The sequence below is a fragment of the Gimesia fumaroli genome (assembly GCF_007754425.1).
Taxonomy (GTDB): Bacteria; Planctomycetota; Planctomycetia; order Planctomycetales; family Planctomycetaceae; genus Gimesia; species Gimesia fumaroli.
Genome location: NZ_CP037452.1, coordinates 3,954,621 through 4,069,963, shown reverse-complemented (window position 1 = coordinate 4,069,963; position 115,343 = coordinate 3,954,621). Strand labels below are relative to the sequence as shown.

69 protein-coding genes and 2 tRNA genes (2 of these 71 cut by a window edge) are annotated in these 115,343 nt (G+C 49.4%); 36 read left to right on the top strand and 35 right to left on the bottom strand.

What is annotated here, in order from left to right:
- Positions 1-1,039: the 3' portion of a DUF1501 domain-containing protein gene (locus Enr17x_RS15505; protein WP_145310229.1), read on the top strand. 395 nt of this gene lie to the left of the window's left edge; only the last 1,039 of its 1,434 coding nucleotides appear in the window; its start codon lies beyond the left edge, outside the window; it ends in the stop codon at positions 1,037-1,039.
- Positions 1,040-1,126: 87 nt separating this feature from the next.
- On the opposite strand, the gene Enr17x_RS15500 is transcribed toward Enr17x_RS15505, so the two are convergent.
- Genes Enr17x_RS15500 through Enr17x_RS15490 form a run of 3 tightly spaced genes read right to left on the bottom strand, consistent with a single transcriptional unit; the run spans position 1,127 to position 7,268 of the window.
- Positions 1,127-2,929 carry an amidohydrolase family protein gene (locus Enr17x_RS15500; protein WP_145310227.1) on the bottom strand — a complete coding sequence of 601 codons (1,803 nt, stop codon included), beginning with the start codon at positions 2,927-2,929 and terminating at the stop codon, positions 1,127-1,129.
- The gene (locus Enr17x_RS15495; RefSeq protein ID WP_145310225.1) at positions 2,926-4,389 is read right to left on the bottom strand and encodes a DUF1501 domain-containing protein; all 1,464 of its coding nucleotides are present in this window, start codon (positions 4,387-4,389) and stop codon (positions 2,926-2,928) included. The genes Enr17x_RS15500 and Enr17x_RS15495 overlap by 4 nt, the downstream gene beginning before the upstream one ends.
- 5 nt (positions 4,390-4,394) lie before the next feature.
- On the bottom strand, positions 4,395-7,268 hold the full coding sequence (locus tag Enr17x_RS15490) for a PSD1 and planctomycete cytochrome C domain-containing protein (protein ID WP_145310223.1): 2,874 nt from the start codon (positions 7,266-7,268) through the stop codon (positions 4,395-4,397).
- Between the two features lie 1,108 nt (positions 7,269-8,376).
- On the opposite strand from Enr17x_RS15490, the gene Enr17x_RS15485 reads away from it, so the two are divergent.
- The 5 genes from Enr17x_RS15485 (at position 8,377) to Enr17x_RS15465 (ending at position 17,307) form a co-directional block, all read left to right on the top strand.
- Positions 8,377-9,939: a TolC family protein gene (locus tag Enr17x_RS15485; RefSeq protein WP_145310221.1), complete on the top strand. Its 1,563-nt coding sequence runs from the start codon at positions 8,377-8,379 to the stop codon at positions 9,937-9,939.
- Between the two features lie 106 nt (positions 9,940-10,045).
- Complete coding sequence (locus Enr17x_RS15480) at positions 10,046-10,465, top strand: BlaI/MecI/CopY family transcriptional regulator (protein ID WP_145310219.1); 420 nt, start codon at positions 10,046-10,048, stop codon at positions 10,463-10,465.
- A 12-nt stretch (positions 10,466-10,477) separates the two neighbouring features.
- Positions 10,478-15,427: a carboxypeptidase regulatory-like domain-containing protein gene (locus tag Enr17x_RS15475; RefSeq protein WP_145310217.1), complete on the top strand. Its 4,950-nt coding sequence runs from the start codon at positions 10,478-10,480 to the stop codon at positions 15,425-15,427.
- A gap of 438 nt (positions 15,428-15,865) precedes the next feature.
- Positions 15,866-16,786 carry a DUF1559 domain-containing protein gene (locus Enr17x_RS15470; RefSeq protein ID WP_198000592.1) on the top strand — a complete coding sequence of 307 codons (921 nt, stop codon included), beginning with the start codon at positions 15,866-15,868 and terminating at the stop codon, positions 16,784-16,786.
- Between the two features lie 89 nt (positions 16,787-16,875).
- Positions 16,876-17,307, top strand: a complete 432-nt coding sequence (locus Enr17x_RS15465) for a hypothetical protein (protein ID WP_145310215.1) — start codon at positions 16,876-16,878, stop codon at positions 17,305-17,307.
- Between the two features lie 13 nt (positions 17,308-17,320).
- Here the strand turns inward: Enr17x_RS15465 and Enr17x_RS15460 are convergent, their stop codons facing one another.
- The 3 genes from Enr17x_RS15460 to Enr17x_RS15450 form a co-directional block, all read right to left on the bottom strand.
- The gene (locus tag Enr17x_RS15460) at positions 17,321-19,813 is read right to left on the bottom strand and encodes a sodium:solute symporter (protein ID WP_145310214.1); all 2,493 of its coding nucleotides are present in this window, start codon (positions 19,811-19,813) and stop codon (positions 17,321-17,323) included.
- Positions 19,810-20,655 (bottom strand): phytanoyl-CoA dioxygenase family protein, encoded by an 846-nt coding sequence (locus Enr17x_RS15455; RefSeq protein ID WP_145310212.1) that lies wholly within the window; start codon positions 20,653-20,655, stop codon positions 19,810-19,812. The genes Enr17x_RS15460 and Enr17x_RS15455 overlap by 4 nt, the downstream gene beginning before the upstream one ends.
- A gap of 230 nt (positions 20,656-20,885) precedes the next feature.
- Positions 20,886-22,058, bottom strand: coding sequence for an AraC family transcriptional regulator (locus Enr17x_RS15450; RefSeq protein WP_145310210.1), 1,173 nt, complete (start codon positions 22,056-22,058; stop codon positions 20,886-20,888).
- Between the two features lie 338 nt (positions 22,059-22,396).
- On the opposite strand from Enr17x_RS15450, the gene Enr17x_RS15445 reads away from it, so the two are divergent.
- Positions 22,397-24,388, top strand: coding sequence for a sialate O-acetylesterase (locus tag Enr17x_RS15445; protein ID WP_315852992.1), 1,992 nt, complete (start codon positions 22,397-22,399; stop codon positions 24,386-24,388).
- Between the two features lie 28 nt (positions 24,389-24,416).
- On the top strand, positions 24,417-25,601 hold the full coding sequence (locus Enr17x_RS15440) for a sialidase family protein (RefSeq protein WP_145310206.1): 1,185 nt from the start codon (positions 24,417-24,419) through the stop codon (positions 25,599-25,601).
- A 125-nt stretch (positions 25,602-25,726) separates the two neighbouring features.
- Here Enr17x_RS15440 and Enr17x_RS15435 read toward each other — a convergent pair.
- The 10 genes from Enr17x_RS15435 to leuC form a co-directional block, all read right to left on the bottom strand.
- A tRNA-Pro gene (locus tag Enr17x_RS15435) sits at positions 25,727-25,800 on the bottom strand.
- A gap of 190 nt (positions 25,801-25,990) precedes the next feature.
- Positions 25,991-27,016: a tetratricopeptide repeat protein gene (locus Enr17x_RS15430; RefSeq protein WP_198000591.1), complete on the bottom strand. Its 1,026-nt coding sequence runs from the start codon at positions 27,014-27,016 to the stop codon at positions 25,991-25,993.
- Between the two features lie 298 nt (positions 27,017-27,314).
- On the bottom strand, positions 27,315-29,681 hold the full coding sequence (locus Enr17x_RS15425; RefSeq protein WP_145310202.1) for a hypothetical protein: 2,367 nt from the start codon (positions 29,679-29,681) through the stop codon (positions 27,315-27,317).
- 169 nt (positions 29,682-29,850) lie between these two features.
- Positions 29,851-30,660, bottom strand: coding sequence for a DUF1573 domain-containing protein (locus tag Enr17x_RS15420; RefSeq protein WP_145310200.1), 810 nt, complete (start codon positions 30,658-30,660; stop codon positions 29,851-29,853).
- Between the two features lie 116 nt (positions 30,661-30,776).
- Complete coding sequence (locus Enr17x_RS15415; protein ID WP_145310197.1) at positions 30,777-32,063, bottom strand: MFS transporter; 1,287 nt, start codon at positions 32,061-32,063, stop codon at positions 30,777-30,779.
- 116 nt (positions 32,064-32,179) lie between these two features.
- On the bottom strand, positions 32,180-33,727 hold the full coding sequence (locus Enr17x_RS15410) for a Gfo/Idh/MocA family protein (protein ID WP_145310195.1): 1,548 nt from the start codon (positions 33,725-33,727) through the stop codon (positions 32,180-32,182).
- A gap of 133 nt (positions 33,728-33,860) precedes the next feature.
- Positions 33,861-35,093 carry a hypothetical protein gene (locus Enr17x_RS15405; protein ID WP_145310193.1) on the bottom strand — a complete coding sequence of 411 codons (1,233 nt, stop codon included), beginning with the start codon at positions 35,091-35,093 and terminating at the stop codon, positions 33,861-33,863.
- 328 nt (positions 35,094-35,421) lie between these two features.
- Entirely contained in the window at positions 35,422-36,528 is a 1,107-nt protein-coding gene (locus Enr17x_RS15400) for an FAD:protein FMN transferase (protein ID WP_145310192.1), read from the bottom strand.
- Positions 36,529-36,628: 100 nt separating this feature from the next.
- On the bottom strand, positions 36,629-37,219 hold the full coding sequence (gene leuD / locus Enr17x_RS15395) for a 3-isopropylmalate dehydratase small subunit (protein WP_145310190.1): 591 nt from the start codon (positions 37,217-37,219) through the stop codon (positions 36,629-36,631).
- Between the two features lie 58 nt (positions 37,220-37,277).
- On the bottom strand, positions 37,278-38,699 hold the full coding sequence (gene leuC / locus Enr17x_RS15390; RefSeq protein WP_145310188.1) for a 3-isopropylmalate dehydratase large subunit: 1,422 nt from the start codon (positions 38,697-38,699) through the stop codon (positions 37,278-37,280).
- Between the two features lie 629 nt (positions 38,700-39,328).
- Between leuC and ffh the strand changes: the two genes are divergently transcribed.
- From ffh to ligA, 11 genes are all read left to right on the top strand, one after another.
- The gene (gene ffh, locus Enr17x_RS15385) at positions 39,329-40,807 is read left to right on the top strand and encodes a signal recognition particle protein (RefSeq protein ID WP_145310186.1); all 1,479 of its coding nucleotides are present in this window, start codon (positions 39,329-39,331) and stop codon (positions 40,805-40,807) included.
- A 94-nt stretch (positions 40,808-40,901) separates the two neighbouring features.
- Entirely contained in the window at positions 40,902-41,285 is a 384-nt protein-coding gene (gene rpsP, locus Enr17x_RS30250) for a 30S ribosomal protein S16 (protein WP_145310184.1), read from the top strand.
- A gap of 45 nt (positions 41,286-41,330) precedes the next feature.
- Positions 41,331-42,032: a tRNA (guanosine(37)-N1)-methyltransferase TrmD gene (gene trmD / locus Enr17x_RS15375; protein WP_145310182.1), complete on the top strand. Its 702-nt coding sequence runs from the start codon at positions 41,331-41,333 to the stop codon at positions 42,030-42,032.
- A 76-nt stretch (positions 42,033-42,108) separates the two neighbouring features.
- Positions 42,109-42,471 (top strand): 50S ribosomal protein L19, encoded by a 363-nt coding sequence (gene rplS, locus Enr17x_RS15370; protein ID WP_145217233.1) that lies wholly within the window; start codon positions 42,109-42,111, stop codon positions 42,469-42,471.
- Between the two features lie 106 nt (positions 42,472-42,577).
- On the top strand, positions 42,578-42,976 hold the full coding sequence (locus tag Enr17x_RS15365) for a YraN family protein (RefSeq protein ID WP_145310180.1): 399 nt from the start codon (positions 42,578-42,580) through the stop codon (positions 42,974-42,976).
- An 86-nt stretch (positions 42,977-43,062) separates the two neighbouring features.
- Positions 43,063-43,506, top strand: coding sequence for a RidA family protein (locus Enr17x_RS15360; RefSeq protein ID WP_145310179.1), 444 nt, complete (start codon positions 43,063-43,065; stop codon positions 43,504-43,506).
- A gap of 610 nt (positions 43,507-44,116) precedes the next feature.
- The gene (locus tag Enr17x_RS15355) at positions 44,117-45,406 is read left to right on the top strand and encodes a beta-ketoacyl-[acyl-carrier-protein] synthase family protein (protein WP_145310177.1); all 1,290 of its coding nucleotides are present in this window, start codon (positions 44,117-44,119) and stop codon (positions 45,404-45,406) included.
- 196 nt (positions 45,407-45,602) lie between these two features.
- Positions 45,603-47,081 (top strand): aldehyde dehydrogenase family protein, encoded by a 1,479-nt coding sequence (locus Enr17x_RS15350; protein WP_145310174.1) that lies wholly within the window; start codon positions 45,603-45,605, stop codon positions 47,079-47,081.
- Between the two features lie 192 nt (positions 47,082-47,273).
- Positions 47,274-48,980 (top strand): cation:proton antiporter domain-containing protein, encoded by a 1,707-nt coding sequence (locus Enr17x_RS15345; protein WP_145310172.1) that lies wholly within the window; start codon positions 47,274-47,276, stop codon positions 48,978-48,980.
- A gap of 143 nt (positions 48,981-49,123) precedes the next feature.
- Positions 49,124-50,107, top strand: coding sequence for a GDP-mannose 4,6-dehydratase (gene gmd / locus Enr17x_RS15340; RefSeq protein WP_145310170.1), 984 nt, complete (start codon positions 49,124-49,126; stop codon positions 50,105-50,107).
- Positions 50,108-50,151: 44 nt separating this feature from the next.
- A complete protein-coding gene (ligA, locus tag Enr17x_RS15335) occupies positions 50,152-52,164 on the top strand; it encodes an NAD-dependent DNA ligase LigA (protein ID WP_145310168.1) in 2,013 nt (670 codons plus the stop codon).
- Positions 52,165-52,174: 10 nt separating this feature from the next.
- Here ligA and Enr17x_RS15330 read toward each other — a convergent pair whose 3' ends face one another.
- Positions 52,175-53,101, bottom strand: coding sequence for a radical SAM protein (locus Enr17x_RS15330; RefSeq protein WP_232100738.1), 927 nt, complete (start codon positions 53,099-53,101; stop codon positions 52,175-52,177).
- Between the two features lie 70 nt (positions 53,102-53,171).
- Positions 53,172-54,506, bottom strand: a complete 1,335-nt coding sequence (locus Enr17x_RS15325; protein ID WP_145310166.1) for an asparagine synthase-related protein — start codon at positions 54,504-54,506, stop codon at positions 53,172-53,174.
- Positions 54,507-54,780: 274 nt separating this feature from the next.
- Here Enr17x_RS15325 and Enr17x_RS15320 point away from each other — a divergent pair, with 274 nt between their 5' ends.
- The 3 genes from Enr17x_RS15320 to metH all read left to right on the top strand — a co-directional run bounded on the left by Enr17x_RS15320 (position 54,781) and on the right by metH (position 63,981).
- A complete protein-coding gene (locus Enr17x_RS15320) occupies positions 54,781-56,145 on the top strand; it encodes a DUF1501 domain-containing protein (RefSeq protein WP_145310164.1) in 1,365 nt (454 codons plus the stop codon).
- Positions 56,146-56,494: 349 nt separating this feature from the next.
- The gene (locus Enr17x_RS15315) at positions 56,495-60,046 is read left to right on the top strand and encodes a hypothetical protein (protein ID WP_145310162.1); all 3,552 of its coding nucleotides are present in this window, start codon (positions 56,495-56,497) and stop codon (positions 60,044-60,046) included.
- 224 nt (positions 60,047-60,270) lie between these two features.
- On the top strand, positions 60,271-63,981 hold the full coding sequence (gene metH / locus Enr17x_RS15310) for a methionine synthase (protein WP_145310160.1): 3,711 nt from the start codon (positions 60,271-60,273) through the stop codon (positions 63,979-63,981).
- 17 nt (positions 63,982-63,998) lie between these two features.
- Here the strand turns inward: metH and Enr17x_RS15305 are convergent, their stop codons facing one another.
- Complete coding sequence (locus Enr17x_RS15305; protein ID WP_145310158.1) at positions 63,999-64,652, bottom strand: ATP:cob(I)alamin adenosyltransferase; 654 nt, start codon at positions 64,650-64,652, stop codon at positions 63,999-64,001.
- 314 nt (positions 64,653-64,966) lie between these two features.
- Between Enr17x_RS15305 and Enr17x_RS15300 the strand changes: the two genes are divergently transcribed.
- From Enr17x_RS15300 to Enr17x_RS15280, 5 genes are all read left to right on the top strand, one after another.
- Positions 64,967-65,051, top strand: a tRNA-Ser gene (locus Enr17x_RS15300).
- A 375-nt stretch (positions 65,052-65,426) separates the two neighbouring features.
- Positions 65,427-66,155 (top strand): hypothetical protein, encoded by a 729-nt coding sequence (locus Enr17x_RS15295; RefSeq protein WP_145310156.1) that lies wholly within the window; start codon positions 65,427-65,429, stop codon positions 66,153-66,155.
- 91 nt (positions 66,156-66,246) lie between these two features.
- Positions 66,247-67,047, top strand: a complete 801-nt coding sequence (locus Enr17x_RS15290; protein WP_145310155.1) for a polysaccharide lyase — start codon at positions 66,247-66,249, stop codon at positions 67,045-67,047.
- 207 nt (positions 67,048-67,254) lie between these two features.
- Complete coding sequence (locus Enr17x_RS15285) at positions 67,255-68,178, top strand: hypothetical protein (protein ID WP_145310153.1); 924 nt, start codon at positions 67,255-67,257, stop codon at positions 68,176-68,178.
- A gap of 184 nt (positions 68,179-68,362) precedes the next feature.
- Positions 68,363-69,283: a hypothetical protein gene (locus Enr17x_RS15280; protein WP_145310151.1), complete on the top strand. Its 921-nt coding sequence runs from the start codon at positions 68,363-68,365 to the stop codon at positions 69,281-69,283.
- A 46-nt stretch (positions 69,284-69,329) separates the two neighbouring features.
- Here Enr17x_RS15280 and Enr17x_RS15275 read toward each other — a convergent pair whose 3' ends face one another.
- A complete protein-coding gene (locus tag Enr17x_RS15275; RefSeq protein ID WP_145310149.1) occupies positions 69,330-69,815 on the bottom strand; it encodes a VOC family protein in 486 nt (161 codons plus the stop codon).
- A gap of 14 nt (positions 69,816-69,829) precedes the next feature.
- On the bottom strand, positions 69,830-70,336 hold the full coding sequence (locus Enr17x_RS15270; protein ID WP_145310147.1) for a MarR family winged helix-turn-helix transcriptional regulator: 507 nt from the start codon (positions 70,334-70,336) through the stop codon (positions 69,830-69,832).
- Between the two features lie 1,028 nt (positions 70,337-71,364).
- On the opposite strand from Enr17x_RS15270, the gene Enr17x_RS29645 reads away from it, so the two are divergent.
- The 6 genes from Enr17x_RS29645 (at position 71,365) to Enr17x_RS15240 (ending at position 77,863) form a co-directional block, all read left to right on the top strand.
- Positions 71,365-71,838 (top strand): tetratricopeptide repeat protein, encoded by a 474-nt coding sequence (locus tag Enr17x_RS29645; protein ID WP_198000590.1) that lies wholly within the window; start codon positions 71,365-71,367, stop codon positions 71,836-71,838.
- Between the two features lie 267 nt (positions 71,839-72,105).
- Positions 72,106-72,969 (top strand): sulfite exporter TauE/SafE family protein, encoded by an 864-nt coding sequence (locus Enr17x_RS15260; RefSeq protein ID WP_145310143.1) that lies wholly within the window; start codon positions 72,106-72,108, stop codon positions 72,967-72,969.
- 11 nt (positions 72,970-72,980) lie between these two features.
- Entirely contained in the window at positions 72,981-74,423 is a 1,443-nt protein-coding gene (locus tag Enr17x_RS15255) for an MBL fold metallo-hydrolase (RefSeq protein ID WP_145314034.1), read from the top strand.
- A 234-nt stretch (positions 74,424-74,657) separates the two neighbouring features.
- Positions 74,658-75,908 carry an NAD(P)/FAD-dependent oxidoreductase gene (locus Enr17x_RS15250; protein WP_145310141.1) on the top strand — a complete coding sequence of 417 codons (1,251 nt, stop codon included), beginning with the start codon at positions 74,658-74,660 and terminating at the stop codon, positions 75,906-75,908.
- 66 nt (positions 75,909-75,974) lie between these two features.
- On the top strand, positions 75,975-77,000 hold the full coding sequence (locus tag Enr17x_RS15245) for a DsrE family protein (protein ID WP_145310139.1): 1,026 nt from the start codon (positions 75,975-75,977) through the stop codon (positions 76,998-77,000).
- Positions 77,001-77,104: 104 nt separating this feature from the next.
- A complete protein-coding gene (locus Enr17x_RS15240; protein WP_390622554.1) occupies positions 77,105-77,863 on the top strand; it encodes a c-type cytochrome in 759 nt (252 codons plus the stop codon).
- A 257-nt stretch (positions 77,864-78,120) separates the two neighbouring features.
- Here Enr17x_RS15240 and Enr17x_RS15235 read toward each other — a convergent pair whose 3' ends face one another.
- On the bottom strand, positions 78,121-78,711 hold the full coding sequence (locus Enr17x_RS15235) for an antibiotic biosynthesis monooxygenase (RefSeq protein WP_198000589.1): 591 nt from the start codon (positions 78,709-78,711) through the stop codon (positions 78,121-78,123).
- Positions 78,712-79,071: 360 nt separating this feature from the next.
- Between Enr17x_RS15235 and Enr17x_RS15230 the strand changes: the two genes are divergently transcribed.
- The gene (locus Enr17x_RS15230) at positions 79,072-79,677 is read left to right on the top strand and encodes a glycine zipper domain-containing protein (protein WP_145310134.1); all 606 of its coding nucleotides are present in this window, start codon (positions 79,072-79,074) and stop codon (positions 79,675-79,677) included.
- Here Enr17x_RS15230 and Enr17x_RS15225 read toward each other — a convergent pair.
- Positions 79,674-84,827, bottom strand: coding sequence for a protein kinase domain-containing protein (locus Enr17x_RS15225; protein WP_145310132.1), 5,154 nt, complete (start codon positions 84,825-84,827; stop codon positions 79,674-79,676). The two genes, Enr17x_RS15230 and Enr17x_RS15225, sit on opposite strands and share 4 nt — an antisense overlap.
- Positions 84,828-84,955: 128 nt before the next feature.
- The gene (locus tag Enr17x_RS15220) at positions 84,956-102,031 is read right to left on the bottom strand and encodes a LamG-like jellyroll fold domain-containing protein (protein WP_145310130.1); all 17,076 of its coding nucleotides are present in this window, start codon (positions 102,029-102,031) and stop codon (positions 84,956-84,958) included.
- Positions 102,032-102,716: 685 nt separating this feature from the next.
- On the opposite strand from Enr17x_RS15220, the gene Enr17x_RS15215 reads away from it, so the two are divergent.
- Positions 102,717-103,703, top strand: a complete 987-nt coding sequence (locus Enr17x_RS15215; RefSeq protein WP_145310129.1) for a hypothetical protein — start codon at positions 102,717-102,719, stop codon at positions 103,701-103,703.
- 5 nt (positions 103,704-103,708) lie between these two features.
- On the opposite strand, the gene Enr17x_RS15210 is transcribed toward Enr17x_RS15215, so the two are convergent.
- A complete protein-coding gene (locus Enr17x_RS15210) occupies positions 103,709-104,905 on the bottom strand; it encodes an enolase C-terminal domain-like protein (RefSeq protein ID WP_145310127.1) in 1,197 nt (398 codons plus the stop codon).
- A 138-nt stretch (positions 104,906-105,043) separates the two neighbouring features.
- Here Enr17x_RS15210 and hpnH point away from each other — a divergent pair, with 138 nt between their 5' ends.
- A complete protein-coding gene (gene hpnH / locus Enr17x_RS15205; RefSeq protein ID WP_145310125.1) occupies positions 105,044-106,204 on the top strand; it encodes an adenosyl-hopene transferase HpnH in 1,161 nt (386 codons plus the stop codon).
- Between the two features lie 439 nt (positions 106,205-106,643).
- On the opposite strand, the gene Enr17x_RS15200 is transcribed toward hpnH, so the two are convergent.
- From Enr17x_RS15200 to atpB, 10 genes are all read right to left on the bottom strand, one after another.
- Positions 106,644-107,798, bottom strand: a complete 1,155-nt coding sequence (locus Enr17x_RS15200; RefSeq protein ID WP_145310123.1) for a cytochrome c biogenesis protein ResB — start codon at positions 107,796-107,798, stop codon at positions 106,644-106,646.
- Between the two features lie 28 nt (positions 107,799-107,826).
- Positions 107,827-108,315, bottom strand: coding sequence for a hypothetical protein (locus Enr17x_RS15195; RefSeq protein ID WP_145310121.1), 489 nt, complete (start codon positions 108,313-108,315; stop codon positions 107,827-107,829).
- 492 nt (positions 108,316-108,807) lie between these two features.
- Complete coding sequence (locus Enr17x_RS15190; RefSeq protein ID WP_145310119.1) at positions 108,808-109,209, bottom strand: FoF1 ATP synthase subunit delta/epsilon; 402 nt, start codon at positions 109,207-109,209, stop codon at positions 108,808-108,810.
- Positions 109,210-109,306: 97 nt separating this feature from the next.
- Complete coding sequence (gene atpD, locus Enr17x_RS15185) at positions 109,307-110,761, bottom strand: F0F1 ATP synthase subunit beta (RefSeq protein ID WP_145310117.1); 1,455 nt, start codon at positions 110,759-110,761, stop codon at positions 109,307-109,309.
- 75 nt (positions 110,762-110,836) lie between these two features.
- Positions 110,837-111,715 (bottom strand): ATP synthase F1 subunit gamma, encoded by an 879-nt coding sequence (atpG, locus tag Enr17x_RS15180; protein WP_145310115.1) that lies wholly within the window; start codon positions 111,713-111,715, stop codon positions 110,837-110,839.
- A gap of 47 nt (positions 111,716-111,762) precedes the next feature.
- A complete protein-coding gene (atpA, locus tag Enr17x_RS15175; RefSeq protein ID WP_145310113.1) occupies positions 111,763-113,280 on the bottom strand; it encodes a F0F1 ATP synthase subunit alpha in 1,518 nt (505 codons plus the stop codon).
- Positions 113,231-113,875, bottom strand: coding sequence for an ATP synthase F1 subunit delta (atpH, locus tag Enr17x_RS15170; RefSeq protein WP_145310111.1), 645 nt, complete (start codon positions 113,873-113,875; stop codon positions 113,231-113,233). Before atpH ends, atpA begins: the two co-directional genes overlap by 50 nt.
- Before the next feature lie 77 nt (positions 113,876-113,952).
- Entirely contained in the window at positions 113,953-114,579 is a 627-nt protein-coding gene (gene atpF / locus Enr17x_RS15165; RefSeq protein ID WP_145310109.1) for a F0F1 ATP synthase subunit B, read from the bottom strand.
- Between the two features lie 89 nt (positions 114,580-114,668).
- Entirely contained in the window at positions 114,669-114,992 is a 324-nt protein-coding gene (locus Enr17x_RS30395; protein WP_198000587.1) for an ATP synthase F0 subunit C, read from the bottom strand.
- Positions 114,993-115,075: 83 nt separating this feature from the next.
- Positions 115,076-115,343 carry the end of a F0F1 ATP synthase subunit A gene (gene atpB, locus Enr17x_RS15155; protein ID WP_145310107.1) on the bottom strand. 596 nt of this gene lie beyond the right edge of the window, so the window shows 268 of its 864 coding nt (coding positions 597-864); its start codon lies beyond the right edge, outside the window; the stop codon is at positions 115,076-115,078.

The window sequence follows — 115,343 nt, the reverse complement described above, 5'->3', positions numbered from 1 at the left end:
AATTGCAACTTGTGTTGACGATATTGCCGTAATCCGTTCCTGCTGGGCAGATGGTCTCAACCATTCATCGAGCGTCTGTCAGATGAATACGTGTTCTTTGCTAGGTGGTCGTCCCTCACTGGGGAGCTGGGTGACCTACGGTCTCGGCTCTGAAAACAGGAATCTTCCCTCGTTCGTTGTGATGCAGGATAATCGCTCATCAGTTGTGAATGGACCGCGCAATTGGGGGACCGGGTTTATGCCGGCGGTATATCAGGGAATTCAATTGCGGGAGGGAAAGCAGCCCCTTCCAAATCTGAATAATCCGGAAGGAATTACAGACAGACGTCAACGCACGAAACTGTCACTTCTGAATTCACTGAATCAGGGTTTTGCTGACCAGCACACCAGGCAAACCGAACTCGAAGCACGCATCGCCAGTTATGAGTTGGCGTTTCGCATGCAGACCGAAGCGCCTGAAGCAGTTGACATGAGTCAGGAAACCGAAGCAACCCGCAAGCTTTACGGATTGGACCAGGAAGAGACGTCCACTTTCGGTCGGTTATGTCTGATGTCACGTCGGCTTGTCGAGCGCGGTGTCCGCTTTGTGCAGCTTTACCATGGCGCCGGAAGTAAGTGGGATGCCCATACAGGGATTGAGAAAAATCACACCAAGCACTGCAAGGCGATGGATCATCCCGTTGCAGGGCTTATCAAAGATTTGAAGCAACGGGGATTGTTGGATGAGACGCTCGTTGTGTGGGGAGGAGAATTCGGACGCACACCCATGTCAGAAAAAGGAGACGGACGGGATCACAATCCCACCGGATTTACCATGTGGATGGCCGGTGGAGGAGTTAAAGGTGGCCAAACCATTGGCGCGACCGATGAATTGGGATTGCGATCCATTGAGGATCGCATGCACGTTCACGACCTGCATGCATCGATTCTCCACCTGTTAGGCCTGGATCGCATGAAACTGGTCTACAAATACAATGGCCGTCCTGAACGTCCTACAATCAACGAAGGCGAGTTTCAGACGAAACTTGTGACAGGTTAAAGTACAATCTGCAATATGGTAGCAGTGCCTTGCGACGATACCGTATCGTTTGCAGGAAGGGTGCGAAATACTGCTTTCAGACTCAAATTAGTCGTCTGAAAGAGATAACAGGTTGCGGAAATTGGAGCCGAGAATCAGGCGTTTATCTGCTTCCGAAATTTGCGCTGCAGTGACTTTGCATAATTCCGTGCCCAGAGAACGGGAGGGGAGATGGCTGCCGAAGATGATGCGTTCCGCACCAAGTTCGCGAACTGCCATTTCAATGAAGCCGGCGGTGGGATCAAAGCCTGAAGTTTCTACAAGAATATTTTCTGAATCTCGCACAGCACGTATGCCACGTTCCCATTCGCCGCCGGAATGGGCGCAGATGAATTTCTGCTGGGGGAATCGTTGTGCCAGCACCGCGAGTTCGGACGGCGTCGATCCTCCGGGGCTCCGTTTTCCTCCGGTGATAAACCAGGTGTGTTGCATGATTACGCCGTTCAATTCCGAAATTCGCTCGATGAGGGGATCGAAATTGCGATGAGTGCAGGTGAGGGCTGCCGGTCCGCCTCCCGGAAAATAAACGCCGCGCATTGGGCCGTCCTGTAACCAGCGATTTAATGCGTCCAGCGAGCCGCGTAGATTGTTGGCGTTGAGTTGAATCATTCCCATCAGCAGGTCGGGCCAGCGTTTCAGCGGTTGCATCACGACTTCCGGGTCTGTTTTCAGCTTTTGTTCCAGTTCTGTATCACTGGTCGTACCGATGCCAACGTGGGGGAAATAACAGAGCTTTTTAAACTTTCCCGTATTGATGGCGGGCAGGGCGCGTTCAATTTCTGCGATCAGGCTGCTGCTACCATCTCGTCCCGGATGGGAATGGGAGGGAGTGAAGTACGAATCCCAGATGCGGTATTTCTCAAGCTGTTGCGAGGAAGGTAAACCAGCGGGGGTATTTGCGGTCGTCGTATATTGTGAATCGTGGCTTTTGACTCTAATCTCTGGTGGAGAACTTTTGGTAGTGTGAATCGTGGACAGAAACTGAGCTGCATTGTCTGACAGAACCGAATGCAGAGATGCTGCATCAAGGGTTGACGATTCAGAGACACGTACCAGAGCCGCTTCCGGAATTAAAAACGGTGCATGTGAGCCGAACATGACACGTCCCTCGGGGAGACGTCGTATCAGAGCCGGAACACCATCGGTGCTTTCGACGCGAGCGGTATCAAAGAAGATTCCCGGGACGTTACTAAGTTTGTCGATCAGATCAGGACGGGGTTTTGCGTTGAGAATCTGAAGCTTGAGACCGGGGACCTTCTCAGCCAACTCCGGCAGTGGTTTGAGATCGACATCGGCTGCCCGCACCGAGGGATGTTGGGTACGGGTATCTTCCAGAGTTGCGGCTAACTGTACGAAGCGACGTTCTTCAGCGACTTGTTTTAAGAGATTCAGTAAGCGAGGATCTTCGAGTGTGTAGCCGTGGTAGTTGGGGTGCAGTCGGATTCCCTGCATTTGATATTTGTGAAAGCATTCTTGCAGATCGTGTACCCAGTCGGGAAGTGTGGGGTTGATCGAGCCGATGGGAACCAGTTGTGGAAAACGCTTGCATTCCTCAGCCAGTCGCTGATTGACGGTTGAAATATCTCGATGCAGGATTCCCTCGTAGCTGCCTGCCCAGGCTTGTTCGATGCCAAGTGATCGCAGTTTATAAATCAGTGTCTGTGTATTGTCGAGTGGAAGTCGACGAAAGGGCCATTGAAACAGGCTGATATTCGTGTCGATAAATTTGATATCGGAGGAGTGCTTCTCAGTTGATCGGGCGATATTAATACCGAGTGTGGTGGCCAGACTGACGGTGGTCGCTGTTGTCAGAAACTTGCGTCGATTGACTTCACAGTCCGGATTGTTCAACTGAGGATCTCCTTAACCACGCGCGGTGGATTGACACCAGTCAGACGCTCTTCCAGCCCACTGCGGGTATAGAATAGTTCCTGGTGATGCAGCCCCAACTGGTGGAGAATGGTCGCATGGAAGTCATGTACGCTGACGGGGTTTTCAACGACACTGTGTCCGAATTCATCAGTGATACCGTAGGTCGTTCCCCCTTTAATACCTCCTCCGGCCATCCAGGATGTAAAGGCCTGCATGTTATGGTCGCGGCCTGAGAAACCATTGGCGGATTTTTGCGTAGTGGGAGTGCGACCAAATTCGCCGCCCCAGATGACGAGTGTGGAGTCGAGCAGTCCGCGCTGTTTGAGATCGCGGAGCAGTGCGGCGACCGGCTTGTCGGTTCGTTGACACATGGCGCGGTGATTGGCGGAGAGATCCGCATGGCTGTCCCAGGGTTGTTCTTCCAGGAAGATCTGCACGAAACGGACTCCCCGTTCGACCAGTCTGCGGGCAAGCAGACAGCGTTTGCCGTAAGATTCGGTCTCTTTGTCACCGATGCCATAATCGGTGAGGGTGTGTTGTGTCTCGCTGGATAAATCAAGGGCTTCGGTGGCCGACATCTGCATGCGCGCTGCAAGACTGTACGATTCGATGCGAGCATCAAGCAGAGGATAGTGGGGGCGTTTCTGGCGGTGGATTCCGTCCAGTTGATTGAGCAGTTTGCGTGCAGACTCGGTGACAGCCGCCGGTTGCTCGTATTGCGGCTTGAGATTCAGGATCGGCGAGCCCGTGGGGCGGAGTCGCGTGCCCTGATATGTCGGGGGCAAAAAGCCGGATGTCCAGTTGCGTGTACCGTTTTTGGGGGCACCGAGAGGATCTGTGAGTACGACATAGGCGGGCAGGTTCTGGTTTTCGGTTCCCAGTCCATAGACCGTCCAGGATCCAATCGTGGGGTAGCCCATGAAGAGGCGACCGCTGTGAATTTTATACAAGGCATTGTCGTGGTTTGGATGATCGGTCCACATGGAGTTGATCAGGCAGAGTTCATCGGCCATCTTCGCAGTGTGGGGCAGAACATCTGCCATCCACATTCCGGATTCTCCATGACAGGCGAATTTGTACTGTCCGCCCAGCATTTCGCCGATACTGGTGGTGTTGGAATTCCCCAGGTCTTCAATGTTGCCCGGGTACGGCTTGCCGTCCATTTTGTTCAGAACCGGTTTAGGATCGAACAGATCCATCTGGCTCGGCCCGCCATTCATAAACAGATGAATGACGGAAGTGGCTTTCGGAGTGTGGTGTGGTTGTTTGGGTTTGAGATCAAACTGTTGTGGTTGATGCGGGGCATCATTCGCCAGTGCCTGGGTTCCACCAAAAAAGTCCTGGCATAACAGGTGCGTCAGAGCAGCGCCCATGACGCCATCGCTGGTACGGGCAAAGAAGTCGCGACGAGTGTGAGGTTGTTCGGGCTGGTGATTCATAAGCGTCAATCAATATACAAAAACGCGGCAGAGTTTAAGATAGTATGGCAATACGTATCCAAAGCTGCTTGCGGATTATCTTTCCAGAGCGATTTCAATTCCTGTAAGGTTTCCTGTCCCAACTGCTTTTCTTCTGCAGTTGGTAAGCGATTCAGTGCCAGCTGATATACGAGTGCGATCTGTGTCTTCAAATCATCCTTGTTCTGGTCTGCGAGCATATTGCGGACGCGTGAGGCGAACGCGCGGGACAAAGAATGAACACGTTCATTGTTCAACAGCATCAGTGACTGAGGTGAAACCGTGGAGATGGTCCGCGAAACACAGTTCGGCCCCATTTCAGGGTAATCGAAGGTATCCAACATGGTGGGAATTTCAGTACGACGGTACTGCAGGTAGACACTGCGTCGCCAGCCTTCGTTACTGGTGATGTTGGCGCTGACGAGGCCGTTTCTGTCGACGGTAACCGAATCTGGAGGGCCGCCGGGGGTGAGATCGAGCTTGCCTGAGACCGCCAGAATTGAGTCGCGTAGCGCTTCGGCGTTCATTCTGCGGAGTGGCATGTGAGAGAGCAGGCGATTCTGAGGATCGTGTTGTTGTATCTCAGGAGTAATCGTGCTGGATTGCCTGTAAGTGCGGGAATTCAGCATCAGGTGATGCATGTCTTTGATGCGCCAGCCCTGTTCGACAAACTTGACAGCCAGCCAGTCGAGCAGTTCCGGATGCGAAGGACGTTCACCTTTCACACCGAAATTTTCGAGTGTTTTTACCAGTCCGGTGCCGAAGTGGTGATACCAGATGCGATTGACGATTACACGTGCTGTGAGGGGATGATCTTTCTTTGTTAACCAGCGCGCCAATGCCAGGCGGCGGCCGGTTTTGGGAGTTCCCTTCGGAAACGGTGGTTGCACCGAGAAGGGGGTACGTCCGTCGGTCAGAACAGAGGGGACTCCGGGCCCTACAAGTTTGCCCGGTTGATCATGTTCGCCTCGCAGCAGGATGTAAGTGGGCGAAGGTTCGCCCCGGTCCCAGAGGGCACGGATTGTAAGCGGGGGTTCCATCTGCTGTTTAATTTCAGTCTTCTGCTTTTCGATGGAAATTACATTTTGTTGTGCCTGCTTGACCGATTCTGAGAATTTCGATTCGGGCATGGTTTCTGCGATTCGTAATTTCTCGACCAGAATCCGTTGACGTTGTGTGCGCGTGTTATCGGCAATCTTTAAAGCGCGGAGGGTCTCCTGCTGTTCAGCAGCAGATTGTTTCGGATAAAACTGCCGCAGCATCGCGACTTGCAAAGCTGCAATCGCTTTTTTGTGAGCTGATTCGAGCTTTTTCAGTCTTTTATTGAGCAGGGGGTTGATCTGTTTGACACGGCTCTGCTGTTCCGGTGTGGCTAATTCCAGCGAACGGTTTTTGAAAGTCAGCCAGTCGTACTCATCCAGAGCACCCTGGAAAATCGCTTTGAAGCGATAATAATCACGGTGTGGTAGTGGATCGTATTTGTGCGAGTGGCAGCGGGCACATTCCAGTGTCAGCCCCATAACGCCGGAACCCATGACGTTAATGGCGTCGTTGACGACACCCAGGCGTTCCGGCACAAAATTCATTGTGCGGGAACCGGTCTGGTCAATACCCATGCGGAGGAAACCGGTGGCGACCAGATTCTGTACCATTTCTTCGGTGGTGGCAGGAGCGTTTTCATAGTCAATCAGTTCATCACCGGCGATCTGTTCCAGTAGAAAGCGGTCATAAGGCTTATCGGTATTGAACGCATCAATAACATAGTCACGATATTTCCAGGCGACCTCGCGCAACGGATCAGAGGAGACCCCTCCTTCAGAGTCGGCGTAACCGGCGATGTCCAGCCAATACCGTCCCCAGCGTTCGCCATAACGGGGGGAAGCGAGTAGATGATCAATCATCGCGGCATACCAGTTTGGATCATCTGTGTTATGCCAGCGTTTCCATTCTTTGAGTGTCGGTGGGATGCCGGTCAGATCCAGATAAACGCGACGGATGAGTGTGTCTCGATCGGCTTCCGGGGAGAAGTTGAGGTTGTGTGCTTGAAGCTTCTTGAGGATCAGGTCATCGATTGAGGAAACTCCCAGCGGCGCTTCAGGTGGTTGAAAGGCCCAGTGCTGGCGGTCTTCTTCTGTGACGAGTGGGTCTGGTTCCGTGCCGGGAACATCAGGGGCGATGTTGTCAACAGGGGCATCGGCGGCGATCCATTGTCGCAGGGTATCAACTTCTGAGGGCGGAGGACGTTTGACAAAAAACTTCAGCAGTTGTTCTTGCGGGGGGCAGGCATGGCTTTCGATCCGTTGAATCATCAGGCTTTCAGCTGGTTTACCTGCGATAAAGGCAGGGCCGTGTTCGCCTCCTTTTTGCATACTGGCTGGAGTTCTGAGATCCAGGCCCCCTCGTTTGAGGCGAGCACCATGGCAGGTGGTACAGCGGAGCAACATGATTGGCAGTACATCGTGTTGTGTGAGCTGTTTTTCCTCGGGTTGGTATGGCTTGGCTGACTTCGCTCCTGTGGAGAGCCAGGTTTGGATGAGTTTGCGCTCTTTTTTGGTGAGCTGAGGCTGCCCTTCCGGCGGCATATCACCCGCGTCGATCAGAATCCAGAGCAGGCTGTCATCCACAGTGTCAGCGATGGAGGATTCGCCTGACTCTCCCCCGCGATGGACGCCGGCGACCGTAGAGAGATCCAGCCCCCCTTTGCGAACCTTCTCACTGTGGCATTTACCACATTTGGCAGAGAGAACCGGTTGGATATCCGCTTCGAAGAGGAGTGGTTTTTCAGCCGCTTGGTTCGCTCCAATCGGGAACGAAACGAAAACAGCAACAAACAGAGGCAAGGTAAATCGTGTGGAGATCATAAGTGACGCTGGCAGGTGGGGTTGGGTGAACGCTGTCAGATCTCCATTTATCGTAATCAAAGCTATCAGAGCATACAAGGTAAATCTCGGTGGGAATTGCTGATTCTGGATTGATCAATGTCTTTGGTTTGGAAAACGAAATCGCAGCTAACGTCAGACATTGATTGCTCTTTTCAGAATAGTGAATCGGAATCTTCATTTTTTATGGTGGGGGCTTGAAGAAGCGAAACGCGCCGTGTGAGTGATCAATGATATTGTTTCGCAAGTTTCCTCAATTGCGTCCGACGGTCAAGTGCTGGTATGCTGACTTCAGGGTGTGTACTCTGACGAACGCTTATGGTCCGCACTTGAATGGTCATTGAATAAGTGTGATTTGTCAGCGAAGAATCTACGAAGTCTTTCGATGGCCCCTTTTTTGCGTACTGCTCAGAGTGAACTGGCGCGAGCCGGTGATATCGAGTATACTCTGTATATGTTGGTTGAAACATTTGTCTGACATGTTAGAAAACACTCGATTGTAAAAAAGAGCCTTATGACTGCTGATTTCGCTAAGTTCAATGAAACACAATGTATGCGAGAAAAAGAGAAATCATAGCCTCGCGCACGCGACGCTATCTCCGCAAAGTTTCGCCGGCTTCGGGAACCTGTCAAGCTGAAGATCGCGAAGTGAAATGCGATTTACGTTTGAAACTGGAATCAAGCACTGCACCATTTCTGTTCCGTGCGTATCGCTAGTCTGGCGTCTCGCCTTCAACCGTTTCCGGAACATAATATAGCGAGCAGGGGGCTTGACCAATGAGAGATGCGGTGATGATGCCTGCCAAACGTTACTGCCGAATCCTGCATGGATCGAGTTGAAATCCGTGTCTGGTTTAGAAGGGCGAGTTCATATGTGCAGGATGCTTTCATCCTGCCTGTCAGGCTCCGGGCGTTAAGTTGTGTGGGTTTTGCTGATTACTATAGCGATAGTAGTAATCGCAGGGCTGATTTCACTGGAATCGCTCAGGTTCATCGAATGGTATAACCGAACAAAACAGTTGTATCGTCAGATTACGGACAATCGGTCGATTCATCAATTCTGAAACGTTTACAGGTGTCAAAGGCGATCATGGTACGTTCAAAACATGACGGTTATGTGTTCCAGGTAAAGACGTTCGGGAAAGCTGTTGTTGCAGGTTCCCTGCTGGTGACAGGCTGTTCTATGAATCCATTCATTACGAAGAAAGAGATTGCGCAACCGAAGTCTCTTGTTGCTAACAGCAAGATTGAGAAGCCTGAAATTTCTTCTGAGGGAGATACGGAATTCAAGTCCATTTCGACTGCCAGTCATAACACATCTGCCAGCGATATAGAAAAGACAGAGTCTGTAAAACTGGTTGATGCGGAAGAGCAGCTTTATCCGACTCCACTGGAACCAATTCAGGCTCCCGCAGCCGGAGATCAGCCAGTCCTGACTGGCGGGATGTCTCTGCAAGACCTGGAATCCATTGCCCTGGCAAATAATCCTGCGATACAGGAACTCGCTGCCACGACTCAGAAAGCAGCCGGATATCGAGAGCAGGTGACGACGCGTCCGAACCCGACCGTGGGATATCAGGGACAACAGCTTGCGGACCGTGGGACTGATCAGCATCTGGCTTTTATTGAACGAGAGTTCGTGACTGCGAACAAGCTCGAACTGAATAATCGAGTCTTGAATGCAACCTTGTCCGCGCAATTGCAGGAATTGGAATCGCAGCGTTTCCGCGTCAGAACTGATATTCAAATCCGGTTTTATCAGGCACTGGCATTGCAGAAACAGCTGGATTTGATTGCTGAATTCTCGCAGGTGGCAGAAAAGGGACTGGACTTTGCCATTCAACGCAGGGAAGCCGGAGAAGGGACTCGGGTGGATGTGCTGCAGTCGAAGATCCTAAAAAGTGAAGTTCATCTGACGCAGCGACAGACCAGGGCAAAACTCGCTGCAGTCTGGAGAGAAATTGCCGCGATCTCAGGCATTCCCGAGTTGGAATACACAAAACTAGAGGGAACTCTTCCTACAAAAATCGATGTGGTTGACTGGGAAGGGCTTGCTACCCATATCGTCACTTCCAGCCCGGAGTACGCCGCCGCGCACGATCGCATTTCCCGAGCCTTTGCCGGCTTGGAGCGGCAGGAAGTTCAGCCAATTCCCAACATGACGGCACTGTTAGGAGCAGGAGTTGACTATGGGACTAACTCAGGAATGCTGAATCTGCAGGTTGGTGTGCCTTTGCCGATCAGTAATAAAAACCAGGGGAATATCAGTGCGGCACAGGCAGAAATCTGTCGAGCTCAGATGGAGGCCCTGCGGATTAAAAACGCCATTGAAGAACGCTTGGCAGTCGTTTCCAGGGAGTATGATACAGCCACCGCAGCTATTGATTTGTATTCGACTAACATTCTTCCCAGTGCCAAAGAGTCGCTGGATATCGCGAATCAGGCATATCAGGCAGGAGAGGTTGGTTTTGTGCAGATTCTGCTGGCCCGGAAAACATTCTTTGATACCAATCTTAAATTTGTGGACGCACAATCCCAACTCGCAGCCGCGCAATCCAAGATTGATGGATTCCTCCTGACAGGAGCACTCAAGAGCGTCCGTGATGACAGCGGCGATGCCAGCTTGCGGGATCAGACCTTCAGCCAGCAGTAGTCTGATTCGTCCGAAAGTTTCATTTCAGGGCTGGAATTTAGTTGACAGTTACAAAGTGTAACGTTAAAACTGCATATGTTACATGTTGTAGCATATGGAGCCCCTGATGTCCTCGAAAGAAAAACCACCGCTGAGCGACCTGGAAAACAAGGTCATGTCGATTGTCTGGAACCTCCAGGAAGCAACCGCTGATCAGGTACGCCAGCAACTCGAATCGAGTCAGACTCTGAAAGACTCGACTGTGCGAACGATTCTGCGTCGCCTTGAAAAAAAGGGATATGTCAGCCATCGCATTGATGGCCGCACTTATATCTACGCTCCCAGGGAGCGGTCGCAAAACGTCGCGGCCGACGCGGTTCGCTCGATCATTGAACGCTTTTGCGGCGGGTCAATCGAAGCCCTATTGGTTGGCATGGTCGATCGAGAGGTCATTTCTCCAGAGAAACTGGAGGAACTGGCTGCGAAGATCGCGCAACAGGAAAAGCACACCAGCCCCAGGCGTCCGGAAAAGTCGGACCCGAAATGAGGAGAACAGACCATGATCTCGTCTAACTTCATCGAATATGCGTGGTGGCTCTCGGGGCTGCTTTTGACTCTCTCAATCAAAGTAGTACTGCTGGCAGCATTCGTCTGGGTCGGGCTTGCCGTCGGACGGGTTCAAAGTGCGACCTGGCGTCATCGGGCTTGGTTGTTCTGCCTGGGGGCCATGCTGGTGATGCCTTTCCTTTCGGTGCTGGCACCTGCTATCCCTGTTCCCGGACTCCCGTTGCTGGCTTGGACTGCTTCGACTGAAACTTCTTTTCCTCTACCGTCTGAGCCTATTCCAAATCCTCCCGCCACAACAACACCGATCAAATCCCACGTAAATACTAGATCCCTGGCAGTTCCAACATCCGAACTCCAGCCCAGCCCGACCGCCCCAGTCTCTCTTCAGCCGTCTTCATATCCCAGGGAAGTGAGGCAATCTTCCGATACGTTGACTCAGGCAGTACAACCTCAAACCAGAACAGTGACAGCATCCTTATTGCCGTCAGGGTTCGATCTTCTTGTGGTTATCCTCACTGTGATCTATCTGACAGTCAGTACGGCACTGGCGATACGTCTGGCCTGTTCCATCGGGTATTGTCTACGACTGGTTCGACGCAGTCAGCCGGTGAAGTTACCGGAAGAGGTGCAGCATCTGGTAGCCAGCGCGCAGGTGGTACAGTCTGCCGAAGTCAGTGTTCCCCTGTGTCAGGGAATTGTCAACTCTACCATTATTCTCCTGGAAGACTGGGAAACATGGGACCGATCACTGTTAGCCATGGTACTCTCTCACGAAGCAGAACACATTCGCCGGCACGACCCGCTCGTTTCGTTCCTTGCAGCTATAGGCACCATCTTTTACTGGTTTCATCCGGTTTCCTGGAAACTGCAGCGAACCCTTTCTGATCTGGCAGAACATGCTTGTGACGACGCCGTCATTAGCACTTCAGGTGAACGCACTGATTACGCTCGTATTCTGCTGGAAATGTCCAGCCGTGTTACTTCAGCCGGTCGCCGTTTTCAGCAGTTGGGTGTCAGTATGGCCCGCAAGGCCGAGATCGAAGATCGAATCGAACGAGTTATCGATACGTCGCGGCCACTTTCACAGCGTATCGGCCTCAAAGCGTCAACTATGTTACTGTTCTTGATCGCGGGAATATCCATCGTCACAGCGGGGCTGACCATTGCTTCGACTGCCCAGGCGCTCGCCGAAGAGAAAGCGCCATCCCAGCAGGCTAAACAGCAGGTTACAGGCACGGTTCTGACGCCTGCGAACCAGCCGGTAAAGAATGCCGAGGTCCGCTTGATGACCTACGACAAATCAAAAAGCAACTACGATCACCGAACGACTCGCACCGATGACCAGGGCAAGTTTCATTTCGATCAGGTTTTGCCGGGGAACCACCGCATCGCAGCCTACTGGAAAAAGATGGCTTCACGCCAGCAGCGTTTTAAAGGGCAGCGGGTCAATTCGGGGGATGAGGTCGAATTAAAATTGACTCCTGCGTCCACCTTGGAAGTGCAGGTTCTGAAAGAATCGGATGGTCGCCCCGTTCCCGATGCACGCGTTCATTTTCCCTGGTTCGATCTGCAGCGTGACCACCCAACCAATGCTGAAGGTACGGCTGTGGTTAACGGCTTAACTCCTGAAGAATGGACATTTGAAGTCCTGGCGAAAGGCTTCGAGAAAAACACACAGACGATTAATCTGGCGGGGCAGGATACCACTCGAGTCACAGTAAAACTGAAGCCGGGATTTACCTTGTATGGAACAGTTCGCGATGAAACAGGGAGTCCGGTACCAGGCGCTGGCATCAGCGCGCGAGTACCAGGCGACCACACGAATCGTGCCGGTGGGTACACGAAGACCGACGCGAAAGGGCAATACCGCATTGAATCTTTGCCCCTGCAGGGGCTGAATTTGTTAGTCCGCAAGGACGGCTATGCCAGGATCTCCCCCAAGGTGGAAACAATTGCCCGCCCGATGGGAGAACGCAAGTACGACATCACGCTTCCCAAACGAAAGACAGGGGGCTCAATCCGCGGGACGATTACGGATTCTGAAGGAAACCCCATTACCGGTGCCAGACTCGTCAATATGGGACAATCGTCTGATCAAACACGTAAAACAACCACCGATGCCAAAGGGAAGTACCAGTTGGATGACCTCTATCATTCCCTTGGACGATACAGGGTGTATGTGCAGGCAGATGGCTTCGCCCCCCTAAAACTCCAGGTCACACCAGGCACTCAAAAATCGCCAGCCACGTATGATATCACCATGAAACTCGGGCGAATGATTACAGGAAAAGTGATCGGTCCTGATGGTAAGCCACTTTCAGGAGTCTCAGTTTCCTATGCGGGTCCGGATGGTCATGATCTTCATTTGCGGCGTGCTACCAAAACCGATGCACAAGGAGAATTCACACTCGATTCGCTCTCGAAGGTGGCACCGCTGACATTCAATTTATCAGGCTATTCCACGATCTCTGACCGGGATTTTCCGGCGGACCAGAACAAGCCACTTGTGGTGACAATGAAATCAGAAGGCATCCTTCGCGGCAAAGTCGTCGACGCGCAATCTGGTAAACCGGTCACTGACTTCAAGGTACAGATCACCTTCTCACCTGAGCGCAGGCCGAGTGACCCCCAGGGAACTTTGAGCGGGGTACGTGTGATGAACGGGGAACGGATTGTCAACGCCAGGGGGGATTTCGAACTACGAAAGTTCGTGCAGGGAATGCCGCTGCAAGTGACAATTCAAGCAGAAGGCTATCAGAAAGAGGTCCACGTGCGCGTTCTGGCGCGTGCGGAATCTGACGCGAAGGTGGAAGAGTACCGCCTGACTCCGGTCGATCCTGCAATGCTGCACACATTCGCGGGCAAAGTGGTCAACGCGGATGGAAAACCAGTCCCCGGAGTCCAGCTGCGTCTGATCGCCGCGAGTAAGCGACGAACGGGAGGGCGGAATGAATTTCCCTTCAACTGGGCGATGGTCCAGAACGGGCAACTCAAATCGAACGCCCAGGTGTCGCAGTTCCTGTCTGCGACAACCAATGCAGAGGGACGCTTTGAATTCAAGGATGTGAATTCCAGCCCTGATATCGAACTTGCCTATTGGGGGGGCGGTGTGGCCCAGGGGCGTCTTCCCGGCCTGGAACGCTTCGACAAAAAACAACGGGCGAATATTGTATTAAAGACACAGGCAACAGGGTCACTCCGGGGACAGGTCAATCGCCAGCGATTTAAAGGCATCTCTCGCATAATGTTGCGTGGCGAGGGAACTTATTATAATGCCACCATTTCTGCTGATGGAAAAACTTATGAGATCAAGGATGTCTCCCCGGGGAACTACCAGATTCAAATCTACGGCGCCGAGCTGGATCGTGTGATCGGCGGCAGGAACTATCGAAACAGTGATGTCGTCTTTCGTCAGCCTGTGAAAATCAGTGCTGGAGAACAACAGACAGCGGATCTGGATACGAAAGTACCGCCTCCGATTCAAGGCACGCCCACTGAGATGACCAGGGAGCCTAAGCCGACTCCGCCACCTCTGGGCGGGCAGCCAGTTCCCAAAGATCAGATTCGCCTGGCAGGGCAGGTCATGACTCCTGACGGCAAAGGCATTCCCGGGGCCAGACTCTGGTTGCCTGCCACCGTTAACAAGGACTTTACCGAGGTCAAAGCCGACGATCAGGGACGTTTTTCGATCCTCGTTCCGCGAAAAGTAGTCGCAGAGGATAAAGCATTCTTTGTAGGAATACTCTGGAGTTACGCCCCAGGGCACCAGATTGGCTCTGCGAACGTGTATCAGCAACTTCGCGAAAAAATCGGTGATCCGGTTGCCCTGGTTCTGGGACCAGCCACAAACACCGCGATTGTGGTCAAAGATATCGAAGGGAAACCAATTGCAGGAGTTCGCGTCGATCCCTTTCACTATAAAACCAGTCGCGCATACGAGATTGTTCCAGAACCAATCAGACTGCTGATCGGTGGCAGGACTGATGAGCAGGGTAACATCATGCTGCCGGCTTGCGATCGTCGGTTGCTGCATTCTCTGCTTTCGACGGGCGAAGGTTACGGTAAACAGCAAACACGTCTTCCCGGTGCAGATCAATCACCCGGCATCGTGCCCATTGTGCTCGAACCAACGGGGCGCGTTCAGGGGACACTAACGGCGGAATCTTCCGTTGATTTCTCAGGAGTCAGTGTCTTTATTGATTCGGAAAGTCGGGACATTCACAGCAGTAAAGGAACTGCCAGTCTCACTGCTGACGCCAGTGGCCAGTTCACCATTCCCGAACTGGCGGAGGGCCGCTATCGAGTCTATGCCCGTTTTCCGGATGACAAAGTAAAATTGCGGGCAGTCATCCCGGATGCAATCGAGGTTGTTGCCGGGAAAACCACACGGCTGACAATTCCCTTCAAACCGACGATTACCGCCAGGGGCATTGTTCAGACAAAGGATGAGAAAACACCCATCTCTGGGGCTTGGATTTCTGTCAGACAAGGGGGAAGGCTTAATTCTCAACGAGCCTTTTCTGACAAGGATGGGATCTACACAGCAGAATTACTTCCGGGGGAATCGGTTCGGATTCAATTAATCAGCAAGCCCCGTGACTATTCCCAATGGACCCAGGTGGGGGGGATCTCGGAAACGTCTGAAATTCCAGCCGGAGCCACTGAATTCCAGCTGTCAACGATTGAACTCGTCCCAACCTTTCCGCAGAAAGGGAAACTGATCGATGCTTATGATCGCCCGGTCGAAGGAGCTATGATTATGACGGTGGATTCAGGCCGGATCTATTCACGGGGGAAATCCGATGTGGAAGGAAAGTTCACACTGCATGTTCCCAGAGGGTTTCAGGCCGAAGAATATAGCATCGACTTCGGTAATCGTCCGCCCTATCGTGTGAATGCCAAAGTCGTCAGCAAGTCACCTTTGCTGTTACAACTGCCATAGACGCTTTGTCTGGCACTTTACACTATTCGTCTTTAAAGCCTGGATAATCAATGCAGATCTGGGGCTGGTTGTTTGAGAGATACTTGGCGGTATTTCATCAAAGTCGCGATATTTGACAATTCAGCCTGTTTCAGGTTTCCGCAGATGCTTAGGTCGCGAGCTTCCTGAGAGTCCCTCAGACAGGGAATATGAGGGCAGGATGCTTTCTCGTTCAGGAAGCATGGAAGCGATTTTGAATAGCCCAGAGCATTAAGGAGACATGTCCTTTGTCTCTGGCTTGACGCAAAGACGAATTGAGATGTCGCTATTACGAATTGGCATCGGTCAAGTTGCGCTTTATTCTCGGTTAAGATTCCTGTCTCTTTCGTTTTCTACATTCAATCCGTCACTGATTGAGTGATTCTGTTTATACCTTATTACTTGAATCGAGAATCTATCATGCGCCGACGTGCTTTTACTTTGATTGAGTTGCTGGTCGTGATTGCCATCATAGCCATTTTGATTGCTCTGCTCCTGCCGGCTGTTCAACAGGCACGCGAAGCGGCCCGTCGTTCTGCCTGCAAAAATAACTTCAAACAGGTGGGACTGGCTCTGCACAACTATCACGAAACACATTCCCTGTTCCCTCCTGGATCGCTGATTGCAGACAGTACCTGTGGTTATTCTATTCAGATCCGTGGCTGGGCCTGGAGTGTGTATATCCTGCCGTTTCTGGATCACGCCAATTTGTACAATCAGTACACCTTTACCGACTATTATTACAACACGAGCGTTGCTGACTGGTCTTTAGGTGCGACACAGATCCCCGTCTATCTCTGTCCCAGTGACGATCAGGGGTTTGAACTGGTGACTTGCTGCAGTAACCGGACGAATGGTGGTTGCACTGTTGGCTCTAAAGGTGACGCCTGTGATAAGCAGGATTTTGGAATTACCAATATGGCGGGAGTGGCAGACAGTGTGCAGCGTCGTTGCTCTGCGACGGCCAATCGTATGGGGGTGAATAAAGACGGCATCTTCTTTGCGCTCTCGAATACGAAAGTCAGAGACATTGTCGATGGTACGAGTACTACCTTTATCGTAGGGGAAGTACTCGGCGGGGGACCTGGTTCTAATGAAGGGTTTTACTGGAACTACAGTAACTTGGTCGATACGTCCGATGGCATCAACGGCTTTAACACACGTTTAGGGACACCGCCGGGGAATTATCGATTGGATGGGGCGCTGTCCAGCAGGCATACCGGTGGTTGTCATATGCTGATGGCCGATGGTAGCGTCCACTTTATTTCTGAAAATATCGATGCGGGGGTTCTAGCAGACCTGACCACACGGGCCGGTAGAGAGGTTGTTGGCGAGTTTTAATTTTAAGCTTTGACGTTAATTTTTAGCAAAAGAAAGAGTGTGAACCAGTCAGGGTTCCTCTCTCAGTTTATTAATAAGGATACACAGTAATGATTCGAAACGGGCTGATTCTCGGATTATTAAGCCTCGTCCTGTCTGGTTGTGGAACACAGCTTGACGATGAACCGTTGCGTCGGGTTGTTCAGGGGACCGTAATTTATGAAGATTCACCTGTCACAGATGGACTCATCAGGTTTACTCCCCTCGGTGAAAAGGGGGGGCCTGCTTCCGCGGCTTATATTGAAAATGGCACATTCGTCATTGATCATAAAGGAGGCGTACCTCTAGGAAAGCATCGTGTGCAAGTGGAAGCTTATCGCCCCGTCGATAAGAAAGCGGAAATCAGCCCTATGGACGATGGTCCGACCACAGAACAGTTTCTGCCAGAGAAATGGAACTCCGCTTCCACGCTGGAATTTCAAGTCGATGCGGGAAAGGCGCCGCTCAAACATGAATTCAATCTGAAAAAAGAAGCAAACTGAAAAGAGGGCCTGTTTAGTCAATTGACTCTGATGGCTGAATGTCAGTTTCCACAGCATTCGGTGGGTTTAACGTATAAATCGTCAGGCCTTCGATCTGTTTCCTGCTCTGGGGCAGTAGCAGGCTGAACAGCCAGCCGCTGAGAGCACAGGTCAGAATTCCAATGGCACCGTACAGAAAAAAATGGACAGTGCCCCGTAGTTGAACCTGATAGAGCACAATCGCACTCAGCGAAAATCCGACGAGGATCCCTGTCTGGCTGGTGCGGCGTGTGAAAATACCTGCGATGAACATTCCTGCCAGTCCTCCACCGAACAGTCCCATGATCTTTAGAAACTGATCCCAGATGGACTGTGTGTTCGCACGAGCCAGATAGATGGCAGTCAGTGTTCCGAAGATCCCCAACAACACCGTCAGCAAACGTGCCAGTCGCAATGCACTACGGTCAGATGATTGAGGTCGGAAACTCTGATAAAAGTCAGCAGTGATGGCCGTCGCCATGGAGTTGAGACTGGTATCCAGGCTCGACATGGAAGCGGCAAACAGACCGGCGATCACTAAACCCGAGATACCGGCGGGAAGTTCATGCACAATGAACCAGGCAAAAATTTCGTCGGTTCTACCGAGTGGATCGAGTCGCTCCGGGCTGGCTTGGTAAAAGACCCACAAGCCGGTTCCCAGCGCAAAAAACAGCGTCCAGACGGGAATCGATGCAGCGGCGTTGAGCCAGATTCCCCGCGCCGCCTGACGTTCGTCACTGGTGGTCAGGTAACGCTGAATCACTCCCTGATCACTGCTGTAGGGAATCAGAAACTTGAACAGGCTCCCGACAATTACGACGCCGATTCCCGTCGATGCCACGTCCCAAGAGTAATTTACCGCATGCAGTTTGCCCGCTGAGAGACTTGAGGAAATGGCTGTCTCCATCCCGCCCGGAATTTTCGACAGAATGACAAACAGACTGACGAGAGCCCCTCCAATCAACACGAGAACCTGTATGACATCAGTCCAGATAACAGCTTCGATGCCTCCCAGCGTCGTATACAATGTCGCCACGCAGCCGATCACCAGAATACAGGTATAAATATCCCAACTGCTCACAGTCGAAAGTGCCAGTGCTGGAAGATAAACCACGACCCCCATACGCCCCAGTTGAAACAGCAGAAACGCACTGCTGCCGACCAGTCGCGAGGGCAGACCGAAACGATATTCCAGATACTCATAGGCTGTTGTCACATTCAGGCGACGGTAAAAGGGGAGGTAAAACCAGATCACCAGTGGTGCGACCGCCAATATCATGAAGTTTCCCAGCAGGTAGACCCAGTTGGTCCGAAAAGCCATGGCAGGAAATGCCATGAAGGTAATGGCACTAAGCGAACTGCCCAGTAGACTCAGTCCGGCAGCCCACCAGGGAATGCGTTGACCAGCCAGAAAATATTCACGACAGTCCTGATTCCGTCTGGTAAAATAGACGCTCATTGCGATGAGCATCACCGAGTACAACCCGAGTACAATCAGGTCGGCTACTTGAAAGCCTTGCGAGAGCCGCTGTGGATGTCCCCAGAACAGTCTCTCCGGATAGACCATCAGCATGCCACCTTGCCAGTTGCAGACTGACTGCAGCGTTGACTGCGATTGATCGGGCATTGGCTCTAGTATGAAAGGGGCGATGCGCCAGGTATCGGTGATCGTGTGATAGAGCAGATCATTGCCGCCTGCGGAATCAGCAGGTAGCAGGAAATGAGAGGGGCCCAGAGCGAGGGGCGGCTGACTGAAAGTGCTGGTCGGAGCAGGGGTGGCTGCTTGCCAGATCTCCTGATTTTTGTAGAGAAAAACTTCGGATGATTGTTTCTGCAACAGATACAGGCTTCCGTTCTGAACCCGGAGTACTGGCTGCTGGAGCTGCTTAACTGGTAGTTGCCATTCCTTCCAGTGGGGTTGCTGATTTGCGTTGGCTGAAACATCTATCGACCAGCCTGTACTATTGGCACTGTTCTCAAGCTGGCCCAGTACATACAGCACATCATTCAGAACGGCACAAGCTGGCTGTTGAATCCGATCCGGCAATGGGGGGAGCGTAGAAAGTTGCAGTTGCCCATTGCTTGCTCTGATCAGACGTACTTGTGCTGATGTTCCCCCAGTGCAGATGATGCCGGCCGTGGTAGGTTGCAGACTGGCACCCTGTTTCAATTGTTGAAACAGCAATGGCCATTCCTCATGGGATGCGAGGTCAGCCTGCTGCCAGGTTGCGTTGGGCCCGTTGAGCGCGAAAATGCGATTGGCGAAGACAAAAAGCAGTTGATCGTGCAGGACGACATACTGGCCAGCGGTTTCAGGTGCCGGCAAGGGAAGCTCCTGCCAGTCTAGCGCAGCAGTTAGAGGCACATCAGCGCAAGCACTTCCGCCGAGAAACGCCAGGCACAGGCAGATCAGGAGGAAATACTGTAAGACATACTGCAGAAAGCTTCCTCCTGTTCTACCAGGAGTCAAACCTGCTGTATAAGTCATTCAGACACCCAATGCCGATACAGATCCTTGATGTTGTCAGGAAGTATTTCGAATGCCTCTCTGCGAACCGGGATCGCATCGTAATTTTTGCCTCCCGTTTCCAGAACCATCCGCTCATGATCGGGAGTGCCGCGAATAGTGGGAGTCAGATTGAGCCACCAGGGAGCATAGCGAATGATCAAGGCAGCTCGCGATTCGTCACTAAAATTCGGTGCGACGGCATGCCAGAGCCGACTGTCGTATAATAAGACGCTGCCTGCAGATCCGGTCGCTTGAAGTTCAGCTGGATGATGTGCATCCTGATCGATGCCGCTCATTCCGCCGGCGGCAGGGTTGTTATCATATTTATGGCTGCCGGGAAGAATGTAAGTCGCGCCGTTCTCTTTTGTAAAAGGAGTCAGCATCCAGATCGAAGCCAGATGCATCATTATATCCGGGTAGGGTGCCTTGACGTGCGTGGTGTTCGTGGCATTGTAGGGCCAGTCGGCGTGCCAGTACCCCCGATCATTTCCGGGATACGTGACCACACAGTCCGTACAGGAGATGCGGACAAAGTCGCCGAAAATCTCTTCTGCAACTCCCAGTACACGGGGATCAGCCAGGTAAGGGGCAAAACACTGTGTGGCATTAATGACCTGCTTTAACAGCCCCACACCGATTACACCGATCCGGTGTCCGCGGGCACGCGTTTTTTCGAGCTCGCGTTCGGCTTCTTCGTGATGCGCCAGTTGAGCGGCGACAACTTCTTTACGGATGGAATCGACCTTGTTCGCAGGAATCACATTTTCAACAACGCAGTATCCATCCTGTTTGAGGCGAGAGGCAATTTCAAATTGATCCATAGTTGTTCTTACTGCTTTAGTTGTTTGATATTTTTCAGCCTGTCCTGTATTCCCGTTAATGTGATACAGTCGATTATTGTCTGAAAAGTAAGGCTGTCGGCAGTATCACTTGATTGAGAAACTGCCAGATTACTACAGTAGCATGTTCCTGATTATCGTCTATTCACAATTGCGAATCAGGTATTCTGATACGCGTCATTTTCGTGCTGTAGAGTATTTAATGTTATGGTTTAAACAATATGCTCGGGGCTCTGAGAGGCCTGGCGAAATTCTCCTGGCGTCTGACCGACTTTACGGCGAAACAGGTCCATAAAATAGGCTGCACTGTTGAACCCGCAGCGGTAGGCGATTTCCGTATTAGACAGGGGAGTTTCTGCCAGGAGTTCTCGGGCGCGCACCAGTTGCAGGCGAATAATCTCTGCCTTGGGAGAACGTCCCAGCAGTTTTCGAAATCGTCGTTCAAGTACGCGGCGTTCCAGATTTACCTGTTTCACAACGTCTTCCACCTGAATCTGCTGACAGGCATAGCGTCTGATATATTGAATCGCGGTTGCCAGTTCCGGATCTGTGACGGCCAATGAATCCGTCGAGTGCCGAGACACAACCCGGCGGGGAGGGATCAATGTCAGATCGGAAACCTGTTTATGATGCATGAATGAATCTAACACGGCGGCCGCCTGGTACCCCACCCGTTGCGGATCTACGTCGATGCTGCTCAGACGTTCGTCACTGAGCTGACAGAGAATATCGTCATTGCCAACTCCCAGTACCGCGACCTCTTCCGGAACGGAAATATTGTGTGTCTGACAGGTGTTCAAGACTTCCCGTCCTCGTGTATCGTTACAAGTGAAGAGTGCCAGTGGCTTGGGCAGGCTTTGTATCCAGCGGGCGATCTGTTCCTGTTCACGTTCCCAGGAAGGCCCCTCTTTTCCGCCTCCTCGTGGCGTAAACAACGCACATTCGGCTCCGGTCTCCTGAATTTGTTGCTGAAAATAAAGACAACGCTGATCCAGCATGGGACGCAGACCGGCACGAAATCCACATGCCGCAAATGACTGATAACCCCGGTCCAGAAAATACTGAACTGCCAATTTAGCGACCTGCTGATTATCAGGCGCTACAAAGGGAACTTTGGGTTTAGGAACAAGCTCTCCAAGCAGATCGATGGTGGGGACGCCAGACTGCTTTAACAGTCGTGCGGTTTTCGCAGTATCAATGAAAGCGATAATCCCGTCCCCATCCCAGGATGAGATCCAGGAAGGCGCCACTTGTCCGAAACCGCAGGGGCGATACAGAATCGACCAGGTTTCGTGTTCTTGAATATATTGCCAGACGCCGTGCAGAATTCCACGTCCGTACCCTCTCGACGTTTCCACAAGCAGCGCTACTCGCAAACGGTTCACAATGATGAGCCTTATTGTTTTAAATCAGTAAACTTCCGAAAGCAGTTGATATTATTTTATTTGTCAGTTCTGTTTGTAGAGACTGTCACCTGGAATAGCAAACCGATTATGCCCTTAAAATCAGAAGTCGCAAAAGTGAACATGTTATTCGCTATGTTGAATAGACGTCAGTTGCGTCAGCGACAATCATGGGAGTGCGGAATCAAGGCAGATCACCAGATTATATCAGACAGAGCATCGTTGATTCGTGTAGGATATAGGATAGACATTTATCAATTCAGTACAGGAGCAGTGACATTATTTGCAATTCTCTACGACGATTCATATTCCTGTCAATTTTGTTGGCGGGATGGTTCAACGTTTCCATACTCTTTGCGAAAGACCCTGCGATCGACAAACTGTTTCTCCTGGCAGGTCAGTCGAACATGGTTTCGCAGGGAACGCTCACCGAACTGCCGGATAACTTACAGCAACCACCGAAGAACGTTTATTTCTGGTCGAAAGGAAAATGGGTTCCCTATCATAATAAAGTTGATTATGTAGAACCCGGAAAGGAATTCGGTCCTGATTTAGCGATCGCTCATGAACTTTCACAGGCATATCCGGACCAGGATATTGGTCTGATCAAACATGCCAAAGGAGGCACAGCAATCAGACTTTGGCAGCCGCGCATGCCTCTGCTCAGGGGACTGTTTCAGAAACTGGATGACGCGCAAAAAGCCAGCGGGGGAGAAGTTGCTGCCCTGTTCTGGATGCAGGGGGAACGGGATGCCCGTTTCCATGAACCGGCATATGCAAAGAAATTCCGTAATCTGATTCAAGAGGTTCGCCGGAAGTCTGACCAGCCTGAATTACCGGTTATCTTCGGCCGGATCAGCAGGATCATTCCGCAACGGGAATCTACAGAGAATATCCGTCAGGCACAGCAGCAGGTTGCCGATGAAATGGCAAACGTGATCATGGTCGATACGGATTCATTGGAGCGGAAACCGGAGGAAATCACTGTTAACGGAAAGCCAACGACACTTCTGGCACATTATAGTTCCCGCGGGCAGATCGATCTGGGGACCCACCTGGCACAAGCATATTTAAAACTGGCATCGGCAACGGTCGACGATCCTCAATCACACTCTCTGGTGAAGCGATTATTAAAGGCGGAACCAAACGCTCAAGCCTGTTGCGAGAATGCAGCCCAGTTCGAAATTGCTCCCGTCAATCTCCCTTACAATCCCCAGGGAGACAACGACCATTATGGCTGGCCCGTAGCTACAAAGTCGGGGGATTCCCTGATTGTCGTTCATCGCGCCATGCCGGGACATAATGTGAATGTCGCGGGCAAAGCTGACGCCGATACCACCTATTCCGTGATTGTGCGTTCAACGGATGGAGGAAAAAAATGGTCTACACCTTACGATATACGGAACTGTATGCAGGCAGCAGACCGTAACCGTGGCGGTATGATCCCCCTGTCTCATCGTTACAAATTCGGCCCCAAAAATCTGAGTCCGCTCGGCTACAAAGTGCATCTGAATGCTGTTGGAACGACGCGGGACGGGGCGGTCATTCTGGTCTGTAATCATGGTGTCTTTCGTTCGGATGACGAGGGGAAATCCTGGCGTCATCTGAAAACCGCTTTTCGGGAAGACCATCATTCCGGTCCCATTGTTTACGTCGGCCCCAGGATCATTGACGATCCGAAACTAGGCCTGCTGTTGTTTGGACACCATACTCACTATAAAAATAATCGGCCTGGCAGCATTGTGAGGGAACTGGCACTCTATCAATCGAAAGATGGGGGCGAAAGCTGGAAAAACATCAGCATTCCTCTGCCCGACTGGTGCCATCAGGCCGAGCCCAATTTTGTCTTTCATCAGGGAGAATTTTATGGGCTGGCCCGGAATCAGACAACGCGCAATTTGATTCAGATGCGCGGCAAGCCTGGAGCGCCAATCGAAGTCAAAGAGACCAACATGATCAGTAAACGCTCGGTAGATACCTCCGACCTGATATTCAATCCCGTGACCGGAAACTTCGAAGCGGTGCAGTCAGACCGTAGCAGCATGTCAATCAATCTTTTCAGCATCGCACCCGAGAAATGGGAGACGGCAGTATGGAAAATGGAATGCCGACTGTTTGACCGCGAAGGTAAATTTTATGAGACAGCCGATGGCTTCCATACCGGAGGTTCCGTAGTCGATTTGAAAACCGGTGTGCAGCATGTCTTCTTTTATTCCGGTGCACCGGGCGGGCCTGCAGGCGTGTTTCGAATGACGCGGCCTCTCAAGACCACTCTGCTGACGACCGATCGCCAAACGGAAATACAAAAATGAATGCGCTCAGAAAAGAAAGTATTGCCCTGTGAATATTCCACGTCGCTCTTTTTTAAAGTCGTCACTGGCCTGTTCCCTACTGGGGGGCTATTCCACTTCGATTCTGCATGCAAAGGGAGAGTCGATTGGCAAGAATCGTCCACTCTTGAAGCCGGTGCATGATCAGATCGTCTGTCCCTGGATGCCCCACTTTCCCCGTCACGATCATCAGTTGATTTTTCCGTTGGATGACGAGCATCTGCTACTGGTCTGGTCGGAATACTACAGTCAATCGGAAAATCCGTCACAAAAAAAAGGCCACTCCGGTATTGGCGATCATGTAGCCTGTCAGATTACGTCCATGGTCTCAAAAGATAAAGGACGGACCTGGGGAGGGCGTCGGGGCATACAACCCAACGAATGGAAACACAATGTGAAGCATCCGAATCTGGTTCGGCTGTCTGAAAATGAAGTCTTGTTCTTTTACGTCGGCTGGGACAGTGCGAAACAGCGGAATGTGTACTGCCGACGTTCAACGGATAATTGCCAGACCTGGGGAGAGCAGCGTCAAATTTCCGAATCGGGGTGGTACTGCTGTAATGCCGACCATGCACTGAGACTGAGTACCGGTCGTGTGATCGTTCCCGCGCATGGACCGTTCGCAGAAAAATACATTGGGGGCACTGCCTATAAAGGAGGAAATCTGCATTCGTTCGTCTTTTATTCAGATGACGGATTTCGCACCTGGAAGCGAAGTGTCGACAGTATGACGGCGAAGGGACGCGGCTGTCATGAACCGGCGATTGTTGAGTTGAAAGACGGTCGTCTGTTGTGTTTTCTGCGCAATACAAACCAGAGACTTTATCAGAGTATTTCCGAGGATGGCGGTGTGCACTGGAGCACTCCCGAGCCGTCAGAGCTCCCCGCACCCGAAGCACCTCCGCTCGTCAAACGGATTCCCAAGACCGGCGATCTGTTGCTGATCTGGAATAATGTGGCCTCACCTTCAAACTGGCCACGTACGCCGTTGACCACAGCGATTTCTCAGGATGAGGGAAAAACCTGGAAGTACTTCAAGGATATCGAAAACCAGTCTTCGGTAGACGCATCCTATCCCTCGGTGACGTTTGTTGGTGATGAAGCACTAGTCGCCTACTATTCCCGTTCCACCAAGTGGAAACGCGATTCGGAAATTACTCTGCGGATTTATAAAATCGAGCAGTTTTATGCCTGACGAGAGACAAAATTAGTCACTCAGTACGAACAGACATTTTGCCATTTAGATTGTTGACCGTTCACTTCTGCCCCGGGCCACTTGCTTATGGTTCGTGGTAATACCTGATCTTTTACGCGGTCTAGTCGGGATGACAAGATTTGAACTTGCGACCTCTGCGTCCCGAACGCAGCGCTCTACCAGGCTGAGCCACATCCCGCTGTGACTCTCATTCTAACAAGACGGCTTTTAGAATCAACGCAGGAGAGGGGAATCCTGTTTCCTCTTTTTGAACATTGTGCTGTGATCGCAGGGGTTACTGTTCGGTTGATTTTTAAGCAATCTTCCAGATTTCTCTGGAGGTTTACTATGACATCAACCTCGTCTCGTCTGCGTTGATTTGGCTTGTTTTAGTAGGGTTGTACTACGGGAGCACCGGCTGTAGCCGGTTGTTCGGAAGGGTAATGAGCCGGGTCGACATTGATCGGTTCAGGAGAAGCCGCCATCGCCGGGACTCCCAGTTGAACCGGCTGACCTGCCACACCAGGAGCGACCAGCATTGGTTGAGACGCCATTGATTGACTGGATAATGCGGACGCATGGCTCATCTGTGGGGCATTCATCATAGCGATAGTACCTGTTGAGCCGCCGTTGGTGTATGTGGGCAGGGGGTGTGTATAGCTGGCCTGGGCTGTGCGAGTCTGGTAACGGAACAGACTATTACCATTGCCTACCGGCCCATGCTCCCAGCCTTTTGCTACAATGCGATTTTGTGGGCTGGTCGTTGAATATGGTTTTTTAATGGAAGCAATCCGCGACTGGACCTGTGGCTGGTACCATTCCGAATTCAAGGATTGTTTATACATGGCCAGTGCTTCGTCTGAGCGACCGGATTGCTGATACACCTGACCTAAATGTGCAAGCACTTTAGGATGATTGGGGTCGACGTTCGAGGCGGCTTTCAGCGACTGTTCGGCTCCAGAAAGATCCCCTGACTGCTCGAGCATCCAAGCCATTTCGAGATGCGATTCTGCGATATAAGGTTGAGTGTCCCGCCATGCCGTGATGTGCTGTGCTGCTTCCTGTTGACGACCTTGACTGATCATTAACTCGGCCAATCCGTGGTGAGAAGGTTGATGCGAGGGGTCAAGGCGTAATGCGTTGCGGTAGGTCTGTTCGGCACCTGCCAGATCTCCTTCTTTTTCCATAACCACGGCCAGATTGTGGACATAGTCTGGATTGCCAGGATTGTCGGCAATGGCACGGGTGAACGCGGCATGTGCCTGAGCATATTCACCACGCTGGTAGTATCCATTTCCCATTTCATTACTGGCGACACCATGCATTGAATTGCATCCGGTAAATCCCAGTATGCCTAGAGAAAATAAAACGGCGAAGTTGCTGATAAATGAAAGTTTGATCCGAGTTGAGTGCATCGTGCACATCTCCATGGTTTGTAAGCATGTCTTCAGAATCCGTTGCTGAAGTTTATGCTGCCGGAAAATGGTTTGGAGAGTTTTGAGTTGATGATTTGTTTTTATTTTGAAATGAGAATGAGGTGTGTGTGGGGGAAGATATCAATCCTCTAAAATTGCAGCAAGAGGAATTTGAAGTTTTTCGCTGAAATTCTGTTGTGAATTAAAAAATGATGGAGTGGCTAAGCTTATTCTATAATGAGACATAGAGCGAATTTAATCATCCACTACCTCAGGGCCACGCAGGATAGGCGTGGCTCTATTGCGGAGGGGTTACAGGCTTGGCTGGGGGAGCAGGCAGGCCTTCTTTGGGCTCGACCAAGGCGCCATGTTTTTCGATATGAGAAAACCAGCGTCGGGCTGTGGCGCGTCGTTGTGTTGGTGTGGCAATCGCAGAATAATCGATCTCGCGGCCTGTCAGTTGATTGATATAGTTGAAGGCCAGTTCTCGGACCGCAACGTGATTGTGCTCCAGCCATTCGACAAGTCTGCCTGAGATGAATCGATCCTGAGCGTCTTCGGACTGGAATCCCCATAACAGCCGCTCCATAATTTCAGCCAATGCGGGGGAAAACTGCTTTTGTAATGCTTCTTTCAGTAAGTCCCCGTTTTTCGGATCTCGTGGCAGCCAGTTTCGGATACCGTTGATGGCAGCAATGCGAGATTCGTGGTGGTCTACTTCATCAAGGACTTTAACCAGTTCCTGATAACGATTGGTTAGTGCCAGTGATTTGGTTGCCAGGTCGGAAATGTTGGGCTTCAAATCTTTTGTGATGGCAGGCATTGTCAGTGAGACGAGTTGGTCGTCGTTGAGTTCTTTGACAAACGAAGCAGTCAGGCGACGTGAAAGATATGAATTGTCTTTATAGTCCGGTTCGACCCAGTGGGGAACACGTAGCGGTTTGGATTTATGGGACGGATTGATCATGCCGGCAGCGCGATCTTTCGCTGAGAGCGACATCCACTGGCCAGCGTCGATGGTATGTACTTTCCCTTTTCCATCAGAGAAGCGTATCATTCCGGAATAGGTGTAAAGAGTGCCCGTATAATTAGCAGAGCCGAGCGTTTCATCTGGTTTGGTTGGCTGGACAGGATCAATTTCAATACCGCATACGCTGTCCCTGGTGACGAGTTCAATTCGCCAGAGTTCGTCGTTTACTTTGATTGATAACGTAGGACCTGCGGCATCTTTTGCATCATTCAAACCTCGCGATGCTTCAATTCGGAGTCGGCCTTCCTGAATTTGAAACCCCATTTCGGCTGCTTTATTTTTTCCGATATACGTGACTGCGGTGCCTGGAAGGAGTACCACTTTACAGAAAGCCTGAGGAATATTAATTCGTGCAGTGAATGGTTCCGGGGATGCGACTGTTGAGTCGACCTGAATTGGACTGACCTTGGAAAGGATGACCCAGTCATTTTTGTCTGCCAGTTCGTGTTTTTTATCAACGCTGGCCAGAAAAAAACCATCTTCTGACTCAATTTGAGCGGCTGGTGCTTGTAAGGCGGCATCTGCCAACTCAATTTTTGGTGGTTGTGATTCTTTGGGTTTCTCGCTGGCTGTCGTCATGGCGACTGTTTTATTATCGGGAGCCGTTGTCGTCGGAGACGGCGTTTCTGGTGTTTTTCCATTTTGTGTTGCTGGGGGAGTTGCTGGTAGCAGATTTGCGACTGGTGGTTCTGCGGGAACGACTTTTGAAGCCGCACCATTTTCCGCGTCGGCTGGTGGTGGTGCATCGAATGCTGGCGGTTTGGTATTCATGGCAAGAGCCTCGCCCTTCGGTTCCGTCTTAGCATTAGTGGGTTTGGCTATCGGTTGTTCTTCTGGCAGCTCTGGAGCCGCTGGTTCTACCGTCTCAGGTTGAGTTGCGGGGCCGGTTTGTTTGTTGACAGCGGCAAGATCGACTTCCTGATTTTCGGGAAGGTTGTTTGCTTGTTGTGATTGAGTGTCACGCCCTGAGAAAAGGTCTGGGAAAAATGTTTCGTCTCCAAAGAAGAGGCCTGCCCAGACAACACCGGCAAGCAGGACCAGAAAGTAGGGGGTAAAGCGTTTCCAGAGTGGTTTGGTTTTCAGGTAATCCGGGATGCGAGAAGAAAATGGTTCGACGTCATTTGCTGGTATGGTCTGTTGGCTCGCCGTGCCGGTAGCTTTAAGAGGCGTTTGCGCAGTCTGTTCGAATGATTCTGACGGCACAGTACTCTGATCTGTTTCACTCGGAGGGGCCAGGCTGTGGTCAACAGAAACCGGGCCCAGTGCATAGATGCGGTCTCTTGTGTTTGGGTTGATGGTCGCTGGTTCTCCCAGAACCAATGTCAGGATTTGATGCGAGGCTGCTACTTCAACCAGGTTTACATCCGAATTCAAGCAGATTTTTTCTACGTCGGCCACGCTTTCTGGTGACAGCGTGTTGTCCAGATATTCGGCAATCGAATTCGGGTCGGGGCTGGAGCCGGGGCCTTCTACTTCAGGGGCTGTCAGGCGACGTCTGCGCAGAACATCTTTAATTCGTTCAACAAGCGAGGATGCATAGCTGCTTTCTTCTAACTTCTGACCAATCTCTTTGATTTGAGTTGGTTCAAGGACATCATCAAGATAAGCAATCAAGGTTCGCAGAGTTAAACGCATGGGGCACCATCGTCTTTATAGTATAGGAATCCGAGAAAAACGGCCTCTACCATAGTTAGTGCCCCAACAGGCTGAATTCCGTACAGAAAATGTCTCCGAATTTTAAAAAATGCCAGAATAAATCTGTTCGGATGCGACACAAGTCACGTGAGTGTTGATGTTTAGGCACTCAGTTGGCTTTGGGAGAGGTAGGCTTGTTTTTTTGAGCCGCTTGCTGCTCCGGCCCCTGGATGATCAGTGGGACATAGAGTTCGGGGAAGTCGATGTCGTTTGTCTTGATGACAATCAGACCATTATGTTTTCCCGGGGGGACAACGTCTTCCACAATCACTTCCAGCTTTTGTTGACGCAGTCCGTCTTTCTGTTCTAACTTGCCGAGCTCTACTTTAGCGTATTTGGAAGTGCTTTTTACGCTGACGATTTCAAAACCTTTACCGGATCGATAGTCGGAGACCGTTATCGGGTGAATTGTACGACCTGGTGTGAATTGGTAAATGACCAGCGCTTTGGGTTTTACCACGAGCCTGCGAATGGGAAGTTCCAGTTTCAGTGTCAGTCTGGTTGTTCGTTCCTGAGTATCCTCATAGCGAAAATCAACAAAGTACTCTTTCTGGCCGGGAGATTCTCCGGCGGTTTCCATTTTCAGCTGAAACTCTCCGACTTCATTCGGAGCATATACTTTCTTATCCAGTTGCGGATTCAGACAGCCACAACTGGGGATGAGTTCTTTGACCGTAACAGTCTGGTCGCTGAGATTTTTGAAGCGAAAGCGGGCACCAACCGTACGCGCTGTTTCTTTCACCAGACCGGTATCTACCAGATACGTTTCAAATGCCAGAGCGGGTTTCGGTTTCCCGGCGAGTGATGTTTGAACGCGAGAACCAGTTCCGTGTGTGATGATAGCAATCGCGAACGGCAAAATAGCTAGACTAAGTAGAGTGCGTCTGGTCCATTTTGATTTTGTGATTTTATCGCGCATGGCTTCCGTGCCCGTTAAATATTGATCTGGAGACTGAAATTTCTAACAGGGCGTATGATTAGCACAAGACGGTATTTAGAGCAAGACCGTCTTGTTGATGCATCCTGTTTTACATCTCAAGTTTCCAGTGTCGAGGAAACTTCGGTATTTCCCGCGTTCGATTTCAGGCTACTCATTAAGAGTAATCCGAATAACATGATACCCGCACCTATCCAATAGGGGGAAGTGATACTTCCGTGAATGAACTCGTTTTGTGTTCCTTTAAACAGAATGATTCCCGCCAGTGGACCAAGGATACGAGCCAACGCTGAGATACTCTGTCCGACTCCTAAGACGCCCCCTTGCTGGTCTTCTGAGGTGTTCAGAGATAGTAGCGACTGTAGAGAGGGAGTGGTTGCAGAAAATCCGATGACAGAGATAGGCAGGACGGCATACAACAGAGTGTACGAGCCGGAATTACCGGCTACTCCGATCAAGAGCAGGCCAGCTACCATCAAGACGATCCCAGCCAGACCCATACGGTATTCGCCGACTTTGGGTATCAAGCTTCTCACCAGAAATCCCTGGCTGAGCGTTAAGATGAAACCGATGTAAGCGAAGATGAAAAAGTTGCTGCGGGCCGCAAATCCGAGTTCTTGCGTCAGCAGGGAGAGTGTTGATTCAAACTGGGCAAACGCAAATGTGGTTAAAAAACTGGTGAGCAGGATTAAACCGATGCGTGGACGGGAAAGTGCATGCCGAAAGCTGGCGACATCAAACCAGTGACGCCGTTTCGCTAGTAATTCGGCCGATTGTTTATTGAGTGACTCCGGCAGTTTGAATATGGAGAGCAGGGCGGCCATTCCGGAAAGCACGCAGGCGACATAGCCAGGGGCTGCACTGGGAGTCGCGCCGGTTTCAGCAGAGACAAACGCAGCGCCGATTAACGGACCAAAGGTAAATCCGATTCCAAAAGCCGCACCGATGAGCGCCATCCCTTTGCCGCGTTCTTTCGGTCCAGTGATATCTGCGATATAGGCCTGGGCTGTGGGAATTGTGGCACCGGCGATTCCGGCACCAATGCGCGTGATGAACAACCACGACAAAGCGCCAATGCCCAGAAACATACCTTCTTTGCCCAGTGATGTCGCAAAGCCGAACATGCCGTAAAAGACGGTGGAGCCTAATAATCCCAGGATCAGAATCGGACGACGGCCGACGCGGTCAGAAATGCGTCCCCAGATGGGCGCGAAGATAAACTGCATCGCAGAAAACGATGCCATCAGCAGTCCCAGTGTGCCGCCACCTGCTTCAAAGTGTTCTCCGTACCGAGGCAGAAGAGGTAAAACGATTCCAAAACCGAGCAAATCGATAAAGACAGTAACAAAGATGAGAAACAGGCCTGCCTTGCGTCCTTCCGACACGTGGGTCCCCTTTAAACTTGTGATCGGGTGTAACTAAAAGAAACAATGCCGAGGATGAGTTTCCTCGGCATTGCTGAATCATGATCGAATTAGACTTTGAATACAATAGACAACGATTAAGCCGTCTTGTCTGCAAAATCATCTTCGGGAGTGGCTGGGTTATCAGGATCAAACCATTCTGGTTTGAACTCAATCCGAATTTTGTGCTTCATGGCCAGGTTGGAAGTCAGGGCCATAATGGCATCAGCCATCGCAACTGTTCCGTTACACTTCAGGCCGCCTTCATAAGGGCCTTTGAAGTTGTTGGTGCGAATACAGTGAGCGAAATGTTCCATTTCTTCTGTATACCCGCGGCTGATTTTATCACCAATTGCCTGGTTGACGTCAGAAGCGGCTGCAGAAGGTGCGGTCGTTTCATAGGCATCCAGGACCGGGCCACTACCATCGCTGGAGTTGATGACCCACAGACGTTGATCTGGACCACCGCCACCAGTAGAGGGGCTGGATTCTTTGAAGAGCAGTGCTTCCTTTTCTGTCTTCATGATCAATGTACCCCGGCTTCCCAGAACGGTCTCACCGTAAGGCTCCCAGCGGTTGGTATTGATTGAAGAATAGGTCACGATGCAGATATCACGTGGATTCGTTTCGGGATCGTAGTGGGGACCAGGGAACTCGAAGGTGACGTAAACGTGGTCATCGATTTCTCGGTCATCTGCCTGTTTGTCCTTGGAACCGATTCCTTTGACACCGTAGAAGTTTTTCCCGCCATAACCTTGAACGGCCAGGGGATGAACTTTGCCCAGGAAGATACTGCAGGCATCGAGTTGGTGACTTCCCAGTTCGGCCATCAGGCCGCCACCAGTTTTGTTGTAGAGTCGCCAGTTAACGAGTTCGTCCATGTTGTCATAACCGAATTCTTGGACTTTTTCTTCCAGTGCTGCTACATCTTCTTTAGGGACGCTCTTGCGCCAGCTGTCACGTCCGGGGAAGCTGTTATTGCGATGCCATTGAGCGCGGATGTGACGAATGTCGCCGAGCTCGCCTCGTTTGACGATCTCGTTAGCATTGTCATAGAGCACACTGTAATGACGCTGGTGGCCGACGGCCAGCAGCAGTTTCTTTTCGCGCGCTTTTTTGATGAGTTCTTTGCACTCGGTAATATTGTGTGCCATCAGTTTTTCAGAAAGCACATGCAAACCGGCGTCAAGAGCCGCCATGGCAATGGGAGCATGCTGGCTCAAGGGGACGGCGATCACAACTGCTTCCAGGCCGAGTTGATCTTTGGCGGCAATCAGTTTTTTATGATCGTCAAACTGTTTGATCTTCGATGCTTTTTCCTGCCCCAGTTTTTCGATCAGACCGACCCGGTGTTCGTTGCCGTGTCCGTGGAATGCTTTGTGGCGATTCGTGGGACGCAGATCAGCGATCGCGACGATTTCCATATATTCAGGCGGATGTTGTGTGATCAGTACGCTGCCTTCATCGCCGGTTCCGATGAAACCTACTTTGACTGGTTCGCCTTTGAGTTTCTCATACCCAAAATAGGCAGCACCCAAGCCTGTCGTTGCAGCAGCTGCGGTCGTGATAAAATCGCGACGTGTAAATGCAACAGCTTCATTAAAGTTGTCTTTGCCAATTTGTTCCTGTTCAGGGGTTAATTGCATATTTTTTCTCCTGATACGCGACACGTATCGATTTCCGGTAGGGAGGAATGAATTACTCAATTATAGGCGGGAAACAAGGTATTTGTTAGATGTATCCTCATTTCCTACGAAAATTTCAGATGAATCAGTGAGTTTACTTTGTCGTTTTTTTCTTTTTGTGGAAAAAGCGATAAACAAGGCCATCAATTCCGAACCAGGTCCCTGTTGGCAGGGCAGCAATGGCCAGCAGTGCGATGACTTCGATCAGATTTTTATTAACGATAAAACTGTGTTCAGGTCCTGGTGCTTCAGGAACTCCCGGCCAAGGTGGCATGACGAGATAGAATGAGAGCAGCATTCCAGCGGCAGCGATTGCGGCGATTCGGGTGCCAAAACCGACCAGGAGTAACCCCCCCAGAATCGTCAGGGCGGCAATCGTCATCATATTGATGCGATGGATTTCGGTATCTTCGTGAGGGATCGGGCCTGCGGCCAGCTGTTCCGGAGTGAGGAGCTTATTGGCTTCGGTTTCCATTTCATCTTCCAACGCCCGAATTGGATTGACAAGGTCGGCTTTCATCTGCTGGGTTTCCGACCAGATTTTATTGAGATGATCAACTTTGTAAGCCTGGTCCGCCTTCGCCAGTTTTTCTTCGTAACGATCCAGGGCAAGCTTGTATTGTTCAATTTTACCGATGCGTCTGCCGTCGATTGTGCCTTCCTGTTTCACATTGATTTCGCCGGCCAATTCCGGATTGCCTCTCAGTGATGCCTGCATTTTCTCTATATAACTTAAGCGGGCAGAGCGGGCGTAAACTTTTTCGACTGCTTCATAAAATTCCCGATCCAGGGCAGTTCCGCCTTCCAGTTTTCCGTTGTCACCTTTTTTGACAGGCACCATTGACTGTAGACGTTGTTTTTCTGCCGGGGTCAAGTGTTTCTGTCCGTCTACGATGAGCAGCTTTCGTTTGGGGTCATATTTCACAACACCTCCCAGGCTGCCTCTGAATTCGACTTCAGGCGGTAATGCACTCAGTTTCGCTGCGAAATACTTACTTCCATGAACCATTTGATTCAGTTTTGATTTTTGTGCATCCGTCAGATTGGGATAATGATTCAGGAATCGTTGTTCCCATGCCGTCCACTTGGCTTTAACTTTTTCTGCGTCCAGCCAGTTCAAGTCATTGGGATCGCCGGTCATGCTGCGGAAGTGATCGCGGAACGGACCTTTGGCATTATTCAGATAGCCGGCTGCCGTCCAGGGTCTGGTAGAGCTTAAGCTGTCAATCTTCCAGAGGCCCTCGTACAGCAGTTGCCAGCCGATACTGAGTCGTAATACAACAATGAACAGGATCGCAATCCCTGTGATTTTCTTTAAGTCTTTCACTCTTAAACCCTTTATTGTTTTAAGGGGATTTCAATATTTTGTTTCGTCTTATCTGTTTTCGGGAGACACTTGCTTCACTGCTTGCTGTTTCCGCATGAAGTCAATTCCAGTTGTCTTGTGCTCCGTGATCTCACAACGCCGTTTTGTTGTTGAGCAGAACTCAAGAAAGAAACACGTTTGTTATGTGATTCCTGTCTTAAAAGAACACGGTCTCTGGCGTAGATCTCACTTGAACTCTGTAGTAATCGGTTCGGAACACTTGGTAAAGTGCAGCAGAATCGACACCGAGAACAGAGACGTTCTTTCAATATTCCTTTATAGCGATAAATCATTGTGACAACAATTGGTCGCGATCCAGGAACAGAAACTCATTCGGAATTCCGCGAATTACCGGTGAGAGTTTTCGACCTTGGGTGGGTGGTGGAATTAAAATCGTACCGACTTCACTATGATTATCGCAATACTCCAAGGCCTTTTCGATCCCGATTACGTAAAAAGCCGTCGAAAGTGCATCGGCTAAAGCGGCATGAGGGGCGATAACCGTTACAGACAGTAATTCTGAGACCGGCCAGCCAGTTCGTGGATCCAGAATGTGACCATAGCGTTTTCCATCATGGCGAAAATGCTGTACTGAAGATCCACTGGTCGACATGGAGGTATTTTGCAGTAAAACCGTCCCCAGACGCTGGTTGGTAAACAGCGGATTTTTGATGCCGATGGGCCAACCGGGAAGCTGATTATGTGTGCCTCGGGCGAGAATGCTGCTGAAACCGCCATAAAACAGCCAGTTTTCCAGTTCTTGTTCTGTCAAAAACTGTCCTGCAATATCGAGGGCATAGCCTTTTCCGATGCCGCCCAGATTGAGTTCGTTTTCAGGCGAACGAAATTGAATCGTTTGTTTGGAATTGTCAAATTCAAATTGGTCAATGCCGGTATGTTGAAGGCAGTTGTCGATTTCCTGTTGGGAAGGGATGCGTCCCTGCTGTCGACACTCTCTCCAGAGTGTGATTAAAGGGCCCGAAGAAGGGTCGAAACTACCGGCGGTATCCAGGCAAATTTGACGAGCCTGGTCAAGAATTTCGAAGAGTCGGGGATCCATACTCACCGGACCAGCGGCCGCCGTAGAATTCACACGCGACATTTCGCTGTCATTTTTGTAAACCGTCATGAGCTGCTCGAGCTCATGCAGCATGTCCAGTGCATCCGAGGCGTGCATGACCTGTGGGTCAGGGCTGGGGTTCATTACGACGGCAAACTCAGTTGCCATGGCTCGTGTGCTCAAGCGAATGGTAGAGCCACCGGTCGGTGCTGCGAAGTCTTCCGTCGCGTCATTCAGGTAGTTCGCTAACTGGTCTCCGGCTTGCTCCGCGGCTTGTTTTAGAACGCGACCCGTCAGGAAATCACGACGATTGCTGTTCGTTTTTTTCTCAGACATAAGCGCAGCTTGAAATCATGTAGATTACCGGAGCGTATTTGCGGTGCAGACAGTCACTCGCTCCTGGCAAGTGACTGCTTTTTCGCCGGTTTAAGTTCGCTCAAGCAAAGGAAGTAAAATAAGGCACGGACGCAGCCCGTTCTTTGATTTCAGACTCACTCTTCAACAACTGTGCCAGGAAGTCATAAGTACCTGAAATCAAGGCAGACCGTGCATTTTCGGGTAATGTGCAATCGAATTCCTGGTCGCCGCAGCGGATTTTCATTGTAGTCAGATCCACTGTGAGTTCCTGGTCTGGATGGTCCTGGATTTCACGATTCAAGACTTCCAGTGTTTCGCGCGGGGCGCAGACAGCGGGAACTCCCAGTGAAGTGCAGTTTCCGAAAAAGATTTCAGCATAGGATTCGGCGATAATGGCCTTGATTCCCCAGCGAATCAGTGACTGGGGGGCATGTTCGCGTGATGAACCACAGCCGAAGTTACGGCCACCAAGCAGGATTGAGGCATTTTGATATTGTGGTTTATCAAAGGGGTGATCCGGGTCTTGTATGCGATCATCTTCGAAGGCGTGTTCTCCCAGTCCTTCAAAGGTAACGCAACGTAAAAACCGTGCTGGGATGATGCGGTCTGTATCAATGTCATCCAGTAAGAGTGGGATGCCAGTTCCAGTGATGCTTTCGATTTTTGTCATTGATCTGTCTTTGTCGTTTTATTCTATGATAGTGCGATTGGTTTCAGGTGAAGCGGTTTTAAGCCGTGACGGCGCTCAGCATTTCTCGTACATCGGTTACACAACCATTGATGGCAGCTGCGGCGACCATGGTGGGGCTCATCAGTAGCGTTCGTCCAGTCGGGCTGCCTTGTCGGCCTTTGAAATTCCGGTTGCTGGATGAGGCACATAATTCGTTCCCGACCAGTTTATCCGGGTTCATTGCCAGACACATCGAGCAACCGGCCTCGCGCCATTCAAAGCCGGCATCGATAAAGATTTTATCGAGACCTTCTTCCATGGCCTGCTTACGAACGAGCTGTGAACCAGGCACAACCAGCGCTTTAACGTGATCAGAGACTTGGCGTCCTTCAACGACTTTCGCTGCTTCTCTGAGGTCGGAAATTCGTGAGTTTGTACAGGAACCGATGAAAGCAACATCGATTTTCTGCCCTTTAATCGGCTGGTTTTCTTCGAGTTCCATATAGCGAAACGCCTCTTTGATCAACGTTTGCTCGTCTTCCGGATAGCTGGAAATGGGAGCCAGATTCTCGGAGACACCGACAGACTGAGCAGGGGTGATTCCCCAAGTGACCGTAGGTTCGATATCGGCTGCATCGAATTCAACCACATCATCAAACTGGGCATCCGGGCCGGACGCCAGGCTGAGCCACCATTCTGCTGCTTTGTCGAATGCTGCTCCCTTGGGACTAAACGGGCGGCCTTCGAGGTAATCGATGGTGGTCTGGTCGGGGTTAATGTAACCACAGCGAGCTCCCCCTTCGATACTCATGTTACAGACGGTCATTCGTTCTTCCATCGACATGCGGTCGAAGACGTCACCGGCATATTCGTAGGCATAGCCAACGCCACCTTGAACGCCTAATTTGCGAATGATGTAAAGTGTTACATCTTTAGCAGTTACGCCTGGACCCAATTCGCCGTTGACTTTAACCTGTCGTACATTAGGACGTCCCAGTGCCATGGTCTGTGTGGCGAGGACATGGGCGACCTGGCTTGTTCCGATTCCCAAAGCAATCGAGCCAAACGCACCATGCGTACTCGTATGGCTGTCACCACAGACAATGGTCATTCCAGGCTGGGTGAGACCTTGCTCAGGACCGACTACATGGACGATTCCCTGGCGGACATCATCGACATCCAGCAGCGTGATGCCAAACTCTCGACAGTTCTTTTCGATGGCGGACATCATCTGCTCTGCGAGATTGTCTTCGAACGGACGTGCCTGGTTTTGTGTAGGCACAATGTGATCCACGGTTGCCATGGTTCGTTCCGGGAACATGACTTTCAGATCACGGTCACGCAGCATTTCAAATGCCTGGGGGCTGGTGACTTCATGAATCAGGTGTAAACCAATTAGTAACTGGTCCTGGCCAGAATCAAGGGTTTTGACTGTGTGTAAGTCCCAAACTTTATCGAACAGGTTTTTTGTGTTACTCATCTTTTTCTTTATTTCGTTCCAACTCGTAGTTTACAGACTGAAGACAATTCAGCTGCGATGATGTTTGATTGCCAGATATGTTGGTGTGACACAATGGCAGCGTCAACGGTTCCTGTGTACTTATGGGCACGTTTCTTCCGGGGGGGAAGATTGCAACCAGGAAATATACACGATTCGCTTGCTTAATATAAGGAATCCAAACCTGACAAATCCAAAAAAGCAGTGGCAATGATCACGTGGACTCAAAATAATCCACAGAATCCACCAGACTCACTGCAATGACTCATGACATTATTGCAAATTTGTCAGCAATTTGTTTAACATTGTAGGAATTTTGTGGAGTAAAAGGAGCAAGAATTTTAAAAAGGTGTGCTGGAACCGTTGTGTAATGTTCAGACAGCTTTTAAACTCCACGGCTTGATGCAAGTTGTTGCCTCATCATCACTTTGCGAACACCAACATTGGCAGGAACGTGGGCCTTTAGCCTTAACCTACTGTCGTTGTTCGGGTTAGGTTCTATTTTTGCGCTCGTTTTCTACCATAAACGGGCTGTTGCAAGGCAGCAATCGATTATAAAAGATTTGTATGATACGCTTCTGTTTTAGTGATTAACGGTCTGGATATCAAAAGTGTTTGAAGGATTAACGTCCAATCTGAAAAGTGCACTCAGCGGTCTTGCCCGCGGTGGGAAACTCACCGAAGGCAATATCAGGGATGGTTTGCGCGAAGTACGGCAGGCCTTGCTGGAAGCAGACGTTAATTATGAAATTGCAACCAGTTTCATTGAACGTGTCACCGAACAGGCCGTTGGTGAAAAAGTTCTTAAGGCCGTTCGCCCCGACGAGCAGATCGTCGGTATTGTCCATCAGGAATTGATCAATCTGATGGGCCCGGTTGAACCCGGATTTGATTTTAGACCGTCTGGCATCACCGTCATTATGATGTGTGGTCTGCAGGGAAGTGGTAAAACCACCACCTGTGGAAAGCTGGCCCGGCTCTTAAAAGAGCAGGGACGCAAGCCGATGCTGGTCGCAGCCGACTTGCAGCGTCCCGCGGCGATTGAACAGTTGAAGGTGATCGCCGGTCAGGTTGATGTGCCGGTACATGCCGAATCTCCCCAAGGGACAACCGCTGTTAAGGTCTGCCAGAATGGATTGAGCCAGGCGAAAAAACTGGGCAACGTTGATACGGTGATTCTCGATACCGCCGGTCGCCTGCACATTGACGCAGAGTTGATGCAGGAGCTGGAGCTGGTAGAACGCAAGCTGCAGCCGGATCAAGTGATTTTTGCCTGTGATGCGATGACCGGTCAAGATGCCGTGAACAGTGCTAAAGCATTCAATGAAGCTTTAGAACTGGACGGTGTGGTTCTGACTAAGCTGGACGGTGATACCCGTGGTGGAGCCGCCCTGACAGTCAAAGAAGTCACCGGCGTTCCCATTAAATATATTGGTGTCGGAGAAGCATTAGATCGCCTGGAGCCGTTCCATCCAGACCGGATGGCGGGACGAATTCTGGGAATGGGTGATGTCGTCTCACTGGTTGAGAAGGCACAACAGCAGTTTGACGAAGAAGAGGCTGCTGATCTCCAGAATCGGATGGCGCAGGGAAAATTCAGTCTGAATGACTTCCAAAAGCAAATGGCAACCATTCGAAAAATGGGGCCGATGCGGGAAATCATGAAAATGATTCCCGGTATGGGCGGCTTGCTGGATACGAATCCGGATGTCGATCCTGGCTCCGAAATGAAGCGCATCGATGCGATTATCAGTTCGATGACGCCAGTCGAACGCGAAAACCCTGAATTGATTGACCACAGCCGCCGTCGTCGGATTGCGCTGGGAAGTGGGTCAGACCCATCAGATATCAGCCGTCTGGTGAAAGACTTCAACAATATGGCCGGTGTGATGCAGAAAATGGCCGGCATGGGCATGCGTGATAAGATGAAAGCCATGCGTGAGTTGTCTTCCGGCGGGATGATGGATCCGATGGGCGGCATGAGCAAACAAAAAGAACGCAGCAAACGTGGGGGAGACCCCGTCAAGCTGCGAGAGAAAAAGAAAAAAGAGAGAAAAGCCAAGAAGAAACAGCGTAAGAAGAACCGCTAGTCGGACTAACGGTTTTGGAAGCTGTTCCAGTGATATCGCAAAAATTTGTATCTTCCATAAAGAAGTAAGAGTTCGTTTCCAAAAGGAGAAATTAGTGGCAGTTCGTATTCGTATGAAAAGAATGGGTCGTAAACATCGCCCCTTCTATCGTATTTGTGTAATGGATTCACGCAAACAACGTGATGGTGAAGCAATTGAAGAAATCGGGACTTATGATACTTCCGTTGCTGACAAATCTAAGCGTGTGACAATCAACATGGAACGTGTTGATTACTGGATGTCGGTTGGGGCGCAACCTTCTGACAATGTTGCGACGCTGATAAAAAAAGTGAAAAAGAACAAGTTCGGAACAGCGGCTGCGCCAGCACCTCTGATTGCTCCCAAAGAGCCCGAGCCAGAAGCTGCGGAAGAATCAGCAGAAGCAACAGCTGAAGCTTCTGACGAGGGCGCTGCCACTGAAGAAACTCCCTCAGAATAAGTTTCTGAGTCGATTTGTTACAGGACCGCTCTGTGAGAGAGCAAAATGCGATTTGATATTCTAACCTTGTTTCCTGAGCTATTTGACAGCTATCTTGAGCAGGGGTTGCTCAAGCGAGCGATTCAAAATCAACTAGTTGAGATTCAGCGTTGGAATTTTCGCGACTGGGCCACAGACAAACATGCTTCGGTAGATGATCGCCCTTATGGTGGTGGTCCGGGGATGTTGATTGGCTGTGATACCGTTTTTCAATGTGTTGAGCACGTTCAGGAGCAGATTCCTGAGCCTGGTAAATTGATTATGCTGACTCCCCAAGGGAGAACGCTGAACCAAAGCCTGGCTCAAGAGCTGTCAAAAGAACCGCAACTCACATTGTTGTGTGGAAGATACGAAGGGTTCGACGAACGAATCCGCATTGGTCTCGATCCAATGGAAATATCGGCGGGTGACTTCATTACCAACGGAGGGGAAGTGCCTGCCATGTTGATTATAGAGACTGTGATCCGGTTGATTCCCGGAGTATTAGGTGACGAAAGCAGTGCCAAATACGATTCATTTTCTGAATCAGGCCTGCTGGAATATCCTCAATACACGCGGCCTCAGAACTTTCGTGGAATGGAAGTTCCGGAAGTGTTATTAAGTGGAAATCATCAAGAGATTGCACGTTGGCGACACGAACAGAGTTTGAAACGAACTCGCGAGCGGCGTCGAGATCTTTTGACTGAGTCGGAATCAAATTCAAGTTGAACTAAAATAATGTAAACAGAACGTTTCAGACTGCCTGATCAGGTATTCGGGAAACGTCCTCAGAGGACATTGAGTCATGCAGGATTTATTGAAAAAAGTAGAAGCATCCAGCCTTCGTGAAGAACCACTCGAGTTTGAAATCGGGGACACCGTCGATGTGCACACTCTAATTCAAGAAGGTGACAAACAGCGGATCCAGATTTTCAGTGGAGTCATCATCGCCCGACGTGGAAGCGGAACACGTGAAAATTTCACCGTTCGGCGTATCGTTGCCGGTGAAGGCGTGGAGCGAATTTTTCCCGTCAATTCTCCTAAAATTGCCAAGCTGGACGTCAAACGTCATGGTCGGGTTCGTCGGGCAAAACTTTACTACCTGCGTGACCGGGTTGGTAAAGCCACACGTCTGACCGAACGCCGTGCGAAAAAAGACGAAGAGTAAACTGCTGGAAACACACCAGAAGCACTGATTTCTCTCAGTGCTTCTGGCACAGACGTTTGACTCGTCGTTTTCCTTTATCTCGGCTTCCCTTTTCGAGTGCATGCCTATGGCAGGTAAGTGGTTTGGTAAGTTGCTGGGTGATCAGGGAGAACGTACTGCTGTCCGATTTTTGAAGCAGCAGGGGTATTCGATTCTCGCCCGACAGTATCGCACGGACCTGGGAGAAATCGATATCATCGCACTGGACGGTGAGACGATTGCGTTTATCGAAGTCAAAACTCGAAAAAGCAATTCGAAAGGAGAGCCCTTCGAAGCCGTCACACAGCAGAAGCAAATGCAGCTAACCCGGCTGGCAGGCTCATTCCTGAAAAAGCATCAATTGCTTCATCAACCGGCCCGGTTTGATATCATCTCAATTCTCTGGCTCTCAGAAAAATCAACTCCCGAAATTCAGCATTTTCAGAATGCCTTCGAACCCTCTGGTGAGTTTCAATTTTTTACTTAATCCTGCTGGATTGTAAAACGCTACAGATCCTTCTACATTAACGTAGAATTACTTTGTTATCACGTTTGCCACTGAAGGAATGAGACATGTCTGTAGAACAAAAAGCGGCTGAGTTAGGTCTTACGTTTGAACCGATTGAGCCTGGATATCTGAATCTCTGTATCAAGACCGGAAACCTTCTGATGACCTCAGGTCATGTGAGTGATCAAAAAGGAAAGCTGGGAGAAAATGTCAGCCTGGAAGAAGGGATCGCTGCTGCCCGGGACTGTGCCATCAAAATTTTACAATCCGTGCGAGACGAGCATGGCACACTGAATGGTTTAAAGGTGATTAAACTGCTCGGCTGTGTGAATTCGACTCCCGACTTTACAGACCAGCATCTGGTGATTAATGGGGCTTCAGACTTGTTTCATGAACTGTATGGCAAGACGGGAGATGGTTTTCATGCTCGCAGTGCACTCGGCTTTGCTGCGCTTCCGACAGGTGTCGCTGTTGAGATTGAAGCCATTTTTGAGATCGTTGACGAATAGTCAGTAAACAGAATCAGGCCTGTTTCCATAGATAACGTGAAATAGGTCTTCAGGCCGGATAAACCTCAGAAATTAACATTTTTGGGAATTCGCTTGACAAAGTGACGTGTAAAGTGTGTAATACTAGTCGATTGGTATCGGTTAGGTACTAGATATGGTTGAAGGGGACCTCAATTATATTAGCAGGCCTGATTTGATTTCACTCGAATCTGCGAAAAGGATTTCCAACCTGAATGTACGGGAGTTTTGCTCTCAGTCACACCCATGCTTTTTAAAAGCACCTTCCTTAAGTTCTGTGGGCTCATTTTGCTGCAAGGCAGTGTCTTTGTGACAGCGCGAGTTCTAAACAGTTATAGTCATATAACCTGTTTAATTATTAGAGTTTAAGGGTTTTTTCTTTGGGTTTGAGATCGCTCTCAGATTTCTGGTTGCCTTTTTCCGATAATAAAAGAGGAGAAGGAACTCAATACAGTTGAAGTAGTAATTCTCAGGGTACTGAGCACAATAGTGTTAAGCTGAGAGTTTCAACAATCTTACGACTATAGTTTGAAACAATGTTGTTAATGGATTTGCATTGTTTTTGCTGTAGGAGATTGAGGGTCAGGCTAAGATGGCTGGGTCAAATCAAACGCGAGTGGTGATTTCCGGAATTGGAGTTGTTTCTCCAATTGGTATCGGCATCGATGCATTTTGGCGGAATATATGTTCAGGAAAGTCGGGGATTGATCGTCTCCAGACCTTTCCTAATGGAAATTTGCCTTCCAAGCTGGCAGCAGAAGTCAAAGACTTTCAGCCAGAAATTCACCTGTATAATAAAAAATTCTTGAAGGTCATGTCGCGAGACATCCAGTTGGGTGTTTCTGCCGCTTCTGATGCTGTACGTAATGCCGGAATCAAAGAGGGAGTTGTTGATCCGGAACGATTTGGCGTATCCTTTGGTGCTGGTCATATTCCGACGACCCCTGACGAGTTGGTAGAAGCCGTCAAACACTGTGCAGAGCATGATACCTTTGAAATCACACGCTGGGGCGAAGGCGTCATGGGGCAGATCACGCCTTTGTGGATGCTGAGACAGCTTCCCAATATGCCCGCATGCCATATTTCAATCGAACACAATGCGCAAGGCCCAAACAATACCATTACCAGCCAGGATTCTTCAGCTTTGCTGGCATTGTCAGAAGCGATGCGATGGATCAAGCGTGGTGCCGTCGACTGTATGATTGTTGGTGCCTGCACGTCTAACATCAATCCGGTTGACCTTTCACGCAAGAATCTGATTGACCTGTTGTCACGGGATGAAGATCCCAAACGCGCCTGTCGACCGTTTGACCGTGATCGTGATGGTACGATTCTCGGTGAAGGGGCAGCGGCATTCGTTGTTGAGAATTATGATCACGCGGTTCGCCGTGGTGCAGAAATTTATGCCGAAGTGATCGGACTGGGAGCAGGCTGTGACGGCCGTGCTTCTTCGGATAATAATCATCAAAATGATACCGGACTGGTTCGTGCCATCGAATCTGCAATGCGACAGGCAAATCTGAACCCCGGTCAGCTTGGCCATATTAACGCTCATGGCAAGAGCACGAAGATTGATGATCAGGTAGAAGCCCGAGCTTATCACCGTCTGTTTGGTGATGATGCGACGAAGATTCCGATTACGGCTCTCAAAAGTTACTTCGGTCACTTTGATGCTGGTTCCGGGGCTGTTGAACTGGCGGCAAGTATTCTTTCACTCCGCCACAATGCGACTCCTGCGACATTGAATTACGAAACTCCTGACCCATTGTGTAATCTCAATGTGGTGCATGGTGAAGCTCGTCCGCTTTCGATTCCGACTGCCATGTCAGTCAGTCGAACTGCCTTTGGTCAAAGTGCCGCTGCGATTTTACGGGCGATCTAAGATTCACTTTTCAGCCGTTGCTGTTCTCTCATTCCTGTTTGCGCCTTTTTTGCGCGCTTTTCTATCTTCCCCTTGAGAACGAGAATGAAAACTATCAGAATGATAGTTCGGGTAGGCCATTAAAACATTCTCTCTCAGTGCTGCCTTCCATCAGGGGAAAACTATTTCGCTCAACATTTTCTCAGGAGATTCCGTCATGGCGACAGACGTGCTAGATTCGGTTGCAAGCATTCCACAAATACGACAGACACAACTTTTGATTAACGGGGAATGGCGTGATGCGTTGAGCGGAAAGACTTTCGCGACCGTGAATCCTGCGACGGAAGAGGTGATTGCAAATGTAGCTGAGGGGGATGCCGCTGATATCGATCTAGCAGTCAAAGCAGCACGGACGGCATTTGAATCGGGGCCGTGGTCCAAGATGGATGCCCGTGATCGTGGGCGGCTGATATATCGACTGGCTGATCTGATTGAAGAAAATATTGAAGAGCTGGCTGCTTTGGAGTCGCTCGATAATGGAAAGCCGATTCGTGACAGTCGCGCCGCCGATTTACCGCTGGTGATTGATTGTCTGCGATACTATGCCGGCTGGTCAGACAAAATTGAGGGGACCACCATTCCCATTCGTGGCAACCATTTCTGCTACACCCGCCGGGAGCCTCTGGGAGTCGCAGGTCAGATTATTCCCTGGAATTTTCCCTTGTTGATGGTGGCTTGGAAGTGGGCCCCCGCCTTGGCTGCAGGGTGTACCATCGTGATGAAACCCGCGGAGCAGACGCCGCTTTCCTGTTTGAGAATGGCGGAACTGGCGATGGAAGCTGGTTTTCCTCCCGGCGTGATCAACGTAATTCCCGGGTATGGCCCCACTGCCGGCGCCGCGCTGGTGAAACATCCCGATGTGGATAAGATTGCATTTACCGGCGAAGATGCGACGGCCAAGATCATCATGGCGGATGCGGCGGCGACATTGAAACGACTGACTTTTGAACTGGGTGGTAAAAGCCCCAATGTGGTATTTGCTGACAGTGATCTGGATGCAGCCGTTGCTGGTGCGGAATTTGGACTGTTCTTTAATCAGGGACAATGTTGTTGTGCCGGAAGTCGATTGTTTGTCGAAGAGTCTGTGCATGAAGAATTTGTAGCCAAGATCGTTGCCAAAGCGGCTGCACGCAAATTAGGTGACCCGCTCAATCCAGAAACAACTCAGGGACCTCAGGTTGATCAGGCCCAGATGGAAAAAATCTTGAGTTATATAAAGAAAGGGAATGAGGCGGGAGCCCAGTGCGTTACAGGGGGAACCCGTTTTGGAGAGAAGGGATTTTTTGTAGAACCGACCGTCTTTGACAACGTGACCGATGAAATGCCGATTGCCACCGATGAAATCTTTGGCCCGGTACTAAGTATCCTGCCCTTTAAAAATGTCGAGGAAGTGATCAGCCGGGCGAATAATACGCACTTTGGCTTAGCGGCTGCGGTCTGGACGAGTGACGTGAAAAAGGCACACCTGATGGCGGATCGAATTAAGGCAGGGACGGTCTGGGTCAATTGTTACGATGTGTTTGATGCCGCCGCGCCGTTTGGTGGATTCAAACGGAGTGGAATCGGACGCGAGTTGGGAGCAGCGGGGCTTGCCAGTTATACGGAACTCAAAACAGTGACAATGAATCTTGATTAAGTGGTTTCTCGTACATTCAGTCGTACTAGAGAGCAAACTCATTCACATAGATAAGTTCGAACTCACTGTCTCATAGTGGTTTAGAATCAGTGAAATTATAGTCTCGAATGTGATGTGAGGATCGACCGCGCAATATATTTTGCTATAATCGGCCCGTATCTGAAATCAATTCACCTGGAACAGGAAGTTCGAATGGGCTCGTGGCATATCATATTTACACTGGGAATCTTTCTCGCTGCAGGTCTGCTGTCGGGCACACTGGGTGAGTTGTTCCGTTTGCCTAAGGTGACCGCCTATTTATTAATGGGTGTGATTCTGGGCCCCGCGCTACTTGATCTCGTACCTCACAAGCATATTGAAGAGCTGGAGCCGCTGACAGATCTGGCGATGGCGCTGGTTTTATTCGGCCTGGGAAACCATTTTACCCTCTCGCGCCTGCGTCGATTATTTCACCGTGTGCTCCCACTGTCGCTAAGTGAAATTCTCGCTACCTTTTTTATCGTCTATGTTGGATTATTACTGGTCGGCGAATCGGGAAGTGCTGCGATTCTGCTTGGTGCGTTAGCGATAGCCACAGCGCCCGCGACCACCATTCTGGTACTGCGAGAAATGGAGTCGGAAGGACCGATTTCCGAGTACACGGGAATTCTGGTGGCGCTGAATAATCTGGCATCCATTATTGCATTCGAAGTCATTTTTGTCGCCGTGCTCTTTTTGAAAGGCGACAGTGCTGGAGGATCCGTCTTTTCGGGTCTGGCCCATCTGGGCATGGATATCTTCGGTTCTATTTTCATCGGTGTTTTTGGTGGATTCATGATTAGCTATGGCAGCTCCATCATCAAAGGGAGCCGCCGAATCATCATGTTCGTCGGATTGATTTCCCTGGCACTGGGATTATGCCGCACGATGGAATTACCTTACATGCTGACATTCCTTGCTATGGGCTTTACTGTCGCGAACTCACTGGCAGAGGAAGAGGTGCCTAAGGTTGAAAAGGAGCTGTATCCGCTGACCGGGTTCTTGTGCGTCCTCTTCTTCATCATTCATGGTGTGGAACTCAAACCGAAGCAGTTTATGGAAGCGGGGCTGATTGGTGGGAGCTATATTGCCTTACGCTTACTAGGTAAATATTTCGGTATCCTGGTTCCGGCGAAAATGCGTGGTGAAGAACCAGAAGTTTCCCAATGGTTGGGAACCACTTTGTTTGCACAAGCGGGGGCAGCAATTGCGCTCTCGGCGATAGCGGTGGGGAGAGATGAAGTGCTGGGAACCCATCTCCAAACCATTATTCTGGGCTCGGTGGTATTTTTTGAAATCGTTGGGCCGATCATGATCCGACAATCCGTGCTGCGTGCTGGTGAGGTTCCATTGATCAATGCTATTCATCATACGGCTGGAGATCCGATTAGCGAATTTCAGTCTATGATCAGACGGTTCCTGGTCTCTTTTGGTCTGCTTTCCGAGATTGATCAGCCCCCCGATCTGATTCTGGTTGAGCAATTGTATCGCAAGAATGTAAAAGGAATTTCACAAACGGCGACATTCAACGAAGTGATTTCGTTCATTGAGCATAGTCATGATAATACGTTTCCAGTTCTGGGCCCCAACGAGGAAGTTGTGGGAGTGATCCGGTATCAGGATCTAAGTAACACTTTGTTTGATCCTAAGATTGGTTCGCTAGTGAGAGCAGCAGACCTGGCGAATAACCTGGAAACAGTGGTCTATCCCGATGATTCATTAGCTCGGGTATGGACCAAATTTCGTGAGGGGTCTTATGATTGTCTGCCCGTAGTAGCGCGAGAGCAACCGCATCGCATGCTGGGCATTATTCGTCGTTGGGAAATCCTCAAGTATTATATTAAAGGTCATCGCTCGGCTCAGAGCAATGATTCGAAGTAAATTCTATGTATCATGAAATTGGGAAGAACGGACGCTGGTCCAGCGTTTGCCATAGATCAGAAATACTCTAAACTGAATTTATCAACAGAATTAAACGTGAGGCACCTCACAAAATTTCAGAGTTCAATAGAGGGACGTTTGCGGTGAAACGAGTTGCATTAATAACGGGAATCAATGGCCAGGACGGGTATTACTTGTCTCGTTTTTTAAAAAGTAAAGATTATGACGTCCATGGAATTACCTCCTGCAGTAAGCCTGGGATCGGCGAGCCTCCTGAGAATTGTTACTACTGTGATTTTGCAGAAGGTTCGAATCTCAATCAGATTCTAGGGACGGTGCAACCGGATGAAATTTATCATTTAGCTGCCCAGAGTCATGTGCGTCTGTCATTTGACATTCCTGTTTATACGGCGGAAGTGACAGGGGTGGGAACACTGCGTCTGCTGGAAGCCTTGCGGTATTATGAGGAACAAAGCCAGAAAAAGATTCGCTTTTACCAGGCTTCTTCCAGTGAAATGTTTGGCAAGGTCGTTGAATCACCGCAAAGTGAAACGACTCCTTTTCATCCGCGCAGTCCTTATGCGTGTGCGAAAGTATTCTCGTATTGGCAGACAATTAATTACCGAGAATCGTATGGCATGTATGCCTGCAACGGGATTCTGTTTAACCATGAATCCCCCCGACGCGGCGAAGCATTTGTGACACGAAAAATCACCAAAGCAGTAGCACGGATCAAACTGGAGATGCAAGATAAATTGTATCTGGGCAATATTGATGCCAAACGCGACTGGGGTTTTGCCGGTGATTATGTGGAAGCGATGTGGCTGATTTTACAGCAGGACAAACCTGACGATTTTGTGATCGGTACAGGGAAAACCCATTCCGTTCGCGAATTTCTCGAAGCAGCATTTGGTGCCGTCGATCTGGACTGGAAACAGTATGTTGAAATCGATCCCCAGTACTATCGTCCTGCTGAAGTGGAATTACTCTGTGCCGATCCATCTAAGGCACGCCAGAAACTGAATTGGGAACCGAAGGTTTCATTTGAAGAATTAGCGCGACTGATGGTTGAAGCCGATATGAGGCTGACGCAGCAGGAGAAAATCCTGAGCGAAGCAAGTTCTTGATTTTAGAGTTCAGTTTGCATTCCTTTTCCGGCTCGGAATATCCTATGTCAGTTCAAAAAGAAATCGAAACGCTTCGTAAACAGCTTGAGCACCATAACCGGCTCTATTATATCCAGGCAAAGCCGGAGATATCTGACCGCGAGTTTGACCGGTTAATGAAACTGCTGGAGAAACTGGAAGCCGAACACCCGGAGTATGATTCACCAGACAGCCCGACGAAGAAGGTTGGCGGAGCACCGATTGAGGGTTTCCAGACGGTCCCCCATCGCCTGCCGATGTTGTCGATTGAGAATATCTTTGAGCAGGATGGGCTCCGTGATTTTGAAACGCGGATCTGTAAGTTGCTTGGTGAAGAGCAGGTTGAATTAACCGCGGAATATAAAATTGATGGCGTCGCGGTTTCTCTGATTTATGAGAACGGACATCTGACACAAGGCGTCACTCGAGGCGATGGCCAGCAGGGCGATGATATCACGCATAATGTGCGGACGATTGGCGGAGTGCCATTGCGTCTGCAGACAGACAATCCTCCCGAATTACTGGAAATCAGAGGGGAAGCCTATATCAGTAATTCAGACTTTCAGATTCTGAATGTCGAAATGCTGGAGCAGGGGAAAGAGCCGTTTGCCAACCCACGTAATACAACTGCCGGTGGGTTGAAACTGCTTGATCCCAAGTTATGTGCGAAACGAAAAATTCGTTTTTTTGCCCATGGTACGGGGGCAGTCGAAGGCGTTGATTATCAAACGCATATCAATTTTCTGGCTGCGATTCAGGAGATGGGACTTCCAGCGACACCAAATGTAGAGGCATTCCCCAATCTGGAAGCAACCCTCGACCATGTTCAAACAATGATGGATGAGTTGCATACGCTCGATTTTGAAGTTGATGGCATTGTGCTGAAAGTCAATCGGTTTGATCAGCGCGAATTGCTGGGGAATACATCGAAAAGCCCGCGTTGGGTCGTGGCTTATAAGTGGGAACGTTACGAAGCGGTCACCAAGGTTGATTCGATCGTGTTCCAGGTTGGAAAAACAGGGACAGTGACTCCCGTTGCGAATCTGGAGCCGGTTCAGATCGCCGGAACGACCGTTTCCAGAGCCAGTCTGCATAATCATGATGAAATGGAACGCTTGGGAATCCAGGTTGGTGACTGGGCTGTTGTTGAAAAAGCCGGGAAAATTATTCCACATGTGGTTCGTGTGGAAGAGCACCTCCGCGATGGCAGCCAGAAAGAGATCAAGTTTCCGAAGAAATGCCCTGAATGTAAGACGACACTGGTTAAAGACGAAGGGGGCGTTTATATTCGCTGCCCGAATCCGAATTGTCCCGCCTCAGTGCGGGAGACGTTGCGTTATTATGCTTCGCGATCGGCAATGGACATTGAGGGAATGGGAATCAAAATGATTGAGCAATTGCTTGAGCAAGATCTCATTAAAGGACTGGCGGATGTCTATTGTCTTGATGAGCACTATGATCAGTTGATCAATCTGGAACGACAGGGTGAGAAGTCGATTGATAATCTGCTGGCGGGTATTGAGAAATCCAAGCAGCAGCCACTCTGGCGATTGTTGACCGGTTTGAATATTCGGCATGTGGGAACCAGTAATGCGCGCATTCTGGAAAAACAGTTTGGGACGATTGAGGAAATCAGCAAGCAGAGTGTTGAAGATCTCGCGGCAGTGGATGAAATCGGTCCCATTATTGCCGAGTCCGTATATAACTTTTTTCACTCCGATTTCGGTATCAAACTGATCAAGGAATTGAAAGAACTGGGACTGAGTATGGGGAGCCCTGTGAAAAAAACAAAACAGCCAGCCGGCATTCTCGACGGGAAAACCGTTGTCGTGACAGGGACATTGTCGCAATTCACACGTGATGAAGCGAAAGAGCTGATCCAAAAGCATGGCGGGAAAGCGTCGGGAAGTGTCTCCTCGAAAACCGACTATCTTCTGGCTGGTGAAAAGGCCGGGAGTAAGTTGGCGAAAGCGGAAGAGCTGAATGTGCCCGTGCTGTCTGAAGACGAATTCTTGCAAATGTTGAATGAAACGGTTTAAACCAGGCGGGTTATCTCATCTCTGGAACTTTCTGCGTGAGATTCATCTGACGCAGCCGTTGCAGTCTGGCATGTAGATTTGATTCAGTTTGGTACTGTTGTTCCAGGTCCCAAAGGTCCATGAAGACTCTGCCTCGTTTCAGGTTCAAACAGGCTGCGAGAGTCGTTTCAATCGAAGCGAGTTGTGGTGGAGAAAACTGTTCGCGCTCTTGCAATTGTTCCAGAAGTCCATTGCCGGACCGTGTGGGAATGAGGGAACAGCATTCGACCCCCAGCGAAAAAGCATATTCTGCAGATTTGATGGCCCATTCCACACCAGCCTGTTCTTCCATGAATGGTGGTTTCAACAGAATGAACGCTCTGACTGAAATGGCGTGGCTTTGAAGAAATTCGACCGCTCTGGCGAAGTCATCCAGCGTCATTTTTTTATTGAGTGACTTTAAAACTTCTTCGTGGATTGTTTCCAATCCCAAGGCGACCTCCAGCTGTCCAGCGATCATTTGCTGAAACTCGGTGCAGGTCTGATTGCAGAGTAACGGATGATTTTCAACAATGACTCGTTCGAAGTGGCGTGTCAGCTCAGCAATCGCCGGGAGGTCTTGCTGGGGAATGGCTTTCGGATCAAAAAAATTTCCGCTGTTATATAACTTGATCTGGCTGGCAGGGGGAAGGCGATAAAGGGCATGTTCAATCTGATGCGGAATCAGACCTGGTTTGAGCGTTTCTTCTGTTGTGTTTTTCCAAAGGTCACACATCAGGCAATGAAAGGGGCACTCACGATTTGTGAGAAAAATGGTTGAGACGTCTGTGAGAATGCCTGCCGCAGAATATTCTGTTTCGTTTAAAAAAGCATAAGGCAGTTCGGGCGAAACCTGGTTTTTAGCGGGACGAGCCGCGAGAATTTGATGGTCATCGATCATTGGCATCGCGGGGTTCATTTCGTCGGCCTCATTGCGTCTGATAAATTAGCATCTCCCGTGTTTTCATGATTCTGCTGCTGCAGAATGTTTACGATGACTGATACAGTGAGAGCAACGTTTGTCGGTACACATTTTCCGAATCGGAAAAAACGGTATTGAAGGATTGGTCATTAAGGCTGCCTTCCTGAAAGCGTCGTTTAGGATAAACGGGCATCGACAGTCCTGTAATTTGTTTCACGCCTCGGCAGACAATATCCCCCTTGAGGGCGTAGAGTTTTTTATGGTCCCAGCCAGTCAGTTCGATATAGGGAATTCCTTCGGCGACTTCAATTACGTTTGGTAATGCATACGGACTGAACCCCTGAAAGCCAAGACTGCGGGCGGGGGCATAAGTTCTGACATGACCGCGGCTTTGGCCGCCGGAGTAGGTGAGAGAATGTTTGACTGCTTCGACTCCCCAACCTTCCTGGTAGAGCATCAGATTATTCAGGACACTGCGAATCGTTAATTCCGGATTGGCTTCAATGGGATAATCTTTCAGATTTTCATCTCCACCGTCGCCGTCAATGAGATATTTCCAGTGGGGATACAGCCCTCTGATTTTTTTACACGAGGCATGTGCCATTGTTGCGGCTTCGACATCAAGCTGTTTGTAATCTTCAAGGACTTTGATGGTTTCTGTACAGTCCAGGCTGCTTTGCGGAACTTCCAGTATCTCCAGGAACAGGCCGAGTTGCATCTGTTCCAGAAATTGCTGTGCCTGGCGACAGTCACTCCCTTCACCATTGATGGAAAGCGAAAAGGCTTTCAAACGAGATGGTGATTCGTTGCGCGTGATCAGTGCATGATAAACCAACAGGAAAATCGCACCGCTGTCAATTCCTCCGGAAAAGAGCACGCCGATGGGCTCCATACGGGGGATCGTGTCCAGCCATTTATTGATCTCTTGAGAGACAGCGCCAATATACTCTTTCCCGATTTCATCCAGTTGTGTTGACAGTTTGTTTCGTTCAGGAGTGAAGTAGCGTGTTGTTTTCGGGTTCGGATCGGGGCAGCCGATTAATTGCAGCTCAAGAATATAATGCGCGGGAACCATTCTGGTGTAGGATGGATGAAACTGGTCGTCGAGTCCTTCAGTTTTCAGGAACTCATAGATCTCATCGATTCTCTCAGCGATGACAAGGCAAGGGCCTTCTGCCCGTTTGGCGAGGAAAAAACGCATCGGTCTACCGATCGACCGCGCCATGCGAATTCGTGTGCCCTCTTTGTGGACGAGTGCGAACTGCCCATCGATTTCTCGCACTCGTTCCGGAGAACCACTTCCGACTCGTTCGGTTGCCTCTTCAACGGTCATGTTGAAAAGAATATTTGCTGCAGGGTCCAGTAAATTAACAAGTCGTTCCACGTACTCTTCATGAATCATTAAATCTAATCCTAAGATTTAATCTGAGCGGCTTGGGTTAGTGTGACTTTAAAAAATTTTATGCTGGTCATTCAAAAAAGAAAACGGATGGTGGAAGAAACCTCAGCATTTTGAAATAAATTCAAAGGACCAGATGGGTCTGTAGCCATGTGAGGCTATGACAGAAGCTGACATAGACTAAGTCCATCTGATTCAAGTCTTTCTATTGAACTTAGTTGGGGTTGAGAAAGGATCTGTAGTCTGGTACCTTAGGCAAACATATAGGAGTGGACTTATGAGTCAGGCGATATTCTCATTTGATGTTACACGTCGTCAATTTCTGCAGGCGTGCGCAGCTGGTGTTGCGGGAGGGATTTCTCTTCCGCGGTGGACTGCATTGCAGGCAGCAGTGCCGCAGAAAAACAGTCAGCAATCCGTGGTGATGATCTATCTCCCCGGAGGGCCGACACAATTTGAGACGTTCGACCCCAAGCCAGATTCTCCAAGCGAGATTCGCGGTTCTTTCTCACCAACCCAGACGAACGTTCCGGGAGTTCAGTTTTGTGAATTGCTGCCGCGGTTATCTGCGATCGCAGACAAGTTCTCTGTCATTCGTACATTGGTTGGCATGGAAAATCGACATGAATCGTTCCAGTGTTATACCGGACGTCCGGGAGGGCGGAATGAAGATGGCGAACCCGCTGGAGGCTGGCCTGCATTCGGTTCGATTGTTTCAGAACTACTTGGTCCGGGCAAACAGGGAATGATTCCCTATGTCGATGCTGCCCCTAAGATGAGCTATGCGCCTTATAACAATAATGGAAGTCACTTGCAGGGGAATCCATCGTGGCCTGGTTTTACAGGATATAACCATATCCCTTTTACACTCGAAGGCGAAGTGAAATCGGATCTGGTTTTAAACGGAATTGATCTTGCGCGTTTCAATGAGCGCAGAGCGTTATTGAAATCATTTAAACAGAATCAGCAGGCATTTGTTGTTGAGGGGCTCGATAATTTTCAACAGCAGGCGTTTCAAATGCTGACATCGGGGCGGTTTGCCGATGCCATGGATGTGGAAAAAGAACCTCAGTCAGTGCGGGATCGCTATGGCAAATTACAAAAAACGGACCCGAGTTTTGGAGGGGCCCCACAAAGTCCTCAACATTTATTAATGGCGCGCAGGCTAGTCGAAGCAGGCGTACGTTGTGTGACCGTAGCCTTTGGCGCGTGGGATTGGCATGCGAATCGAGAAGGTTCGATCGAATATTTATCCAAAAAGTATTTGCCCGTATTTGACCAGGCGCTGGCCGTATTCATCCAGGATCTGGAAGAACGAGGTTTGCTGGAACAGACGACGGTGATTGTCTGGGGGGAATTTGGTCGGACTCCGCGTATCAATGCCAAAGGGGGCCGCGATCATTGGCCGGGAACACAGTCGGTTTTGATGGCGGGCGGCGGAATGCAAGGCGGTCGAACTGTTGGAAAGACAGACCGAGTCGGGGGAGTACCTCTCGATCGTCCGGTGCATGTGCAGGAAATCTTTGCAACGCTATTCCATAATCTGGGGATTAACACAGAAACCGCTCAGATTACGGATTTGTCAGGTCGTCCTCGATATCTTGTTGACTCTGGTCGACATCCGATTCGTGAATTATATTAATTTATCGTCCGCCGCAGTTCGATCTGGATTCAAAGAATAGAATGTATTCTGAAGTGCAGATGAATTGCGTTTTGATGCAGACCTCATGGAGAGACGCGGTAAATCCCTCTCACTTAAGAAAACCTTTAAGTGATGACTATCATAATGCTTGTGAGACGATGGCCGCAGTCGCTGATGAACAATCGTGTCGATTTGGACCGTTGATTTTCCTGCAAAATTGAATATACTGCAGGCTAAGCTGAGCTCAAACATCACGCGCCAGGATTTCACTCAGAATTACCACTCTCGGTGCGCTCACAACTAGATCATTCGATACTCCTGATCTGAATTTACCAGAAGAACAATAATTATGTTAAATAGCGAAGTACCCAGGCTTTCTCCTCCCAGGTCACTCAAGGACCGTTCAGATAAGTCAGACGAGCAATATCGTCAGGCACTGGGACTTGATGAGAATGGGAACGCCACCTGTAACGAAGATCGTGATGAAATATTACGGTATCTGAATCTGCAGTTAATCGCCAATGGTTATCCGGCTGCTCTGACAGACGCAGACCGCACCTTCGCTGATATAGCGAAAGGGTTGCTGGAAAATCATCGACAAAAAAATCGTTTACTGGCGAATCACCGTTGTCCTGCGGACAAGCGGATTGAAGGATTTCTGCAATCCCATTTTAGTGATATTGACGGATCTCAGGAATTAAAATTACCCGGTAAAACGCTGGTACTGGACCGGTTCGGACTGGCGCGGGAACTTTCCCTTCCCGTCGAGGATGATGTATTTGTCAGTGATCTGGTGCAGTCGTATCGGGTGAAAAACGGCGTACTGCATAATCCGAAACATGATCGACGCACGACCGTCGGCACATTTCACGTTACCGAAGGGGGCTTGCCGATTGCGGGAGATAAGCGAGCGGTCCCACGTGCGGTTTTTGTGAAAATGTTTCAGCATGCGATGCAGCCTCCTCAGGAAATGAAATTATTTCCTTTTACATCGAAACAGGAAGAGCCCGCATCCGGCTGGGCTTCCCTGATGTTGCGGCCGATTGTGTGCCCTGAAGTCAAAGGTGTCACGCCGGAGAAGCGGATGGAAGTTCGTTTCTTCGCACCTGGAACCCTGGTGAGTAATCTGGACTTTGTCGAATCCATTTTTGGAAATGCCGGTGATCCGTTTGTACCCGAAAATGATGCCGGTCTGGATGTGATGCATTGGACCGGGCATACCGGCGCGGTCATTCTGGCACCACACTTAACCACGTTTACAAAAAAAGAACTTGGCTTACCACACTGGGATGATGCGACCGAACGTCAGCAACGTGACAGCATGTGCTGGAAGGCGGAAGATGAACTCTATAACGATGGCCTGGCATTCAAAATGACCTGCCGGACTGATGAGGGCGTGATCGTCACACTCATTGCTGATAACTATTTTGGTTATTGCAAAAAAGAAGTGAAGACTCAAATCAGCTACTCTGCCAATTTGTATGGTAATGCGGAAGAAGAGCATGCGGGCGGCGCGATTGCCTATCCGAGCTATAACCTGGGTGAAGGCTTCCAGGTCAATAGTGTGAAATACAATGGTCGTACGTTTGACGATGTGATGCGCGACTATGGCGACCACATTGACGGTCAGCCGGAAGGATACGGAATCGACCGAGTTTATCCTGATTTGATTTACATTCCCGAGGATGCCTACGCCAGTCTGCCGGAGCAATGTATTCGCTGGACCAGGGGCGGACAAACGCATTCCATTCCGCTGCTGCCGGGCCGCGTATATATGGCGCCTTCCGGTTATCATCTGCGGATGGAAAAGCATCCGGCTGCCCCTTCCTGGCGAATTGTGGGAACCACGGGCGAAGGAATCTTTTGTCACAAGCCTTGTACGGTTTCCGGTGGTGGTAAGAGCGAAATCAGTAAGTCGCTGCTGGATTACATGTTGTATGGACCCGTGTTCGTTTCCAATTACAAAGAAGATATGGAATACGTGCGTGAAATTATCGAGAAAGACTACTCGGATCGCTGGCTGGAACCTTTGTCGGATGGAGATCCCAAACTTCGTCCAAGCCGGCGCGTATTGGACATGAATCGTTCGCTGGGAAGTGTGATCAAATTGCTGACTCCTTCTCCCGCTTATACACCGGAATTCAATGAGTGGCTGAATAAGATTCCCGATCACATTCGCGCGTTGGTCTTCATTATTAAACGTATTTATTGGACCAGTTGGGGAGAAGACTGGGCCAGCCATTTTGGCGTTGATATTGTGAACGGCACACACGGGCATGAATTAAAATACCGCGAGCGGAAACTGGTGGGTACCTATTTACGGGTCGGTCTGTTTTCCCTGCTGGGCTGGCGGACATTCAAGGTGCGGCAGGACTTTATCGCTGCGATGAAAATCCAGACCGAAGATGACATCAGTGCTTCGGTTGTAGTACCGTCTCGTATGTTGAGTTATCTGGCAGAAGGCGAGAACAATCCCAGTTGTAAATTTGTGATTAATAGTGAGTATCGTTTATTCCAGCGTCCTGATGATGCCATCGTTCGAGGTCTGGACAAGCAGACGGAAGCTGATCTATCCCGACCTGGTAATTTCATCTCTAACTTTGAGCCACTCTCGATTGAGCAAGTGCGTGAGATGAGCAAATACGTGGTTGATTTTGATGCCTTTAGTCCACCGATGCAGGAGATGCTGCATGCCGCTGAAAAGTCCAACAGCAGTTACGTAGTCTGTTCTGCGAACCCGCGACAGATTGATGGTAAGCCGACGAAAAACCCTCGCTATCTTCAAATTCGCCCCGATCTGGTCAAACCATTTCATACTTACATCACCAAAATGGCAACACGCCTGTTTCGTGCGGTGCCTGCAGATGAACCGGTGCACAACCCTGTGAATGCCGTGATGCTGGGACGACGTAACAATCCCCCCGATCGGGAAAAAGGAATTCGCAGTCTGGCCGTATATTCCCCGATCCATTATCAGGAACTGCCGGAGCTGTTCATGGATTTCATTTGCTCGCTGACCGGGAAAAGCCCTTCGACAACAGGGGCGGGCAGTGAAGGGGCGTTGACCAAAGGCCCCTTCAATGCGCTGCGTCCCGCTGCCGACTTGAATAGCGCGCTGGTCGGGTTTATTCTCACCGGCTATGCTGGTTTTTCGTCGGCCGCCGGTCATATTGGACCGAATGTGCGTGTTGACCATGATGTCAGTCTGTTGATTCCAGAGATCTGGTGCCGGATGCAACCGCAGGAACGCGACCCGAAGTATTTAATTGAGGAAGGCCTGCTGGAACCACTTAAGGACTTCGAGCATAACGGAAAACAGATTCCGGCAAGTCGTCTCGGCTACCGCATTACGTACCAGTTCCTGCATCGTTTCTTTGGTCGTGTGTTTGATAATCCGGCCTCGGTATTCGACGAGACCATTCTCCAGCCGGAAAAGCAGGATCTGGAATCGTTTGTCGACGGTATTCAGCATATCGCCGAGGCACAGCAGCGCGTGGCGCTACAGTACTTTGCAGATGGTTCTTACGAAGAAGCCTGCCCCCCATTACAGGCGATTCTTTCGATTATGGCACACGGGAACTGGCAGGGACATACGATCCATGATGACGAAGTCCGATCTCTGTTTACACCGGAGTCGCTGCTGAAGAGCCAGTGGTATCAGGATCGTCTGGTTGCGCGGCAGGAACGGGAAGTTGCGTTGCTCAAACGCCACTTGGAATATCTCGATCAGTTTACGGTCCATCCTGGTTATGATCGGGAAGTGAAGCGACTCAAGGTTGCCGAGCGGCGAAAATGGATTGAGGACCAACTGGCGCATGTTTCTTCACCAGATTACCTGCAAGCACTGGTAGGAATGATTGGTGCCGAGCCGGCAAAGGATTTGAATCAGCCAGCCTCCTAAAAAGCAGGCCGTACGCTGTTTCGCTTTTTCGTTGATTTGCTAGAATGCATCACTAATGCCGCGCGCCCCGGTCACACCTCTGAGTGTCATTATTTTGTCTGACAGGGGACGTCTGCATTGATTATGTTTCACGGCGTAAATTCAATCCATTCACATATGTTTCAGTGCTGCCATTTATCAGTCTGGAATGATGATTCTCAAAATAGAGTACAGGTTTTAGAAGTATGTCTGATCGCTCCGCTCGAATTGAAGCTCTCTACACTGCCATTCAGGAACGGATACTGATTCTGGACGGGGCGATGGGGACGATGATTCAGAACCATAAGCTCAAAGAAGCGGATTACCGGGGAGAACGTTTTGCTGACTACCATATGGATATTGCCGGCAACAACGACCTGCTCTCATTAACTCAACCCCAGATCATCCAGGAAATCCATCGTGAGTACCTGGAAGCGGGGGCGGATATCATCGAGACGAACACGTTCAACGGAACACGTTTGTCCCAAAGCGATTATGAAATGGAATCGCTGGTTTACGAACTGAACGTGGCTTCTGCCCAACTGGCACGTGCCGCCGCCGATGAAATCACGCAGAAGACTCCCGACAAACCGCGCTGGGTGGCAGGGGTTTTAGGGCCCACAAGCCGCACCTGTTCGATTTCACCGGATGTAAATGACCCGGGAGCGCGGAATGTCACCTATGATGAACTGGTTGAGAATTATCTGGAGTCAATCGACGGGCTGGTCAAAGGGGGCTCTGATCTGATCCTGATTGAGACGATCTTCGATACACTGAATGCCAAAGCGGCAGTGTTTGCCGTGCGGACCTATTTTCAGCGAGAAAAGATCGAACTGCCGATCATGATTTCCGGAACCATTACGGATGCTTCGGGGCGAACGCTTTCGGGACAGACGACAGAGGCGTTCTGGAATTCGCTCTCTCACGCCAGACCCTTTTCGATCGGATTGAATTGTGCGTTAGGCGCGGAGGAGCTGCGACAGTATGTAAAAGAAATGTCTCGCGTGGCCGATACCTATGTATCGGCTCATCCGAATGCTGGCCTGCCAAATGAATTTGGTGAATACGACCAAAGTGCTGCTGAAATGGCGGTGATTGTCGATGAATTTGCCAGTAGCGGCTTTCTGAATATTCTAGGCGGCTGTTGCGGTACAACACCGGCACATATCAAAGCCATTTCACAGGCGATGGAACAGCATTCCCCCCGTAAAGTGCCAGAGATCGAACCGGCGTTACGTCTCTCCGGGCTGGAGCCGTTGAATATCACGAAAGACAGCCTGTTTGTCAATGTGGGCGAACGTTGTAACGTTACCGGTTCTGCCCGATTCAAGCGGCTGATAAAAGAAGATAAGTATGATACCGCACTGGAAGTGGCCTTACAGCAGGTGCAAAATGGCGCTGATATCATGGACGTCAATATGGATGAAGGCATGTTGGATGCCATTGCCGCGATGACGACGTTCCTGAATCTGGTCGCGACAGAACCCGATATTGCCCGCGTGCCCGTAATGGTAGACTCTTCGAAATGGGACGTTATCGAAGCAGGTCTCAAGTGCATTCAAGGGAAGCCAATCGTCAACTCGATCAGCTTGAAAGAGGGCGAGGCTGAATTTTTAGAAAAGGCTCGTCTGTGTCAACTGTACGGCGCCGCTGTCGTAGTGATGGCCTTTGATGAGGACGGACAGGCTGATACCAAACAGCGCAAGACTGAAATCTGCGAGCGATCGTATCGACTGCTGGTGGAGAAATTAGATTTTGCACCGCAGGATATTATCTTCGATCCGAACATCTTTGCTGTGGCAACGGGTATCGACGAGCATAACAACTATGCGGTTGATTTTATTGAAGCGACTGCCTGGATTCGACAGAACCTGCCTTACGTGAGTGTATCCGGAGGTGTCTCGAACGTCTCGTTTTCGTTTCGCGGGAATAATGCAGTCCGCGAGGCCATTCATTCGGTGTTTCTGTATCATGCGATTCGCGCCGGCATGAATATGGGGATTGTGAATGCCAGCCAGTTGGCCGTCTATGATGATCTGCCTGCGGAATTGAAAGACAAAGTTGAAGATGTCATTCTGAATCGGACACCGGAGGGAACCGAGGCGTTACTGGAGATTGCCGAACGGTATCGTGGCGACGGGAAAGCAGGAGCAGGGAAGACAGAAGACTTGTCTTGGCGGGAATTACCGGTGACGAAGCGAATCGAGCACGCTTTGGTGAAGGGGATCTCGACCTATATTGTCGAAGACGCCGAGCTGGCACGGCAGGAAATGAACCGACCGCTGGATGTGATCGAAGGCCCGTTAATGGATGGGATGAATGTCGTCGGCGACCTGTTTGGTGCGGGAAAAATGTTCCTGCCTCAGGTCGTAAAATCAGCACGAGTCATGAAACAGGCAGTCGCGTATCTGCAACCCTATATCGAAGAAGAAAAGACAGAAGCGAGCAAACCCAACGGCCGGATTCTGATGGCGACCGTAAAAGGGGACGTGCACGATATCGGGAAAAATATTGTCGGCGTCGTCTTGCAGTGTAACAATTTTGAAGTGATTGATCTGGGAGTGATGGTTCCCTGCGAGACGATTTTAAAGACGGCTCTTGAAAAGCAATGTGATGTGATTGGTCTGTCGGGATTGATTACCCCTTCATTGGATGAGATGGTCACCGTCGCCAGTGAAATGGAACGTCTGGAGATGAATCTGCCGTTAATGATCGGGGGGGCAACGACATCCAAGGCACATACGGCAGTCAAAATTGAACCGCAGTACAAGCGGAATCAGGTGGTTTATGTGCCCGATGCCTCGCGTGCCGTGGGAGTTGCGGCTGCGTTGATTTCGGATGAACAGCATGATGCTTATGTCGCAAATATTAAAGAAGAGTATGTGACCGTACGCGAACGTGTTGCCAATCGCAAACCACAGGGAACTCCCGTGCCTTACGAGGACGCGGTGAAGCAGGGGGTGCAGATTGACTGGGAGAGTTACACGCCTCCCGCGCCCACTTTTACCGGTACGAAAGTGCTCGATCAATATCCGCTGGAAAAGCTGGTCGATTATATTGACTGGACTCCCTTCTTTATCAGCTGGGATCTGGTCGGAAAATATCCCAAGATTCTGGAAGATGATATCATCGGTGAAGCGGCTCGTGAGTTGTACGACAATGCACAAACGATGCTCAAGAAAATCATCGAGGAAAAACTGCTGACGGCGCGGGCGGTGATTGGCTTCTGGCCTGCGAATCGTGTGAATGGGGATGATATCGAAGTTTATGAGGATACGAGCCGAACGAAGGTAATCGCTCGACTACATCACATTCGACAGCAGATTCGCAAGCGGGGACAGGAAGAGAAGCCGCTGATGTCGCTAGCCGATTTTATTGCTCCCAAAGAGAGCGGAAAGATCGATTATATTGGCGGGTTTGTGGTGACTGCGGGGATCGGTGCCGAAGAACTTGCGAAAGCTTACGAAGCGGAGCACGACGACTATAACAGCATCATGGTCAAAGCACTCGCCGATCGGCTGGCAGAAGCGTTTGCCGAGCATCTGCATAAACGGGTCAGAAAAGAGTACTGGGGCTATGTGCCCGAGGAAGAAATGGACAATGAAGCCTTAATCAAGGAAGAGTATAGCGGCATCCGTCCAGCGCCCGGTTATCCGGCGTGCCCTGACCATACGGAGAAAGATACTCTGTTTGAGATGTTGAATGCCGAGAGTGAAATCGGTGTCGAGTTGACCGAGCATTTTGCCATGTATCCGACGGCTGCGGTTTCCGGCTGGTATTTCTCTTATCCGGAATCACGGTATTTCCATACGGGTAAAATTGATAAAGACCAACTGGCTTCATTGGCCGAACGCAAGGGAATGAGTATGGATGAGATCACGCGCTGGTTACGTCCGGTATTGCTAGATGATAATTGATCGTCCTTTGCTGATGCTCAGGATTTCTGGAACTGGATCCCACGGGTGTGTTTCTGATTGGGTTCCCATTTTTTGATTTCGGCTTCATCGGACTGCTGATCATCAAAATGCAAGATCCGGCCTAACACAAACCAGAAGTCCGAGAGCCGATTGAGGTATTGGGGAACAGCCGGGTTGACGGCTTCTTCAATTTCCCAGACTTGAATTTCAGCCTGACGCACAGTGGTTCTGATATCGTGGGAAATCACCACAGGCAGACTGCCCTGTGGCAGGATAAACGAATCCAGTGGTTCGAGGGCAGGGGTGAGGTCTGCAATCAGAGCTGTCAGCTCTTCGACTTTTTCTGTTGGAAAGCGGGGGTTGGTTTCTTCCTCTGTGATCGGGGTACTAATATCGGAGCCCAGATCGTACATTTCCTGTTGAAATGAGTTGGCGAGTTGAGTCAGGTTGATCTGGCATGTCATTCCTTCCGGTAGTGGCAGATGCAGCACATCCAGGTCACATGCATCGAGAAAATATCCCAACTTCACGGCGACTTGTTCTATCTGTGAAAGTGCTTTGATCCGCGGGGACGTTTTCGGAACCCGCGAGCCGTCATTCAGAAACGTTTCCCCCTGATCGCCGGTTTTGGTGACGATCATATTCAAATGGACTTTTCCTCGTTCCGACATAAAGGGGTTCCTCACCTTAGTATGATTCTTGAATTCGTGTTTGTGGAATCAGGTAGATAGCCTGAGCGTCAGAACTCACTGTATCGACGCTGATAGCTAGTTTTAGCAAATGAATTGGGGCAGGTAAGTGACAGAACGGGTTTCCAGCGTCTGTTTTTTCGAAAACCTTTCTTTCGTGTCAGTTTTCAGGGGAAATTGAGGCAGAAAATGGCCGAAGTAAGTACAAATCCAAGTAATTATGAGACTTTACAAGCCTGAGACGAGACTATATACTCTCGTCCGAAGCCCAGTCCTTAAAGGAATTTCGGGCTTCTGGAGAGGTGGCAGAGTGGCCGAATGCACCGGTCTTGAAAACCGGCGTGCCGCAAGGTACCGGGGGTTCGAATCCCCCCCTCTCCGTTTTTGATTAAAGCCGTTGTGTTGTCACTGACAATTCAACGGCTTTTTCTTTTGTACCGTTTGATTCAGATCGTTCTCACTTGTAATCCGCCGTTAAGAGAATGTTGATTCCGCGAATCTTTGAATGCTTAAAAGCTTTACTAGGCCATGCATTTAGTCGAAATCTGATAGCGATCTACTGATCTTAATCGAAGCACAATACAAATTCTGAGCCGCCACTTGGTGTGTCTGTTCATGATAGCTATTATAGATCATGTTAAAGATATATCTGAATTCTCATGAAAGTGTCGTTTACAAAAATAAATGGGTCACCTGCAAGTCTTTGTTTGAAAATCTGAAAAAGGGCATGCAGCAATTAAACAGGCATGGAGTCTCATGGAAACCCTAAAGACATTTGCGATGTACGGTGGCGTTGGCGGAATTAGTCTTGCCGTCCTGATGTTCGTCTTTCGCGATATCATTCGAAAAAATATTTTTCCTAAACTGACTCGTGAACAGGCCTTTAAGATCATTAACCGAATCATATTTGTCACTGGTGCGGTCGCTGTTGTGGGGTTGGTGTGTTGGGCTTATGTTTCAATGGCACTCGGAAACACAAGTAAGACTCCAGTGCGTGAGTCGAAGGAGTTTCAGGCGATTACAAAGTTCCGTCAGGCGAATATGAAATATTACAGCAACCACATCGATTTCATAGTCGACAATTATGCGGCCGATCAAAAAATGATGACGCCTGATGAAGAAAACAGATGGAAGGCACATACCGATGGATATGAATTGGGTAGTTACGATTTGGCCCGCGATTCTTTTGACGAGCTAAACGATGTCTTTCAAGGCCAGCTCATCGAGTATAAAGTTGATTGGCAATCCGCGATGGATTCTCTTTGGAAGCTGAACGACGAAACATGGATTTCGCGCGCTAACTCAAACTGGATGAGGCGCGTGCAAGGAGACAAGGATGACGAATACGAAGATACAGGCATCCCGAAAAGTAGTAAACGTGAGTTTCTAAAATCGGAGCGTTATTTGAAATCCACAAATGAATTCAAAGAAATGGTTAATCGAATAGCACAAGCAGCTACAGACTTAATGGATAAAAGCAGCTAACAGTCAAGTGCTCTGCAGTCACATACCGTGCTGAATTGAAAAACATTCATTGTCGACCGGCGAGTTCAGACATGATCCATAGAGAGCAGATATGCGCGTTCCCTTAATATTACTCGTGTTACTGTTTACACAACGCTTGTCTGCGCAAGAAATTCAGAAACTCGTCATCCGTCCTGATTTTGGTGTCTATACGGTCAAAAAATGGAAACGTGACTGGCCCGATTGTCAATATGAGGACGGCGTCCGAGAGGGGCATCTTTCGGTCGTGAAAACCAAAAACGGGGCCGCGTATCGGGTCGACTATGCGGTGGGGGAGATTGGGCCTGAAAAGGGAGGCATAGGCTGGCGATCGCCGATACAGCCAGCAGACACTGTGGAATTGGCATATCAGGTCACCTTCAGCAAGAACTTTGACTGGGTTAAGGGAGGTAAGTTGCCTGGGTTGTGCGGTGGGCCAGAGTCCGTCACTGGTGGTAATCGCGCAAATGGGACGAATGGATTTTCCGCCAGACTCATGTGGCGTGCGGATGGTCGAGGTGAAGCGTATGTTTATCACATGCATCAACCTGAAAAATACGGGGAACGTTTTCCTTTTCCATCCGACTTTCGATTTCAGCAGGGGCAGTCCGTTCTGGTACGGCTTAGAGTCGGCATGAATACACCCGGTCGCGCTGATGGATCTCTGGATGTATGGATTGGTGATGTCTCAACACACAAATTCCGACATGTGATTAGTCGCTCGAGCATGAAGTGGCGTCAAACGAGAGAGTTCTCCGTTGACAGTATCCTCTTTCAGACCTTTTATGGTGGTAGTAATAAGTCATGGGCTCCTCGACGTCCCTGTTTCACACTGTTTAGTGACATTTCGACACAAGTTAAAAGTTCGGACTGATTCGTTACTTTCTTTGAGTGCATTTCATCGTGGCTTTTCATCTATTTGAATTGTGCTCTATCAAAGGCATCTTTGTAGGCAAGAGTTGAAAAGTCTAAATGCCGGTCGTTGTATTGCCAGGAATTTGCTGATATGTTATGTTCATATAGGTGTCGTATGGCCATGCTGCTGGTTCTTGCAATAGACTGACTGAGGTACAAACTAAAGATGGTAAAGATTTTGAAGACAAACCGACTTGGCGTTATCCTGGGTTTTTTGTTCGTCTTTGGAATCGCAACCGCGGGGGCCGCTGATCAGATCGCGGTTTGGGAAGTCGTTACGACCTACCGCAGGCATCTGGACGGTGATGGACGGCTTATCCTGATGTCGGATGGTAAGACCAGCAAGGGGCTTCCCTGGACCTTGATCCGTGACAAAGTCGATTTCGGCAGGGAAGGCAGCGCGTCGCCTTGTGCAGGAGGTACTTATTTCAAAGGGAACTGGGTCGGTGGCTGGGTTCTACATGGCCGTGTGCTCATGAATGGGGTCACACTCAAGAGCAAAATTGTCACTCCCGTTCTGCCGCCGAAAACTGCGGGAGAATCAATGGTCGGTACGAAACCTGCTATTGCACTGAAGGACTCGATTGTCGATTTGTGGGAGTTTATTGCCGTTCTTCCTGGAACAAATAAGTTTATCCGGCTGACCTGTGACTTTACGCCGAACAAACTTGTGGTGGACGGCGATCGCCAGATTGGGACCTACGAATTTCATGGCCGTTCGGTGATTGTGAATTTTCTCGATCCGCAATTCGGTCGCGTCGCGTTTGTAGAAAAGCCAGACAATGTCTTGTCTGGAAAAGGGAAACCGGTGAATCGGAAGTATTGGAAACTTCAGTTTATCCGTGTGCAACGACAGGCCGTCTATAAGACAACCGATAATAAAGACTTTATCCTCTACACCAATAATCGTGTCAATTCGCCGCGATACACACCGGATTTATGGACGACATTTGACTGGTGTTTCGAAACTAAGGGAGGGAATCGGCGACTTATGTGTCGAGGTAGCGAGGCAAAAATGACCGCTGGTGGACGTGGTCTTACCTGGGGTAAAGAAAAACTCGTCCTTATCGCTGGTGTCCCGCCCAGGTGAATTACCTGGATTTGGAATTACGAATGCGAAAAGTGATTGTCGTTTAGTTATCCGCATAGCCCGAAATTTCCAAAGCACACATTCAAGGTACAAAAGATAGAAAGTCGCTCCTCAAATTTCTTGATTGGATGCTCTGTTCCATTTCCAACTTCTCTTACGAAACTGACTGAGGTACGAGCTAAAGATGGAAATCATTTCAAAGACGAAACAGTTTATCCTCATCTTGGGGATTTTGTTGGGCTACGGAATTGCAACCGCGGGGGCCGCTGATCAGATCGCGGTTTGGGAAGTTGTTACGACCTATCGCGGGCACCTGGATGATGGACGACTTATCTTGATGTCGGACGGTAAGACCAGTAAGGGGCTTCCCTGGACCTTAATTCGTGATAAAGTTGATTTCGGCAGAGAAGGCAGCGCGGTGCCCCGTCTAGGGGAGGCTTTTTATAAAGGGAACTGGATCGGTGGCTGGCACCTTAACGGGCGTGTGTTAATGAATGGAGTCACACTTAAGAGTGAATTTGTGACTCCTGTTCTGATGCCGAAAACGGCAGGACAATCATTGATTGGCACGAAACCAGCCATTGCACTGAAGGACTCGATTGTCGATTTGTGGGAGTTTACGGCTGTTCTTCCTGGTACAAACAAGTTTATCAGGCTGACGTGTGACTTTACGCCGAACAATCTTGTACTGGACGGCGATCGCAAAATTGGGACCTATGAATTTCATGGTCGTTCGGTGATTGTGAATTTTCTCGATCCACAATTTGGTCGCGTCGCGTTTGTGGAGAAACCGGATAATGTACTTACCGGAAAAGGGAAGCCGGTGAATCGAAAGTACTGGAAGCTTCAGTTTAGCCGTGTGCAACAGCAGGCCGTCTATAAGACAACCGATAACAAAAACTTTATCTTCTATACCAACAATCGCGTCAATTCGCCGCGTTACACGCCAGACTATTGGACGACATTTAACTGGTATTTCTATACTGTGGGCGGCAAGCGACACCTCACATGCCGAAGCAGCGGGGCAACGCTCTCTGCAGGTGGGCGAGAGCTGACCTGGGCTGGCCAAAAGATGGTCCTCATCGCAGGCGTTCCACCACGATAACGAGACAGTTCATTGGAATCTCCAGCAAAATTCTTAGCATAAAGAATCATATCTCTGCTGGCTGCCCATTGGGTTGATGTCGCACACTCTGATTCGCTGCTTCATCGAGAATTGTCTTGTCGTAACAGACGAATTCCACTGAGTTCCCGTCCGGGTCGTGAAGATAGATTGAGTGCCAGCCGAATTGTTTGTGATCTGTGAATTGCAGATTCTGTCCCAGGTCTTTTAGACGTTTTTTTTCGCGGTCAAATTCGTGCTGTTCCATCGCAAAGGCAAAGTGATGCAGGGGGCCGGTTTTTGCCTGAGCATGCTCGCGATCAATGTCTTTCGGGCCGCTGAATTCCCACGATTGATCGAAGATGGCGAGAAGCTGGGGATGGCCTTCGAAATCGTCCGCGATTTTCAGAAAGTTGCCACTACCGAAACGGGCATAGAGCTCCAGGCCAATGATATTGCAATAAAAGTCGGTCAGTGCTTCCACATTTTCAGAACGCAGTACCAGTTCTCCCAGACGTTTTCCACTGGTTTTCATAGTTTAACTCCTATTTAAGGTGTTTCGTCTTTGTGATCCAGATTATGTAATAGAGTTCGCAACAGGTCCGCGAGCTGTTTGCGATCCTGTTTTTTCAGGCTAGTCTGGGCCTGGTCTGCTTCCGCAAAGCGAGCCGCTATAGCATCGTCGATGATTTTTCGTCCCCGTTTGGTGAGCTTCACTTGAAGAGAGCGGCGGTCGCTGGGCGAGGGCTTGCGTTCAACGAAATCGAGTTGCTCCAGACGATCAATGCGGTTTGTCATGGCACCTGATGAGAGCATCACGGCATCCATTAGTTCGGTAGGTGTCATGGCGTAGGGACTGCCGGAGCGACGGAGTGTTGCCAGAATATCGAACCCCCATAGTGCCAGGCCGAACGGTTTCAAGACTTCATTAACACGTCGATCCAGGTGCGTTGACAGCCTCAAAATGCGACCGACGACCGCCATCGGCGTGGCGTCGAGATCCGGTCGTTCGGATTTCCATTGACTGATTAAATGGTCGATGAAGTCCTTGTCCATGAAGTCTGGTCCTGTTTCTGTGGCTTTCTATTTGGTAGTGAGATCATATTCCGCTACTACCGCGATGTCAAGAATCTTCATATAAAGATATAATACATTCAGGTTATGAGATAAAAGGCACTGATAAAACGGCGGCCTGGTGGTGTTTCTGATTTCGAAAGCTTCTTTGCAAATGAGAGGAACCTGGCCTGACGCCCTTTGGCTAATTAGTCATTCCGGATCGAAAAACACCAAAAACCGAATCAGCCGCACGGCGTTAGCCGCGGTTTCGATCGATCTCGGTGAGGTTACATTCATGAGAATCACCCAAACCCAATAAACACGACCTGGCGTCGTGCCGCTCATGTGTGTGATTACTAAGGATGCCGGTTTGTGTCCTTGTGCGGAATGTTTATCTATGGGGGATTGGATGACATCTGGTACGGTTTGCTGACGATTTATGTGACGTAGTTAATAATGACGGGCTCAAGCCGCTCTAGGTTGCGGGCGGTGTGTTCGTTCGGAGTGGAAATCTGGCCTCATTGGACTGTGATTTCGAATGGAATTTCGCCAGTCGGTCGGTCACGCAGGGCCGTGTCCTACATTGGGAGGTTGAATTCTTGATCCGGTTTTTTCGTTCGTCAATCTGTCTGTTTCCTTCTTGCTACGTTTGCCTCAGATGTCTGAGAAATCAAATTATGTTTGTGAAGAAGATCATTGTTAACAGCGTGGTTGAGTCAATAGAGAGTCGTTTATTTTCTCAGCAAACGTCTTGTGAACTCCTGGGATGGCTTTCTCAAGTTCTGGGAATGCGGAATGAAGCGATGCGATGTCGTTTGATAACTGAGGTGCAAGGGAGCAGTGGTTTTGAAAATGTGGCTGAAACAAGCGGGTTTTATGGTGCTGGTTTTCATAGTGGTTCCGAAACGTCAACTGAACCAGTAGTGTTCTCTCACGCGCGCGACTTTATCTCCGCATCATCATGTCCAGAGACACCAGGTAGTCAAGTCGAAAATGACCACGTACTTGTGGGCTTTTGTTGCGTGATCTTGAAACACTTACTTGAACGGCTGGGAAACCTTAACGGGGCACTCTCTCTGCATCTGGAATCCCTGAGTCTGGCGGAGTCATCTGCAAAGTATGCCCCGAATAATGAAAAGGTGCAATGGGAACTCAGTTTCGGGCATCAACATGTGGCTGACTGCTATTTGAGACTGGAAAAAAATGAAGAGGCACGTGACTACGCCAGTCAGTGCATCGAAATTCGACAGAGTCTCGCAAACCGGGATCATGAAAACTCTCAACTCCACGCCAAGCTGCTACATAACTTGAAAACCCTGGCTTTAGCCTGCGAACGTCAACAGGATCTTGAAGCAGCTCTGCAGGCCTATCGACAGATAATCCAAGTGTCCAAAGAGTTCAAAAGTCACACTGGAAAGGACCGGTTTCAAAAAGCTTCCCGTTCCGCTTATGCCAATAGTGAGCAACTTTTGATGGGAATTCCGAAACAAGTTTCGCCGTAAGCTCTATAGGTCTATGCACTTATCACTTGTTGCGACACAAGTTTTCTGAATCGCCTTCCTGACGTTTCCGGCGAGTGTTCTGCTCAATTGTTGATTTCTCAGTTCCAGCCAAACTTCTGAAATTAAGTTTGTATGCAAATACATATTGTTATGTCGCGAAGTTGCGATATAATGTGGATGAGACATCTGAAACACAGGAATATTTGAATGATTGCTCGGCTTTGATTGAAGCGGGTATTCGGTATTTCAATATAGTGGAACAACGGAATGATAACGATCTTGATTGGTTCAATGCTGATTGGTATTACGCTCGGCCTTCTGGGATCTGGTGGGTCTGCGATTACGGTGCCAATATTGGTCTATCTGGTAGGGCACGGTGCCAAAGAGTCGATTGCAGAATCGATGGCGATTGTGGGTTTGATTTCTATAGCCGCCGCGGTTCCTTATGCAAATGCAAAACAGATTGACTGGCGGAGTGTGGCCTGTTTTGGTCTACCGGGCATGGTGGGAACATTCTTCGGTGCCTGGTTGGGTGGTCTGGCTGCGGAAGCGTTACAGCTTGTTGTGTTCGGGAGTGTTTTATTAGCTGCAGCTTACGTGATGTTTCGCCGATCGAAAGGCTCTGGAGTTACTGCAGGGGACACTGATGGGCCTATTCACCGGGCACCAGCCTGGCAAGTCATGCTCGAAGGGGTTGTTGTGGGTACTGTGACTGGTTTTGTTGGGGTAGGTGGTGGTTTTTTGATCGTTCCGGCTCTGGTCATCTTGGGAAAGTTGCCAATGCGGCTGGCCATTGGGACGAGTCTGGTGATCATCATTATCAATGCTGCTGTCGGTTTTGCCAAATACGAACATTTTCTGCTGGCACATGAAATGACGGTGAACTGGCAAACGATTCTGGTCTTCACTTCTGTTGGGATTGTCGGCAGTATCATCGGTCGCAAGATTAATGCACGAATGAATCAACAGGTGTTAAGGACCGTCTTTGCCGGATTCCTGGTTTTGCTCGGTGGCTTTGTGATTTTTCATGAGGGGAGCAAACTGGTTTCAACAAAAACACATACCGTGACGGAAATAAATGTCAATTCAATGAATGATGCTGATTTCAAAATCAGTCCACACATAATTTAAGGGGAAACATGATGTTGCTGAAATATTTCTATGACCAAAAGCTGGCACATGCATCCTACCTGGTGGGTTGTCAGAAAACAAAGGAAGCAGTTATCGTTGACCCCGGCCGAGATGTTGAGCAATACCTGGAAATGGCGCAACTTGAAGGGCTGAAACTGACCGCGGTAGCAGAGACTCATATTCATGCCGACTATGTTTCCGGTGCACGCGAACTGGCAGATCGAGTTGGTGCGAAATTGTACCTGTCTGACGAAGGGCCTGCAGAATGGAAGTATCAATATGCATCGAATTATGATTCGCAGCTAGTCAAAGAGGGTGATGTGTTTGAGATCGGAAATATCAAATTCGAAGTCTTGCACACTCCTGGACATACTCCTGAAAGTATTTCGTTTCTGCTGACAGATCAAGGGGGCGGGGCAGACGAGCCAATGGGAATCTTCACAGGCGACTTCGTCTTTGTTGGTTCGATCGGTCGTCCGGATCTATTGGAAGAAGCGGCCGGGATTCAAGGGAGTGCGGAAGCGGGCGCACATCAACTATATCACTCGGCTGAACGTTTCAAGCAATTGCCCGATTATCTGCAAGTGTGGCCTGCACACGGAGCAGGAAGTGCTTGCGGAAAAGGCCTGGGAGCGATTCCCTCATCAACAGTGGGTTATGAAAAACGATTTAACCCAGCCCTACAGTTTGAGGATGAAAGTTCGTTCGTCCAATATATTCTGGCAGACCAACCGGAGGCACCGAAGTATTTTGCTGTGATGAAACGCGTCAACAAAGAAGGTCCCCAGGTTCTGGGAGAAACAAAATTGCCTGACTTCCTTGATACCGAGCAACTTTCCGCGATTGTCAACGACAGTCTGGTGCTTGACCTTTCTCCCTCCGCTGAGTTCGCAGAGGCACATGTACCAGGGACGATTAACATTCCCCTTTCGATGCTGGCTGCATGGGCTGGCTGGCTCGTCGACTATGAGCGGACTGTCTATTTGATTGCCATTGAATCACAGCTTTCTGAAGCGATGCGCGTGTTGCACAAGATTGGCATTGATCAGGTGCAAGGCGTATTTGAGAAAACGAAAGTGCGAGCGGCCGGGCTGGCTTCGGAAAGTTATAAATCGGAGTCCCCCAGGGAACTGTCTCCGCGTATTGAATCAGGGGATGTCAGATTGATTGATGTGAGATCGGACTCTGAATGGAATGCCAGCCACATCCCTCAAGCCGAACACCATTTCCTGGGGCATCTGCTTGATCAATTGTCTGACATCGATACCAGTCTACCTGTGGTCGTACAGTGCCAAAGTTCGGCTCGTTCAGCAATTGCAGCTAGTATTTTCCAGAATGCTGGCTTTGATGTGATCAATCTGGCAGGCGGTTTTCAGGTCTGGAAAGAGGCCGGACTGGCGGCAACGTCGAATGAAACCGTTACGTGCGGAATAGCAGGAAATTCAACGTGTTGATAAGGAAGTAAGCATGACTGACATTACGGTTTTACTGACAATACTGGCAGTGTGGTTCGTTCTCAACGTGTGGGTGCTGCCTCGGTTTGGGATGAAGACATGCCTGAGTGGACTATGTCACATCGATTCACATACCAAGTCGCGTTCTCATCATTGCAATGTGAATTCCGATCTTGAATCAGTTCAATCTGATGGAATGACAGGATCGGACGTTTCGCAAACGGGAGATATCAAATGATTTCAGAAACCATCGATCAATCTGTTCAAAGCAGTCCGGCTCAAGAAAGTCCTGATTCGGTACTGCATCATCAAGTGGTAATTGTGGGGGGAGGAGCCGCGGGTATTACCGTGGCAGCGAAATTGACTAAGGGCTGGTTTAACGAGACCGACGTTGCCATTATTGATCCCGCTGACAATCATTATTATCAACCTGCCTGGACCCTGGTGGGGGGCGGGACCTATCGCAAAGAAGCCACGCGTCGCGATGAAGCTTCTGTGATTCCGAAGAATGCAACCTGGATTCAGGATGCTGTCGTTGAATTTGATCCAGAGAAAAATCGGGTTAAAACGCGAGACGGGCGCACAATTCAATATGACTTTCTGGTGGTTTGTGCCGGCATTCAAATCAATTGGGATGCCATCACTGGCTTGAAGGACAGTCTCGGAAAAGACGGAGTCTGTAGTAATTACTCTTTTGAGACTGTCGGTAGTACATGGGAAAATATCCGAAACTTCCAAGGAGGAACGGCCATTTTTACCCAGCCTGTAACGGGAATTAAGTGTGGTGGTGCACCACAGAAAATCTGTTATCTGGCCGACGACTATTTTCGAAAAAGTGGCGTGCGGGATAAAACACATGTCATTTTCGCATCCGGAAGTAATACCATCTTTGCCGTTGAGCGATATCGGAATGTTTTGGAGGGTGTGATTAAACGCAAGGAAATTGATACGCGATTTAATCATAGTCTGGTTGCCATTAGTGCCGACACGAAGGAAGCGATCTTCCGGAATACCGAAACAGGTGACGAAGTCTCAATTCACTATGACATGATTCATGTGACACCTCCGATGGGGCCTCCGGAATTTATTGCGAAGAGCCCTCTGGCGGATGAAAAAGGCTGGGTCGATGTTGATAAATATACGCTACAGCACGTGCGTTATTCCAATGTATTTGCACTGGGTGACAGCAGTAATCTGCCGACGTCCAAAACAGCAGCTGCGATTCGGAAGCAGTCACCTGCATTGGTCAAGAACCTGCAGTCATTAATTGCGGGAAAACCGCTCACTGCGAAGTATGACGGTTATACATCATGCCCGCTGGTAACAGGTTATGGAAAGCTGGTACTTGCAGAATTTGACTATGACAAAAATCCAGCAGAAACCTTTCCATTCAGCCAAGCCAAAGAACGGTGGAGCATGTGGATTGTAAAAAAGTATCTTTTACCCATTCTCTACTGGAAAGGTATGTTAAAAGGACGTGCCTGAACGATTGCTTTAAAGAACCGAAACTAGAATCACTCAACATAAAAATAACGTGAAGGTAATGAGAAAATGAAAGTACGATCTCTACGAAATGGAATGGTATTGCTTCTCGTTTGTGTGGTCGCAGGCACAGCCCTGGCCCAACGGGGGCCGGGGCGCGGTCCCGGACGGGGAAGAGGGGGACACGGGCAAGGGCAAGCCCATGATCGAGACCATCAGGACTTTCGTTTCCTGTTGATGAATCATCAGAAAATCAAGCGAACGGTTGAAGAACTGCCGAATGGCGTGAAAACGCTTACTGAATCGAGCGATCCTCAGGTCGCTGCGAAAATCAAAGAGCATGTGTACTGGATGAAAGAGCGAATTGAAAAGAAAGAGCCAATCCGGATGCGTGATCCGCTCTTTGCAGAACTCTTCAAACACGCGGATCAGATTAAGATGTCGTATGAAAAAACAGCCAATGGGGTACGTGTGACAGAAACTTCTGCCAATCCATATGTTGCTCAGTTGATTAAAGCACATGCAAAAGCCGTCTCCGGATTTGTCAAACGCGGTTTTCCGGAAGCCATGAAGAATCACCCAGTTCCTAATTTGAAGCAGACGTCTCAGGCTGAAAAGATAAAGTACCTCAATCCGGTGATTAAACAATATGGAAAAGTCGTTCCTCTTCCGGATGCAGCACAGCAACCTCGCGATGAAAGCAAGATTTGTGTTGATCTGACCAAAGGAGGCGAGGCCAACAAGCTGAACCCCGGGATTGAGAAAGTGGCCCGTTACCTTAACATCTATCAGGGAGCCGGCAAATCACCTGCCACCGTACAGATTGCGATCGTTCTGCATGGTGATGCCACGCTTTGTGTATTGAACGACGATGTCTACTCCCAGCGTTTTGAGACCGAAGGGAATCCGAACTTGGAGTTATTACACGAACTGCATGAAGCAGGTGTTGAAATTTATGTCTGCGGTCAATCATTGGTTAGTAAAGGTGGGAAGCCGACAGAAGTGGTCGTCTTTACGGACGTGGCCGTTTCCGCACTAACATCGCTCGTCAACCTGCAGACAGATGGTTATGCGTACGTTCCTCTGTTGAAGTAAGAAATCAGGTAAATCGATCCGGATGAGGCGAGGAGAAAAGATTGCGATTCAAACAGCTCATTTTCGCTGGTAGTATTTTAGTATGTGGCATTCTGGTTGCGAACCTGGCTGCTCAAAAATCGGATCAGAAGAAAGTTGCTTCCATTCCTGCGACGTATCCTCCGGGGGAATTGGGGGAAATCATCAAACTGGGGCGAGAGCTTGTCGAGAAGACGGACACACATCCGTTATCCAAGCCGTATGTCGGAAATGCTTTGTCTTGCAGTTCCTGTCATCTCATGGCGGGTACGGTTCCTTATGCAGCCAGTTTTTTGGGGACCGCTGCCGCGTATCCAGCATGGTCGCCGCGAGAGAAACGGGTGATTACTTTGGAAGATCGCATTTTGAACTGTTTCATGAGAAGCCAGAATGGAATTCGGCCGCCGAAGGGTAGCAAAGTTTCCATTGCGATTAGTGCCTATATTACTTGGCTTTCAACCGGCAGCCTTTTGAAGATGAATCCCCTGAAACCGCTGGGTCCTAACCACGTGCGACCGCTCAAGCTCAAACCGGAGCAGGCTAATGCGCCACGAGGAAAAGGGCTTTATCAAAGCCAATGTGCAGACTGTCATGGAATAACGGGAGAGGGGACAGAAGAAGGGCCTCCCGTGTGGGGAGAGAAATCGTATAACGCGGGTGCCGGCTTCAGCCGAAATGAGAAGTTAGCCGCTTGGCTGAAAGTTGCGATGCCTCCAGATGATGCAAATATGACAGAACAGGATGCTCTCGATATTGCCGCCTATGTCAATTCACATTCGCGTCCTCGATTTGTGCTGAAGGACCACTTACCAAAATCAGATCGAATGGGTGTTTATGAATGGTAACAATCCCCATCTAGTAATTGATGCTTCGATTATTCCTTTACGTGAAAGGCGACTTTGAGTCATCAGTGTGATTTCCCGAATGAGTTGGGGCCGCTAGCTTGGTAGATTAGAACGGGTGTAGCGCTTAACGTCGAATTTGAACTGACTAGTGGAGTGTCATTTTTTAATTTTGGGTTAATGGATATCACGAGAGTGCGACAACGGAGCACGTAAACAACACAACACACCCCACCCTCAATTTCTAGCTTGACAAAGCACTAGCTGTTGTCTTCAGGTTTACTAACAGTCGTTGGGTAAAGCCAGTTTTGCAGTAACCAGCTTAAAGCGGGAATCATCACCCAAGTCATCAGCGGGACCGTGATCGTCGTTGTGATGGCACTACCAATCAGAAAGTGCAGTTCGTTGGTGAAGGGACGTATCACATTAATGATGGGAATGATCGACACGTAAACAGCAATCCAGACGATGATTGCTATCTTGTATTTGGGAGGATGAACCGCCGAATGCTGGTCGTCGTGATGGGAGAATTCAAACCAGGTTTCCAGGCCTGTGTTATGCGTGATCGCAGGCGGGCAATGTTCCAGTGCGTGCAAACGAGAAATCCAGTGCTCGCGCTCGGGTGAGCTCTTCCAGTTATCGAGGTTTTCCTGTTTGTCAAAACGCAGGATAATCTGGTAGGTCGGCTTCGAGTTGGACTTTTGTTTGAGAACGGTCGTTCCCATATGGCCAGGAAATTTAAGGGATGCCTGGATGGTACTGGTTAGAGTCTGTTTCCATTCTTCCTCGTTTCCGGGAGCGGGATGAGCCGTCACCAGCATCGTGACCGGTTCAGTATTTATTGATTCCATGCAGCGGTTGCTTTCCTGAAATGTTGTCGATATTTCATTCATCTAAAAAATCACTAAGAGCATCAGTATCTTATCGCTGTGTTTGTATTGAATAGAACAGATTAAGGCGTCTGATTTCTGCATTTTCAAAACTTGCCTGTAAAATCCAGCAGTAAAAGATCTTATGAGTGCTACGCAGTCAACTTAGATAGCCACGGGTATTTTGGTCCAAAAATTCATCTATACAACTTCTAAATTATCTGATAATTGAGTTCTGCTTTCCCGATATATTTAATGGTAGTTAATGTCTATGACGACTTCTCGGGATGAGCTTCCAGGGATTGTAAAAAATGCAAGGGTTTGGTGGAAGGATTCACATCAATGGACTGTGTGTCACATAAAAGTCTGTTTTCTCTGTTGCTACTGGGGTTAATCCAGGTAGGTTGTAGTTCAATGAATCATACCGAAGCAGGAGCTGCGAATGGGGCTGGCCTAGGTGCGGTGACAGGTGCGATTATCGGCAGTCATTCAGGGAATACAGGGGCGGGTGCTTTAATCGGGGCCGCGACCGGAGGACTGGCTGGCAGTCTGATCGGAAATGCAGAGGATGCACGTCAAGAACGTGATGTTGCTATCGCACAGGCGAATCATGAGCGTAGGGCGCGGGCAGCAATCAAAAATAGCGATGTGCTTCAAATGTCACATAGTGGTGTGAGTGATTCAGTAATTATGGGCGCCATTCGCAGTCAGGGTGGTGCCTTTGATCTGAGTCCCCAGACCATCATCTCGCTCAAACAACAGGGAATCAGCGATCCCCTGATTGAGTATATGCAACAACATAACTATGTCTCTGCTTCTGAGCCAATCGTTGTGAAGCAGAGACCGACGACGGTGGTAACCCAGCCTTCAGTCGTTTATGTCACACCTCGGCCACGACGTCGTTATGTCCGACCTCATTCAGGTATCCACGGGCATTTTCACTTTTAACGATTTGAGATCGCCATCTGCGCTGCGTTCTTATTTTTCCAGTCGACGGTGAGCCATAAAATTGCCTGCCCATCTTGACTCCCGGTCGCAACGTATCGGCCGTTGGGTGAGAAATCGACGGAAGTGACTCCTTGTGTGTGACTGCTGAGAGTGAGGATTTCTTTCCCTGTTTCCGCATCCCAGAGCTTTGCAGTACCATCTTCACTGGCTGTGAATGCGCGACTGTCGTCTGGAGAAAATACCACAGAAGCAACAGGTGCCGTGTGACCGGCGAGGACCGTTTTCTTTTGAGTAGCAATCTCCCAGATGATGGCACTGTTATCTTCGGAGCCGGAAATCAGATGTTTTCCATCATGCGAATAGGCGACTTCGAGGACAGGCCAGGCATGTCCTTTAAACGTGTTCTTTTTCTGACCTGTTTTGGCATCCCACAATACGAGTGTTTTATCATCGGATGCGGTAACGATCTGTGAACCATCGGGAGAAAAGATGGCGCTTTTGACATGTGTATCCGGGAGTTCGAGTGTTAATAGAACCGCGCCACTGTTGGCGTCCCAGAGCTTTGCTGTTCCATCATCACTGGCAGTTAGAATCTGTTTTCCATTGGGGGAATAACGTACGGTGTTAACATACCCCTGATGTTTCTGTTCCAGTTTCTTTTCTGCATGTCCCGTTTTCGTGTTCCAAATTTTTGCAGAGTTATCCCAACTGCCTGTGACGAGCCAATTTCCGTCCGGCGAGAAGGAGGCGGAAGCAACAACGCCGTGCGGGTGGAATGCCATGATCTGTTTGGCGGTCATGCCGTTCCAGAGTCGGGCATCCCGACCACCTACTGTTAAGATCGAGTCGTGATACGGGGAAAAGATGGCCGTCCATAACATTCCACCCTGTTTTTTGAAATCGAGAAATGGATTTAGTTTACCGTTTTTACCGGGGACCAGCAACTCTTTTCCCGAATCAACGGACCAGACCTGAATCACCCGCTGTTGAACGTTGGCAGTGAGTAATCGCTTATTATCGTGCGAAATACTGACCGAGTTAATTAGGCCATTTGCTGGTTTGATGGTCTGTACGACTTCAGGTTTGCTAAGATCCCAGATTCTGACCAAACCATCGGCACAGCTGGTGACGGCCTGTTTTCCATTTGCAAATACATCCATGGACAGAATCGCATCTGGATGTTTCAGGATCTGTTTTCGGTTTTCTTTACCAGTTGTAATATTCCAGTTACCGACGGTGTTATCACCGCTGGCTGAAAGAAGCGTTTTCCTATCGGGGAGAAATTTGAGAACAGATATTCTTCGAGTGTGACCTTCCAGCTGATGCAGCAATTTTCCGGTAGCAACTTCCCAGAGCATACATCGGCCCCGGGCATCTCCGCTGGCACAGAAACGCAGATCGGGAGAAAAGGCGACTGCACTGACTTCAGATCGGTGGCCCGTCAATTCTCGAATTAATTTTCCCGTTTCGATATTCCAGAGGCGGACTGTTTTTTTATCGCTGCCTGTCAGCAGGAAACGTGAATCAGAAGAGACATCAATAGCAGCGCTGCGACCGGTGTGTTCGAATCGCTTGTGCTCTGTCCCCGTCTGAATGTCCCAGATGCGTACGGAATTGTCGACGGCGGCTGTTGCCAGACGCTTATGATCCGGTAGAAAGACCGCGTTTGATGCCAGGAAGGCATGCCCTTCGGTGAATTCAATTTGAGGCTTACCGGTTGCGACATTCCAGGAAATGGCGGTTTTATCGCGGCTGGCAGTAACCAGTTGTGTTCCGTCTTTCGAAAAGGAAACGTCCAGAATCGCATCGACATGTTTTGCGAGAACTCTGCCTTTCAGGGTTCGAATTTCTTCATAGTCAGCGATGTTCCATAATTTTAGCCGGGCATCATGACTGGCGGAGAGAATCCATTTGCCATCCTTCAGCAAGGTGGCTGCCTGAACCCAACTATCATGCCCCCGCAATGTTTTCAGGGCTTTTGTCGTTTCAATGTCCCAGAGCTTCACAGTGTTATCGTGGCTGGCGGAGATGATCATTGTGCCATCGGGCGTGAACTCGGCAGATTGAACACTTTCCTGATGTCCGTCGAAAGCGATAAACGGGGGCGGTTCATTTTTCTTACCTGAAACGATTTTGTTAAAATCGTATGGAACGATGTCTTCCGGTTTCCATAACAGAACACGGCGATCGTAGCCACTGGTCACGACGTGGGTGCTGTTGTCGTCAGGAGAGAAGTGAGCAGAGTAGACCGGGCCTTGATGACCGGTGAAGGGGGCGCCCTGTTTACCGGTTTCTACGGACCAGATGACAGCAGTTCCATCCTGGCTGGCGGTAACGATGCGGCGTTCATCCGTTGAGAAATTTGCATCCCAGACCCACCAGTTATGCCCCCAGAATCGTCTCAACTGTTGGCCGGAAGCAACATCCCAGAGCCGTGCGGTTTTATCATAGGAACTGGTTAACAGCCGTGTGCCATCTTTTGAATAACTGATACTCAAGATGCCTTCGGTGTGACCTTTATCAAATGGCATTTTTTGTTGGGGGTCCTGAAAGGTACGCTGGATTTGCAAATGTGTTTCCAGGTCCCAAAGTTTGATAAAGCCTTTTCGGTCTTCGCTGCCTGTCGCGAGGGTTTTACCATCAGGACTCAAGGCAACCGCGAGTACCGGGTTTTTGTTGTGATCAAACTGGGCAAGCATTTTTCCGCTGGCTCGATCCCAGAGCCGTGCAAAACCGTCTTTCCCCCCCGTCACAAAATGAGATCCATCATTTGAGACAGCTAAAGCATCAACCGGCGCTTTTGCATTGAATGTCCTGCTACTTTGCGAACAAAGGTGCATCAGACGTCCCCATTCCCAGTTACGAAGTTCTTCGGGACACCCATTGAGTAACTGGATGGCGCTTTCGAATGCATTTTCATCGATCTTGGCTGCAGCCAGACCGATACGAGCTATATAAGCTTCATATTCTTCTTTTTCTTTGGCAGTAATCGCTTCTTTTTCAGATTTAACAGCTTTTTGGCGTGCGATTATTTCTTTCTGGCGTGCGACTACTTCCTGTCGTTGCGCTTCTTCAGCTTTCTCTTTTTCTGCGATGGCTTTCTTTTCAGACACAACTGCTTTTTGGAGAGCAATTGATTCCTGAGCCCGTGCTGCATCGGCTTTCTTACGTTCCTCAATCGCGGTGTCGCGTTCTGTTTCCGCGACTTCTTCTGCTTTCAAGGCGCGATTTGCTTCAGCTCGAATCCAGAAGAAGGCTCCAGTGACGACTACCAAAACGGTTGCCAACATACCGACGAAGACCCGTTTTGCTGTGCGAAGCCTTTGTTGTCGTGCATCTCGTTCTGTCTGTGCTGAGCGAATTTGTTCAATGAGCTCCGTGTGTGCCGGATCTTTTTCACTAAGTAAGGACAGACCGAGGTCAAAGTCACCTTTCGAATAGGCCGTACTGGCATAGCTCAGCGTTGTTTTCTCTGCACCTGCTTTTGCGGCGTGGTTTTCAGGCCAAAGTGAAAGAGCTTCCTGGAACCCAAATAAAGCCCGTGAAAACAGTTCATAATTTTCTGTTGCTTTTGCTCCTTTTAAATCGGAATGTGCTCTTGTGGCGAGCGAAATACTTTCCGAATGAGACTGGTACTCCATGATGGCTTGTTGCAACGCCTGCACGCTGGGGTAGCGGTCCTTTTGTTGTGTAGCCATGGCTTTCATGGCGATATCAACAAGTTCCCCTTTTTTCCCAGTGGGGACAATTTCATTCTTCGCCGCCGCCATCAGGCATTTCATGGCCGTTTTGCCTGTGTGTGGCGGACGACCTGTAAGGATTTCGTACAGGATCGCACCTAAGAGGTACACATCAGAAAGTGGCGAAATTTTATCGACGGGACCGGTTGCCATTTCCGGCGCCATGTAAGCAGGAGTGCCCCCCATGCTGGATGTGGTGATAATACTGTTGGACTTGCGAAATCCAGATGTTGACTGGGCCAGTCCCCAGTCCATTACCAGTACTTCACCGAACTCACCGAGCATTACGTTTTCTGGTTTTAAATCGCGGTGGACAACACTGCGAGAGTGGGCAAACGCAACGGCGTCAGCGACTTTCATCAGGATATTTAAATTCTCGGCGAGTGAATTCTTACGAATCGTCTTCAACCACGGGCGGCCTTCAACCTTTTTCATCGAGTAATACAATGCACCGCTGTTATTGCTACCCACGTCATAAATGGGAACGATATTGGGATGGTCCAATTCCCCGGTGACAACTGCTTCTGCAAGAAATTTGTGTCGCTGATCTCGATTCTTAGCTGTTTTACTCTTCAGCATTTTGACCGCAACCTGGCGGTCGATCGAAGTCTGCCGTGCAGTATAGACAACGCCCATACCACCCTGGCCAAGCACTTCCAGGAGCTCGTATTCGGCGTTATTCAAATATTCCGACTTTGTTTTATCACTGAAGTCACGTTTTTTAATGACCAGTGATGTCTGGTTTGTCAGATCTTCACCCGGAATATCATCGGCTTTGATGGTCATCTCCGGGCCTTCGGGCATCGTGGCCATGCCATCACCCCAGGCCGAATTCATTGTGGCCACCAATTCCGGAGGGACATCATCAGAGACAATTGTGGCGTCTATTTCCTGCGGTGTATTGTGGTCTTCAACTAAAGTTGCACCAATCTCGGAAGCGTTTTCAGACTCGTCGAGCACTAGAGTCTGGTCGTTTACAGATTCAGGGCGTTCTTCTTCAGGGAGTTCACTGATGGTTTGCGCGCCGGCCCATTCCGCATGATCTTCCTCGGTGATTGTTCGCTCAAGGTCCACAGCTGCGGGGGCGACGATAGTAGCATTGATGTCTTCTGAGGCACTGTCTTCGACAATTGTCTGATCGTTTAACGAGAAGTCGTCTGCGGTCCCTAATTCCGAATCGGAATCGTTTTGGGTCTGATAAATGTCTTCAGAATTGGAATCTTCCGGTATTTCATTCCCATCGGCAGAAATCGTTTCAGACTCCCATTGATCGGAAATGATGGTCTGATCATTTTCAGGTGCGTGGTCTTCAGAATCAAATTCGAAATCGGATTGCGTCTGATCGTTGAGAGGATTCTCATCGTCAGACGATTCATCGTTTCGTTGATCTTTGTCTGGAATGTCGTTCATAATGTTACCCGCATGCTGTCGTTGATTTCTGATGTGAAATTAACGACGGTCTCATTTCATTTTAAAAAATAAATTAAAGCTGAAAATGTGTCTTAGTTATATCATGAATGCGGCCCGGGTAGGGCAGCTTATTGGTTTTTTCGGTAAAGATTGTAATGGCGATTCAACAGACGGTTCCCATATTTTTCGATGGCTGATTCACATTCCTCAGCAGTAACCGGTTTTTTGAGTAATGATTTTCCATGGTAATACCCCGAAAGTAATGCGGTACTGCTCCATGCTTTTTCCAGAGATGTGTCTGGATCACTGTTTGAATTCGTATTTATTTTTGCGTTTTCGGATATGACCGGAATGACATCCGCTGGATAATCAAACAAAATTTCTTCTAAGAAAACTGGCTCTGATAGAAATTCTTTGAAATCAGATTCCGTGAGAATGACTGTCGAAAGAGAGTCTGCTTCTTTACTTTCTTCTAACAAGGTTGTACTGTCTTGTCCTGAGGTGTCCTGCGCATCATTTGATGTGGGAGGGTTTGCCTGTTCCTCGGTGACATCGCTGGCTTTACCATTGCGAATGTCAACGTCCATCAAAAGTCGGATTCGTTCTTCGCCGGCTTCTTTCAGATAAATCTGATATCGTCCATCAGGCAGCGTTTTGAATAACTGTGGCAGATTATCCAGATCTGACTCATCCAGCGGTACATCTTCGATCACATTTCCATTGGGTGCCAGGATTCTAAGGAACACAAGTCGCTCGACATTTTTATTCGCTTCTTCGATGGCTGATTCAATGGACAGAGTGTCTTTTGTCGTGAAGATACTCTGCTGATTGGATGTCGCATCCAGAATGACTTCGGTTTCAGGGAACAATAACTGAGGAACCTGGGGAGTCGTATCGATGGCAACGTTGGCCAATCCTTCCCCGGGAGTCTCCAGTACCCCGGCTTCACTGGTGAAGTCCAGACTCCCGTTCCCATCAGAAAAGGTGAATTGCAAGTCTCCCTGCATCGTAACCAGAATGGGGATATCGGCTGCCGGGTTTTGTACATTCGGGTTCGCGGCATAGGTATGCTCAAACACAAACGATCCCGGATCGGCAAAATTAAAGGTCTCCACGGTTCCATCACCCCAGTCTATGGTGATGAAGAAATTTTGTTCTGAAAAGCGACCGAAGTCTCCTGTTACGGTTGCATCCCCGGTTGCAGAGATCTGTGGTGTTAAGATATTTTGTAACTGAGGAGGAACCCCTGCAATGGCGCCTGTTTCTGATGTCAGTGTTGCATCAGTGTCGATTAATACGCCACTCGTGCCATGCCCCGAGAAGACCCCTGTGCCTGCGACACTATGATCGGATGCGGTTCCTGTATCATTGATGTCGAGAATCCCGTCTCCTGCTTCGACGTTAATATTTCCATTGCCACCGAAGGCACGAACGGAAGCATTCAAAATCAAGTCGCCAGGTCCCGTCGATTCCAAGCCAATGTTACCCCCCGAACTATTTGTGACGGCAGAGTTAACAGTGAGCGGGCTCGCATTCGTAATGATAATATCGCCGGCGACTCCGGCTGAATTTGTGATACCAACAATACCATCCACGGTACCGATGGTTAACAGGGCACCTCCCAGATCATTGTCGATTTGAATGCTGCCGGAATCCGTATTCAAAGCGGCAAGCAGCGAAACTGCTGTTTCCAGTGAATCAGCAGAACCGGCGCCGGCTGCAGTACGGATGACGAGTTCGTCAGATGTGATGTCTCTGCCCCCAGTATCACCGGCATCGACGACACCGCCGTCGGTGCTGGTCAGTCTGGTAAACGTAGTCGTGAATAACTGGCCGATGGTGATATCATCACCGGCCTGTAAATCGAGGATTCCAGTACCAGCATCGAAGATTGTGCCGTCCGACATGGTGATACCACCACCGCCGATTCCCATAGAGGCCGAATCGGCGAGCAGGGTGATCTTACCATTCGAGGAATTGACATCACCATTGCCACCAAAAATCAGACTATTTTGTGCGGTGAAGTCAATGGTACCACCGGCTGTGCTGAAGCCGTCGTTGATCTCAATCGATGAATTCACGCCGGTAGCTGTTACTTGAATCGTTCCGACACCATCGGTAGAAACAACATTTGTCAATACACCAAGGTTTTCAAAGAGTGTTTCGCCATCTGTCTGAACGGTGATGTCGGAGCCTGTTGTGGTGATTTCTTCGAATGCGGCTTCTTCTCCGCCGGTTTGTAAATAGTCAATTGAGCCGGTGCCGGTGGTTAATTGTGTGATCCGCACAGAGCCCGTTGCCGCTGAAGATGTGTTGGAAACATCAATATTGCCTGTTCCGGAATCAATGGAAAGGGTTCCGCCGGCCAGTTCTACCGCCTGGTTATTACCGATTCCGTTGACTGCCTGCAGTGTAATCGAACCGGAAGCGGCGTTTAGATCGATTTCCGGAGTCATCTGATCGTTGAACGCGTCATTGATATCTCCTGCTGAAATAACCGAGATAACTCCATCCAACGCGGCGAGATCTCCGAGCAGAATGTTTCCGAAGTTAATGGTAGAGACATTGATTTCCGGAGTCGCGCCACCAGCCGAGATTGAGGTCAGCTCCAGAATATCGGAGTGCGCATCCCCTTCGTTCGAAATGGTAATAGTTCCATCCTGAGTGGTTGCCAGGTCGATGGTTAATGCTTCGTCGCCGATCTGTGCCAGCGCAATACTACCGGTTCCGGTGGTAATACTGGTGGCGGTGACAGAATTACCGGCGGTGTTGTGAAGCAGGATGTCGCCGTCGGTGGTGTCAGCTGAGAAAGATTCGACACTCAGCTCGAGAGTGTCTCCCACGCCGATTCCAGTAACTGCGTTCAGACCCAGGCTCATCGCATTTATATTAAGCTGCCCCGGAATACCGTCGTTTTGATCAGTGATCGCAGCTTGGGAGTCGAGCAGCACATGGTCGGCGGCTGTTTCAATCAGACCGGACAACAGGATGTTGCCGCCGGCGAAAACATGAATGTCACCCGCAGATGTCTGTAGGATATCGTGAATGATCACATCATCTGTTTCAATGATTCGGATCTCGCCTGAGGTCTGGTTGGTGATATTGATCTGATCGACCTGTGTTTCGATTTCCCCATTCAAATCAGCGACCTTACCGGCTCCCAGAGCAGCAATGATCGTGACCCGGGCGCCGGACACATTGGCGATTAGATCTTCGCCGGCATTGTCTCCGGCGTCGGTTACGCTCCCTTCCGTTTCCAGATGAATCGCGAAGTCGGTGGCGTTAGTTGTGATGACCTGGCCAATAGTAATGTCATCTGTTGCTGTCAGTGTGACTGTACCATCACCGGCATTGATGACTGTGCCATCGGCCATTGTAACCCCACCGAACAGTCCCCCGGCACCATTGTCGGCATCTGCAGTCAACTTAATATCACCTGAAGTGCTGGTCAGGTGACTCGAACCATTAAAGGCAATGTCATCGGCGGTTTCAATCGTAACACTGCCTGTCTCGCTTTGGATGTTCTGATTCAGAATCAGGTAGGCGTCGGTGTTTGTCGTTTCGATGAATAGAGTACCGGTTCCCAATGTCTGTACCAGATTCGTAACAGTCACACCGCCGGCGGATGTCAGCGAGATGTTTGTGTCTGTGCCTCCCGTCAAAGCCATCGAATCGGTATTCAGGTCGACGAGTTCCAGGGCAGGGGAGTCGTTGGTAATAATAAAATCACTGCCAGTAGCGGTACCATCAAACTGCTGTGCTGTGATCGTAACGGTTTCTGCAGACATTGACTGAAACAGAATTGCATCAACGGCGTTAATATCAAGGTCTCCCCCGCCGGCATCGATGATATCAGGCGCATCCAGACGCAGGTTTGCTGTTTGCAATCCGGTTGGTACAGTGATCGAAACATCGGAGACAAAACCGATGGTGTCCTGTGTATTGTGAATTCCCGTTGTGAGTGAGACATCCAGTGCGCCACCTGTTACTTTGATGAATGTGGTTCCCACTGAGCCCGTGCCTGCGTCCAGATTGATCAATTCAGGCGAGGTACCTGTATTGTGGATGGCGATGCTGTTACCACTGGTCAGGTCGAGATGATCTACTGTTGTCTGCAGTGGATCAAAACCAGCTTCGGTAAAGATACTGGTGATGCCACCGATATTACGTCCGGCAACAATCGTCAATTGATCGCCGGTCGTGATATTTATGTCGGTGCTGTCAGAATCGAGTACATCACGATCGGAATTCAAAGTGATATCGGCGGTGTTCTGGGCTGTTAAGGTTGTGACATTGATGTCGCTATCAGCGCCGGTTGCAGTCAGTGTGATACCGTTGTTGATATCGGAAGCGGAGTTGTTCGTGGAATTGACGTCGAGGACTTCTATGGTACCGGCAGCATAAACGGTAATAAATCCATCGAATGTCATCAGTTGCGAAAGGGTAATGCCGTCCACTTCATCAATGTGAATTCCACCGGCGTTTGTATTCACGTTAGCGGTGAGTAAGTTGACATCGGTGTCGACGTCGATTCCATCCTGAGTACCATCTGCACTGCTGGATGTTAGCATCAAATTGTCAGCGGTAATCCAGTTTAAATCGGCGCCATTGGTATCGAGAATACCGTCATCGGCAGTCAGTGTGACATCTGCATTGCCAACAGCAGTAATTGTAGTCACTAGAATATCACTACTGGTTCCTGTCGCCGTCAGTGATATATCGTGATCGTCGTTAGCTGAGTTGTTTGTCGAGACAACTGAGGTTGCCGTGATGCTGCCTGTGGCGTTGACGCTGATTTCACCATCAAAGGTGGAGAGATCAAGCAGTTCAACGGTCCCCGTATTTTCTAAGAAGAGGCTGCCAATGCCGGATATCGTAGCAGAGAGCGTACTGATTTCTGTTTCCAGTGGATTTCCATCGCCGATCCCGGTCACGGCATTAAGAACTGCCGTTGTAGCCACAATGTCTGTATAACTGTCTCCGTTATCACTGATTGAAGCTGAGAGAGAATCAATGTTGACGGTACCTGTTGTCAGCAGGCCACCTAAAAGGACATCTCCATCAGCTGTGAGGCCAATGTCACCGGTTCCGGCATCAATCAAAGATCCATCGGTCATTGTGATTGAATCACCGTTATTTCCTGCCGCATTGTCAGCGGTTAAAGTGATTGTCCCGGAAGTGGAGTCAATCAACGCGACGCTTCCCAGCAGAATGTCATCTTCCGCTATGAGACTGACGGTTCCGGTCTGACTCTTGATGGTCGTGTCCAGGTTAATACCACTACCTGAACCTGTGGACTCACCGATCAGTTCGATGTTACCAGTGCCGGAAGCAGAGACACCAGACATGTTTGAAATATCGATTCCATCATCGCCGTTTGAAGTACCATTGATCGAAATATCGCCGTTGGTCGAAATCACTTGCCCGGCGGATGTTTGAATTGATGTTCCTGTTGAAGCAGAACTACCGCCAGTTGATGCTCCCGTGACTGTAATACTTCCGTCCGTTGATTGCACCAGGCTTTGAATCCTGACTCCAGTATGGTCGGATGTGGTCGTACCATTAATGGTGATCGTTGCTGCGTTGGCACCGGTTCCATTGGAAAGAATCGTTGCCTGATCAAGCAGTTGGAATCCAGGGCCGGCACTGGCATTACCAGTGATATCAATGTCCCCATCGGTGGAAGTCACATTGGTCGATGCCCCTTCAATCAGGACTCCCTGGTTTGTATCCAATCCGGTCCCACCAGTGCCATTAATGGTGATGGTACCGGCTGAGACGCCCGTATCAGTTGAAATGACGGTCGTCCCGGTATGCAGGTGAACGCCTTGATGACTGCCTGTCAGGGCATCTGTTCCACCAAAGCCTGTGATCGAAATATTTCCAGTGCCCGAAGTCTGAATAACCGCGTTGTCGGCTTCGATGCCAGTGAAATCACCAGTTGTGATGCCGCCATTGTTCGCAAGAAGTGTGATTCCGCCATTAACCGTTTTCAGGTTGCTGCCGCTATTGAGTTTAATATTTCGAGTGGATGTAAGCAGCAGGGCACCGGTACCGAAAGTGGTGATTGTTGTCGCAAGATCAACAGTCAGTGTGTCAGTGGCGTCAAACGTGACGGAGCCAGTCGTCGATTGAACGTCTTCGGTAATGTCAAGCGTCCCCATGACATTTACCAGGATCTCCAGGTCGGCATCGAGACCGACCTGAGCCGTGATACCACCAACCGTCAGGTCGCCCATGTTGTCCAGGAAGAGTCCGCCTGTGCCAGCGTCGGCTTCCAGGTACGAGATCGCGGTGTCGATGGCATCCGCCAGTTGTCCTATTCCCATGTTGGCATTAATGACCAACTGATTTGCAGTCACATTTTTGGCCGGCGTTATGTCATTGTCTGTGATACTACCATTGGTGGATGTTAGATCGACACGACCGCCGGTGGTCGTGATGGAAGAGACAGCAATATTGTCGTATGCAGAGAGTTGGACGAGTCCACTCTGTGATTCGACGGTGCTTCCGGAATCCATGGTGATGCTACCTGCGTTGGAGCCGTCATTATCTGCTGTTAACGTGATGGAACCGCTGGCCTGGCTGATGATCTTTGCCGTGGATGTTAGTGTGATATCGTTGTCAGCCAGAACTGTGATACTGCCATCCAAGCTGGTTAGTTCTGAAGAAATCAGGACGTCCGAAGTAGCGCCTTTCACTACTACCATGATGTTTCCCGCGCCGTTGACACTGATTCCGCCATCGGTAATAAAACTGCTGCCAGCGGACGTGTTGATGTCTACATTTCCGCCGCCCGTACCTGAGGTCGTTCTGAAGCTGCTGTTTAAGGCAGTGAATTCGGTAAGGGAATCAATATCAATATTTCCCCCATCACCCGTAAGCAGGCTGCCGTTTGAAATATCGACTTTGCCCAGACTGGATTTGACCGTAATCGTACCACCAGAGGCTGCACCGAGCGTAGTATCGATTCCAGTGCCGGTGGATAAGACATCACTTTGAGCCTGAACTAGAACACTTCCCCCTTCGCCGGTATTGATGCCGCCATCTTCGAGAGTGATGGTTCCGGTGGCATTGATCGTTATATCACCGAGTGAATTCACGCCGGTATCACTGGTGGTCACATCCCCGTTATTTGCGTCAATAGTGACAGAGGTTGCAGAAGCATTGGTTGTACTCAAAGAACGCGCGGTAACGTTGGCACCATCAATGTCAATTGTTCCCGTGCCGGCATCCAGGCTGGAGCCGGATTGCATGGTGAAATCACCGACACCGGAGGTATCGGAGTCCGCCTGGACGGTCACATTGCCGTCGGTAGAGACGGCATCGTTGAATATGATATCGTTGGTCGCTTTGGCAGTAATCAAAATCCCAGCGCCACCAGTCAGTGTTGAGTCAAAGGTGAGATCACCTGCTGTGGTGGCTGAAAAGGACGTCGTTACTCCCAGAGAGACTGCATCCTGGAATGTCTGACTTCCGGAAGTAGTGACGTTGCCGCCGTTGATCTCAGTGGTCCCAGCAGCATCGGTGGTCAGGCTGGCTAGTTCTGCTGTATTTCCCACCTGATTGTTGAATGTGGTTGTTCCGCCTGTATTGACGTTGAGCGCAAAAGCCCCGTTTAGCGTCGACATCAATGCGATATCGCCGCTCGCAGTACTACTGAGAATCGCATCTGCCCCAAGCAGAACTGCATTGTTAAATATTTGCGATCCAGTCGTTGCGATACTGCCACCATTAATGTTAGTAGACCCGTTGGCGTCAGTGGCAAGACCGGTTAAAGCATCTGTATTGCCCACGAAGCCATTAAAATTGGTTGTGCCATCCGTGTTAAGACCGAGTGAAAATGCACCGTTTAACGTCTGGTCAAATGTAATGGCCCCGCTACCGGAACTTGTGAGAATGGTATTCATTCCCAGAGTGACATCGTCATTAAAAATCTGAGCACCCGTCGTATTGATTCTGCCGCCATTGATTTGAGTAGTACCGCCGGCAGTGGTTGTCAGACTGGACAGAGGTGCTGACGTACCAACAGCACTTCCCAAAATGGTATTGCCGATCGTGTCAATGACCAGATCGATGGCACCATCAATGGTTGATTCGAATTCAATATTGCTGCCACCAGTGCTGATGAGTGTCGAATTTGTGACAAAGTTGACCGCATCGTGATAAAGTTGTGAACCGGTGGTTGTCACCGTTCCCCCGTTGAATGTGGTGCTGGTGACGCCGGAAGAGCTGATCTCAACTGAGGCCGCATCAATGTTGGCCAGAATGTCAACGGTTTCTGCAGTGACGAACAGATCGCCTGTGACCAGGTTTGTTGCTGTCTGAAATGTCACGCTATCATCGCTGCCGGCCAGGATTGTCAAGCTGGCGTTGAAGGAACTGTCGAGACTGTCAATCAGAATCGTATCGATGCCGGTTGGTGTTCCTGCACTGTCAGTACGAATCGTGATCGAACTCGTCGGATCGAGGAAGAGCACTGATTCGCTGAATGTGGAGTCAATATACGAATAATTGTCGCCGGCAACGCCATCGTCTGAGAGGGAAATTGTTTCGGTGGCATCGGTGAAATCAAAATCACGATTAGCGACAAGCAAGTTGTCGATGATTGGTTCCAGACCAGTAAACGTGATCGTGGTTGAACCGTCACTCAGGGTGGCATCGGAAATTGTAATGACGCCGTCTTCCCCTTCGGCGGGAACACTGTCGGGGGTAAAGACGTAAGCGACGGAGTCGGCTTCGAGCGGCGTACTGTGATTGATGACCAGTGTATCGCCGTCAACACCCGCAATTCCCAGCGAATTACCGTCGTTATTCTGTGAACCACCGTTAAAGATGATTCCGTTTTCCGCATTAAAGAACAGGTTGTCGGGTTGGTTGATAATCAAGACATCATCGCCCCCCAGTCCGTTGAAGGTGATCGAAGTGATGTCAGTGATGGCAACCGTTCCCAGAATCGTCTCACCAACGCCACCGATATCGCGTGTCAGTACAAACGTGGCGGTGTCTTCACCAGTGAGAGTCAATTCGAGCTGGTCGTCTTCACCGGTTCCAAAGATGACGATATCACCGGTACCATATAGGCCCGGATACAGACTAGGAGGATTTTGGTATGCTCCAATATGCGGCGTTGTGGTATTCGTATCGCTGGCGAATTCAGATGAAGTGTAGGCGGCCGAAGAACCGAAGCCGATCGTGCACTGCTCTTCCAGAGAGTCGGTACTGACAAACAGAGGATCGTTGGCATAAGCGAACAACGGGTCGCCGAATACATTGGTCGAATCTAAGGTCACATTGGAATCGAGATCGTTGCCATTAAAGGCATTGTAGGTGACGTTGGCATTCAACGGTGCGATAACGCCAAAGCCTTGAATGGGGGGCAGGGGAGGTACCGCCTGCAGATAGAGGGTAATATTGGTGCCACTGTCGCCTGACACAATGGTAGTGCCAGCGGCATCGTCCAGATCCCAGTGTGCAACAAGGCGTGCATCGCCGGTCATGGCGGCGACACCATTGTTCATGATGTCAGCCCGCTCGGAGACACTTAAGACATCGTTAAACCAGCCGATGTCGTCCATCAGCCCGTCAAAATACCGTCCTGCATCACCCGGATCGCGTCCAACGTTCATTAAGCCATTGATCGTATCAGTAAAGTGAGTACTGTCGAAACCAGCAAGGTTTTCATCGAATGAGGAAAGGTAGGGTTCCTCGGAACCATTAATGTAAATATGCATTTCGCCGGTGTCGGCGTCCCACGTATATTGGATGTTGGTCCAGATGCCCGCAACACCAGCCTGGCCACCCTGCTGGATTGTGAAGTCAGAACCATCTTGCGTTCGACCGTAGAATTGTCCGCCACCGTTGGTACGATACTGGAATTCCAGGCCACCGTTATCAGGGCCTTCGAAGAACTGATTGCGTCTGCCGACATCATCCATATTGACCCAGAAGTTCAATGTCCCTTTACGGCCGACATCGAAACTAGCGTCCTGGAAAGTGGCGAAATCATCGAGACCGTCGAATTCCAGCGCGCCGCCGAACTGACCGGCTGTTGTCTGGAATTCCGGACCGAAGGGGACGATGCCGTCTGTTGCAAGGAACATTTGAATGCCGTTGACGTTGTCGACGGCGATATTACCGGAGGCCTGATCGAAGTCCCAGTGGGCCACGAGGCGGGCATCAGCGGACAGAGTCGCGATCCCCGTTGCTCGAATCGTATCCAGGTCAGTCTGGTTCAGAGCCTGATCAAACCAGCCCACATCGTCCATCAATCCATCAAAGAAACGACCGTTTCCGGGATCGCGGCCAACATTCATCAGCTCATTGACGGTGCTGACCGTGGCGGTCCACTGTGAGAGATCAGAGTCGTAAGTAGTGCTGAAATAGCCAACTTCGACGCCATCGATATACAGGTGCATTTCGGGATTCACACCACCGTTGAAATCCCACGTATATTGAATATTTTGCCAGACGCCGGTCGTGCCGCCAGCAGAGCCGTCTTGGATGACATAGGTGTTTCCGTTGCCGTCATTACGGTTCGGGCTGCCGAAAAACTGACCGCCGCCGTTGGTCCGGTATTGGAATTCCATACCGCCATTATTCGGGCCTTCAAAGAACTGATTGCGACGTCCCTGGTCGTCCATATTCACCCAGAAACTGAGTGTGCCGGATTCACCGACATCGAAGTTGGCATCCTGAAACAACCCAAAATCGTCGACACCATCAAATTCTAGTGCTCCACCAAAGACACCACCGGTTGGATTCCAGAGTGGTTCTGTCGTCGGCTGAGGACCTTCGTAAGTAAAGCCGTTGAAAATATTGTCGGTGATGTTGACGGTGCCTACAGCCACTGAGAGCGATGGATCAAAGTAAACGCCACCAGGCTGGGCATAGATGCCGTTGCCGTTGGTTGTAGAGGAATCCTGCCAGTCGAAGGTGTTGTGGATGATATCCAGCCCGTCGGCAGTCATACCGCCATTCGTAATCGTGACCGTATAATTCTGATCGCCGGCTTCCTGGAACGAGCCTGCTTCAAGACCGTTGCCGAAATAGTTATAGGAAATTTCACCACTGAAGGCGAAATTGTTAGGATCGCCAAATGTGCCTTGGGGACCAATGGCGATCGGCCCCCAGCGGAAATGGTCGGCGCGGAATTCGTTGCGGGTGATCAGGAAATTTTCGCCACTACCGTTATCTCCATCTCGGATGGCAGCACGACCGAACTTTCCTTCAAAGATCGAATCAGATACTTCGAGATTGTTGGCACCTTCCAAAACGACGGCGCTGCGATAATTATCACCAAACAACAGGTTATTAAGTGTGGTGTTATCGGATGTTGTGTAGACGACATAGCCCTGGTAATCGGTGGCGGATGTGTGTGTCTCCCAGCCGAGTTGGGCGCCGGTTATGGTCACATCACTGGCGGAAATATTAACGGCAATGTCAAAATTGTTTGTCGGCGCTCCCGATTTGCGAATTTCGACGACGTCTTTGCCTGCTCCCAGAATCGAAACGGATTCGTCAATGTCGAGAGTCCCTGTAGTGAGGTAGTTTCCCGCTGCAACATTAATGATGCCGCCGGTCCCGGCAATATCAACGGCGTCCTGAATATCGGCACCGCCAGCCGAACCGAGCACATTCACTGTCGTCGCATCGCCCGATACGTTCGTGGAAACAAGATCGCCGTCCAGATTCACTTCGTTTGCATTAAATGCGATCCCTGCCGCAGTCAGAGTAATGCTCTTGGCGACGTTGATCGTCTCAACGTTCCATTCCAGCATCTTCCCAGTATCCAGAGAAATACTACCGTTGGAATTCAGGGTATCTACGTCACCATCGCCATTAATTACCAGGGATGCCCAAAAACTGGTCGCCAGCGAATTGAGATTGATCACGTCAGCGCCATCACCGGTATTGATGGTGACCGTGCCGGTCGGGTTCGTGAATGTCAGTGTTTCACCGGCGGTGGAGGTAATCATGGTCTGGCCGCCGCCCGCATCGGTGATGGTAATCGTTTCAGCAACACCACTATAATAAAGAGTGACATCTACTGCGTTGATCGTTGATGTGATTGGTTCCAGGCCAGTATAGGTGATGAAATCGCTCATCGCGCCGTCGATGCGAATAGAGCCGGAACTGCTGTCGGTGAAATAATATTCAACAGAAGTCGTTGTCCCCAGCAGATTCAATACATCTCCCGGGTTTGTGGAGTTGTTCCCTTCGCCGTCATAGTCAACAGTAATACCTTCTGCGGCGAGGGCACTATCGACGGTCAAACTGTCGTCTCCATTTCCGGCATTGACCGTAACACTATTGGTGTCAGTCAGCGAACTGGTGCCGATCAGCGTTCCTCCCAGACGATATTCGATGTTGGGACCGACAACAAGAACTTCGATGGCATCGTCGCCGGTTGTTCCTTCCAATTGAATATCGACGAGACCCGATATTGCGAAGTTTTCTATCTCGCTGTAAGTAATAGTAGGGAATGTTCCTGTGACACTGCCCGAAACGTTGCTGCTGTTGGAAACCAGAGCGGTCCCGGCTGCTGAGGTATCTACGTTGAGTGTATCGCCCCCCGGGTTCGAGGCGGGATTGCCGCCTGTGATCTGAAATGCTTCTGAATCAGGTGTGACATCAAAACTGTCTGCATCGTTGCCGCCATTGAGATTCACAAAGTTACTGAATCCCAGTGAATTCGTACTTTGGTAAGTGTTCATTCCGTTGAGTGTCCAGTTAGCGACACTATCGATTCCCGTCAGAGAGTTGGTTCCCGTTCCTCCTGTTAGTTGGTCGATATTCTTGAATATGACAGATTGGGCTGATTCAGTTCCGTCGAAGCCATCGCCCCCTCCGGTTCCCGTTAAACTGACACTCAGGTCAGTGGTATAATTCGTTAAATTGAGGTGGTCAGAGCCTTCTTCGCCATCAATGGTTCCATTAATAGTAGAACCGTTATTGTTGAACTGGAAGAGGTCATTACCCAGTCCGCCTTGCAGATTGAGAGAATGTGTTCCGCTGATATTAAAGATGTCAACATCGCTGCCGCCCTGTAGAAGTTCAAAATCAGAGAAGCCTAGTGAGGTAACACTCCCATAAAAACTGGAAGGTTGGATGCTCCAAGTGGCAGCCGCGTTCCGACCAGTCAGTTGATCGACCAAACCACTGCCTGCGGAGATGCGATTGATATTATCAAAACCGCCGATGATTGCCGTTTCTGTTCCCTGGAATCCGCCAGACGTGCCGTTATCAATCAGAACCACATCAATGGATGTTGAATAGAGAGCGTAATCAAGTTCGTCAGCTCCTAATTCCCCATCAATTGTCCCTGTGAGTGTTGCACCGTCCTGAAAACGGAAGATGTCATTTCCGGAATGACCGGACAAATTATGAGTCTGGTTTCCCGTGATTGTGAACGTGTCAATGCCGGTTCCACCATTCAGGTTCTCGAAACCACTGAAACCAAGCGTATTTGTTGTTGTGTATTGATTCGAACCGTCAATGGACCAGGCTGCCGTGTCATTCATGCCGGTCAGTGAATCGGGATTGCTGCTGCCGATGATTGTATTGATGTTATCAAACGAGGCGACGGTAGCCGCTTCTGCTCCTGAAAATCCATTATCAGAGCCAGTTGCAGCCAAAATCAGGTCAAGTGAGACTGAGGAAGCCGAATAATCGAGGATGTCGTTTCCTGTCAGACCATCGATGCTGCCCGTAAGCTGCCCGCTTCCACTGAACTGAAACGTATCTGTTCCGACATTTCCGATGAGATGCGTAAATCCTTCAAATTCGATACCAGAGATAACTCCCTGATTCACACCATTAATCAGGTAGTTTGTGCCGGCATTAGCTCCCGTGATTCGGTCCTGAGTATTGTCACCGATAATTTTCTCAATTCCGATGCCGCGATTAACGCCGGTCGCACTCGCGTCATTGCCGTTGACGGTGACGACACTGGTGACGGCGGAGAAATCGATCGTGTCAAATCCGTTGCCGCCAGACAGTGTGCCGTCAATCTGGCCTCCATCCAGCAGGATAAAGGTGTCTGCAGAATCATTTCCTTCTAGGTCTTCGATATTGCTGAATGTGACTGACCCAGACATCAGGCTGCCGCTATTCACACCATCGATCAACCACTCATTACTCTGATCTGCTGCGACTAGTGTGTTTGAACCGGCACCTCCATCAAAGCTGATTCCCCCTGCGGGAGTGATAGCACCACCACTGGTATCGAGACGAAGTGTATTGTCAAATCCGGTACCGGTAATCATCACGCTCGAGACATTGGCGAAGTTATGTGAATAGACGATTTCATTCAGCGACCCTGTTTCGAGAATACGAAGCTGAGTCCCGTCTCTGACAATTGTGATAACATTGGCAGACCAGTCGCCCGCCTCTACGACCATCGTTTCGACGAGATCATTCAAGTTGATCGTCACCGTTGCAGTGGCTGTACCGCCGGCGTTGTCGTCGACGGTAATATCTAGAGTATAGGTCGGATTGGTTTCGAAGTTCAGCAGCCCCTGGTTGGCCACCACAATCTGGCCTCCCGTGGTAATGTCGAATGCGGCTGCTCCGGTTCCCCCGAGTTCGGTAAAGGTGAGTGTATCACCGGGTTGATCATCATCGGTGGCAACAATAACGGCTCCGACAGAAGTACCATTCGCCGCGTTTTCATCAACATCGCGAATCTGGTCCGCAATGACCGGGTCATTGTCGTTTAACGGATTGATGTCGATGGTGATTGTCGCGGTATCGGTCGCACCGGCACTATCGGTAACGAGAATCTCTAGATCAAACGAGGTCGTTGTTTCATAATCAAGCTGGCTTTGATCGGCGACAGTAATTTCGCCCACCGAACTGACGTTGAAGGCGGTTTGTCCGGTTCCACCAGTAACGCTGAAAGTCAAGCTGTCTGCGGGAACGTCAGGGTCTGTTGAAACGATCATTCCCACAGACGTCGTGTTAACGGTGTTTTCGTCGACATTGAAATTCTGGTTGGTTGCAGCAGGCGGAGTATTGACAGTCAACGCAACATCGTTACCGTCGCCTCCTTGATAAGTGATATAGACCTGATTGCCATTGAAGGTCAGCAGAGTGCCTTCTGTGAGGCCGGCGAATGTACCAGCGATGGCGTCAACATCATCGTTATCAATCAACAGGAACTCATCGCCGGCAGCAGCGGTAAATGAGCTGATCAGATTGAGTGTGGCTCCTGTGAGATCAACAGTGCCGGTAACTTGAATCTGGTCGTACTCGGTCCCTGCTACGGTGCCGTCAATTTCGACGTTCAGGGTTGAACCGGCTATGAATGTCAGATCTCCTGTACTGAGGATTCCGGGGCTCGACCCCGGGCTCAGAATGCCACCGGAATTAATGGTCACTGGGGCATCTATATTACCAGAGCCTCCAAGCGTCGCTCCATTGGAAACGATTACGTCTGATGTTTTGAGTGTTCCTTCTACTTCAAGTAAACCATCTTGAACCGTCGTCGAACCAGTGAAGGAACTGCTACCGGAGAGTGTAAACTCACCGGTCCCTGATTTGGTCAGGCTGCCATCGCCGCTGATGCTGCCTGCGAAAATGGATGACGTAGCAGCGGCCTGGTTCACATCAAGCATGCCGGTCGCGCCACCTAAGAGCACCTTGCCGGTCCCGGTGAGTGAAGTGAGCGAGGCTTCAAAGCCATTCAGGTCGAGCACGCTTGTGACGGATGTTAAATAGACACTGGACGTATTGGGAATGGCGAAGGATTGTGCGAGTTGCAGGAGACCATCATTGATGATCGTCTGGCCTGTATAACCATTGGCCGCGTCGAGAATGACTGTGCCCGTACCATTTTTGATTAAGTTGTTTCCGTTTAATTGGGCTTTGACAGCGCCCGAGCGTAGATCCAGATCAGACTGGGCAGAGAGAACGCCGCTGGTAGCGATCACAGTGCCGTCTTCGAGGACAAATCCGTTGATCGTTTCGTTGAACGTGCCCAGATCGAGTGTCGCGCCTCCGGATAACGTCAACGAGACCGAATCTGCCAACAGATCATTTCCAGTCAACTGGTAGGTGTCTCCGGGTTTTCCGCTGATGATCAAATCAGTGGGAGCAAACGCAGCATCGAATGAATCCAGCGCAACTGCTGAGTTGCCGCCGGATGTGTTAATAGTGAGCGAATCCGTGGGAATAGCAAACGTGGTAAACTCAAATGCGGCACTCAAGCTGCGGATTTGCATTTCACCTGGAATCGTTGGATTTTCCAGAACGGCATCAAAAGTTGACGTGGGAAGATTGATGATGACGTTGTTGGCCGTACTGGTCCCACCAAACACAGGTTCCAAACCGGTATAGCTGATTTCCGTTATGCCATTGCCGCTGAAATCAATCGCCCCCGTTCCCGGTCCGGTTAAGTTATGCGTCAGAGTGTCAAAAGTGCCATTCGTAAATTCGAGAGCGTCATTGCCACCAATACCGCCTTCAAATGAAATCGCAATATCATTTAAGCCAGGCGTTGCGTAATTTAGCGTCAGGAGATCCGTTTCTCCATCGGCACCTGTGACATGGATTGAATTCAGACCTGCTGCAGGAGCCGAGAAGAGCAGGGGATTCGCGCGATCCGGATCGAGAATTTCGAGGTTGGGACCATTGATCTGAATCACAAAGGCGTCGTCGGCATTCAGCTCATTGGGCAATACTACATTCAGTTGATCGCCCGTCAGTTCGAATTGCCCCAGATAGGTCACTGTGGAGGCCGGATTAAATTGCGGCGGCTCTCCCATGCCGATTTGAAGTTCGATTCCGATATTAACCTCACCCGTAAAGCCGGTGAGGTCAACTGGACCATTGATGACCAAATCCTGTTGACCAAGAAACTGAACAGTCTGCGAAGGATCAGTGCCCGTGACCAGAATTGAAGAGATTTGACTGGCATCAAATTGTAAAATGCTGCCGGGTAAGCCAAGCCCGTCATCAACTTGAATTGTGGCACCACTGTCTACGACAGAGACAGTAGCTTCATCGTTTGCGGCATCGAGGTTGAGTTGGAGCACATCACTGGTAGTACCACCTATAGCGGCACTGACGTTGAGCACAATTCGATCTTCCAGTCGAATCAATTCCAGGCTCGCGTTGCTGTCCTCTCGAAAGTTTTTGTACTTAAGATTAGGCGATGAGTCTGTTTTGCCGAAGCATCGATTCAGCCATTTTAATAATCTCACGTTGAGAAGCTCCTTCGAGTTTCTTGAAATGCTCTAAACTTCAAATGGCATAAAAATATGGGACGACTCTTGTGCAGCAAAACGTGTGAAGAGATCATGATGGGTTGACTACGTACCGACATCCTTTCAAGCGATCCACGACCATCAAACCGGTATACATAATGGTACAGGGGCAGTCTTGCTGAAAATCCCTCCATATTATCCTTGCTCTCTAAAAGGTATGTCAATCATTTTTAACGTGGGACAAACATCTGCTAAAAATGTAAAGCTTGCGGTTACACAAACGTCATACCCGTTCTAACTAATCCGATTCCTACTGTCGTGAACATAACCATCCCGTTGTCCCTACAATCATTGCAACTCTCCTACGCTGACATACATCTAAATAACGAATCAAGTTCCTTGTCATTTCAATAATCCGCTCAATAAAACAGGAAATCGAAAATTTCGACCCACATAACTGTAATTCCGTACACTCTTTGATGGTAATGACTATTTAAATTTTGCAAGCCGGATAGATAGGGGTATTACAAAGACCTTGCTGTTTAGTATGTCGAAGATGTGCTGCCGTCATAACCTCTGCCGATATATGATTATGAGTCCTTCTGATCAAACGATATCAAAAATGCTGACTGCCGCCTGTTGACCAATGCAGGCAATCTATCTCACTGGAGCGCCTGAACTTATGAGGTTGCTAACTGCTCATTCCTGGATCATTGCCTGTCTGTGCTGCCTGATGTTTCATGGCTGTGCATCAAAACAGATTGCGCACTTTTCGATCGCTCCTGAATTTGATCAACACAAAATTAACGCGATCTCCAAGTCTGCTGCAGTCCGTAACCAGACTACCAAGACCAAGACGGATGAAAGCGTAAAATCTGACCAAATAAGGGTTACCGGGTTCAATAAGCAAACAATGCAGAACCGAAAACAACAGCTCGAGTCACTAACGGCTCTACCAGAAACCGTAAAACCAAGTGAGTCCATACTGCAATTCGATGAGCTTAACGATTTTCACTCGATTGCGTTAATAGAGACAGGAACATCCCAGCCAGATAATCTCGATCCTCCTGTGGAAGCACAAAAACCGGAGGTACAACCTGTCTTCGCTATGGAACTCCCACCAACGAACACTACTGAAGTGGTACTCAGTAAAAACAATCTCGCTTTCCAGGCAGAGCAGGAGACAGCCCCGGCTGCGAAATCACCACATCTGGTGGAACTGGGGCTAAAGCCAATCACTCAGATGTCAGTCAGTGCCAGGCCACCAGCGGGTGAACTACCAAAGAATACGGCTGCAGAACAACTAGAGAAACTTCCGACGCGTCAGGTCGTGATGGGAGAAACTCGGAACTGGGAGTTAAGTACAATGGAGTGGGAAGCTCCTGGAGTTGCTTATAATCCACTGTATTTTGAAGAACCATACCTGGAACGCTATGGCTATAATTATGGTGCTCTTCAGCCCTTCCTTTCTGCGGGACGCTTTTTTGGGCGCATCCCAGCACTCCCCTATATGATTGGCACGTATCCGATGGATGAATGTCGTTACCCGTTGGGATATGCTCGACCGGGTGATTGCCCGCCCTATCAGGTGGAAAAGCTTCCTTTCAGTGCACGCGGAGCTTTATTTGAAAGCCTGACTGTTACCGGTCTGGTATTCTTGATTCCCTGATCGTATTAGCTGAGTTTCCAGTGCTGTTCTCGTTGCGTGAATTGCTTGAGTCGTTGCTCGTTCACCGTAATTCCCAGTCCAGGGCCCTTTAATGCCGTCGCGCTCCCCCCCCATCCAAACGAGATCTCCTCATTGATGAGATTCTGTACAAGCAGGAACCGGTCAAAACTTCCTTCTAAAAAAGCGATGTCTTTGACTGAGGATGCGAAGTGACGTCCCGCAGCGGAAAGGATGCCGGTTTCCCCCACCTGACAACCGAGTTGATACTGGAGTCCCGCCTGATGGGCCTGATGGGCCAACTGTAAAGCAGAGATGATTCCCCCCAGCTTTGAGATACGGAGATTAAAATAATCACAGTAGCCTTCTGCTATGGCTTGTTCGGCGTCTTGCTGGCAGCAAAGAGACTCATCGAGCATCACAGGTGTTTCAATCAGTTTCTTAACATCACGCAAACTGGCGATGTCATTATGAGAGACCGGTTGTTCGATCGAGCTGATTTTGAAGGGAGAGAACTCACGATCTTTTTCCTCTAGAATTTCACGTGTCCAGGCTTCATTCGCATCGACGCGCAGGCTCATGTTGCTCCCCGTCAGCCGACGTAGTTTTTGTAAAAGACGCCGATCATTGATCTGCGGGAGTCCGACCTTCACTTTACAGTGCTGGAATCCTGTCAAACGGTAAGCGAGAGCCAGCATGTATTGTTTGACGGGTTTCATAGAAGTCAACACACCACTGTAACGGACGATCTGCTGTGGTTTGACCAATTTCTGATACGGCTTCAAATGTTGAAAGATTGTAGAAAAGGAAGTCTCTTCTGCACGCGTCCCAGCATCAAACAGGCTGATTTCCAATGCACAGCGGGCTGCATTCCCAAAGCACCCTCTTTGCAAATATTCATCAGAGGAATCTGTCAGTTTGGGTAAATTTATTTGCTGGCTGAGTGAGATCAAGCCGTCGAAAGAATCCCAATTGTCCCCTAACATCGACTGGAAATTGGTATTTTCATATTGAGAAAATACCGAATCAACGGTTTCACCCGTCACGTATTCTCGCGGTACCGATTCACCCCAGCCTACGGTTCCATTGGTTAACTGACAGCGAACTACGATCGACTGCGATTCAGAGCGGCTGAAGGATGCATGGGTGATTTTTCGTCGTAACGGTACGCGGACCTGATACGCCGAAAGTTGGGCGATTCTCATTATGCCTTATTTCTACCTTCATTAACTCTAAGCGGGATTATGACATACGTGCATATTGGGGGTGACAGCCATTCGAAATAATGCTATGAAAGCACTATTCTGAATGGATTTAGAATTTTTCGCAATATGGAGGAGATAGTGGGTGTTCCCCTTTCCCAAATGTGGACTGTAGCAAAGTATGTTCTGACACAACGAGCCAAAGGAATCAAGCGATATCCGCTGGTCCTGATGCTTGAGCCCTTGTTTCGGTGTAATCTGGCTTGCGCCGGCTGTGGAAAGATCCAGTTCCCCTCGCATATTCTGAAGCAGCATCTGAGCCCGGAACAATGTTTTCAGGCAGTTGACGAGTGTGGCGCCCCGATTGTTTCAATTCCAGGTGGCGAGCCACTATTGCATCCTCAAATGCCGGAGATTGTTGCCGGGCTGGTTGCACGAAAGAAATTCATCTATCTCTGCACCAATGCAATTCTGTTGGAAAAGCATCTGGAAAACTATCCACCATCCAAGTATCTCACGTTTTCAATTCATTTGGACGGGATTCGCGTAGATCATGACGCAGCTGTTTGCCGGGACGGAATTTACGACAAGGCAATCAGTGCAATTAAGGCTGCTGTAAAAGCAGGGCACCGTGTAACGACGAATTCAACGTTGTTTGAGAATGCGGAACCGGAACGCGTCCGGCAAATGTTTGATGAACTGGCCGAACTGGGCATTGAAAGTATGATGCTCTCGCCCGGATATCAATACGAAAAGGCGCCTGACCAGGAACATTTTCTAAAGCGCAATCAGACGATACAAAAGTTTCGCAAGATTCTGGCGACTCCGAAGAAAGCATGGAAGTTTAATCATTCCCCTTTGTTTCTTGAGTTCCTAAAAGGGAACTGGGAGCTGGAATGCACTCCCTGGGGCAATCCAACCTATAACATCTTCGGCTGGCAGAAACCCTGCTACCTGTTGGAAGAAGGATATGCTGATTCCTTTTCTGAATTGATGAATTCAACAAGCTGGGAACGCTACGGGCGGAAAAGTGGTAACGAAAAGTGCCGTGACTGTATGGTCCATTGCGGACACGAACCAACGGCCGTCGATCAGACATTCTCTTCATGGAAGGGCTTTTTGAAAGTGGTTTCCATGACGATCTTCGGTGCAAAAGATTCAAATAGACCTTTGCCTGTGCAGTCACCTGAATCTATACCAGAGCCACTCTACACTCCGGCAGACCATGAGTTGATTCAACTGGGAACTGTGAATGATACGGAATGCGATGAAGATGCTGAAGTATTAAATCTCTCAAATTGAGTATTGAGTCGCTTTAGTAACAACGGCGAAATTCCTTTATCACGATAAATACTGCCTTTGGTAAGATCTCAAATCACAGTCGAGCAGAATTTTCTGGCGATTGGTGGAAAACCCAGCGTAGATGAAAAACCTGTTAACGGGTTGCAAGGTCGTTTAAGTTTTAGCGATGTTTTCGATTGCACATCCAACTTAATTGCAATGACATCCCTTGGACGAAACCGCAGGACACTACCAATGACGGCAAAGAATTGCCTTAACTGGGGACTTTTACAAGGAAGGCTTCACCATCGGTTTCTGCGCCGGGGCTGCTAGATTTTTACCCAATAGTATTGACCCAACGACAATAAAGAAGCTGATTCAGATCAATGATGGTGCTCAACTCATTCTGAATAATTATCAAGAGCCCATCAGTTCCGTTTTGAGGAGAGAAGGCTGGTAACTACAACCTAACGCGACCGGGGGCCTCTTCTGGTTCGTCAAATGAACCAGGGGGGCGAAATGGATTGTCGCGAGGCTGTGGCTGGATTTCAGTCGCGGGAAAAGTTTCCGATTCTTCAAATCCCATTTGTGCTGGCTTCCATTGTGGCTCCTCACTTGGAGTGTTATTTGACCAGTCAGGCTCTTCCAGTTCTGCAATGCGGGAATCAATGCGTGTCGGACGTGGGCCTGCAGAAGCTTCTCTCTGAACCGGGAAAGACGCCCCTAAGTCTAATACGGGATAGCCGGGGATTTGTGGTAGTCCCCAAACTTCGGGAGGGATACCGACAGGATTGACATCGATATTTGCCATCGTCATCGTCAGAACAATGCCGGCTTGCGGCCAATCCAGCTTAATGACATGCGGAAGTGTTGCTCCAGAATTATTGCAAACACGATATTCACCGAGTGTGGCTGTCGCAATCCGCTGTCCCTGGCTATCGTACAATGATTGCTCGATAATATGTCCGGTGCAGAGGTTGACAACAAGGATCTTCTGGACAAGTTTCCCATTGGGTAGCAGGCGGTCTGAAATCAACTTCACATTCGGCGAGTTCTGGCCTTCTTTTTGAATAGAAAGCTCTGTTTCGTTTAAGGGGACAACGCGCAAAGCTTCGAGTAACCAGTCTGGCTCAAACGGGATATTCAACTGCGAGCCCATTGCCTGGTATTGATCATGGCGAACGGTAAAAACCCGTTTTTGCTCATTTCGCTTGACCCAGAACCAGAAACGCTCGTCGTTCGAGCCAAAATCCACTTCTGCTCCCAGAGGAGAACTCGCACGTAATCGGAATTTTTTGGGTTGTTCAACAGCCAGCATGGCGTTCAGGCTGACAGGAATTCCCCCTTTTTGCCGTGCCCTGATTTTTACATTCGAAGACTGCCAACCATAAACGCCTTCAATTTGTGAGTTCAAATGAGTGACAATTTGAGTATAGCTGGCGTTAGGAGGTAATACGCAGACAGCGGGTTGCTGAGGGAGGAAGGTTCGAACAGAAGCGCACGCAGGCAGCAGTATTGCAACCAGAAGCACGAGCGTCACTTTCGTGACGACACTGAGCCTGTTCAAATTGATGCAGGAGTGATTGTGTGTTGTTCTTCCATGAACATGCAACATATTAACAACCCATCATGGGGCGAGCCCCTTAGTCCCATTCTTCAAAAAATTGGTTATTCAGTTGGTTCTGCAGTTGTTCGATTTCAGACTCATCCAGATTCTGATCACGGATTTCGAAAGATCCTTCACCATGTGTTCCAGACAACTGGAGATATGATGTTTTCTCTTCCTCACGGGATCCATCCAGTTTAAGCCGTCGCTTTTGAACCAGGAACAAGGCAAGTACGTAGAGAAATTTTTCCTGTACCTGGTTGGGAGCTTCATATAATTGCTCAAAGTATTGCATTAGTGCATCAGGATCAATTTTTTTTGTGCCTTGGGCAGCAGGTTCTGGAACCTGGCATTTCCATTCGCCTACAAAACCTTCTGGCGGTCCTGTCCAGCCATCTTGGGAAAAGTCGAGACGAGTCAATTGACCGTTTTGTTCGATAATGACAGAGTGAACCGTTTCGCCTGGAACAAACTCTTTTCCAGTCGAAGAGCAGGATTTTCCCAAAGGTTTTAAATGATAGTCCATCTAAAAATACTCAAATTCGGAATTCAGATCGTCATTTCAGGTTCAATAGAAAAGCCAGATTGCTGACAGCGGGCGAATCCTAGACTATTACTGGATTTAGCTCAAGGTAATTCTTGCTGGATCATTCATTTTCTTACGATCAAAACAAGAATTTCCTGCAGTATAAAGTATTAAGAGAAAAAGAGTTAGGACCCTGTGAAGAACTTACTGGACGAGCCACCTTCTTTGACAATGGGTATTTCAATCGGGCAGGCGCAACGAGGGCAGTGCCCGGAAAAAGCGGTTGCGTCATGGTTAACATAGATTTGGGAATAGATGTTACAGCACTTGAAATGAACGCCAACAGATGACCGCTGGGGGCTTGGTGAGGCATCTTGATCAGGCATAAATGACTCCATAAAAAAATACGCTGTAATGCACGAAGCGATTTCAGCGTATTTATGAAAATCTATGATTTAAATCAAGATGTTTTGATCTTAGCGATCATTGATTCTATTTTTGGTCTGAGAGCATCAGCATGGCACGTGCCCGGCTTTGGTCACGTTCACGCGCATTACATTGTTCATCACCAATTGCTGGGCGAGCCAGGGCTTCCGCAAGGAGTTTTTCAGCATCTGCAGCGCTTAACTCGCTGAGAGGAATTGCCTGTTCTGTTAATACAGAAATCACATCTCCTTGAACCTGGAGAAAGCCACCATCGACGAAATAACTGACTTCTACACCACCCTCAGAGCGGAAGGCCAATTCTCCATACCCCAGACGCCCGACCATGGGCATGCGTCCGGGAAGAATTCCAATTTGCCCGTCAAATAAAGTACAGCGTAGACTCTGGATCGATTGATCTAACAGAGTCGTTTCCGGAGTAACTAATAAGAGGCGAAATTCTTGAGCCATTGGTGCTCTAACCACATTTAAAACAGGAAATCAGATTGAACTTGTGAACGAAGCAAATTCTGTCCATTCACAATGAAGTCGATACTCTTGTGACGTTTTATTCTTCAGCCATTCGTTTGGCTTGCTCTTCTGCTTCTTCGACAGAACCAACATACATGAATGCGGCTTCGGGAAGGTGGTCCCATTTACCGGCACAGATCTCTTCGAAGCTGCGAATAGTATCTGCCAGAGGTGTAATTTTACCTTCTTTACCAGTAAATACTTCAGCCACGAGGAAGGGTTGTGACAAGAAACGTTCAATACGTCGTGCACGATGCACGATCAGTTTATCTTCTTCACTCAATTCATCAACACCCAAAATTGCGATAATATCCTGGAGTTCACGATACCGTTGCAACGTTTGCTGTACTTCACGAGCTACTTTGTAGTGACGCTCACCCACATATTGTGGATCCAGAATACGGCTGGAAGATGCCAATGGATCGATGGCAGGATAGATCCCTTTTTCTGAAATTTTTCGTTCCAGATAAATGAAAGCATCCAAGTGAGAGAATGCGGTCGCAGGAGCAGGGTCGGTTGGGTCGTCTGCTGGCACATAAACGGCCTGCACACTGGTGATCGCCCCGTTTTTCGTGGATGTAATTCGTTCCTGTAGTTCACCCAACTCTGTTCCCAGAGTTGGCTGGTATCCCACAGCACTCGGCATACGTCCTAAAAGTGCAGACACTTCACTTCCTGCCTGTGAGAAGCGGAAAATGTTATCAACGAAGAGCAGGGTGTCTGTTCCTGTTGTGTCACGGAACCATTCTGCCATTGTCAAAGCGGACAGAGCAACACGCAAACGTGCTCCTGGAGGTTCATTCATCTGACCAAAGACCATACAGGTTTGCTCGATAACAGAGCGGTCTGTTTGACCAATTTTTGTTTCCTGCATTTCTAACCAGAGGTCGTTACCTTCACGGGTTCGTTCACCTACTCCAGCAAATACAGAGTAACCACCGTGAGCACTCGCGATACGCGCGATTAACTCGGTCAAAATCACAGTTTTACCAAGACCGGCACCACCGAACAGGCCCGCTTTTCCACCACGGACAAACGGGGTTAAGAGGTCAACCACTTTGATTCCGGTTTCGAATAACTCGGTCTTCGCACTCAGGTTTTCCAGAGCAGGGGCTTTACGGTGAATGGGCCAGCGTTCCTCTGATTCCACTTCACCACGACCATCGACAGGATCACCCAGCAGGTTGAAGACGCGTCCCAGTGTTTCTTTACCAACGGGAACAGAAACAGGGGCACCCGTATCTGTCACATCCATCCCACGAACCATTCCGTCGGTTGAGCCTAGAGCCACACATCGTACACGGCCACCTCCCAGGTGTTGCTGAACTTCCCCGGTGACTTTGATGACAACGTCCTTGATTGTTTCGTTTACAACCAGAGCATTGTAGATTTCCGGCATCTGATTTTCTGGAAATTCTGCATCAAATGTTGAACCAATGATCTGTGTGATTTTACCAACTGCGGTCGATGTACTGGCTTCCGTTGTCGCCATTGATATGTCTCTACTTTCTGATATTTATCAATTTGTAAAAAACCATAAAGTGCCTACGTTAAGGCATTGCGGAAATTATTCTAAGGCAGCTGCACCACCAATGATTTCAAGGATTTCCGAGGTAATTTGAGTTTGTCGTGCACGGTTATATTGAGCGGAAAGAGTGCCCACCATTTCATTGGCATTTTCTGTGGCACCTTTCATAGCTACCATACGAGCAATCTGCTCGCTCACCGCTGCATCAAGGAAGCATTTGAACAACCGTGCTTTAAACGCAGTCGGAACAATTTCCTCCAGGATTTCCTGAGCAGAAGGCAGAAACTCGTAGTCATATTTTTGTGATGTTTCGGATGCTTCAGTCGAAGATTCTAACGCACCAATCGGAAGAAGTGACTGCACGACCGGCTGTTGTTTGGATGACGAAACAAATTCGGTATAAGCGACATCCAAACGATCGATTTTCCCCTCAATATACTCGGTAATAAATCGGGTTGCCAGTTGGTCAACTTCTTCAAATGTAGGACGGTCTTCGAAGTGGGTATATGTCTCTGCAGCAGCAATATCCTGAAACTTCAAAAAGCCAATCCCGCGTTTCCCCGAAACTTCCAGACGAATATTCTGTCCCTCGGCTTTTAATTCCTGGTAACGTTTCAAGGCAAGCTTTAAGACGCCTGAGTTATACCCGCCGCAAAGCCCCCGGTTTGATGTCAGGATTAACAGGACCGAATTTTGTTCGGACTCATGCTTTTCCAGTAGCGGGTGATGAAACTCAAGATTTGCTTGAGATAGATCCGCAACAAGTTCCGAAATCTTTTTTGTATAAGCGGCAGCTTCCGAAGCACGGTCCATGGCTTTCTTGAATCGTGCAGTGGCGATCAATTCCATGGTCCGTGTAATTTTACGGATGTTTTTTACCGCTTTTAATCGTTTTACGATGGCACGTGCTTTGGCCATTAGATCCTGAACCTGTTTTCGATTAGCTATTCAAACAAAAAAATCAATTACGCATGTTTTCGCAGATACTGATCGACGAATGTTTTCAGTACAGACGTTAATTGTTCGATGGTATCGGCTTCCAGTTTACCGGTTTCTGTAATTTTGTCAGTGATTTCCGGATATTGATCATGGATAAACTGTAACATTTCTGTTTCAGCTTCCTGAACCTGTGGAATGGGCACTGAGTCAAAGAAACCTTTGGTTCCGGCATAGAGGCTAACTACCTGATCTGCCATAGGCATCGGATTGAATTGAGGCTGTTTAAGTAATTCAACCATTCGATACCCACGATCAAGCTGTGCTTGAGTCGCTTTATCCAGTTCGGTACCCATTTGAGCGAACGCTTCCAGTTCACGGAAGGCCGCCAGGTCCAAACGCAAACTACCGGAAACACTTTTGGTCGCTTTGGTCTGAGCATTACCACCGACGCGTGAAACACTGATCCCCACGTTAATCGCAGGTCGAATACCGGCGAAGAACAGATCCGGTTCCAGATAAATCTGGCCGTCAGTAATGGAAATCACGTTCGTTGGAATATAAGCTGAGACTTCCCCTTCCAGCGTTTCAATGATGGGAAGGGCCGTCATGGAACCGCCACCGAGTTCGTCACTCAAACGGGCAGAACGCTCCAAGAGTCGACTGTGACAGTAAAATACGTCTCCAGGATATGCTTCACGTCCGGGAGGTCGTCGCATCAACAATGACAACTGACGATAAGCTTGTGCCTGTTTAGAAAGGTCATCATAAACGACCAATGTGTGTTTACCCTGATACATATAGTGCTCTGCAATAGCAGCACCAGCATAAGGGGCAATGTATTGGAGTGGGGCAGGGTCACTGGCAGAAGCACTGACGACAACGGTGTAATCCATTGCGCCATGTTCTGTAAGCTGATTGACAACACCTGCGATCGTGGCGGCACGCTGACCACAGCCAACATAAACACAGATGACGTCTTTGCCTTTCTGGTTCAGAATCGTATCAATGGCGATCGCGGTCTTACCCGTTTTACGGTCACCAATGATCAATTCACGCTGGCCTCGACCAACGGGCGTCATAGCGTCGATCGCCTTGATACCGGTCGCCATAGGTTGAGTCACGGGTTGTCTGGCGGCAACACCGGGAGCGGCAACCTCCAGAGGTCTGGATTCCGTTGCTACAATCGGGCCTTTTCCATCCAGGGGGACCCCCAGTGGATCGACAACTCGACCCAGCAATTCATCACCAACAGGTATTGAAAGCAGGGTACCCGTGCTGCGAACCTCATCCCCTTCAGCGATTGCTAAGTAATCACCAAAGATAATGATACCAACAGAGTTTTCTTCCAGGTTGAACACCTGACCGCGAACTCCGTTGGAAAACTCGACCATTTCACCAGACATGGCAGAAGAAAGTCCGTAAACACGTGCGATACCATCGCCGACTTCAAGGACTCGTCCTACTTCACTGGTTTCAATTTCGCCGCGAAAGTCTTCAATTTCCTTTTGGATGACTGAAGCGATCTCGTCCGCTTTGAATTTCATGAATGCTCCTATTGCTCAACCGTCCTCGTAATTGTTTCAAACGAGTCCGAAGAGAACCATCATATACTGTGTCATCAACTTGAATAACCAGACCACCTATAACAGACTGGTCTATCGATGTTTCAATTACTGGAGAAAAGCCCAGTGTGTCACTCAAACGCTGTTTAATGCTTGTTAAAGTATTATCCGAAAGCTCAAAAGCAGACCGTACAACAACCGCTTTTTTACCGGTTTCTGCATCTCGCAGTGTTGTGATCTGTGAGAAGATCTGTTCCAGCAGCCCCAGTCTTTCATGCTCCACCAGAACCCTCAGAAAATTCGTAAGTACTTCTGAAGCATGGGGGGCTACGACTCGGTCAATCAAGCTTAACGACTCTTCTTTGTTAAGTGATTTTGATATCAGCATCGCACCAAAGACTGGGTTCTGACTGATAGCAACATTCAGAAATTCGTTAAACTCATCGATGGCAGAATCTTTTTCAGATTCCTTAACCGCACCAAGAAACGCTTTGGCATAAACCTTGGCAATTGATGTTGCACCGGGGTCTTCCATTACGCTTGGAATATGAGTCTTTACTTTATTCTGATCGTTCACGCGGATCACAACTCACAGCTAAAGGATAAATAACTCAAACTTGACAACTTGCGTTTGAATAAATGTCGTATCTTAAATTAATTTGAACTGCTGGAAATCTGAGACAAAGCCTCTTCAATCAGTCGTTCGCGGTCTGATTCATTAAGAGCGCGTCCCAGGACATGCTCTGTAGCATCGACAACCCGCCCGTTCATCTGGTCAAACAGATCTTTCAAGGCAAGCTCACGAGCTCGATCAATTTCGTCAATGGCATGGGCCTTAATGGACTCTGCTTCAGTACGAGCCTGTTCGAGAATGTCTTGCCGGATCCGATCTGCATCAGAACGGGCTTCCACCATCATCGCCTGAATTTCATCCTGAGCAGCCTCAATTTTACGAGTGTGCTCTTTGACCAGTTCTTCTGATTCTTTTTGTTTCGATTCTGCTTCCTCAATTGCAGTGACGACTCTTAATTCCCGCTCGTCAAGAGCTTTGATTAGAGGGCCCCAGGCAACTGATTTGAGAACAATCACAAATACAATGAAAACAATAAATGACCATAATGCCAAGTCGGTTTTCCACTGCAATGGCGCCCCTTCAGGGTGTGCAGCGCCGTCAGCAGCATACAAGGATGCTTCGGAACCAATCAGCCCACTTCCCAAGATCATACCACTGAAAATAATCAGCATGATGATGCATCGGCTTGTAAAAAGACTTTTAAACATGATCAAATATTCTCACATCGTAATCAGAATAACTGGAATGAAATTCGAACTCATAGTATGTGAAGGCTTCTTAGAGAAGCACACCCACACTATTTACCGAGGCAGATAATAAGTGCAAAGAATGTTGCACCTTCGATCAACGCTGCCGCAATAATCATTGCAGTCTGAATTGCACCGCCTGCTTCTGGTTGACGTGCAATGGCTTCTACTGCAGAGGCACCAATTTTACCAATACCGAAACCAGCGCCGATAATTGCGATACCAGCACCGATGGCCCCCAAAGGAAGCGCATTTGTAGTTTCTTGAACCGCGGCTTCAGCATCAGCAGCAGGTGCTTCTTGTGCCATTGCAGGAATAGCTGTGGCCAATACAACAACGCATGTCATGTAGATAATCCGTAAAGCATGGATCATTGTTATTATCCCCTGACCTTTCTCAACGAGGAACACTCAAACAAAATATACTAAGCAAGTCTGATACGATACTGGCTGTTTCTCTAGTGAGGGTTGACAGCAGCACCAATAAACAGAGTTGCAAGAAACGCAAATACATATGCCTGCAGGAACGCGACAAAGAGTTCCAGCAAGCCAACCAAAATCTGGGCAATGATACTGGATGGCATCACGATGGCCCACATTCCGGAGTCAGCAGTCATCGCGATGAATCCCAGAAAGACTGCGATCACGGTATGACCTGCCATAATGTTGGCAAATAAACGAATTGCCAACACAGCATGTTTAATTAAAAAACCAGCAAGCTCAATG

What these genes read in the sequence shown, in the direction of transcription:
- Enr17x_RS15225 (WP_145310132.1), bottom strand. Translation starts at nt 84,827, where the DNA reads ATGAACGACATTCCAGACAAAGATCAACGAAACGATGAATCGTCTGAC.
- Enr17x_RS15330 (WP_232100738.1), bottom strand. Translation starts at nt 53,101, where the DNA reads ATGAACCCCGCGATGCCAATGATCGATGACCATCAAATTCTCGCGGCT.
- Enr17x_RS15290 (WP_145310155.1), top strand. Translation starts at nt 66,247, where the DNA reads ATGCGCGTTCCCTTAATATTACTCGTGTTACTGTTTACACAACGCTTG.
- trmD (WP_145310182.1), top strand. Translation starts at nt 41,331, where the DNA reads ATGCGATTTGATATTCTAACCTTGTTTCCTGAGCTATTTGACAGCTAT.
- Enr17x_RS15270 (WP_145310147.1), bottom strand. Translation starts at nt 70,336, where the DNA reads ATGGACAAGGACTTCATCGACCATTTAATCAGTCAATGGAAATCCGAA.
- Enr17x_RS15365 (WP_145310180.1), top strand. Translation starts at nt 42,578, where the DNA reads ATGGCAGGTAAGTGGTTTGGTAAGTTGCTGGGTGATCAGGGAGAACGT.
- Enr17x_RS15420 (WP_145310200.1), bottom strand. Translation starts at nt 30,660, where the DNA reads ATGCGCGATAAAATCACAAAATCAAAATGGACCAGACGCACTCTACTT.
- Enr17x_RS15325 (WP_145310166.1), bottom strand. Translation starts at nt 54,506, where the DNA reads ATGATTCATGAAGAGTACGTGGAACGACTTGTTAATTTACTGGACCCT.
- Enr17x_RS15430 (WP_198000591.1), bottom strand. Translation starts at nt 27,016, where the DNA reads ATGCACTCAACTCGGATCAAACTTTCATTTATCAGCAACTTCGCCGTT.
- Enr17x_RS15195 (WP_145310121.1), bottom strand. Translation starts at nt 108,315, where the DNA reads ATGGACTATCATTTAAAACCTTTGGGAAAATCCTGCTCTTCGACTGGA.
- leuD (WP_145310190.1), bottom strand. Translation starts at nt 37,219, where the DNA reads ATGACAAAAATCGAAAGCATCACTGGAACTGGCATCCCACTCTTACTG.
- atpF (WP_145310109.1), bottom strand. Translation starts at nt 114,579, where the DNA reads ATGTTTAAAAGTCTTTTTACAAGCCGATGCATCATCATGCTGATTATT.
- Enr17x_RS15465 (WP_145310215.1), top strand. Translation starts at nt 16,876, where the DNA reads ATGATTCGAAACGGGCTGATTCTCGGATTATTAAGCCTCGTCCTGTCT.
- Enr17x_RS30395 (WP_198000587.1), bottom strand. Translation starts at nt 114,992, where the DNA reads ATGATCCATGCTTTACGGATTATCTACATGACATGCGTTGTTGTATTG.
- Enr17x_RS15200 (WP_145310123.1), bottom strand. Translation starts at nt 107,798, where the DNA reads ATGTTGCATGTTCATGGAAGAACAACACACAATCACTCCTGCATCAAT.
- Enr17x_RS15455 (WP_145310212.1), bottom strand. Translation starts at nt 20,655, where the DNA reads ATGGATCAATTTGAAATTGCCTCTCGCCTCAAACAGGATGGATACTGC.
- atpD (WP_145310117.1), bottom strand. Translation starts at nt 110,761, where the DNA reads ATGGCGACAACGGAAGCCAGTACATCGACCGCAGTTGGTAAAATCACA.
- Enr17x_RS15360 (WP_145310179.1), top strand. Translation starts at nt 43,063, where the DNA reads ATGTCTGTAGAACAAAAAGCGGCTGAGTTAGGTCTTACGTTTGAACCG.
- metH (WP_145310160.1), top strand. Translation starts at nt 60,271, where the DNA reads ATGTCTGATCGCTCCGCTCGAATTGAAGCTCTCTACACTGCCATTCAG.
- Enr17x_RS15190 (WP_145310119.1), bottom strand. Translation starts at nt 109,209, where the DNA reads ATGGCTCAAGAATTTCGCCTCTTATTAGTTACTCCGGAAACGACTCTG.
- Enr17x_RS15480 (WP_145310219.1), top strand. Translation starts at nt 10,046, where the DNA reads ATGTCCTCGAAAGAAAAACCACCGCTGAGCGACCTGGAAAACAAGGTC.
- Enr17x_RS15210 (WP_145310127.1), bottom strand. Translation starts at nt 104,905, where the DNA reads ATGAGAATCGCCCAACTTTCGGCGTATCAGGTCCGCGTACCGTTACGA.
- Enr17x_RS15490 (WP_145310223.1), bottom strand. Translation starts at nt 7,268, where the DNA reads ATGATCTCCACACGATTTACCTTGCCTCTGTTTGTTGCTGTTTTCGTT.
- Enr17x_RS15315 (WP_145310162.1), top strand. Translation starts at nt 56,495, where the DNA reads ATGTTAAATAGCGAAGTACCCAGGCTTTCTCCTCCCAGGTCACTCAAG.
- Enr17x_RS15400 (WP_145310192.1), bottom strand. Translation starts at nt 36,528, where the DNA reads ATGTCTGAGAAAAAAACGAACAGCAATCGTCGTGATTTCCTGACGGGT.
- Enr17x_RS15475 (WP_145310217.1), top strand. Translation starts at nt 10,478, where the DNA reads ATGATCTCGTCTAACTTCATCGAATATGCGTGGTGGCTCTCGGGGCTG.
- Enr17x_RS15485 (WP_145310221.1), top strand. Translation starts at nt 8,377, where the DNA reads ATGGTACGTTCAAAACATGACGGTTATGTGTTCCAGGTAAAGACGTTC.
- Enr17x_RS15275 (WP_145310149.1), bottom strand. Translation starts at nt 69,815, where the DNA reads ATGAAAACCAGTGGAAAACGTCTGGGAGAACTGGTACTGCGTTCTGAA.
- Enr17x_RS15235 (WP_198000589.1), bottom strand. Translation starts at nt 78,711, where the DNA reads ATGGAATCAATAAATACTGAACCGGTCACGATGCTGGTGACGGCTCAT.
- Enr17x_RS15355 (WP_145310177.1), top strand. Translation starts at nt 44,117, where the DNA reads ATGGCTGGGTCAAATCAAACGCGAGTGGTGATTTCCGGAATTGGAGTT.
- Enr17x_RS15410 (WP_145310195.1), bottom strand. Translation starts at nt 33,727, where the DNA reads ATGCAATTAACCCCTGAACAGGAACAAATTGGCAAAGACAACTTTAAT.
- Enr17x_RS15245 (WP_145310139.1), top strand. Translation starts at nt 75,975, where the DNA reads ATGAAAGTACGATCTCTACGAAATGGAATGGTATTGCTTCTCGTTTGT.
- ligA (WP_145310168.1), top strand. Translation starts at nt 50,152, where the DNA reads ATGTCAGTTCAAAAAGAAATCGAAACGCTTCGTAAACAGCTTGAGCAC.
- atpA (WP_145310113.1), bottom strand. Translation starts at nt 113,280, where the DNA reads ATGAAATTCAAAGCGGACGAGATCGCTTCAGTCATCCAAAAGGAAATT.
- leuC (WP_145310188.1), bottom strand. Translation starts at nt 38,699, where the DNA reads ATGAGTAACACAAAAAACCTGTTCGATAAAGTTTGGGACTTACACACA.
- Enr17x_RS15460 (WP_145310214.1), bottom strand. Translation starts at nt 19,813, where the DNA reads ATGACTTATACAGCAGGTTTGACTCCTGGTAGAACAGGAGGAAGCTTT.
- Enr17x_RS15285 (WP_145310153.1), top strand. Translation starts at nt 67,255, where the DNA reads ATGGTAAAGATTTTGAAGACAAACCGACTTGGCGTTATCCTGGGTTTT.
- Enr17x_RS15260 (WP_145310143.1), top strand. Translation starts at nt 72,106, where the DNA reads ATGATAACGATCTTGATTGGTTCAATGCTGATTGGTATTACGCTCGGC.
- Enr17x_RS15350 (WP_145310174.1), top strand. Translation starts at nt 45,603, where the DNA reads ATGGCGACAGACGTGCTAGATTCGGTTGCAAGCATTCCACAAATACGA.
- Enr17x_RS15215 (WP_145310129.1), top strand. Translation starts at nt 102,717, where the DNA reads ATGAGGTTGCTAACTGCTCATTCCTGGATCATTGCCTGTCTGTGCTGC.
- Enr17x_RS15305 (WP_145310158.1), bottom strand. Translation starts at nt 64,652, where the DNA reads ATGTCGGAACGAGGAAAAGTCCATTTGAATATGATCGTCACCAAAACC.
- rplS (WP_145217233.1), top strand. Translation starts at nt 42,109, where the DNA reads ATGCAGGATTTATTGAAAAAAGTAGAAGCATCCAGCCTTCGTGAAGAA.
- Enr17x_RS15295 (WP_145310156.1), top strand. Translation starts at nt 65,427, where the DNA reads ATGGAAACCCTAAAGACATTTGCGATGTACGGTGGCGTTGGCGGAATT.
- Enr17x_RS15495 (WP_145310225.1), bottom strand. Translation starts at nt 4,389, where the DNA reads ATGAATCACCAGCCCGAACAACCTCACACTCGTCGCGACTTCTTTGCC.
- Enr17x_RS15255 (WP_145314034.1), top strand. Translation starts at nt 72,981, where the DNA reads ATGTTGCTGAAATATTTCTATGACCAAAAGCTGGCACATGCATCCTAC.
- Enr17x_RS15470 (WP_198000592.1), top strand. Translation starts at nt 15,866, where the DNA reads ATGCGCCGACGTGCTTTTACTTTGATTGAGTTGCTGGTCGTGATTGCC.
- Enr17x_RS15250 (WP_145310141.1), top strand. Translation starts at nt 74,658, where the DNA reads ATGATTTCAGAAACCATCGATCAATCTGTTCAAAGCAGTCCGGCTCAA.
- atpG (WP_145310115.1), bottom strand. Translation starts at nt 111,715, where the DNA reads ATGGCCAAAGCACGTGCCATCGTAAAACGATTAAAAGCGGTAAAAAAC.
- Enr17x_RS15230 (WP_145310134.1), top strand. Translation starts at nt 79,072, where the DNA reads ATGGACTGTGTGTCACATAAAAGTCTGTTTTCTCTGTTGCTACTGGGG.
- Enr17x_RS15425 (WP_145310202.1), bottom strand. Translation starts at nt 29,681, where the DNA reads ATGCGTTTAACTCTGCGAACCTTGATTGCTTATCTTGATGATGTCCTT.
- Enr17x_RS15320 (WP_145310164.1), top strand. Translation starts at nt 54,781, where the DNA reads ATGAGTCAGGCGATATTCTCATTTGATGTTACACGTCGTCAATTTCTG.
- Enr17x_RS15345 (WP_145310172.1), top strand. Translation starts at nt 47,274, where the DNA reads ATGGGCTCGTGGCATATCATATTTACACTGGGAATCTTTCTCGCTGCA.
- Enr17x_RS15280 (WP_145310151.1), top strand. Translation starts at nt 68,363, where the DNA reads ATGGAAATCATTTCAAAGACGAAACAGTTTATCCTCATCTTGGGGATT.